General features: G+C 72.7%; 101 protein-coding genes, 2 tRNA genes and 3 pseudogenes (1 of these 106 only partly in view). 33 read left to right on the forward strand and 73 right to left on the reverse strand.

Annotated elements, in window-relative coordinates; translation table 11 throughout:
- Positions 1 to 134: 134 nt before the first annotated feature.
- On the reverse strand, positions 135 to 917 hold the full coding sequence (locus ACIA79_RS01550; protein ID WP_399425936.1) for a sulfite exporter TauE/SafE family protein: 783 nt from the start codon (positions 915 to 917) through the stop codon (positions 135 to 137).
- A gap of 333 nt (positions 918 to 1,250) precedes the next feature.
- Here ACIA79_RS01550 and ACIA79_RS01555 point away from each other — a divergent pair, with 333 nt between their 5' ends.
- The 5 genes from ACIA79_RS01555 (at position 1,251) to ACIA79_RS01575 (ending at position 6,843) form a co-directional block, all read left to right on the forward strand.
- Entirely contained in the window at positions 1,251 to 2,432 is a 1,182-nt protein-coding gene (locus tag ACIA79_RS01555; RefSeq protein WP_399425938.1) for an NAD(P)/FAD-dependent oxidoreductase, read from the forward strand.
- A gap of 1 nt (position 2,433) precedes the next feature.
- Entirely contained in the window at positions 2,434 to 4,944 is a 2,511-nt protein-coding gene (nirB, locus tag ACIA79_RS01560; RefSeq protein ID WP_399425939.1) for a nitrite reductase large subunit NirB, read from the forward strand.
- The gene (nirD, locus tag ACIA79_RS01565; RefSeq protein ID WP_399425941.1) at positions 4,941 to 5,282 is read left to right on the forward strand and encodes a nitrite reductase small subunit NirD; all 342 of its coding nucleotides are present in this window, start codon (positions 4,941 to 4,943) and stop codon (positions 5,280 to 5,282) included. Before nirB ends, nirD begins: the two co-directional genes overlap by 4 nt.
- Positions 5,283 to 5,315: 33 nt before the next feature.
- Entirely contained in the window at positions 5,316 to 5,900 is a 585-nt protein-coding gene (locus ACIA79_RS01570; RefSeq protein WP_399425943.1) for a TetR/AcrR family transcriptional regulator, read from the forward strand.
- A gap of 172 nt (positions 5,901 to 6,072) precedes the next feature.
- Positions 6,073 to 6,843: an SDR family NAD(P)-dependent oxidoreductase gene (locus ACIA79_RS01575; RefSeq protein ID WP_399425945.1), complete on the forward strand. Its 771-nt coding sequence runs from the start codon at positions 6,073 to 6,075 to the stop codon at positions 6,841 to 6,843.
- A 28-nt stretch (positions 6,844 to 6,871) separates the two neighbouring features.
- On the opposite strand, the gene ACIA79_RS01580 is transcribed toward ACIA79_RS01575, so the two are convergent.
- Complete coding sequence (locus tag ACIA79_RS01580) at positions 6,872 to 7,276, reverse strand: VOC family protein (protein ID WP_399425947.1); 405 nt, start codon at positions 7,274 to 7,276, stop codon at positions 6,872 to 6,874.
- A gap of 504 nt (positions 7,277 to 7,780) precedes the next feature.
- Here ACIA79_RS01580 and ACIA79_RS01585 point away from each other — a divergent pair.
- On the forward strand, positions 7,781 to 8,941 hold the full coding sequence (locus tag ACIA79_RS01585) for a PhoX family protein (RefSeq protein ID WP_399425948.1): 1,161 nt from the start codon (positions 7,781 to 7,783) through the stop codon (positions 8,939 to 8,941).
- On the opposite strand, the gene ACIA79_RS01590 is transcribed toward ACIA79_RS01585, so the two are convergent.
- The 3 genes from ACIA79_RS01590 to dusB all read right to left on the reverse strand — a co-directional run bounded on the left by ACIA79_RS01590 (position 8,911) and on the right by dusB (position 14,809).
- The gene (locus tag ACIA79_RS01590) at positions 8,911 to 9,951 is read right to left on the reverse strand and encodes an ArsR/SmtB family transcription factor (protein ID WP_399425950.1); all 1,041 of its coding nucleotides are present in this window, start codon (positions 9,949 to 9,951) and stop codon (positions 8,911 to 8,913) included. The two genes, ACIA79_RS01585 and ACIA79_RS01590, sit on opposite strands and share 31 nt — an antisense overlap.
- Positions 9,952 to 10,507: 556 nt before the next feature.
- Positions 10,508 to 13,219, reverse strand: a complete 2,712-nt coding sequence (gene ppdK / locus ACIA79_RS01595) for a pyruvate, phosphate dikinase (RefSeq protein ID WP_399425952.1) — start codon at positions 13,217 to 13,219, stop codon at positions 10,508 to 10,510.
- A gap of 450 nt (positions 13,220 to 13,669) precedes the next feature.
- Positions 13,670 to 14,809 (reverse strand): tRNA dihydrouridine synthase DusB, encoded by a 1,140-nt coding sequence (gene dusB, locus ACIA79_RS01600; RefSeq protein ID WP_399425954.1) that lies wholly within the window; start codon positions 14,807 to 14,809, stop codon positions 13,670 to 13,672.
- A gap of 57 nt (positions 14,810 to 14,866) precedes the next feature.
- Here dusB and ACIA79_RS01605 point away from each other — a divergent pair, with 57 nt between their 5' ends.
- Positions 14,867 to 16,288, forward strand: coding sequence for an MFS transporter (locus tag ACIA79_RS01605; protein ID WP_399425956.1), 1,422 nt, complete (start codon positions 14,867 to 14,869; stop codon positions 16,286 to 16,288).
- Between the two features lie 449 nt (positions 16,289 to 16,737).
- Here ACIA79_RS01605 and ACIA79_RS01610 read toward each other — a convergent pair whose 3' ends face one another.
- Complete coding sequence (locus ACIA79_RS01610) at positions 16,738 to 16,917, reverse strand: DUF6243 family protein (RefSeq protein ID WP_399425957.1); 180 nt, start codon at positions 16,915 to 16,917, stop codon at positions 16,738 to 16,740.
- A 251-nt stretch (positions 16,918 to 17,168) separates the two neighbouring features.
- On the opposite strand from ACIA79_RS01610, the gene ACIA79_RS01615 reads away from it, so the two are divergent.
- Both ACIA79_RS01615 and ACIA79_RS01620 read left to right on the forward strand, forming a co-directional pair.
- On the forward strand, positions 17,169 to 18,188 hold the full coding sequence (locus tag ACIA79_RS01615; protein WP_399425959.1) for an aldo/keto reductase: 1,020 nt from the start codon (positions 17,169 to 17,171) through the stop codon (positions 18,186 to 18,188).
- Positions 18,189 to 18,230: 42 nt separating this feature from the next.
- Positions 18,231 to 18,818, forward strand: coding sequence for a TetR/AcrR family transcriptional regulator (locus ACIA79_RS01620; protein ID WP_399425961.1), 588 nt, complete (start codon positions 18,231 to 18,233; stop codon positions 18,816 to 18,818).
- A 116-nt stretch (positions 18,819 to 18,934) separates the two neighbouring features.
- On the opposite strand, the gene ACIA79_RS01625 is transcribed toward ACIA79_RS01620, so the two are convergent.
- Positions 18,935 to 20,317, reverse strand: coding sequence for a glycine--tRNA ligase (locus ACIA79_RS01625; protein WP_399425963.1), 1,383 nt, complete (start codon positions 20,315 to 20,317; stop codon positions 18,935 to 18,937).
- A gap of 144 nt (positions 20,318 to 20,461) precedes the next feature.
- On the opposite strand from ACIA79_RS01625, the gene ACIA79_RS01630 reads away from it, so the two are divergent.
- The 4 genes from ACIA79_RS01630 to ACIA79_RS01645 all read left to right on the forward strand — a co-directional run bounded on the left by ACIA79_RS01630 (position 20,462) and on the right by ACIA79_RS01645 (position 23,654).
- The gene (locus tag ACIA79_RS01630; protein ID WP_399425965.1) at positions 20,462 to 21,448 is read left to right on the forward strand and encodes a metal ABC transporter substrate-binding protein; all 987 of its coding nucleotides are present in this window, start codon (positions 20,462 to 20,464) and stop codon (positions 21,446 to 21,448) included.
- A 31-nt stretch (positions 21,449 to 21,479) separates the two neighbouring features.
- Entirely contained in the window at positions 21,480 to 22,247 is a 768-nt protein-coding gene (locus tag ACIA79_RS01635; RefSeq protein WP_399425967.1) for a metal ABC transporter ATP-binding protein, read from the forward strand.
- A gap of 2 nt (positions 22,248 to 22,249) precedes the next feature.
- The gene (locus tag ACIA79_RS01640; RefSeq protein WP_399425969.1) at positions 22,250 to 23,143 is read left to right on the forward strand and encodes a metal ABC transporter permease; all 894 of its coding nucleotides are present in this window, start codon (positions 22,250 to 22,252) and stop codon (positions 23,141 to 23,143) included.
- 82 nt (positions 23,144 to 23,225) lie between these two features.
- Positions 23,226 to 23,654 carry a Fur family transcriptional regulator gene (locus ACIA79_RS01645; protein ID WP_031070275.1) on the forward strand — a complete coding sequence of 143 codons (429 nt, stop codon included), beginning with the start codon at positions 23,226 to 23,228 and terminating at the stop codon, positions 23,652 to 23,654.
- Positions 23,655 to 23,734: 80 nt separating this feature from the next.
- Here ACIA79_RS01645 and ACIA79_RS01650 read toward each other — a convergent pair whose 3' ends face one another.
- The 4 genes from ACIA79_RS01650 to ACIA79_RS01665 all read right to left on the reverse strand — a co-directional run bounded on the left by ACIA79_RS01650 (position 23,735) and on the right by ACIA79_RS01665 (position 25,915).
- On the reverse strand, positions 23,735 to 24,589 hold the full coding sequence (locus tag ACIA79_RS01650) for an isoprenyl transferase (protein WP_399425970.1): 855 nt from the start codon (positions 24,587 to 24,589) through the stop codon (positions 23,735 to 23,737).
- 26 nt (positions 24,590 to 24,615) lie between these two features.
- The gene (recO, locus tag ACIA79_RS01655; RefSeq protein WP_031070279.1) at positions 24,616 to 25,362 is read right to left on the reverse strand and encodes a DNA repair protein RecO; all 747 of its coding nucleotides are present in this window, start codon (positions 25,360 to 25,362) and stop codon (positions 24,616 to 24,618) included.
- A 107-nt stretch (positions 25,363 to 25,469) separates the two neighbouring features.
- A complete protein-coding gene (locus tag ACIA79_RS01660) occupies positions 25,470 to 25,685 on the reverse strand; it encodes a hypothetical protein (RefSeq protein WP_399425972.1) in 216 nt (71 codons plus the stop codon).
- Positions 25,685 to 25,915, reverse strand: coding sequence for a hypothetical protein (locus ACIA79_RS01665; protein WP_399425974.1), 231 nt, complete (start codon positions 25,913 to 25,915; stop codon positions 25,685 to 25,687). Before ACIA79_RS01665 ends, ACIA79_RS01660 begins: the two co-directional genes overlap by 1 nt.
- Positions 25,916 to 26,032: 117 nt before the next feature.
- Here ACIA79_RS01665 and ACIA79_RS01670 point away from each other — a divergent pair, with 117 nt between their 5' ends.
- Both ACIA79_RS01670 and ACIA79_RS01675 read left to right on the forward strand, forming a co-directional pair.
- Positions 26,033 to 26,872: a helix-turn-helix domain-containing protein gene (locus ACIA79_RS01670; protein WP_399425976.1), complete on the forward strand. Its 840-nt coding sequence runs from the start codon at positions 26,033 to 26,035 to the stop codon at positions 26,870 to 26,872.
- On the forward strand, positions 26,854 to 27,138 hold the full coding sequence (locus tag ACIA79_RS01675; RefSeq protein WP_399425979.1) for a DUF397 domain-containing protein: 285 nt from the start codon (positions 26,854 to 26,856) through the stop codon (positions 27,136 to 27,138). Before ACIA79_RS01670 ends, ACIA79_RS01675 begins: the two co-directional genes overlap by 19 nt.
- On the opposite strand, the gene ACIA79_RS01680 is transcribed toward ACIA79_RS01675, so the two are convergent.
- The 3 genes from ACIA79_RS01680 to ACIA79_RS01690 all read right to left on the reverse strand — a co-directional run bounded on the left by ACIA79_RS01680 (position 27,131) and on the right by ACIA79_RS01690 (position 31,511).
- Positions 27,131 to 28,483 (reverse strand): VWA-like domain-containing protein, encoded by a 1,353-nt coding sequence (locus ACIA79_RS01680; RefSeq protein WP_399425981.1) that lies wholly within the window; start codon positions 28,481 to 28,483, stop codon positions 27,131 to 27,133. The two genes, ACIA79_RS01675 and ACIA79_RS01680, sit on opposite strands and share 8 nt — an antisense overlap.
- Positions 28,480 to 29,778 (reverse strand): AAA family ATPase, encoded by a 1,299-nt coding sequence (locus ACIA79_RS01685; RefSeq protein ID WP_399425983.1) that lies wholly within the window; start codon positions 29,776 to 29,778, stop codon positions 28,480 to 28,482. Before ACIA79_RS01685 ends, ACIA79_RS01680 begins: the two co-directional genes overlap by 4 nt.
- A 227-nt stretch (positions 29,779 to 30,005) precedes the next feature.
- Positions 30,006 to 31,511 carry a hypothetical protein gene (locus ACIA79_RS01690; protein WP_399425985.1) on the reverse strand — a complete coding sequence of 502 codons (1,506 nt, stop codon included), beginning with the start codon at positions 31,509 to 31,511 and terminating at the stop codon, positions 30,006 to 30,008.
- A 275-nt stretch (positions 31,512 to 31,786) separates the two neighbouring features.
- Here ACIA79_RS01690 and ACIA79_RS01695 point away from each other — a divergent pair, with 275 nt between their 5' ends.
- Positions 31,787 to 32,698 carry a LysR family transcriptional regulator gene (locus ACIA79_RS01695; RefSeq protein ID WP_399425987.1) on the forward strand — a complete coding sequence of 304 codons (912 nt, stop codon included), beginning with the start codon at positions 31,787 to 31,789 and terminating at the stop codon, positions 32,696 to 32,698.
- A 4-nt stretch (positions 32,699 to 32,702) separates the two neighbouring features.
- Here the strand turns inward: ACIA79_RS01695 and map are convergent, their stop codons facing one another.
- Complete coding sequence (map, locus tag ACIA79_RS01700) at positions 32,703 to 33,470, reverse strand: type I methionyl aminopeptidase (protein ID WP_399425989.1); 768 nt, start codon at positions 33,468 to 33,470, stop codon at positions 32,703 to 32,705.
- 75 nt (positions 33,471 to 33,545) lie between these two features.
- Here map and ACIA79_RS01705 point away from each other — a divergent pair, with 75 nt between their 5' ends.
- Positions 33,546 to 33,821, forward strand: a complete 276-nt coding sequence (locus ACIA79_RS01705; protein ID WP_399425991.1) for a helix-turn-helix domain-containing protein — start codon at positions 33,546 to 33,548, stop codon at positions 33,819 to 33,821.
- Between the two features lie 50 nt (positions 33,822 to 33,871).
- Here the strand turns inward: ACIA79_RS01705 and ACIA79_RS01710 are convergent, their stop codons facing one another.
- On the reverse strand, positions 33,872 to 34,660 hold the full coding sequence (locus ACIA79_RS01710; RefSeq protein ID WP_399425993.1) for a hypothetical protein: 789 nt from the start codon (positions 34,658 to 34,660) through the stop codon (positions 33,872 to 33,874).
- 174 nt (positions 34,661 to 34,834) lie between these two features.
- Between ACIA79_RS01710 and ACIA79_RS01715 the strand changes: the two genes are divergently transcribed.
- Positions 34,835 to 36,199: an FAD-dependent oxidoreductase gene (locus ACIA79_RS01715; RefSeq protein WP_399425995.1), complete on the forward strand. Its 1,365-nt coding sequence runs from the start codon at positions 34,835 to 34,837 to the stop codon at positions 36,197 to 36,199.
- A 113-nt stretch (positions 36,200 to 36,312) separates the two neighbouring features.
- Here ACIA79_RS01715 and ACIA79_RS01720 read toward each other — a convergent pair whose 3' ends face one another.
- The 3 genes from ACIA79_RS01720 to leuA all read right to left on the reverse strand — a co-directional run bounded on the left by ACIA79_RS01720 (position 36,313) and on the right by leuA (position 40,023).
- Positions 36,313 to 37,302, reverse strand: a complete 990-nt coding sequence (locus ACIA79_RS01720) for an ornithine cyclodeaminase family protein (protein WP_399425997.1) — start codon at positions 37,300 to 37,302, stop codon at positions 36,313 to 36,315.
- Positions 37,303 to 37,372: 70 nt separating this feature from the next.
- The gene (locus ACIA79_RS01725) at positions 37,373 to 38,068 is read right to left on the reverse strand and encodes a TerB family tellurite resistance protein (RefSeq protein WP_399425998.1); all 696 of its coding nucleotides are present in this window, start codon (positions 38,066 to 38,068) and stop codon (positions 37,373 to 37,375) included.
- Positions 38,069 to 38,259: 191 nt separating this feature from the next.
- Positions 38,260 to 40,023: a 2-isopropylmalate synthase gene (gene leuA, locus ACIA79_RS01730; protein ID WP_399426000.1), complete on the reverse strand. Its 1,764-nt coding sequence runs from the start codon at positions 40,021 to 40,023 to the stop codon at positions 38,260 to 38,262.
- 295 nt (positions 40,024 to 40,318) lie between these two features.
- Here leuA and ACIA79_RS01735 point away from each other — a divergent pair, with 295 nt between their 5' ends.
- Both ACIA79_RS01735 and ACIA79_RS01740 read left to right on the forward strand, forming a co-directional pair.
- On the forward strand, positions 40,319 to 41,386 hold the full coding sequence (locus ACIA79_RS01735) for a M4 family metallopeptidase (protein ID WP_399426001.1): 1,068 nt from the start codon (positions 40,319 to 40,321) through the stop codon (positions 41,384 to 41,386).
- Positions 41,387 to 41,395: 9 nt separating this feature from the next.
- Complete coding sequence (locus ACIA79_RS01740; RefSeq protein WP_399426003.1) at positions 41,396 to 41,662, forward strand: protealysin inhibitor emfourin; 267 nt, start codon at positions 41,396 to 41,398, stop codon at positions 41,660 to 41,662.
- Between the two features lie 71 nt (positions 41,663 to 41,733).
- On the opposite strand, the gene era is transcribed toward ACIA79_RS01740, so the two are convergent.
- From era to ACIA79_RS01765, 5 genes are all read right to left on the reverse strand, one after another.
- Positions 41,734 to 42,684, reverse strand: a complete 951-nt coding sequence (gene era, locus ACIA79_RS01745; RefSeq protein WP_399426005.1) for a GTPase Era — start codon at positions 42,682 to 42,684, stop codon at positions 41,734 to 41,736.
- A complete protein-coding gene (locus ACIA79_RS01750; protein ID WP_399426007.1) occupies positions 42,662 to 43,645 on the reverse strand; it encodes a WxL protein peptidoglycan domain-containing protein in 984 nt (327 codons plus the stop codon). Before ACIA79_RS01750 ends, era begins: the two co-directional genes overlap by 23 nt.
- A 133-nt stretch (positions 43,646 to 43,778) precedes the next feature.
- Entirely contained in the window at positions 43,779 to 45,107 is a 1,329-nt protein-coding gene (locus ACIA79_RS01755) for a beta-xylosidase (RefSeq protein ID WP_399426008.1), read from the reverse strand.
- Positions 45,108 to 45,298: 191 nt separating this feature from the next.
- A complete protein-coding gene (locus tag ACIA79_RS01760; RefSeq protein ID WP_399426010.1) occupies positions 45,299 to 45,652 on the reverse strand; it encodes a cytidine deaminase in 354 nt (117 codons plus the stop codon).
- Positions 45,649 to 46,584 carry a helix-turn-helix transcriptional regulator gene (locus tag ACIA79_RS01765; protein WP_399426012.1) on the reverse strand — a complete coding sequence of 312 codons (936 nt, stop codon included), beginning with the start codon at positions 46,582 to 46,584 and terminating at the stop codon, positions 45,649 to 45,651. The genes ACIA79_RS01760 and ACIA79_RS01765 overlap by 4 nt, the downstream gene beginning before the upstream one ends.
- 88 nt (positions 46,585 to 46,672) lie before the next feature.
- Between ACIA79_RS01765 and ACIA79_RS01770 the strand changes: the two genes are divergently transcribed.
- Positions 46,673 to 48,100, forward strand: coding sequence for an MFS transporter (locus tag ACIA79_RS01770; protein WP_399426013.1), 1,428 nt, complete (start codon positions 46,673 to 46,675; stop codon positions 48,098 to 48,100).
- A gap of 6 nt (positions 48,101 to 48,106) precedes the next feature.
- On the opposite strand, the gene ACIA79_RS01775 is transcribed toward ACIA79_RS01770, so the two are convergent.
- From ACIA79_RS01775 to ACIA79_RS01795, 5 genes are all read right to left on the reverse strand, one after another.
- Positions 48,107 to 48,460 carry an MmcQ/YjbR family DNA-binding protein gene (locus ACIA79_RS01775; protein WP_399426015.1) on the reverse strand — a complete coding sequence of 118 codons (354 nt, stop codon included), beginning with the start codon at positions 48,458 to 48,460 and terminating at the stop codon, positions 48,107 to 48,109.
- Positions 48,457 to 49,737, reverse strand: a complete 1,281-nt coding sequence (locus tag ACIA79_RS01780) for a hemolysin family protein (protein ID WP_399426017.1) — start codon at positions 49,735 to 49,737, stop codon at positions 48,457 to 48,459. Before ACIA79_RS01780 ends, ACIA79_RS01775 begins: the two co-directional genes overlap by 4 nt.
- On the reverse strand, positions 49,734 to 50,231 hold the full coding sequence (ybeY, locus tag ACIA79_RS01785; RefSeq protein WP_031070328.1) for an rRNA maturation RNase YbeY: 498 nt from the start codon (positions 50,229 to 50,231) through the stop codon (positions 49,734 to 49,736). Before ybeY ends, ACIA79_RS01780 begins: the two co-directional genes overlap by 4 nt.
- 14 nt (positions 50,232 to 50,245) lie before the next feature.
- Complete coding sequence (locus tag ACIA79_RS01790; RefSeq protein WP_031070330.1) at positions 50,246 to 51,247, reverse strand: PhoH family protein; 1,002 nt, start codon at positions 51,245 to 51,247, stop codon at positions 50,246 to 50,248.
- A gap of 164 nt (positions 51,248 to 51,411) precedes the next feature.
- Entirely contained in the window at positions 51,412 to 52,533 is a 1,122-nt protein-coding gene (locus tag ACIA79_RS01795) for a carbohydrate kinase family protein (protein ID WP_399426019.1), read from the reverse strand.
- Positions 52,534 to 52,808: 275 nt separating this feature from the next.
- On the opposite strand from ACIA79_RS01795, the gene ACIA79_RS01800 reads away from it, so the two are divergent.
- Positions 52,809 to 54,170 (forward strand): MFS transporter, encoded by a 1,362-nt coding sequence (locus tag ACIA79_RS01800; protein ID WP_399426021.1) that lies wholly within the window; start codon positions 52,809 to 52,811, stop codon positions 54,168 to 54,170.
- Here ACIA79_RS01800 and ACIA79_RS01805 read toward each other — a convergent pair.
- The 7 genes from ACIA79_RS01805 to hrcA form a co-directional block, all read right to left on the reverse strand.
- The gene (locus ACIA79_RS01805) at positions 54,095 to 55,129 is read right to left on the reverse strand and encodes an adenosine deaminase (RefSeq protein ID WP_399426023.1); all 1,035 of its coding nucleotides are present in this window, start codon (positions 55,127 to 55,129) and stop codon (positions 54,095 to 54,097) included. The two genes, ACIA79_RS01800 and ACIA79_RS01805, sit on opposite strands and share 76 nt — an antisense overlap.
- 33 nt (positions 55,130 to 55,162) lie before the next feature.
- Positions 55,163 to 56,065 (reverse strand): ribonuclease Z, encoded by a 903-nt coding sequence (locus ACIA79_RS01810; RefSeq protein ID WP_399426025.1) that lies wholly within the window; start codon positions 56,063 to 56,065, stop codon positions 55,163 to 55,165.
- Positions 56,066 to 56,072: 7 nt separating this feature from the next.
- The gene (locus ACIA79_RS01815) at positions 56,073 to 56,432 is read right to left on the reverse strand and encodes a histidine triad nucleotide-binding protein (protein ID WP_399426026.1); all 360 of its coding nucleotides are present in this window, start codon (positions 56,430 to 56,432) and stop codon (positions 56,073 to 56,075) included.
- A gap of 57 nt (positions 56,433 to 56,489) precedes the next feature.
- Positions 56,490 to 57,230 (reverse strand): 16S rRNA (uracil(1498)-N(3))-methyltransferase, encoded by a 741-nt coding sequence (locus ACIA79_RS01820; protein ID WP_399426028.1) that lies wholly within the window; start codon positions 57,228 to 57,230, stop codon positions 56,490 to 56,492.
- Positions 57,227 to 58,300 carry a nitronate monooxygenase gene (locus ACIA79_RS01825; protein ID WP_399426030.1) on the reverse strand — a complete coding sequence of 358 codons (1,074 nt, stop codon included), beginning with the start codon at positions 58,298 to 58,300 and terminating at the stop codon, positions 57,227 to 57,229. The genes ACIA79_RS01820 and ACIA79_RS01825 overlap by 4 nt, the downstream gene beginning before the upstream one ends.
- A gap of 164 nt (positions 58,301 to 58,464) precedes the next feature.
- Positions 58,465 to 59,601: a molecular chaperone DnaJ gene (gene dnaJ, locus ACIA79_RS01830; RefSeq protein WP_031070345.1), complete on the reverse strand. Its 1,137-nt coding sequence runs from the start codon at positions 59,599 to 59,601 to the stop codon at positions 58,465 to 58,467.
- Positions 59,601 to 60,617 carry a heat-inducible transcriptional repressor HrcA gene (gene hrcA, locus ACIA79_RS01835; RefSeq protein ID WP_031070348.1) on the reverse strand — a complete coding sequence of 339 codons (1,017 nt, stop codon included), beginning with the start codon at positions 60,615 to 60,617 and terminating at the stop codon, positions 59,601 to 59,603. Before hrcA ends, dnaJ begins: the two co-directional genes overlap by 1 nt.
- 165 nt (positions 60,618 to 60,782) lie before the next feature.
- On the opposite strand from hrcA, the gene ACIA79_RS01840 reads away from it, so the two are divergent.
- Positions 60,783 to 61,514 carry an MBL fold metallo-hydrolase gene (locus ACIA79_RS01840; protein ID WP_399426032.1) on the forward strand — a complete coding sequence of 244 codons (732 nt, stop codon included), beginning with the start codon at positions 60,783 to 60,785 and terminating at the stop codon, positions 61,512 to 61,514.
- A gap of 10 nt (positions 61,515 to 61,524) precedes the next feature.
- Positions 61,525 to 62,340 (forward strand): DUF3097 domain-containing protein, encoded by an 816-nt coding sequence (locus ACIA79_RS01845; protein ID WP_399426034.1) that lies wholly within the window; start codon positions 61,525 to 61,527, stop codon positions 62,338 to 62,340.
- Positions 62,341 to 62,420: 80 nt separating this feature from the next.
- Here the strand turns inward: ACIA79_RS01845 and hemW are convergent, their stop codons facing one another.
- The 4 genes from hemW to lepA all read right to left on the reverse strand — a co-directional run bounded on the left by hemW (position 62,421) and on the right by lepA (position 70,254).
- Positions 62,421 to 63,653 (reverse strand): radical SAM family heme chaperone HemW, encoded by a 1,233-nt coding sequence (gene hemW / locus ACIA79_RS01850; protein WP_399426035.1) that lies wholly within the window; start codon positions 63,651 to 63,653, stop codon positions 62,421 to 62,423.
- Between the two features lie 15 nt (positions 63,654 to 63,668).
- Positions 63,669 to 65,867: a SpoIIE family protein phosphatase gene (locus ACIA79_RS01855; protein ID WP_399426037.1), complete on the reverse strand. Its 2,199-nt coding sequence runs from the start codon at positions 65,865 to 65,867 to the stop codon at positions 63,669 to 63,671.
- A gap of 179 nt (positions 65,868 to 66,046) precedes the next feature.
- Positions 66,047 to 67,936 (reverse strand): AMP-dependent synthetase/ligase, encoded by a 1,890-nt coding sequence (locus ACIA79_RS01860; protein ID WP_399426039.1) that lies wholly within the window; start codon positions 67,934 to 67,936, stop codon positions 66,047 to 66,049.
- Positions 67,937 to 68,382: 446 nt separating this feature from the next.
- Entirely contained in the window at positions 68,383 to 70,254 is a 1,872-nt protein-coding gene (gene lepA / locus ACIA79_RS01865; protein WP_399426042.1) for a translation elongation factor 4, read from the reverse strand.
- 207 nt (positions 70,255 to 70,461) lie between these two features.
- On the opposite strand from lepA, the gene rpsT reads away from it, so the two are divergent.
- Positions 70,462 to 70,728, forward strand: a complete 267-nt coding sequence (gene rpsT / locus ACIA79_RS01870; RefSeq protein ID WP_399426044.1) for a 30S ribosomal protein S20 — start codon at positions 70,462 to 70,464, stop codon at positions 70,726 to 70,728.
- Between the two features lie 474 nt (positions 70,729 to 71,202).
- Here rpsT and holA read toward each other — a convergent pair whose 3' ends face one another.
- The 7 genes from holA to leuS form a co-directional block, all read right to left on the reverse strand.
- Entirely contained in the window at positions 71,203 to 72,189 is a 987-nt protein-coding gene (gene holA, locus ACIA79_RS01875; protein WP_399426046.1) for a DNA polymerase III subunit delta, read from the reverse strand.
- A gap of 76 nt (positions 72,190 to 72,265) precedes the next feature.
- On the reverse strand, positions 72,266 to 72,511 hold the full coding sequence (locus ACIA79_RS01880; protein WP_399426048.1) for a hypothetical protein: 246 nt from the start codon (positions 72,509 to 72,511) through the stop codon (positions 72,266 to 72,268).
- 11 nt (positions 72,512 to 72,522) lie between these two features.
- A complete protein-coding gene (locus ACIA79_RS01885) occupies positions 72,523 to 75,054 on the reverse strand; it encodes a ComEC/Rec2 family competence protein (protein ID WP_399426050.1) in 2,532 nt (843 codons plus the stop codon).
- Positions 75,051 to 75,770 (reverse strand): helix-hairpin-helix domain-containing protein, encoded by a 720-nt coding sequence (locus tag ACIA79_RS01890; protein WP_399426052.1) that lies wholly within the window; start codon positions 75,768 to 75,770, stop codon positions 75,051 to 75,053. Before ACIA79_RS01890 ends, ACIA79_RS01885 begins: the two co-directional genes overlap by 4 nt.
- 749 nt (positions 75,771 to 76,519) lie before the next feature.
- A complete protein-coding gene (locus tag ACIA79_RS01895; RefSeq protein WP_399426054.1) occupies positions 76,520 to 77,365 on the reverse strand; it encodes a DegV family protein in 846 nt (281 codons plus the stop codon).
- Positions 77,366 to 77,431: 66 nt separating this feature from the next.
- Positions 77,432 to 78,211 carry a hypothetical protein gene (locus tag ACIA79_RS01900; protein WP_399426056.1) on the reverse strand — a complete coding sequence of 260 codons (780 nt, stop codon included), beginning with the start codon at positions 78,209 to 78,211 and terminating at the stop codon, positions 77,432 to 77,434.
- Between the two features lie 149 nt (positions 78,212 to 78,360).
- Positions 78,361 to 81,228, reverse strand: a complete 2,868-nt coding sequence (leuS, locus tag ACIA79_RS01905; RefSeq protein ID WP_399426058.1) for a leucine--tRNA ligase — start codon at positions 81,226 to 81,228, stop codon at positions 78,361 to 78,363.
- 493 nt (positions 81,229 to 81,721) lie between these two features.
- Here leuS and ACIA79_RS01910 point away from each other — a divergent pair, with 493 nt between their 5' ends.
- Positions 81,722 to 83,284, forward strand: coding sequence for a hypothetical protein (locus ACIA79_RS01910; protein ID WP_399426060.1), 1,563 nt, complete (start codon positions 81,722 to 81,724; stop codon positions 83,282 to 83,284).
- The gene (locus ACIA79_RS01915) at positions 83,281 to 84,873 is read left to right on the forward strand and encodes an NADH-ubiquinone oxidoreductase-F iron-sulfur binding region domain-containing protein (RefSeq protein ID WP_399426061.1); all 1,593 of its coding nucleotides are present in this window, start codon (positions 83,281 to 83,283) and stop codon (positions 84,871 to 84,873) included. Before ACIA79_RS01910 ends, ACIA79_RS01915 begins: the two co-directional genes overlap by 4 nt.
- Positions 84,874 to 84,925: 52 nt before the next feature.
- Here the strand turns inward: ACIA79_RS01915 and ACIA79_RS01920 are convergent.
- Positions 84,926 to 84,998: transfer RNA gene (locus ACIA79_RS01920), tRNA-Ala, on the reverse strand.
- Between the two features lie 133 nt (positions 84,999 to 85,131).
- Here ACIA79_RS01920 and ACIA79_RS01925 point away from each other — a divergent pair.
- Positions 85,132 to 86,358 carry a glycosyltransferase 87 family protein gene (locus ACIA79_RS01925; protein WP_399426063.1) on the forward strand — a complete coding sequence of 409 codons (1,227 nt, stop codon included), beginning with the start codon at positions 85,132 to 85,134 and terminating at the stop codon, positions 86,356 to 86,358.
- Here ACIA79_RS01925 and ACIA79_RS01930 read toward each other — a convergent pair.
- The 8 genes from ACIA79_RS01930 to ACIA79_RS01965 form a co-directional block, all read right to left on the reverse strand.
- Positions 86,337 to 86,570: a hypothetical protein gene (locus ACIA79_RS01930; protein ID WP_026277450.1), complete on the reverse strand. Its 234-nt coding sequence runs from the start codon at positions 86,568 to 86,570 to the stop codon at positions 86,337 to 86,339. The two genes, ACIA79_RS01925 and ACIA79_RS01930, sit on opposite strands and share 22 nt — an antisense overlap.
- A gap of 3 nt (positions 86,571 to 86,573) precedes the next feature.
- A complete protein-coding gene (locus ACIA79_RS01935) occupies positions 86,574 to 86,741 on the reverse strand; it encodes a hypothetical protein (protein WP_399426064.1) in 168 nt (55 codons plus the stop codon).
- 224 nt (positions 86,742 to 86,965) lie between these two features.
- A tRNA-Ala gene (locus tag ACIA79_RS01940) sits at positions 86,966 to 87,038 on the reverse strand.
- A gap of 74 nt (positions 87,039 to 87,112) precedes the next feature.
- Entirely contained in the window at positions 87,113 to 87,766 is a 654-nt protein-coding gene (locus ACIA79_RS01945; protein WP_399426271.1) for a histidine phosphatase family protein, read from the reverse strand.
- Positions 87,763 to 88,200, reverse strand: coding sequence for a ribosome silencing factor (gene rsfS / locus ACIA79_RS01950; protein ID WP_399426065.1), 438 nt, complete (start codon positions 88,198 to 88,200; stop codon positions 87,763 to 87,765). The genes ACIA79_RS01945 and rsfS overlap by 4 nt, the downstream gene beginning before the upstream one ends.
- A 69-nt stretch (positions 88,201 to 88,269) precedes the next feature.
- Positions 88,270 to 90,108: a LytR C-terminal domain-containing protein gene (locus ACIA79_RS01955; protein ID WP_399426067.1), complete on the reverse strand. Its 1,839-nt coding sequence runs from the start codon at positions 90,106 to 90,108 to the stop codon at positions 88,270 to 88,272.
- A gap of 19 nt (positions 90,109 to 90,127) precedes the next feature.
- Positions 90,128 to 90,748, reverse strand: a complete 621-nt coding sequence (gene nadD / locus ACIA79_RS01960; protein ID WP_399426069.1) for a nicotinate-nucleotide adenylyltransferase — start codon at positions 90,746 to 90,748, stop codon at positions 90,128 to 90,130.
- Between the two features lie 52 nt (positions 90,749 to 90,800).
- On the reverse strand, positions 90,801 to 90,962 hold the full coding sequence (locus tag ACIA79_RS01965; protein ID WP_399426071.1) for a hypothetical protein: 162 nt from the start codon (positions 90,960 to 90,962) through the stop codon (positions 90,801 to 90,803).
- Between the two features lie 235 nt (positions 90,963 to 91,197).
- Between ACIA79_RS01965 and ACIA79_RS01970 the strand changes: the two genes are divergently transcribed.
- Positions 91,198 to 92,286: a M48 family metallopeptidase gene (locus ACIA79_RS01970; protein WP_399426073.1), complete on the forward strand. Its 1,089-nt coding sequence runs from the start codon at positions 91,198 to 91,200 to the stop codon at positions 92,284 to 92,286.
- Between the two features lie 60 nt (positions 92,287 to 92,346).
- Here ACIA79_RS01970 and ACIA79_RS01975 read toward each other — a convergent pair whose 3' ends face one another.
- From ACIA79_RS01975 to rplU, 12 genes are all read right to left on the reverse strand, one after another.
- Positions 92,347 to 93,444 carry a hypothetical protein gene (locus tag ACIA79_RS01975; protein ID WP_399426075.1) on the reverse strand — a complete coding sequence of 366 codons (1,098 nt, stop codon included), beginning with the start codon at positions 93,442 to 93,444 and terminating at the stop codon, positions 92,347 to 92,349.
- Between the two features lie 75 nt (positions 93,445 to 93,519).
- Positions 93,520 to 94,122 (reverse strand): hypothetical protein, encoded by a 603-nt coding sequence (locus ACIA79_RS01980; protein ID WP_399426077.1) that lies wholly within the window; start codon positions 94,120 to 94,122, stop codon positions 93,520 to 93,522.
- Between the two features lie 70 nt (positions 94,123 to 94,192).
- Positions 94,193 to 95,497 carry a glutamate-5-semialdehyde dehydrogenase gene (locus ACIA79_RS01985; RefSeq protein ID WP_399426079.1) on the reverse strand — a complete coding sequence of 435 codons (1,305 nt, stop codon included), beginning with the start codon at positions 95,495 to 95,497 and terminating at the stop codon, positions 94,193 to 94,195.
- A gap of 115 nt (positions 95,498 to 95,612) precedes the next feature.
- Positions 95,613 to 96,113, reverse strand: a complete 501-nt coding sequence (locus tag ACIA79_RS01990; protein ID WP_399426080.1) for a hypothetical protein — start codon at positions 96,111 to 96,113, stop codon at positions 95,613 to 95,615.
- 132 nt (positions 96,114 to 96,245) lie between these two features.
- Positions 96,246 to 97,355 carry a glutamate 5-kinase gene (gene proB / locus ACIA79_RS01995; RefSeq protein WP_399426273.1) on the reverse strand — a complete coding sequence of 370 codons (1,110 nt, stop codon included), beginning with the start codon at positions 97,353 to 97,355 and terminating at the stop codon, positions 96,246 to 96,248.
- Between the two features lie 484 nt (positions 97,356 to 97,839).
- Positions 97,840 to 99,078, reverse strand: a complete 1,239-nt coding sequence (locus ACIA79_RS02000) for a glycosyltransferase family 2 protein (RefSeq protein WP_399426082.1) — start codon at positions 99,076 to 99,078, stop codon at positions 97,840 to 97,842.
- 190 nt (positions 99,079 to 99,268) lie between these two features.
- On the reverse strand, positions 99,269 to 101,407 hold the full coding sequence (locus tag ACIA79_RS02005) for a hypothetical protein (RefSeq protein ID WP_399426083.1): 2,139 nt from the start codon (positions 101,405 to 101,407) through the stop codon (positions 99,269 to 99,271).
- 147 nt (positions 101,408 to 101,554) lie between these two features.
- Entirely contained in the window at positions 101,555 to 103,054 is a 1,500-nt protein-coding gene (locus ACIA79_RS02010) for an SDR family NAD(P)-dependent oxidoreductase (protein WP_399426084.1), read from the reverse strand.
- Between the two features lie 209 nt (positions 103,055 to 103,263).
- Positions 103,264 to 105,300: a glycosyltransferase gene (locus tag ACIA79_RS02015; RefSeq protein WP_399426085.1), complete on the reverse strand. Its 2,037-nt coding sequence runs from the start codon at positions 105,298 to 105,300 to the stop codon at positions 103,264 to 103,266.
- A gap of 455 nt (positions 105,301 to 105,755) precedes the next feature.
- Positions 105,756 to 107,192 (reverse strand): GTPase ObgE, encoded by a 1,437-nt coding sequence (gene obgE, locus ACIA79_RS02020; RefSeq protein ID WP_399426087.1) that lies wholly within the window; start codon positions 107,190 to 107,192, stop codon positions 105,756 to 105,758.
- 115 nt (positions 107,193 to 107,307) lie between these two features.
- On the reverse strand, positions 107,308 to 107,562 hold the full coding sequence (gene rpmA, locus ACIA79_RS02025; RefSeq protein ID WP_031070415.1) for a 50S ribosomal protein L27: 255 nt from the start codon (positions 107,560 to 107,562) through the stop codon (positions 107,308 to 107,310).
- Positions 107,563 to 107,576: 14 nt separating this feature from the next.
- The gene (gene rplU / locus ACIA79_RS02030) at positions 107,577 to 107,897 is read right to left on the reverse strand and encodes a 50S ribosomal protein L21 (RefSeq protein ID WP_031070416.1); all 321 of its coding nucleotides are present in this window, start codon (positions 107,895 to 107,897) and stop codon (positions 107,577 to 107,579) included.
- A 548-nt stretch (positions 107,898 to 108,445) separates the two neighbouring features.
- On the opposite strand from rplU, the pseudogene ACIA79_RS02035 reads away from it, so the two are divergent.
- Both ACIA79_RS02035 and ACIA79_RS02040 read left to right on the forward strand, forming a co-directional pair.
- Positions 108,446 to 109,251, forward strand: a pseudogene (locus tag ACIA79_RS02035) (replication initiator).
- Positions 109,164 to 109,761 (forward strand): annotated as a pseudogene (locus ACIA79_RS02040) (replication initiator). Before ACIA79_RS02035 ends, ACIA79_RS02040 begins: the two co-directional pseudogenes overlap by 88 nt.
- 83 nt (positions 109,762 to 109,844) lie before the next feature.
- Here the strand turns inward: ACIA79_RS02040 and ACIA79_RS02045 are convergent.
- From ACIA79_RS02045 to ACIA79_RS02060, 4 genes are all read right to left on the reverse strand, one after another.
- Positions 109,845 to 110,177: a hypothetical protein gene (locus tag ACIA79_RS02045; protein WP_399426088.1), complete on the reverse strand. Its 333-nt coding sequence runs from the start codon at positions 110,175 to 110,177 to the stop codon at positions 109,845 to 109,847.
- Positions 110,178 to 110,259: 82 nt separating this feature from the next.
- Entirely contained in the window at positions 110,260 to 110,649 is a 390-nt protein-coding gene (locus tag ACIA79_RS02050) for a hypothetical protein (RefSeq protein WP_399426089.1), read from the reverse strand.
- Between the two features lie 725 nt (positions 110,650 to 111,374).
- Positions 111,375 to 111,605: a hypothetical protein gene (locus tag ACIA79_RS02055; protein WP_399426090.1), complete on the reverse strand. Its 231-nt coding sequence runs from the start codon at positions 111,603 to 111,605 to the stop codon at positions 111,375 to 111,377.
- Positions 111,602 to 111,799: a hypothetical protein gene (locus tag ACIA79_RS02060; protein WP_399426091.1), complete on the reverse strand. Its 198-nt coding sequence runs from the start codon at positions 111,797 to 111,799 to the stop codon at positions 111,602 to 111,604. Before ACIA79_RS02060 ends, ACIA79_RS02055 begins: the two co-directional genes overlap by 4 nt.
- 156 nt (positions 111,800 to 111,955) lie before the next feature.
- On the opposite strand from ACIA79_RS02060, the gene ACIA79_RS02065 reads away from it, so the two are divergent.
- Positions 111,956 to 112,678, forward strand: a complete 723-nt coding sequence (locus ACIA79_RS02065) for a GntR family transcriptional regulator (RefSeq protein ID WP_399426093.1) — start codon at positions 111,956 to 111,958, stop codon at positions 112,676 to 112,678.
- A 70-nt stretch (positions 112,679 to 112,748) separates the two neighbouring features.
- Here the strand turns inward: ACIA79_RS02065 and ACIA79_RS02070 are convergent, their stop codons facing one another.
- The gene (locus ACIA79_RS02070; RefSeq protein WP_399426095.1) at positions 112,749 to 112,913 is read right to left on the reverse strand and encodes a hypothetical protein; all 165 of its coding nucleotides are present in this window, start codon (positions 112,911 to 112,913) and stop codon (positions 112,749 to 112,751) included.
- Positions 112,914 to 112,935: 22 nt separating this feature from the next.
- Between ACIA79_RS02070 and ACIA79_RS02075 the strand changes: the two are divergent.
- Positions 112,936 to 113,136 (forward strand): annotated as a pseudogene (locus ACIA79_RS02075) (site-specific integrase); its annotated part runs 24 nt beyond the window's last position; the annotation flags it as partial.

Raw genomic sequence — 113,136 nt, forward strand, 5'->3', positions numbered from 1 at the left:
CCCGCCCGCGCCCCGCCCCCCGCCCGGCCCGGGCCCGCCCCCGCCCCCCCCGCCGCCCCCCCCCCCCCCCCCCCCCCCCCCCCCCGCGGCCCGGGCACCCTCGCCCGCGGCCCCGGCCCCCCTCACCGCCGCGTTCAGTACCACTGGTCGAAGGCGAGCTTCGCCACCAGCGAGAAGACCACCACCAGAAGCACCCCGCGCACGAACTCCGCGCCCCTGCGCAGCGCCGTCCGCGCCCCCAGCATGCCGCCCGCCAGGTTGAACACCGCCATGACCGCGGCCAGTTGCCAGAGCACGTTGCCCTGGTACGCGAACATCACCAGCGCGCCCGCGTTGGTGCACACGTTGACGATCTTCGCGGTGGCGGACGCGGTCACCAGGTCCAGGTGGAGCACGGCAGTGAGGGCCAGCACCAGGAACGTTCCCGTTCCGGGCCCGAACAGCCCGTCGTAGAAGCCGATGCCGCCGCCGACGAGCACGACGGCCGTGACGATCCTGGCCCGCGTCACCGCACCGGCCGCCTCCCCCGTCCCGAAGGACGGGCGCAGCATCACGAAGGCCGCCACTCCCAGCAGCACCACCATGATCACCGGCCGCAGGACCTCGTTGCTGATGCCGCTCGCGAAGAACGCCCCGCCCATGGAGCCGGCGAGGGCCGCCAGCCCGACCCGTACCGCCGTCCGCACGGGCACCCGCACGGGCGCCCGGCGTACGTACGTCACGGCCGCGCCCGTGGTGCCGACGATGGCCACCGCCTTGTTCGTGCCGAGCACCTGGGGGGCGGGGACGTGCGGGACGCCGAGGAGCAGGGCAGGCAGGAGCAGCAGCCCGCCGCCGCCCACCACGGCGTCGATCCAGCCCGCCAGGAGCGCGGCGCCGCAGAGGAAGAGGACGGTGGTCAGCGATATGTCGGGCATGGCCCCGACCCTAGGGACGCGATAGGTGTGCCGTCCACGGAACGCGGGAGACTTGAGCTGCCTCTGAGGTTGGGCCGCATCGGAGGGTGAGCGCGCCTGGGGTCGAGCCGCCTCGCAGGGTGCGCCGCCTGCGGGGGTGAGCCGTGCCTGGAGTGAGGCGACTCGGAGGGGTGAGCCCCCTCGGAGTGCGCCGCCTCCGAGGTCGAGCCGCCTGCGCGGGTGCCGCCCTCGGACACCCCTCACTGCCCGCGCCGCCCTCCGCTGAGGGCAGCTTTCCGTGCGCGAAACAAACGGGATGCGGCCGGGAAACACCGCCGACGCACGCTGCTGGGCATGAGTTCACGGATCGTGGTGGTCGGCGGAGGCACGGCGGGCGCACGCCTCGCCGAGCGGCTGCCCGTCACCCTGCTCGGCGAGGAGCCGCACGCCCCGTACAACCGGGTGCTGCTGGCGGACGTCCTGGCCGGCCGGTACGGGCCCGAGGTCATCGCCCTGCCGTCCTCCCGCGGTGACGGGGTGCGGCACCAGGTGCGGGTGACCGCCGTCGACCGGGCCGCCCGGGTGGTGCACTGCGCGGGCGGCGAGTCGTTCGCGTACGACCGGCTGGTCCTGGCCACCGGCTCCAACCCGGTGCTGCCGCCGCTGCGCGGTCTGGGCGGCGACCGGCTGCCGGCCGGGGTGCACGCGTTCCGGACGCTCGACGACTGCCTGGCGCTGGACGCGCTGGTGGCCCCGGGCGTACGGGCGGTGGTGATCGGCGGCGGCCTGCTGGGCGTGTCGGCGGCCCGCGCGCTGGCGGCCCGGGGCGCCGAGGTGGTGCTGGCCCAGCAGGGCGAGCACCTGATGGAGCGCCAGCTCGACGCGGCCGCGTCGGCGATCCTCCGCCGCCACCTGGAGACGGACCTGGGCGTGGAGGTGCACACCGAGTGCCGGGTGCGCGGTCTGCGCTGCGCCGGCGACACCGTCGAGGCGGTCGAACTCGCCGACGGTTTCGTCCTCGGCGCGGACGTGGTCGTCATCGCCTGCGGGGTGCGACCGCGCGTCGGCCTCGCCCTGGCGGCCGGGCTGGACGTGCGGCGCGGGATCGTCGTCGACGACCGGCTGCGCACCTCCGACCCGTACATCCACGCCGTCGGCGACTGCGCCGAGCACGACGGGCGGCTCTACGGGCTGGCCGGTGCCGCCCTGGAGCAGGCCGACGTCCTCGCCGAGGTGCTCACCACCGGCACCGGCGCCTACCGCGGCACCCGCGCGCTGACCCGGCTCAGCATGGACGCCCTCGAACTGGCGGCGTTCGGCGATGCCACGCCGCGGCCCGGTGACGACACCGTGCAGCTCGCCGACGCGACGAGCGGCGCGTACCGGAAGGTCGTCGTCCGCGGCGACCGGCTCGTCGGGGGCGTGCTGCTCGGCGATCTCGGCGCGGTCGGGGCGCTCGCCCGGGCCTGGGAGGGCGACGAGGCCCTGCCGGAAGCGCCCCTGCTCCACCTGCTCACCCATGACGGAGGCTCCTGACATGCCGAACAAGCCCACCATCGTCCTCGTCGGCCACGGCATGGTCGGCCAGCGCTTCCTGGAGGCCCTCGCCGAACGGGGCGTCACGGAGCGGGCGCGGATCGTCGTCTTCTGCGAGGAGCCCCGCCCGGCGTACGACCGGGTCCGGCTGACCTCGTACTTCGACGGCAGGACCCCCGAGGACCTCTCCATGGTCGAGGACGGGTTCATGGCGCGCCACGGGATCGAGCTGCACCTGGACGACCCGGCCGAGACCGTCGACCGGGAGGCGCGCACGGTGACCTCCCGCGCCGGGCACGTGGTCGCGTACGACACGCTGGTGCTGGCGACCGGTTCGTACCCCTTCGTTCCGCCGGTTCCCGGCAAGGACGCGACCGGGTGCTTCGTCTACCGCACGATCGAGGACCTCCTCGCCATCGAGGAGTTCGCGAAGACGGCGAAGACCGGCGCGGTGGTCGGCGGCGGGCTGCTCGGCCTGGAGGCCGCGGGCGCGCTCAAGGGCCTGGGCCTGGAGACGCACATCGTGGAGTTCGCGCCCCGGCTGATGCCCGTGCAGGTGGACGAGGGCGGCGGCGCGGCCCTGCTGCGCACCATCGAGAACATGGGCCTCGTCGTCCACACCGGCACCGGTACGCAGGAGGTGCTCACCGAGGACGGCACCGTCACGGGCATGGCCCTGTCGGACGGTTCCGTGCTCACCACCGACATGGTGGTCTTCTCGGCGGGCGTCCGGCCCCGGGACCAGCTCGCCCGCGACTGCGGCCTCGCGGTCGGCGAGCGCGGCGGCATCGCGGTCGACGAGCGGTGCCGTACCTCCGACCCGGCGGTGTACGCGATCGGCGAGTGCGCGCTGGCGGTGGACGGCCGGGTGTACGGGCTGGTCGCGCCCGGGTACGAGATGGCGCTGACGGCCGCCGCGACGATCGCGGAGGAGGAGGCGAGCGGCTTCACCGGTGCCGACATGTCGACCAAACTGAAGCTGCTCGGCGTGGACGTGGCCTCCTTCGGTGACGCGCACGGCACGGCCGAGGGCTGCCTGGAGGTCGTCTACTCCGACTCGCGCGCCGGCATCTACAAGAAGCTGGTCGTCGACGCGGACGGCGCGCTGCTGGGCGGCGTGCTCGTCGGCGACGCCGAGTCGTACGGCATGCTGCGGCCGATGACCGGGACGAAGCCGCCTGTCGCGCCCGAGCAGCTGGTGCTGCCGGCGGGCGCCGGGGCGCCGGTGACGCTCGGCCCGTCGGCCCTGCCGGACGAGGCGATCATCTGCTCCTGCCACAACGTCACCAAGGGCGCCATCTGCGCCTGCTCGTCGCTGCCCGAGGTCAAGAAGTGCACCAAGGCGGGCACCGGCTGCGGCAGCTGCGTGAAGGTGATCCAGCAGCTGCTGCCGAAGGCCGCCGACAGCGGCATGTGCGCCTGCTTCTCCTACACCCGCAGCGAGCTGTACGAGATCGTCCGCACCATGCGGTTCACGTCGTACGGGGAGCTGCTCGACTCGCACGGCCGTGAGGAGGCGCGCGGGGGCGAGGGCTGCGAGGTCTGCAAGCCGGCCGTGGCGTCGATCCTGGCGAGCCTGCACAACGAGTACATCCTCGACGGCGAGCGCGCCGCGCTCCAGGACACCAACGACCACTTCCTGGCGAACATGCAGCGCAACGGCTCGTACTCGATCGTGCCGCGCATCCCGGGCGGCGAGATCACCCCGGACAAGCTGATCGTGATCGGCGAGGTGGCCCGGGACTTCGGCCTCTACACCAAGATCACGGGCGGTCAGCGGATCGACCTCTTCGGGGCCCGGGTCGACCAGCTGCCGGCGATCTGGGCGCGGCTGGTGGACGCGGGCTTCGAGTCGGGGCACGCGTACGGCAAGTCGCTGCGCACGGTGAAGTCGTGCGTGGGGCAGACCTGGTGCCGCTACGGCGTGCAGGACTCGGTGCGGATGGCGATCGACCTGGAGCTGCGCTACCGGGGCCTGCGCGCCCCGCACAAGCTCAAGTCGGCCGTCTCGGGCTGCGCGCGCGAGTGCGCGGAGGCCCAGTCGAAGGACTTCGGCGTGATCGCCACGGCCAACGGCTGGAACCTGTACGTCGGCGGCAACGGCGGCGCGACACCGCGCCACGCCGACCTGCTGGCGCAGGACCTGTCGGACGCGGAGCTGATCCGGCTGATCGACCGGTTCCTGATGTTCTACATCCGTACGGCGGACCGGCTGGAGCGCACCGCGTCCTGGCTGGAGCGGCTGGAGGGCGGCCTGGACCACCTTCGGGACGTGGTCGTGCACGACAAGCTCGGACTGTGCGACGAGCTGGAGGCCCAGATGGCCGCGCACGTGGCGAGCTACCGGGACGAGTGGGCCGAGACCCTCCAGGACCCGGAGCGGCTGCGCCGGTTCGTCTCCTTCGTCAACGCCCCGGACGCACCGGACCCGTCGGTGCGGTTCGTGCCGGAGCGCGGCCAGATCAAGCCGGACCTGACCGTCCTGACCCTGGAAGGGACTTCTGCCCGATGATGCTCGAACTCTCCTATGACGACGTGTGGCTGACCGTCTGTGAGGCCGCGGCACTGACGCCGGGGCGCGGGATGGCGGCGCTGCTGCCGGACGGACGCCAGGTGGCGCTGTTCCAGGACCGGGCCGGCCGGTGGTACGCGATCGACAACCGCGACCCCTTCACGGGCGCCCAGGTGCTGGCGCGGGGGCTGCTCGGCGCGGCGGCGGGGCGGCCGTTCGTGGCGTCGCCGCTGCTGAAGCAGCGCTTCGACCTGGAGACCGGGCGGTGTCTGGACGACGAGGACGTGTCCGTGGCGGTCTTCCCGGTCCGCACCCGCGAACTCGCCCTGGTTTCTTGACCGTACGTTCCAGTCAGCCGTAGGGTCCTGACCGTGGCCAGGACCAAGGAATTCGATCCGGACGCCGCGCTCCAGTCGGCCCTCGAGCTCTTCTGGGAGCGCGGCTACGAAGCGACGTCGATGGCGGACCTCGTGGACCGCCTCGGGATCGGCCGTGCCAGCATCTACGCGACCTTCGGCAGCAAGCACGAGCTGTACCTGAAGGCGATGGACCGGTACGCCGAGACGCGCGAGCCGGACCTGGTGGTGCAGCTCTCCCAGCCGGGCCCTGCACTGCCGGCCGTCCGCGCGGTGGTCCGGCGGTTCGCCGCCGAGGCGTCCTCGGACGAGGAGCGGCTGGTCGGCTGCTTCTTCACCAACACGGCGGCCGAGCTGGCGCCGCACGACCGGGCCGCGACGCGCCGGGTCGAGATCAGCTGGGAGCACATCGAGACCGCGCTGCACTCCGCGCTGGTGCGGGCACAGGCCCAGGGTGAGCTCCCGGCGGACCGCGCGCCGCGCGCGCTGGCCCGGACGCTGCTGGTCCTGCTCCAGGGCATACGGATCGTCGGCAAGGCGTCCGGCGACCCGGCCCGGGTGCGGGACGCGGCCGAGCAGACACTGGCCCTGCTGGACTGAACCGGACGGCGAAGGGGGCGCCCCGCACCGGGGCGCTCCTTTTTCCGGCCCTTTCCGGCCTCTTCCCGTGCGGCCCCTTTCCGGGCCCCTCCCCGCCCCCTTCCCGCCCCCTTCCCGGCGGCCTTTTTCCGGCCCTGATATTGGATCGATCGGTCAAAAAAGAGGAGACATCATGTCCACCCTGTCCGCACCCCGCTTCACCGGCACCACCGCCCTCGTCACCGGCGCCGGCACCGGCCTCGGCCGGGCCGTCGCCCGCGCGTTCGCCGCCGAGGGCGCCTCGGTGGCGGTCGCCGGACGCACCGCCGCCACCCTGGACGAGACCGTCGCCCTGATCGAGAAGGAGGGCGGCACGGCGGCCGCGTTCACCGCGGACGTGAGCCGTGCCGATGACATGCGCGCCCTGGTGGAGCGGACGGTCGCCCGCTTCGGCGGCCTGGACGTGGCGGTCAACAACGCCGGTGTGCTGCGCGCCGCCGGGAGCCCGGTCGGCGACCTCGACCCGGCGGAGTGGCAGGCCATGCTCGACGTCAATGTCACCGGCGTCCTGTACGCGCTCCAGGCAGAGATCGCCCACATGCGCGCCCACGGCGGCGGCGCGATCGTCAACATCGGCTCCAACCTCGGGGCGCACGTCCGCCTGCCCGGCACGGGCGGGTACGCGGTGAGCAAGTCCGCCGTGTCCGCGCTGACCCGCGCCGCCGCCCTGGACCACATCGCGGAGGGGATCCGGATCAACGCGGTCAGCCCGGGCGCCTCGGACGCCCCCATGTCGCTGCGCCCCGGCGAGAGCCACGAGGAGCGCGCGGCCCGGCTGACCAGCCCCCTCGGCCGGCTCACCACCGCGGAGGAGGTCGCCGCCGCGGTGCTGTACCTGGCCTCCCCGGCCGCGGGTTCGGTGGTCGGAGCCGATCTGGTCGTGGACGGCGGCGTCGCGGCGTGACGTTCCTGCGCGCCGCAGCCGGACGGGCTCAGCCCTGGACGGCCGAGGGGTCCATCCACATGACCTCCCACAGGTGGTGGTCGGGGTCCTGGAACGAGCGGCCGTACATGTAGCCGTAGTCCTGGGGGTCGTTGGCCGGGGAACCGCCGGCCGCCAGGGCGGCGTCGGCCAGCTCGTCGACCTTCTCGCGGCTGTCGGCGCTCAGCGCGATGATCGCCTCGGTCGTGGCGCGGGCGTCGGCGATCTCCTTCCTGGTGAAGTCCTTGAAGCGCTGCTCGGTGAGCAGCATCGCGAAGATGGTGTCGCTGAAGACCAGGCAGGCGGCGTGCTCGTCGGTGAACTGCTCGTTGAAGGAGTAGCCGAGCTTGCCCCAGAAGGCCTTGGACGCCTCCAGGTCCTTCACGGGCAGGTTCACGAAGATCATCTGAGGCATGTCGTCCATCCGTTCGGTGTGTTTGCCGTCGTGCTGTCGAGGGGTGGACCCGGCCCCCGCCGAAAACTCATCGCTCCCCAGAGGAAACCCTCGGGAAAAATCTCCCTCACCTTGCGGCCCCCCGCACCCCGACCCGGCGGCCGCATGAGCCCGATGCACCCCACGGGCGCCGCGGACGCCGCTCGGGGATCGCGGCACGGCCGGCGGAGCCGCCGGGGCACCCGTAATCCACGGCGGCGGGCGCGACGCGAGGAGCCCGCCGGGGCACGCGTGGTCCACGGCGGCAGGTGTGGCGCGAGGGGCCCGCCGGAAGCCGGTCGGCAACGGCCGGAAACCACCCCGTCGCTGGGATGCCCGCCGCTTCCGCTTCACCGGTTGTTGATGCACCGTCAATGCGGGACTCCTAGGTTCCCCCAGAGCGCGCCGGGGCCTGGTCCGGAAGACAGGCCCCACCCCGTCCGCCGTCCGGCGGCGGGACGGCCACACCCCCTCCTGGAGTGACAAGTGGAACGTCGCAGCTTCCTGCGCGGAGCGGTCTTCGGCGGCACGGCCGCCGCCTTCGGGTTCACCCTCATGGAAGGCGCGGCCTACGCGGCCCCGGCCCAGCCGGGCGCGGGCCCGTACGGAGCGCTCGGCGCCGCCGACGCCAACGGCATACGGCTGCCCAGCGGCTTCACCAGCCGGGTGATCGCCCGGTCCGGCCAGCGGGTCGGCTCCACGTCGTACACGTGGCACAACGCGCCGGACGGCGGTGCCTGTTTCGCGGACGGCACGGGCTGGATCTACGTCTCCAACTCCGAGATCAACCCCGGCGGCGGCGCGAGCGCCGTCAGGTTCTCCTCGACCGGCGCCATCACCGGCGCGTACCGGATCCTGTCCAACACCCGCACCAACTGCGCGGGCGGCAGGACACCGTGGAACACCTGGCTGTCCTGCGAGGAGGTCAGTCTCGGGTACGTCTACGAGACCGACCCGTACGGCGTGAACGCCGCCGTGCGCCGCGACGCGATGGGCCGCTTCAAGCACGAGGCGGCGGCCGCCGACCCGGTCCGCAAGGTGATCTACCTGACCGAGGACGAGTCGAACGGCTGCCTGTACCGCTTCATCCCCACCACCTGGGGCAACCTCTCCTCCGGCACCCTCCAGGTCCTCAGGGCGGGCACCGCCGCCTCCGGCACCTTCACCTGGGCCAATGTGCCCGACCCGGACGGCTCCCCGACCTACACCCGCGACCAGGTCTCGGGCGCCAAGCGCTTCAACGGCGGCGAGGGCTGCCACTACGCCAACGACACCGTCTGGTTCACCACCAAGGGCGACAACCGCCTGTGGCAGCTGAACCTCACCACCAACACCTACGAGCTGGCCTACGACGACTCGCTCGTCACCGGCGGCACCGCCCCGCTGACCGGCGTCGACAACGTCACCGGCTCGTCCTCCGGCGACCTGTTCGTCGCGGAGGACGGCGGCAACATGGAGATCTGCGTCATCACGCCGGACGACGTGGTCGCGCCGTTCCTGCGGATCGAGGGCCAGTCGGGCTCGGAGATCTGCGGGCCGGCCTTCTCGCCGGACGGCAAGCGGCTGTACTTCTCCAGCCAGCGGGGGACGACGGGCAGTTCCTCGGGCGGCATCACCTACGAGGTGACGGGGCCGTTCCGCGCGTAACGGCGCCGTCGCTGCTGGCCCGGCTGGGCGCCGCCGTGCAGGAGGGCGGCGCCCAGTGGCGTGAGCGTGTGCAGCACGGAGCTGCCCTGGCGCAGCGTGACCACGAGCCCCGCCTCGCGCAGCACGCCCGCGTGCTGGCTGGCGGAGGCGAGCGAGACGCCCGCGCGGCGGGCCAGTTCGCTGGTCGTGCCGCCGTGGCCGATGGCCTTGAGGACGGCGCAGCGGGTGTGCCCGACGAGCCGGCCCAGTGACGACTCCCCGCCGGCGCCGACCGGCTCGGTGGCGGCCGGCGCGTCGCTGTGCGTGACGGGGTAGACCAGCACGGGCGGCAGGTCCGGGTCGCGGTAGACGACCGGGTTGCCCCGGCAGAAGAACGACGGCTGCAGCAGGAGCCCCCGCCCGTCCAGGCGCAGGTCCCGGTCGACCGGGTAGTCCGCCTCCAGCACGGGCGAGCGCCAGCGCAGCGCCGGCGGCAGCGAGGCGAGCAGTTCGTCCGCCCCTCCGTCGAGCAGGGCCCTGCCGCGCACGGCGCGGTCGGCCTCCACACGGGACTGGATGTACGTCCAGTAGGGCTCGATCGCCGCCCGGTGGTATCCGCGCAGGGCGCCCAGGAGCCGGCTGAAGGGCTCGGAGCACCCTTCGGTGAGCCGGCGGGCCCAGGTGGGCAGGGGCGCCGCGCCGGGCCGCGAGGCGGCCAGCAGGGCGAGCTCGCTGTGGATCCGGGCGGGCGGGGTCCTCCGTACCGCCTCCAGCGCGGCGTCGAGGCCGTGCAGCCCCTCCGGCGGCGTCAAGAAGTCCGGGAAATAGCCCCGCTGCGGGACGAGTGCACCCAGCAGCCTTGTTTCACCGTTCAACCGGGTCCGGGTTTGGGAGCGCCATTCTCCGTAGACGAGTCCGCCGCGGCGGTCGCGCAATCGGTGAAAGCTGAGAATCGTTTCCCACAACACATCCGGCCGGGCCGCCATGCGGACCCCCGCAAGGTCCGCCCCGGTGAAATGTATACGTAGCACTGAACCCCCACCTGTTGCATCCGCAATCACCCCCCACCACTGAGTATGCATGCCATCACAGGACGTCACCACGGCATTTCAGCCACAGTTGAAACGCATCGCGGAGTCAGGGTGTAAACCGAAAAGCTGTACGCCGTCGGACGGGAAACCTTCAGGACCGAGGTGACGTGGTGAAGACCGTGGGGGGCTTCGCACGTCCGGCGGCGGTCCTGGGAGGTTGCGGCTCTCCTGTCCGGCAGGGGTAATGGGGCGCGGTCGGCGGGTGGGGATCCGGTGGCCGCGCTCCGCCCATTCTTTGCGGCGTGAATGGCGCAATTCGAGCGGACCCCTGAAGTCCGCCCTTCAACAGCCCGGAATTCAACCGGCAGCACGGACGAAATATGACGGGGCGGACACCTCCGCACAAGGTGTCCGCCCCGTCTTCCTTGCACCCCGGAGCCGCCGCCGCGTCGGTGAGGGTCGGTGTGACCGACGGGGCTCCGGTGGCCTTTCCGGGAATACCGACCACGCGGTATTCCGGTATATCCGGGTACCTGCGTGACGGGTACCCGCGCCGTCAGCGGCTGTCGCTGCCCGACGACTGCGCCGCCGCCCGGCCCGCCTCCAGGCGCGCCACCGGGATGCGGAACGGCGAGCAGGAGACGTAGTCCAGGCCCACCTCGTGGAAGAAGTGCACCGACTCGGGGTCACCGCCGTGCTCGCCGCACACGCCGAGCTTGATGTCCGGACGGGTGGCCCGGCCGGCCTGGACCGCGCTGCGCACCAGCGCGCCGACGCCGTCCTTGTCGATGGTCTCGAACGGGCTGACGCCGAAGATGCCCTTCTCCAGGTACGCGGTGAAGAAGCTGGCCTCCACGTCGTCCCGGGAGAAGCCCCACACCGTCTGGGTGAGGTCGTTGGTGCCGAAGGAGAAGAACTCGGCGCACTCGGCGATCTGTCCGGCGGTCACGGCGGCGCGCGGCAGCTCGATCATCGTGCCGAGCGCGAGCTTCAGCTCGACCCCGGTCTGCGCCTGCACCTCGGCGATGACCTGCTCGGCCTCGTCGCGGACGAGCTCCAGCTCCTGGACGGTGCCCACGAGCGGGATCATGATCTCGGCGCGCGGGTCGCCCTTGGCCTCGATGCGCTCGGCCGCGGCCTCGGCGATCGCCCGCACCTGCATGGTGAACAGACCGGGGATGACCAGGCCCAGGCGTACGCCGCGCAGACCCAGCATCGGGTTCTGCTCGTGCAGCCGGTGCACGGCCTGGAGGAGGCGCAGCTCGTTCTCGTGCGGCTCCTTGCGGGCCTCGGCGAGGGCCACGCGCACCGACAGCTCGGTGATGTCGGGCAGGAACTCGTGCAGCGGCGGGTCCAGCAGGCGGACCGTGACCGGCAGGCCGTCCATCGCCTCGAACAGCTCGACGAAGTCCTGCTTCTGGAGCGGCAGCAGGGCCTTGAGGGCCTCCTCGCGCTCCGTGTCCGTGTCGGCGAGGATGAGCCGCTCGACGTACTGGCGGCGGTCGCCGAGGAACATGTGCTCGGTGCGGCAGAGGCCGATGCCCTGGGCGCCGAAGCGCCGCGCCCGCAGCGCGTCCTCGGCGTTGTCGGCGTTGGCCCGTACGCGCAGCCGGCGTACCCGGTCCGCGTACGCCATGATCCGGTGCACGGCCTGGACCAGCTCGTCGGCGTCGTCGGCGCCCGCGTGCATCCGGCCCTCGAAGTACTCGACGACCGGGGACGGCACGACCGGGACCTCACCGAGGTACACCTTGCCGGTGGAGCCGTCGATGGAGACGACGTCGCCCTCCTCGACGACGTGCCCGCCGGGGACGGTCATCCGGCGCCGCTTGGTGTCGACCTCCAGCTCCTCGGCGCCGCAGACACAGGTCTTGCCCATGCCGCGGGCGACGACGGCCGCGTGGGAGGTCTTGCCGCCGCGCGAGGTCAGGATGCCCTCGGCGGCGATCATGCCGTCGAGGTCGTCCGGGTTGGTCTCGCGGCGGATGAGGATGACCTTCTCGCCGGACCGGGACCACTTGACGGCGGTGTAGGAGTCGAAGACGGCCTTGCCGACCGCGGCACCCGGCGAGGCGGCGATGCCGCGGCCGATCTGCTCGACCGAGGCCTTCTCGTCGAAGCGGGGGAACATCAGCTGCGCGAGCTGGGCGCCGTTGACGCGCTGGAGCGCCTCGGCCTCGTCGATGAGGCCCTGGTCGACGAGCTGCGTGGCGATCCGGAACGCGGCACCGGCGGTGCGCTTGCCGACCCGGGTCTGGAGCATCCACAGCTGGCCGCGCTCGATGGTGAACTCGATGTCGCAGAGGTCCTTGTAGTGGTTCTCCAGCGTCTCCATGATCTGCATCAGCTGGTCGTACGACTTCTTGTCGATGGACTCGAGGTCGGCCAGCGGCACGGTGTTGCGGATGCCGGCGACGACGTCCTCGCCCTGCGCGTTCTGCAGGTAGTCGCCGTAGACGCCCTGCTGGCCGGAGGCGGGGTCGCGGGTGAACGCCACACCGGTGCCGGAGTCCGGGCCGAGGTTGCCGAAGACCATGGAGCAGACGTTGACCGCCGTGCCGAGGTCGTGCGGGATGCGCTCCTGGCGCCGGTAGAGCTTGGCGCGGTCACCGTTCCACGAGTCGAAGACGGCCTTGATGGCCAGGTCCATCTGCTCGCGCGGGTCCTGCGGGAAGTCGCGTCCGGCCTCGGTCTTGACGATCTTCTTGAAGACCTTGACGAGCTTCTTCAGGTCGCCCGCGTCGAGGTCGGTGTCGACCGTGACCTTCTTGGCGGCCTTGGCCTCTTCGAGCGCCTCCTCGAAGAGCTCGCCGTCCACGCCGAGCACGGTCTTGCCGAACATCTGGATCAGGCGCCGGTACGAGTCCCACGCGAAGCGCTCGTCCCCGGACTGCTGGGCCAGGCCCTCGACGGACTTGTCGGAGAGTCCGATGTTGAGGACGGTGTCCATCATGCCGGGCATGGAGAACTTGGCGCCGGAACGGACGGAGACCAGAAGGGGGTTGTCGGCCTGGCCGAGCTTCTTGCCCATCTTCTTCTCGAGGGCGTCGAGGTGCGCGGTGACCTCGTCCCGCAGCTCGACGGGCTCGTCGCCGCTCTCGAGGTAGACCTTGCAGGCCTCGGTGGTGATGGTGAAGCCGGGAGGCACGGGGAGACCGAGGTTGGTCATCTCGGCGAGGTTGGCACCTTTACCGCCGAGCAGGTCCTTCAGGTCCTTGTTGCCCTCGGTGAAGTCGTACACGAACTTCTGATCTTTGTTTTCCGACACGGGTCTCGACTCCTCGAGGACTCGGTGGCTGCCCTGACGGCGAGGAACATACCCAGATCGAAGGCTTCTGGGTACGTACGCTTACCCGTCATACGGCCTTAACCACCCGTCCGCCAGCAGATCGCAGGTAACTGACGGGTAGCGAAATGGACCCCCGCCCGTTCATCCTCCGAATGCCGTTTGACCGAAAACTGGCCCTACGCGCTCACCTGAGCACACCTCAGGGCAAGTGAGTTCAAGTCTTGAACGCATAAAGGGTGGCACTCAGTGCCACCCTTTGAAAAGTGCAGCCGCTCGTCCGGCGCTCATCTGAGCGCAACCCCTATCAGGGGTGGCGAGAATCACGCCGTCCGAACCGGCCGTATTCCAGCATCCGGACCCTCCCGGCCCCCTGGCGGGACCCCTCCCGCGGGGCGTCCGCCGGGCCGGCCGGACGCCCGTCGTCGCACGTCAGCCGCCGGATGTGTCCAGTTCCGCCTCCGCGCCGACGACCGCCCCGCAGTCGTACGGATCCTTCAGCCACCCGTCCGGCAGGACGACCCGGTTGTTGCCCGAAGTGCGCCCCCGAGGCCCGTCCGCACCCACCGGCCAGGACTGATCCAGGTCGAGCTCGCTCAACTGAGCGCGCAGCTCATCCAGCGACGAGGTGACGGCCAGCCGCTTGCGCATCTCGGACCCGACGGCGAAGCCCTTCAGGTACCAGGCGACGTGCTTACGGAAGTCGATGACGCCCCGCGTCTCGTCCCCGATCCACTCCCCCAGCAGCTGCGCGTGCCGCACCATCACATCCGCGACCTCGCGCAGGGTCGGCGTGGCCGGCGCCCCGGTGCCCTCGAAGGCCGCGACCAGGTCGCCGAAGAGCCACGGGCGCCCCAGGCAGCCGCGGCCGACGACGACACCGTCGCACCCGGTCTCGCGCATCATCCGCAGCGCGTCGTCGGCGGACCAGATGTCGCCGTTGCCGAGCACCGGGATCTCCGGGACGTGCTCCTTAAGCCGGGCGATGGCGTCCCAGTCCGCGGTACCGCCGTAGTGCTGGGCGGCGGTGCGCCCGTGCAGGGCGATCGCCGTGACGCCCTCCTCGACCGCGATCCGGCCCGCGTCCAGGTAGGTGATGTGGTCGTCGTCGATGCCCTTGCGCATCTTCATGGTGACCGGCAGGTCCCCGGCGTTGCCCACGGCCTCGTTCAGGATGGCCCGCAGCAGCGGCCGCTTGTACGGCAGCGCGGACCCGCCGCCCTTGCGCGTGACCTTGGGCACCGGGCAGCCGAAGTTGAGGTCGATGTGGTCCGCGAGGTCCTCGTCGACGATCATCCGGACCGCCTTGCCGACGGTCACCGGGTCGACGCCGTACAGCTGGATCGACCGGGGCGTCTCCGTCGCGTCGAAGTGGATCAGCTGCATGGTCTTCTCATTGCGCTCGACCAGCGCCCGCGTCGTGATCATCTCGCTTACGAACAACCCCTTGCCGCCGCTGAACTCGCGGCACAGGGTACGGAAAGGGGCATTGGTGATGCCGGCCATGGGGGCGAGCACCACCGGCGGCTGCACGACGTGCGGCCCGATGGCGAGGGGACTGAACGCGGTCATGCCCCCCATTGTCACCCACGCCCGGAGCGGGTCGTTAGTTAGGCGTACTTTGAATACATGGCCGAGCTCACCCACCGCCGGCGGCTGCTGGTCCTCGCGATCTGCTGCATGAGCCTGCTGATCGTCAGCCTGGACAACACCGTCCTGAACGTGGCCCTGCCTTCCCTGCGCCGTGAGCTCGGCGCCGGCGTGGCGGGGATGCAGTGGACGATCGACGCCTACACGCTCGTCCTGGCCTCGCTCCTCATGCTCGCCGGCTCCACCGCCGACCGGATCGGCCGCCGCAAGGTCTTCGTCACCGGGCTGGTGCTCTTCACCCTCGGCTCGGTGCTGTGCTCCCTCGCCCCGCATCTGACCGCCCTCGTCGCCTTCCGCATGGTGCAGGCCGTCGGCGGCTCCATGCTGAACCCGGTCGCCATGTCGATCATCACCAACACCTTCACCGAGCCGCGCGCACGGGCCCGCGCCATCGGCGTCTGGGGCGGTGTCGTCGGGATCTCCATGGCGGCGGGCCCGCTGGTCGGCGGCGTCCTCACCGACACCGTCGGCTGGCGCGCGATCTTCTGGCTCAACGTCCCGATCGGTCTCACCGCCCTGCTGCTCACCCTCCGGTACGTCCCCGAGTCCCGCGCCCCGCGCCCGCGCCGCGCGGACCCGGTCGGACAGCTGCTGGTGATCGTGCTGCTCGGCTCGCTCACGTACGCGATCATCGAGTCGGACCCCCGCGTGGCCGCTCTCGCCGTGCTCGCGCTCCTCGGCCTCCTGGTGTACGAGCCCAGGCGCCCGGAGCCGCTGGTCGACCTGCGGTTCTTCCGCAGCGCGCCCTTCAGCGGGGCCACGGTGATCGCCGTCTGCGCGTTCGCCGCGCTGGCGGGGTTCCTCTTCCTCAACACCCTCTACCTGCAGGACGTGCGGGGGATGGACGCCCTGGAGGCCGGGCTCCACATGCTGCCTATGGCGGCGCTGACCTTCGTGTGCGCGCCCCTGTCGGGACGGCTGGTCGGCAGCTTCGGACCCCGCCCGTCGCTGCTGGTCGCCGGGGTGGCGATGACCGCGAGCGGGGTGCTGTTCGCCGCCTTCGGCGCGGAGAGCTCCACACCCCTCCTGTTCACCGGGTACGTGCTCTTCGGTCTCGGCTTCGGCATGGTGAACGCGCCGATCACCGACACTGCGGTCGCCGGCATGCCCCGCGAGCAGGCCGGTGTCGCGGCGGCCGTCGCCTCCACCAGCCGGCAGATCGGGCAGACGCTGGGCGTCGCGGTCATCGGCACCGTCCTGGCCTCCGGGGTCTCGCCGGCCTTCCGCGCCGAGGGCTTCGCCGCGGCGAGCCGCCCGGCCTGGTGGATCGTCGCGGCCTGCGGCCTGAGCGTCCTCGCGGTGGGCGCGGCGACGAGCGGCGCCTGGGCCCGCGGCACGGCGGAGCGGACCGCCCGCCGCCTGAAGGAGGCCGCCCGCCCCTCGGCCCGCACCGACGCCTGAACCAGGCACCCGCACCGACCGGGCCACCCGCACCGGCACCGCAACGGAGGCACCCGCGCCGGCCGGGCATGGCGCCCAGGTCCCTCCTGAGGGGCACCCGCGCCCGCCGGGCATGGCGCCCGGGTCCGTCCGGACGAGGCACCGAGCCCGGCCGGCGACGGGCCTCCTGCCGATGCGGTCCCCTGCCGGCGGGGCACCCGCGCCCGCCCGGCGGCCCGTACCGGTTTCCCCCGCCCGCGGGTGCCGGAACGGCGAGGGCCCGGACCACCCCGCGAGGGGGCGGTCCGGGCCCTGCCCGTGCGCCGTGCGACATATCGCCGTGCGCCGTTCGGAGGGACGGCCGCCGCGGTCACCCGTCCCGGCGGGGCGGCCGGTGCCGGCCGGTGTCCCGGCGGGCCGTCCCGGGGTCAGCCGGCCCGCGCCGCGTGGTGCGGCCGGCTGTCGTGCGGTCAGCTGTCCTGCTGCTGGCCCTGGGCGCGCTCGCGCATCCTGCGCACCAGCTCCTGCTTCTGGTCCTCGGCCGCCCTGCGGTCGGCGGCGCGGGCCGGGGCGGAACCCTGCTGGTCCCCCTTGGACAGCTTCCGGCGCTGTCCGCCGACACCGAGAAGGTTGTTACGGCTCTTGGCCACGGGTGTTCTCCCATCGTGCTGAGTCGATCGCATGGTCTGACGGGGAGGGCGGGCGTCGCACACGGCCCGCCGCACGCTCACTCGTAGATCTGGAAGAGCCACATGCCCCCGACGCTAACCGGCCCGGCGGCATTCCGCACCAGGTTTTTCACCCCCTCTCCCCTCGAACGACTGACAGATATTGAAATCTGTCAGTCGACAGCACATACTTGTCATTGCGTCCCCCTTCCGTACCGCTCCAGGAGAGACCCATGACCTCCCGCACCCTCCCCTCCCGCCCCCTCGGGACCACCGGCCCGCGTGTCTCGGCACTGGGCCTCGGCTGCATGGGCATGTCCGCCCTGTACGGCGAGGCCGACCGCGCCGAGTCGATCGCCACCCTCCACGCCGCCCTCGACGCCGGCGTCACGCTGCTCGACACCGGCGACTTCTACGGCATGGGCCACAACGAGCTGCTGATCAACGAGGCGCTGCGCACCGCCGGTCCCGCGGCGCGCGAGCGGGCCGTGCTCAGCGTGAAGTTCGGGGCCCTGCGGACCGTCGAGGGCGGCTTCACCGGGTACGACGGCCGTCCCGACGCGGTGAAGAACTTCGCGGCGTACTCGCTCCAGCGCCTGGGCACCGACCACATCGACGTCTACCGGCTCTCCCGGGTCGACCCGGCCGTACCGGTCGAGGAGACCGTCGGCGCCATCGCCGAGCTGGTCGAGGCCGGGCACGTGCGGCACATCGGCCTGTCCGAGGTCGGCGCCGACACCCTGCGCCGGGCCGCCGCCGTGGCGCCGATCGCCGACCTCCAGATCGAGTACTCGCTGGTCTCGCGGGGCATCGAGGACGAGATCCTGCCGACCGCCCGCGAGCTGGGCATCGGCATCACCGCGTACGGCGTGCTCTCACGCGGCCTGATCAGCGGCCACTTCACCCGCGACCGCGCGCTCCCGCCCGGCGACTTCCGCGGCATGAGCCCTCGGTTCCAGGGCGACAACCTGCGGCGCAACCTGGACCTGGTGGACCGGCTGCGCGAGGTCGCCGAGGAGCGGGGCGCCACCGTCGCCCAGACCGCCATCGCGTGGGTGCTGGCCCGGGGCGAGGACATCGTCCCGCTGATCGGCGCCCGCCGCCGCGACCGGCTGGCCGAGGCGCTGGGCGCGCTCGACGTCTTGCTCACCGCGGACGACCTGGCCGCCGTCGAGCAGGCCGTCCCGGCGGACGCGGTGGCCGGCGAGCGCTACCCGGCGGCCCAGATGGCACACCTGGACAGTGAGCGCTGACTTCGGAACGCCCCCGGCCCCGCCGGGGTACCTTCACTGTCCATGAGCACCGATGCCCTGACCCCCGACCGCATCCTCGAAGCCACCGAGGAGGTGCTGCGCCGCTACGGCCCGGGCAAGGCGACGGTGGTCGACGTGGCGCGGGCCCTCGGGGTCAGCCACGGCAGCGTCTACCGCCACTTCCGCACCAAGGCGGCGCTGCGCGAGGCGGTCACCGAGCGCTGGCTGGAGCGGACGGTGACGGAGCTCGCCCCCTTCGCCGAGGGGCCGGGACCGGCGGCCGGGCGGCTCACGGACTGGCTGTCGGCACTGTTCGCGGCCAAGCGCCGCAAGGCGGGCGGCGATCCGGAGCTGTTCGCGACGTACGAGGTGCTGATCGGCGAGGCCAGTGACGTGGTGGCCCGCCATGTGGAGCACCTGGTCGGGCAGATCGCCCGGATCCTCGAGGACGGCCATGCGCAGGGCGAGTTCGCGGACCCCGGCACCGGCTGGACCACCACGGCCCGCGCGGTGTTCGACGCCACGGACCGCTTCCACGACCCCGTGCACGCCGCCGACTGGAGCGACCCGGGCATCGACGAGGCCTTCGAGGCGGTCGTCGCCCTGCTGCTGCGCGGCCTGCGCCGCTGACCCGCGCCCCCGGCGCAGGAGAAGGCGCCCACCCGCTCAGGCGCCCACCCCGCACACACCGAAGCCCCCGGTCCTCCGAGAGGAGCCGGGGGCTTCGGGCTTGCGCGGTGCGGGACTCAGCAGCCGATCAGGCGGCTGGCGAGGTAGCCCTGGATCTGGTCCAGGGAGACGCGCTCCTGCTTCATGGTGTCGCGCTCGCGCACGGTCACCGCGTTGTCGTCGAGGGTGTCGAAGTCGACGGTCACGCAGAACGGCGTGCCGATCTCGTCCTGGCGGCGGTAGCGGCGGCCGATGGCGCCGGCGTCGTCGAAGTCGATGTTCCAGTTCTGCCGCAGGTCCGCCGCGAGGCCCTTGGCCTTCGGCGACAGCTGCGGGTTGCGGGACAGCGGCAGGACGGCGACCTTGACCGGCGCGATGCGCGGGTCGAGGCGCATGACGGTGCGCTTCTCCATGACGCCCTTGGCGTTCGGCGCCTCGTCCTCGTTGTACGCGTCGAGCAGGAACGCCAGCATCGTGCGGCCGACACCGGCGGCGGGCTCGATGACGTACGGCGTCCAGCGCTCGCCGGCCTCCTGGTCGAAGTACGACAGGTCGGTGCCCGACGCCTTGGAGTGGGCGGTCAGGTCGTAGTCGGTGCGGTTGGCGACGCCCTCCAGCTCGCCCCACTCGTTGCCGCCGAACTGGAAGCGGTACTCGATGTCGGCGGTGCGCTTGGAGTAGTGGGAGAGCTTCTCCTTGGGGTGCTCGTACCAGCGCATGTTCTCCTCACGGAGACCCAGGCCGGTGTACCAGTTCCAGCGCTGCTCCATCCAGTACTCCTGCCACTGCTCGTCCTCGCCCGGCTTGACGAAGAACTCCATCTCCATCTGCTCGAACTCGCGCGTGCGGAAGATGAAGTTGCCCGGAGTGATCTCGTTCCGGAAGGACTTGCCCATCTGCGCGATGCCGAAGGGCGGCTTGCGGCGCGACGTCTGCTGCACCTGGGCGAAGTTGGTGAAGATGCCCTGGGCCGTCTCGGGCCGCAGGTACGCGACGGAGCCGGAGTCCTGCGTCGGGCCGAGGTGCGTGGAGAGCAGGCCGGAGAACTGCTTGGGCTCGGTGAACTGGCCCTTGTTGCCGCAGTTGGGGCAGTTGACGTCCGCGAGGCCGTTCTCGGGGAGGCGGTTGTGCTTCGCCTCGTACGCCTCCTCCAGGTGGTCGGCGCGGAAGCGCTTGTGACAGGAGGTGCACTCGGTCAGCGGGTCCGTGAAGGTGGCGACGTGGCCCGAGGCCTCCCAGACCTCGGGGGCCAGGATCACCGACGAGTCGAGACCGACCACGTCCTCGCGCGAGGTGACCATGTAACGCCACCACTGGCGCTTGATGTTCTCCTTCAGCTCGACACCCAGCGGCCCGTAGTCCCAGGCGGCACGCTGTCCGCCATAGATCTCGCTGCAGGGGTAGACGAAGCCACGGCGCTTGCTCAGGCTGACGATGGTGTCGATCTTGTCGGCGGCCACGGTGCTCTCTTCATTACGGTGACGACGAACGGCGAATGCTTCAGATTAGCGGCGCGCAGTGCCCTGGGATCAAATCGGTGGGTGGCTGGGGCCACATACCACCTTTGTTGACAATCGTTTCCACTTTTGTTGAAAATGAATCCCATGAACGTACGACGCCGCCTGATATCCACCACCGCCCTCGCGGCCGCCGCGACCCTCGGCGCGGTCACGCTCTCCGCCTGCTCCGGCCCCTCCGGCGCCGCGGGGTCGAAGGAGGACGGCAAGCTGGACGTGGTGGCGTCCTTCTACCCCATGCAGTTCCTGGCCGAGCAGATCGGCGGTGACCACGTCACCGTCAACACCCTCACCAAGCCGGGCGTCGAGCCGCACGACCTGGAGCTCAAGGCCAGCCAGATCCGCGAGCTCGGCCGGGCCGACTACATCCTCTACCTCAAGGGCCTCCAGCCCGCCGTCGACGAGGCGATCCAGCAGGCGGGCGTGGAGCACACCGTCGACGCCGCGACCCTCACCGAGCTGGAGGAACACGGCACCGCGACCGGCGGCGACCACGGTCACGAAGAGGCCGGACACGAGGAAGCCGGACACGAGCACGGCGAGGGCGAGGCCGGCGCCGACCCGCACATCTGGCTGGATCCGGTGAAGTACACCGAGGTCGCCAAGGGCGTCGGCGCCTCCCTGGAGAAGGCCGACCCCGACCACGCGGCCGACTACAAGAAGAACACCGCGGAGCTGGTGAAGAAGCTCGACGCCCTCCACGGGAAGTTCGACCAGGGCCTGAAGAACACCACCACCCGCACCTTCATCACCACGCACTCCGCCTTCGGCTACCTCGCCGAGCGGTACAAGCTGGACCAGGAGGGCATCTCCGGCGTGGACCCCGAGTCCGAGCCGAGCCCCGCCCGGATCAAGGAGCTGCGCGACACCGCGAAGCGGGAGAAGGTCACCACCGTCTTCTTCGAGACGCTCGCCAGCGACAAGACCGCGAAGACCCTCGCCGGGGACGCCGGCCTGAGGACGGACGTCCTGGACCCGCTGGAGGGCATCACGGACAAGTCCAAGGGCACCGACTACATCGAGGTCATGGAGTCCAACCTCGCCGCGCTGCGGAAGGCCCTCGGCGCCAAGTGATCCGCACCACGCACGCAACGGAGGCAGCGACGTGAGCATCAGCGAGCCCGTCATATCCGTCCGCTCGGCCACCGCGACGCTCGGCTCCCGCCCCGTTCTGCGCGGCGTCGACCTCACCGTGGACCACGGTGAGGTCGTCGCCCTGCTCGGCGCCAACGGCTCGGGCAAGTCGACCGCCGTACGCTCGGTGATCGGACAGGTCCCCCTCACCGGCGGGTCCGTCTCCCTCTTCGGTACGGAGCTGAAGCGCTTCCGCGACTGGGCGCGCGTCGGCTACGTACCGCAGCGCACCACCGCCGCCAGCGGCGTGCCCGCCACCGTCCGTGAGGTGGTGTCCTCCGGGCGCCTGTCGCGGACGAAGCTGAAGTGGCCGTCGCGGGCCGACCGGGCGGCCGTGGAGCGCGCCATGGAGGTGGTCGGGCTCGCGGACCGCGCCAGGGACTCCGTCGGCGCCCTGTCCGGCGGCCAGCACCAGCGCGTGCTGATCGCCCGGGCCCTCGCCTCGGAGCCCGACCTGCTGATCATGGACGAGCCCATGGCGGGCGTCGACCTGGCCAGCCAGGAGGTCCTCGCCACGACCCTGCGCGAGCAGGTCGCGGGCGGCACGACCGTGCTGCTCGTCCTGCACGAGCTGGGCCCGCTGGAGCCGCTCATCGACCGCGCGGTCGTGCTGCGCGACGGCTGCGTCGTCCACGACGGGCCCCCGCCGCGGGCCGTCGGCCAGCACGCGCTGCCCGGCCACGACCACGTACATCCGCACGCGGCCGACGAGCCGCTCCGCACGGGACTGCTGACCTGATCATGGACCTCCTCACCGACCCCTTCATGCAGCGGGCGCTCCTCGCGGCCGTCCTGGTCGGCATCACCGCGCCCGCCGTTGGCATCCACCTGGTGCAGCGCCGGCAGGCCCTGATGGGCGACGGCATCGGGCACGTCGCCATGACCGGCGTCGGCCTGGGCTTCCTGATGTCCGCCAACCCGGTGTGGATGGCGACGCTGGTGGCCGTCGCCGGCGCGGTCACGATGGAGCTGATCCGGACGTACGGCCGCACGCGCGGCGACATCGCGCTGGCGCTGCTCTTCTACGGCGGCATGGCGGGCGGCCTGATGCTGATGAACCTGTCGCCGACGGGTTCCAACGCCAACCTCCTGTCGTACCTCTTCGGCTCCCTGTCGACGGTGTCGGACGAGGACGTCGTCGCGATCTGCGTGCTGGCGGCGTTCGTGCTGCTGGTCACCCTCGGGCTGCGCCGCCAGCTGTTCGCGGTCAGCCAGGACGAGGAGTTCGCGCGGGTCACCGGCCTGCCGGTGCGCACGCTGAACCTGCTGGTCGCGATCACCGCCGCGGTGACCGTGACGGTCGCGATGCGGGTCGTCGGGCTGCTGCTGGTCAGCGCGCTGATGGTGGTCCCGGTGGCGGCGGCGCAGCAGCTCACCCGCAGCTTCCGCACGACGTTCGTCGTCGCGGTGCTGATCGGTACGGGTGTGACGCTGGCCGGCACGGTCACGACGTACTACAACGACGTGCCGCCGGGCGCGACGATCGTGCTGCTGGCGATCGCGGTGTTCATCTCGCTGACGGCCCTGGCCACCCCGCTGGCCCGGCGGCGGGCGCGGGCGGCGGAACGGCGGGATCCGGAGAGCTGCGACCTGGAGGTCGCCCCGGCGCGGGACGCCGAGGTGACGAAGGGCTGAGCACGGTCTGCCGGGCCCCGCCGGGCGGCCTGGCAGAATGGCCCGACGGACTTTCGAGCGGGCCGAGGCTAAGGAGGCACCTGTGGCGACGGCTGGACCTACCGGCGTGCGCGGCCGGTCGACGCGGCAGCGAGCGGCCGTGTCGGCGGCGCTGAACGAGGTGGACGAGTTCCGCAGCGCGCAGGAGCTGCACGACATGCTGAAGCACCGCGGCGATTCGGTGGGGCTGACCACGGTCTACCGCACCCTGCAGTCGCTCGCCGACGCGGGCGAGGTCGACGTACTGCGCACCAGCGACGGCGAGGCGGTGTACCGCCGCTGCTCGTCGGGCGAGCACCACCACCACCTGGTGTGCCGCGTCTGCGGCAAGGCGGTGGAGGTCGAGGGCCCCGCCGTCGAGGAGTGGGCGGAGGCGATCGCGGCCGAGCACGGCTTCGTGAACGTGGCGCACACCGTGGAGATCTTCGGCACCTGCACGGAGTGCGCGGCCACCCTGGAGAGCGGCGCCTGAGGCGTGAGGGAAAGGGAGGGGCCCGCGTCCGCACCGGACGCGGGCCCCTTTTCTTGCGTTCCGGGCTCCGGGACGCCGGGTCAGGCCGCGGGCCCGGCGTCGCCCTCCGGGCGGCCCTGCATCGCCAGCAGTTCCTCGTTCGGGATCGCGCCGCCGAAGCGGCGGTCGCGCTGGGCGAACTCCAGGCACGCCCGCCACAGGTCACGGCGGTCGAAGTCGGGCCAGAGCACGTCCTGGAAGACCATCTCGGCGTAGGCGCTCTGCCACAGCAGGTAGTTGGAGGTGCGCTGCTCGCCGCTCGGCCGCAGGAAGAGGTCGACGTCCGGCATGTCCGGGTAGTACAGGTACTTCTGGATCGTCTTCTCGCTGACCTTCGACGGGTCGAGCTTCCCCGCCTTCACGTCCTCCGCGATCTTCTGCATGGCGTCCGCGAGCTCCGCCCGCCCGCCGTAGTTCATGCAGAAGTACAGCGTCAGCCGGTCGTTGTCCTTGGTCTGCTCCTGGGCGATCTGGAGCTCCCTGGCCACCGACTTCCACAGCTTGGGCATGCGGCCCACCCAGCGCACCCGGATGCCCAGCTCGTCGAGCTGGTCGCGGGTCTTGCGGATGAAGTCCCGGTTGAAGTTCATCAGGAAGCGGACCTCGTCCGGCGAGCGCTTCCAGTTCTCGGTGGAGAAGGCGTACAGCGAGATCGACCCGACGCCCATCTCGACGGCGCCCTGGAGCACGTCCAGCACCCGCTCGGCGCCGACCTTGTGGCCCTCGGTGCGCGGCAGGCCGCGGTCCTTCGCCCAGCGGCCGTTGCCGTCCATGACGATCGCCACGTGCTTGGGCACCAGTTCGCCGGGGATCTTCGGCGGGCGCGCGCCCGACGGGTGCGGCTCGGGCTGCTTGTAGTCGCGGCGGGACCGGCCCAGGAATCCGCGTCGTGCCATGCGCTCCATCTCCTACTTCCTCGTCTTCACTTCTCCACGTACCGGAGGGAGCGCAGCCCCCGCTCCAGGTGCCAGTGCAGATACGCGGACACCAGTCCGCTCCCCTCCCGGACGTGGCGCGGCTCGCACGCGTCCGCCGTCTCCCAGTCCCCGGTCAGCAGCGCGCTCAGCAGGCCTACGGCCTCCGCAGAGGGTACGACGCTGCCGGGCACCCGGCAGTCACCGCATATGACCCCGCCCGCCCCGACCGAGAAGAACCGGTTCGGCCCGGGCATCCCGCACCGTGCGCAGTCCTCGAAGGACGGCGCGTAGCCGTTGACCGCGAGGGACCGCAGCAGGAACGCGTCGAGGATCAGGTTCGGCGCGTGCTCACCGCGCGAGAGGGTCCGCAGCGCGCCGATGAGCAGCAGGTACTGCTGGACCGCCGGCTCGCCCTCGTGGTCGGTGAACCGCTCGGCGGTCTCCAGCATGGCCGTCCCCGCCGTGTAGCGGGCGTAGTCGCTGACGATCCCGCTGCCGTACGGGGCGATGGTCTCGCTCTGCGTGCACAGCGGCAGTCCGCGCCCGACGAGCTCGCTGCCCCGCGCGAAGAACTGCACGTCGACGTGCGAGAACGGCTCCAGCCGGGCCCCGAACTTCGACTTCGTCCGCCGCACGCCCCGGGCGACGGCCCGCACGCGCCCGTGCCCGCGGGTCAGGATCGTGATGATGCGATCCGCCTCGCCGAGCTTCTGGGTGCGCAGCACGATGCCGTCGTCGCGGAACAGGGTCATGGGCCCATTCTCCCGTACGCGGCGGGTGAGGGCGGCACGGTCCCCCGCAGCGCGGGAAGGGCCCGGCGTACCGGACCGGGGCGGCGGGGCGGACGGGCCCCGGAGCATCACGGCACCTCTCCGCGGCTGCGCGCGTTCGCGTACGCCGTCGCCGCTCTGAGCCGCTCCGAGTCCGTCGCCGGACGCACCCCCTCCGGCGGGCACTCCCACTCGCGCCCGCCCCCGAAGGGTCTCAGCTGGAGGTAGGGGCCCACGTGCCCCATCACGCGCCCCACGCGCCCGCTGCTGATCTCCACCACGTACGACCCGACCGGCAGGTTCATCACCGGCTCCCTTCCCCCGGCAGGACGGCCGCCAGGCGGCGTGCCGTCTCCACCGTGCAACGTCCCAGCTCGACCAGCGGCCGCGGCGGCTCCGCGACACAGGTGACGGGGTCCAACCCCAGGGACGGAAGCTTGATTCCCACCCTTTCGAGCGCCGCACGCAATTCCGCCACCGCCTCCTTCGCCACTTCGACGGTTCCCGCCGACGACCGCTTCGCTTCTTCCTTCACCGACCCTGTCCTTTCCGAATCCATTTCGCGCTTTCTGCCCCCATGGTGGGGCCGCATCCGTAACATCGGCAGATGCGCGAGCGCTACAAGCGCGCGGCTGCACAGGGGAGTTAATCCATGGCCAAAGCAGGGTCGTCACGGCAGGCCGCATGGGAGTTCTACGGCACGGAGCTCAAGCGCCGCCGGGAAGCCGCCGGAATGACGCAACAGGGGCTGGGCCAGCGGGTGTTCGTCTCCGGCGGATACATCGGTCAATTCGAACAGGCCATCCGGAAACCGCAGATCGACGTGGCGCAGCGGATCGATGAAGTGCTGCAAACCGATGGTTTTTTCGAGCGGATGTGCCGGAAGCTGATCCATGGTTCGCCGTATGCGGAATATTTCCGGGCCGTCGCGGAGTTGGAGGCGCTCGCCACGCGGATCTGCGAGTTCGCCCCCACGGTGGTGCCGGGGCTGCTGCAGACGGCCGCGTATGCGCGGGCGGTCACGGTCGCGGCCAATCCGTTCGTCCCCGAGGAGTACGTGGAGGAGAAGGTGACCGCCCGGCTGGAACGGGCGCGGATCCTCACGGACGCTACACGGCCCGAGTATTGGGTGACCCTGCACGAGAACGTGCTGCGCGTCCCGGTGGGCGGCCCGGGGGCGATGGCGGTGCAGCTGGAGCACATCGCGGCGCTGGCGCGCGAGCGCACCGCGCTGGTGACGGTGCTCCCCCGCACGGCAGGAGCGCACGCCTCCATGGACGGATCTCTACGCCTGATGGAGTTCGAGGACGCGCCTCCCACCGCGTATACGGAGACGTCGTTTTCGGGTTCATTGCTGGACGATCCGGTGGTGGTGAAGCGGGCACAGCGCGCCTACGATCTGGTCAGGGTCGCCGCGTTGTCGCCGGAGGCGTCCCTGGCCCTGATCGAGTCGGCGGCTGAGGACTACAGACCATGCGCGAGTACGACCTGAGCACCGCCCGCTGGCGCAAGAGCTCCTACAGCAACGGCGAGGGCGGCAACTGCGTCGAGGTGGCGTACGGCTTCCCCGGCGCCGCCCCCTGGCGCAAGAGTTCGTACAGCAACGGCGAAGGTGGCGACTGCGTCGAAGTCCGCGACGACGTGCCCGGTCTCGTCCCCGTGCGGGACAGCAAGGACCCGGCCGGTCCCGTGCTCATGGTCACGGGACCGGCGTGGCAGACCTTCGTGCGCAGCCTCGGTCACGGCCCGCTCAGCTGATGGTGACGACGCGCGCCCACGGCGGCGGGGCGTCCGGGACGTAATCGGGGTCCTCCTCGTCCACGGCGCGGGCGGGGCGGGGGAAGAGACCGACGACCGTGCGGCAGGGCGGCTGCGCCGAGGGCCACGGGGTCTGGCCGTCCGTCAGGGCGACGATCACGTCCGGGCGGGGCCGCGAGCGCAGGGCGCGGTCGAAACCGGAGCGGAGGTCCGTCCCTCCGCCGCCGATCAGCTCGATGTTCTCGGCCCGGCACAGCGGGACGGCGACTCCGGCCGCCGCGTCACAGGAGATCACCGAGACCAGGTCGCGCCGGCCGCCCACCGCCCGCGAGATCGCCGCCACCTCCAGCAGGGCGCTGCCCAGCTCGGCGTCGCTCACCGACCCGGAGGTGTCGATCACGACGCAGACCCGGGGCGGCGTACGGCGCAGGCTCGGCAGCACCACGCCGGGGACGGCGGCCGAGCGCCGGGACGGGCGGCGGAAGGTGTGGTTCTCGCCCGCTCCGGGCGCACCGGCCGCCGAGCGGACCGCCGCCCCGAGCAACTGGCGCCACGGCTGCGGCGGATGGAACGCCTCCTCCGCCCACCGGCGCCACCCGTCCGGAGCCTCGCCCGGCCGGCCCTTGATGCCCTCGGCGACCCGGAAGCGGACCGCGTCCTGCTGCTGGCGGCTCAGCCCGTGCGCTCCGTCGGGTTCCAGCTCCCACGGCCGGTGGTGCCCGTCGGCGCCGCTGCCGCAGTCCAGCCAGGCCAGGTCGGCGGTGAGCCCGGACATCGACGCCGTACGCAGGTACTCCTCCATGAGCAGTCCCTCGGGCAGCCGCAGCAGCGACGGCAGCACCGCTCCGGCGGGCCGGGGCAGGCCGTCACCGTAGATGTCGTCGTTGATCTCGAAGTCGGCGGCGATGTTCCGGCGCAGCCGCTCGCCCGGCCCGTGCTCGTCGTGCTCCCGCGCCCACCGCTCGCCACGTCCGTGGTGGTCGCGCAGCAGGTGGGAGACCTCGTGCACCCAGACGCCCGCCAGGTCGCCCACCGGGGTGCGCTCCACGAAGCCGGGTGAGACGTAGCAGCGCCAGTGCGCGTCCACCGCCATCGTCGGCACCGAGCGGTCCTCCACCACGTGCAGCGCGAAGAGGGCGGCGGCCAGGTAGGGGCGGACCTTGACCGCGTGCAGCCGGGCGGCCAGCAGCTTCTCCCTGTCCAGCCGGAGGCCGGGCCGGTCGTGCGGCCCGCCGGGGGCGGCCGGCGGGCCGGGCACGCCGGCCCGTGCCGGGCGCGGCGGTGCGGGCGGGAGCATCGGGCGGGGCAGCGGCCGTGGCCCCGGGCGCTTGGCGGGGCCGGTCATCGGCCCGCCACCGTGCGCCGGGAGCCGGCGGCGGCCGCGGCCCGCTCCACCGACCGGTCGGCGCGCCGGGCCAGGCCCACCACCGACGTCAGCCGCTCCACGGCCTCCGGCACCTCCCAGTCGTCGCGCCGCAGCGCGGCCAGCGCCGTGGCCGGGGCGACCAGCAGGTCGGCGGCGCCGGTCTCCAGCGCCCGGACGAGGACGGCCCAGCCGGCCTCCCACCGCGCCCGTTCGGGGCGGGCCCCGACGGCGGCGACCACCGCCTCCAGCGCGGCCTGGCGCAGGTCGCCCCGCTCCGGCAGCTCGGCGGCGGCGGGATCGGCCAGCAGCGTCTCGGGGTCCGGCAGGTCCATCCGGTCCAGGTGCGCGAGGAGTTCGAGCCCGGGCCCGTCCCCGACCGCCCCCCGCACCAGCAGCGCCAGCACCTCCCGGGAGACGCCGGCCGCCGTGCCGAAAGCGAGCAGGGTCAGCGCGGCCTCCCAGCTGCGCGGCGAGGGCCAGGCACCGCCGCGCCGCGTCTCGGAGGTCGGCAGCCGGTGGATCAGCGTCGGCCGGGCCTCCAGGAAGCCGCAGACCGCGCGCCGGGCGAAGGCCACCGCCTCCGTCAGCCGCTCCGGTGCCAGCCGGGGCAGCTCCGCACGGGGCCAGACCCCGCCCAGCCCGCGCACCACCACCTCCCGGTCGTGCACCCAGTACAGGTGCACGAACCGGTTGGCCAGCGGCGGGCTCAGCTCCCACCCGTCCGCCGCCGACGCGCGCGGATTGGCGGCGGCCACGATGCGCACCCCGGGCGGCAGTTGCAGCGACCCGACCCTGCGCTCCAGGACGACCCGGAGCAGTGCGGCCTGGACGGCCGGGGTGGCGGTGGACAGTTCGTCCAGGAAGAGCAGCCCCCGCCCGGCCCGTACGAGCTCCACGGCCCACTGAGGGGGTGCCATCGGCACGCCGAGTACCTCCGGGTCGTCGCCCACGACGGGCAGCCCGGAGAAGTCGGTCGGCTCGTGGACGCTGGCGATCACGGTGGTCAGCGGCAGGTCGAGGGAGGCGGCGAGCTGCGTCAGGGCCGCGGTCTTGCCGATGCCCGGCTCACCCCACAGCAGCACGGGCAGGTCGGCCGCGACGGCGAGGGTGAGCGCTTCGAGCTGCTCGTCGGGGCGCGGCTCGGTGGTGGTGGTGCGCAGGAGGGCCAGCAGGTCGCCGGCGAGGGCGAGCCGGCTGCCGGCCGGCGAAGCGCCGGCGGGAGCGGCGGGGGCGGGAGCGGAGGGGGCGGCGGGCAGGAGGGTGCCGGAGGTCATGGGTGATCACCTGGGTGTGTGTCGGAGGGGGACGGGTCGGCCCGTCCCGGGAGGTCATGGGCGTGCGGCGCGTGCGCGCGGGCGGGGCACGGAAGGCGAACGGGCAGGATCGGAGGGGCCGGCCGGCCGCCCGGACGGCGTACGTACGGGTCGGCCGGAGGCCCGCTCAGCAGGCCGGCGGGTCAACGGGTCACCGGGTCAGCAGGCCGGCGGGTCAACGGGGGGGGTCAGAGGGTCAGGCCGGTGCGGGGCCGGGCCCGCATGCCGCGCTTGCGGCGCAGGACGAGAGGCGTGCGGCGGTCGAGCCGGGGGCGGTGGCCCGGCTCGACGCGGCCCGCGCCCGAGGCCCCGCCGCCTCCCGCGCCGCTTTCCCCCGTACCGGCGGCGGGGTGCACGGGGACGAGTCCCGCGCGGAACAGCCCGTGGTCGACGCGGCGGGCCGCGGCCGACTCCAGTGCCTCCTTGAGCGGCCCGTCACGGAGGACCGCCGCGGGCCCGAGCAGCGCTTCGACCACGGCCAGCGCCCCGGCGACGTCGCCGTGGCCGAGCCGCTCCCGGACCGCGGGCAGGGCCTCCGGGTCACGGTGCACCGCGTCGATCGCGCGCAGGCAGGGCAGCGGCGGGCCGCCGAACGCCACGAGGAGCTCCTCGCGCCGGAGTTGGGCCGGGTCGTGGTCGACCGCCGTGAGCACCCCGTCCCGCAGCGCGATCCGGTGGACCTCGCCCCGGCACTCCACCCGGTGCGGGTCACCGGAGGCGGGGGCGGGGGCGCTGCGGGCGTGCGGTGCCGCGCCGGGCAGCGCCGCCGCGCCCGGCCCCGTCAGAGCGGCGGCGACGAGCGGGTGCAGCCGGTCGGCCGTGACGAGCCCCGCGCGCAGCAGTTCCAGGTCCGGGAGGACCCGGGCCGCCGCCTCCGGCAGCACCGGCAGCTCCGCGACCCGCTGCGGCGGCAGTTCCTCCCGCAGGGGCCGGAACACCGGCGCGTGGCTGTCGTCGGGGGCGACGAGTTCGAGCACCGCGCGGCTGCGCGCCCCGAGCCGCACCGTGAAGGCCCCGCGGGGCAGCCCCTCGGCCCGCAGCAGCAGTTCGGCCTCGGCGGCCCACCGCGACCACGCCCACACGTCGTCGTGACCGCCGGGCCGGTCCGGCAGGTTGGGGAGGCCCGGCGGAGCCGTGGTGTACGGCCCGCGGTCCGCACCGCACCGCCGCGTCAGGTCGCCGCTGCACCCGGCGTCCCAGAGGTGCCGGTGCAGGTCGAGCCGGAAACGCCGGTCGGGGTGCGGGTGCGGGTGCGGTCCGTGCCCGGTGGTGCCGGAGCCCTCCCACAGCGCCAGGGACATCCGCTGTCCGGCGTCCGCCCGGGCCGGCGGGGTCCGCACCACCAGGTGCAGAGGTGCGGCACCGGACGTCCGGTAGCGGGCCAGGGTGATCGTGAGGCCGGGCCGGAGCCGCCCGTCGGGGGCGATCCGGGGCATGTGCCAGCGGAGCAGATCCGGCGCCAGCCGGCGCAGGTCCGCTGTGAGGCGGGCGGCGAGCTCGGTGCCGTGGCGGTCGCGCACGGCGCGTGGATCGAGGTCGGCATCGATGCGGGCGGCGGCGCAGGCGCCGGCCCAGTCACCGGCCGCACGCCGTGCGGTCGCGGTCTCGATCATGGACAGGGGCACGGCGTACTCGCGTACGCGCTGCCACATCAACAGGCGGGTCGGAATCGTGTGCGCGAAGTGAGGTGCCATCAGCACTCACCTTGCGCGGACGATTCCCCCAATCCGTACGAGGAGAAGGTCTTCATCCCGGGCATCATAAGCATGGCGGTGATGATCTGTCAGTCCTGTTCCGCCGCCCCGGAAGCGGGTGCGCCCCCGCCGGCGGGGCGGGGGCGCGGGTCATGCATGGCGCGGTCAGCGGGTGGGGATCCGGTTGACAGGTCCATGTTCGGCCTGCGGGCCCGGTGGATCAAGAGTGAACTGTTCTACGATCGGTGATCCACACTCACCAACCGGGAGCGGCGGTGGAGCGGCATGAGATCGAGACGTTCCTGACGCTGGCCGAGGAGCTGCACTTCCGGCGGACGTCGGAGCGGCTGGGGCTGGCGCAGGGCCGGGTCAGCCAGACGATCAAGAAGCTGGAGCGGCGCATCGGCGTGCCGCTGTTCGAGCGCACAAGCCGGCACGTGGCGCTGACGGAGGTGGGCAGGCAGCTGCGGGACGACCTGCTCCCCGCCCACCGGCAGATCCAGCGCGCGGTCGCGCGGGCGGTCTCCGCGGGGCGCGGGATCACCGGTGTGCTGATCGTGGGCTACTCCAGCCCCATGGCGGCCGAGCTCATCCTGCGGGCCGCCGACACCTTCCACCTCCAGTACCCGGACTGCGAGGTCCGGATCAGGGAAGTGCAGCTCTTCGACCCCTTCGGGCCGGTCCGCGGGGGCGAGGTGGACCTCCAGCTGACCGAGCGGCCGCACGACGAACCCGACCTCACCGCCGGCCCGGTGCTGTTCGCCGAGCGCCGGGTGCTGATCGTGCCCCGGGGGCACCCGCTTGCGGCCCATGCGTCGGTGTCGGTCGAGGACCTCGCCCGGACGACCCTGGTGACGCTGTGCGGGGACATGCCGCACTACTGGCTCGACTTCCACTACCCGCGGCGGACCCCGGCCGGGGCGCCCATCACCCAGGGACCGGCCGCCACCTACTGGCCGGAGGTGCTGGCGCTGGTCGGCGCGGGCAAGGGGGTGTCGCCCTCCTGTGCGCGCGCCGAGCGCTACTACGCCAGGCCGGACGTCGTGTGGGTGCCGTTCCGGGACGCGCCCCCGGTCGAGTACGGACTGCTGTGGCCGGCCGGCGGCGACACCGCGCGGGTGCGCGCCTTCGTGGAGACCCTCTGCGCGGCGGCGGACGAGCCGCGGGCGGCGCCGCCGGGCGCCTGAACCGTCAGGGCAGGGTGAGGATCCGGGGGCCGTCCTTCGTGATCGCGACCGTGTGCTCGATGTGGGCCGCCCGGCTGCCGTCGGCGGTGCGCAGGGTCCAGCCGTCGGGGTCGGCGCGGTACGCGTCGCGGCCGCCCGCCATGAGCATCGGCTCGATGGCGAGGACCAGGCCGTGGCGCAGGGGGAAGCCGCGCCCGGGGCGGCCCCGGTTGGGGACGTGCGGGTCCTCGTGCATGCGGCGGCCGATGCCGTGGCCGCCGAAGTCGGCCGGCATGCCGCAGCCCGCGGCCGCGGCGACGGTGCCGATGGCGTGCGAGATGTCGCCGATGCGGTTGCCGGGGACGGCGGCGGCGATGCCGGCGTCCAGGGCGCGCCGCGTCGCGTCGATCAGCTCCGGGTCCCCGGGGCGGGGCGTACCGACGGTGAAGCTGATGGCGGCGTCGCCGGACCAGCCGTCCAGCGTCGCGCCGCAGTCGACGCTGACGAGGTCGCCGTCGCGCAGCCGGTGGCCGGTGGGGATGCCGTGGACGACGGCGTCGTTGACCGAGGTGCAGATCACCGCGGGGAAGGGCGTGGGTGCGAACGACGGCCGGTAGCCGAGGAACGGGGAGCGGGCACCGGCCGCGGCCAGCACCGCCCGGGCCACCTCGTCGAGTTCCGCGAGGGACACCCCGACCCCGGCGGCCTCCCGGACCGCGGTGAGGGCGTGGGCCACCACGCGTCCCGCCTCACGCATCGCCTCCAGCGCCGTGTCCGTCTTGATCTCCACCATGCCGTGACTCCCCACCCGATCTCTTGCGACCAATTCTTATACCGGTATAGATATCACGGCATTAGTATCACGGTCATGGTGAGGACCCCCTTGACCCCGTGGGAACGGCAGCGCGGCGAGCGGTTCGGCGCGCTGCTGCGTCGGGCGCGCGGCGAACGCAGCATGGTGGAGGTCGCGGCGGCGGCGGGGGTGTCCGCGGAGACGCTGCGGAAGATCGAGACCGGGCGGGCGCCCACCCCGGCGTTCTTCACGGTGGCGGCGCTGGCCGCGGCCCTGGGGATGTCCCTGGACGAGCTGGCCGCGGCGTGCGCGGAGTCGCCGGACGAGGAGCAGCAGGCCCTGACGGCCTGAGCCCGCCCCTGCCGCGGGCACGGGGGCATCGGCGCGGACCACCGGAAGCCCTACTTCAGGTCCCGCCGCGCCCCGCGCTGTTCCTCGATCGCCACTTCCTTCCGCAGCGCCCGCGCCAGCACCACGCCCACCACCATCAGGGCGACCGCGAACCAGCGGGGGGCGGCGTCGAAGAGCAGGACGACGACCCCCATCGGGATGAGCAGCCCGACGAACGGCATCAGCAGGCTCGACACGCGCGGCCCGGGGTGGGACGGATCGAGCCGGGCCCGGACGACCGCCGGGTACCACTCGGTGAAGCGCATGGCCGTGACGAGGGCCGAGACCTGGATGATCCAGCCGGTCCACAGGTTGTCCGGGTTGTGCAGCACCAGGTCGCCCACGCCGCCGGCGACGGCCGCAGCCAGGAAGGCGAGGGCCCAGGCCGCGGTGATGACGGAGGCGGTACGCAGGAAGTCGGGCGTGTGCCAGAACTCCCGGGGCACCGTCCTGCGGGCGTACGGGATCGTCAGCGGCGCCCGGGCCGCGAGCGAGGCACCGGCGAGCACCACCAGGGACAGGTCGGCCACTTCGTCCCCGTACGTCTCCAGCCAGCGCAGCGCGCCGGGGGCGGCGACCATGCCGGTCACGGTCAGGGCGGCGAAGAAGACGAGGCCGGCCAGCTCCAGGAAGACCGGGCGGGCGCGGACCAGGACGAGCAGGACCGCCACCGCGAGGGCGAGCGCCCCGGCCGCCAGATAGCGGCCGGGGCCGGCCAGGAGCGAGAAGACGATCCACGGGGACATCCCGGCGATGGAGCTGCTCATCAGCCTGGCGCCCCGGACCGCGGCACCGTCCATACCTCCAGCGTGCCGCCTTCGATGCGGGGAGGCCATAGACCCCATAAGTCGCGCTTATGGGGTCATAGGCGGGGGGCGGGTACCGAGGTGAGGGTGGCCTTACTTAGAGTGCGGTGTGCAGTGGCATCACGTGCCACCGCAGTTGAGCTCATTCACCGCTCGAAGGGAATCCTCATGCCCCGCCCTCTGCGGGTCGCGATCGTCGGTGCCGGCCCCGCCGGGATCTACGCCGCCGACGCGCTGCTGAAGTCCGAGGCCGCCTCCGACCCGGGGGTCTCCATCGACCTCTTCGAGCGGATGCCGGCGCCGTTCGGCCTCATCCGGTACGGCGTGGCGCCGGACCACCCGCGGATCAAGGGCATCATCACCGCCCTGCACCAGGTGCTCGACAAGCCGCAGATACGTCTCTTCGGCAACGTCGACTACCCGTCCGACATCACCCTGGACGACCTGCGCGCCTTCTACGACGCGGTGATCTTCTCCACGGGCGCGACGGCGGACCGCGAGCTGCGGATCCCGGGCGTCGACCTCGACGGCTCGTACGGCGCCGCCGACTTCGTCTCCTGGTACGACGGGCACCCGGACGTGCCGCGCACCTGGCCGCTGGAGGCCGAGAAGGTCGCGGTGCTCGGCGTCGGCAACGTCGCGCTGGACGTCGCCCGCATCCTCGCCAAGACCGCCGACGAGCTGCTGCCGACCGAGATCCCGCCGAACGTCCACGCAGGACTCCGGGCGAACAAGGCGCGGGAGATCCACGTCTTCGGGCGCCGCGGCCCGGCCCAGGCGAAGTTCAGCCCGATGGAGCTGCGCGAGCTGGACCACTCCCCCACCATCGAGGTCATCGTCAACCCCGAGGACATCGACTACGACGAGGGCTCCATCGAGCAGCGGCGCTCCAACAAGCAGGTCGACATGGTCGCCAAGACCCTGGAGAACTGGGCGATCCGCGACGTCGGCGACCGGCCGCACAAGCTGTTCCTGCACTTCTTCGAGTCGCCGAGCGAGATCGTCGGCGAGGACGGCAGGGTCACCGGCCTGCGCACCGAGCGCACCGAGCTGGACGGCACCGGCAATGTGAAGGGCACCGGCGAGTTCACCACCTGGGACGTCCAGGCGGTCTACCGCGCGGTGGGCTACCTCTCCGACGAGCTGCCCAAGCTGCCCTGGGACGCCGCCTCCGGCACGGTCCCGGACGAGGGCGGCCGCGTGATGGAGGGCGACGAGCCCATGCCGTCCACGTACGTCACCGGCTGGATCCGCCGCGGCCCCATCGGCCTGATCGGGCACACCAAGGGCGACGCCAACGAGACGGTCGCCCACCTGCTGGAGGACCACCGCGAGGGCCGGCTGCTCACGCCGGACGCGCCGGACGAGGACGCGGTCGTCGACTTCCTGCGCGGCAAGGGCGTGGAGTACACGACCTGGGAGGGCTGGTACCGGCTCGACGCCGCCGAGCGCGCCCTGGGCGAGGCCGAGGGCCGCGAGCGCGTGAAGATCGTCGAGCGCGAGGGGATGCTGCGCGCGAGCGCGGAGCACTGACCCGAGGAGGCCGGGCGCCGGCGCACGCAGGTGCGCGGGGCGCCCCGCCGCCTCGCGCGCCCCGGCACCGGGACGGGCCGGGGTGCGCCGGTCCCGGCGACGGTGAGCGGGGATCAGGCGAACCGGATCTCGTCCCCGACTCCCCGTTCCCGCGCTGCCGCGACGACGAGCCCGGCCGCCGCGGCGTCCTGGACCGCCACGCCGACCGACTTGTACAGGGTGATCTGGTCGGCCGAATCACGCCCGGACCTGCTGCCGTTGAGGAGCTCGCCCAGCTCGGCGTGGATGTGCTCCCGGGTGATGACGCCGTCCCGGATCGGGAACAGCAGGTCGTTGCTCCCGGCCGGGAAGGGCGCGAGGACCGCCCGCCGCGACTCCACGCACACCAGCGCCTCGGCGACGGTGGCGTCGTCGACCTCCCGGCCGCCCTGGTTGAACCCGACGGACGCGATGTGCACGCCGGGCGTCAGCCATTCCCGCCGTACGACCGGGTCGACGCTGTGCGTGGCCGCGGCCACCACGTCCGCGCCGTCGAGCGCCGACGCGTAGTGCGGTGCCGCCACCACCTCCACGCCGAGCTCCGCGGACATCTCCTCGGCCACCACCCCCGCCCGCACCGCGTCCCGCCCGGCCACCCGCACCTGCCGGATCGGCCGCACCCGGCACATCGCCCGGGCGTGCGTCCGCGCCTGCACCCCGGTGCCCAGCACCGCCAGCACCGCGGCGTCCTCGCGGGCCAGCAGCCGCGCCGACAGCGCCGAGGCGGCGGCTGTGCGGGCCGCGGTGATGACGGTGCCGTCCAGCAGCGCGACGGGCCGCCCCGTCTCCGGGTCGAACACGGCGATCAGCGCCTGGTGCGTCGGCAGCGGTGTCCCGGCGTTGTGCGGGAACAGCGAGACGAGCTTGCTCATCAGCACGCCGGCCGACGGCACGTACCCCGGCATCGCGGCCAGGAACCCGTCCCGCTCCGGCACGACGGCGGCCACCCGGTCGGGCACCGACGCCCGCCCCTCGCTCAGATCCACCATCGCCGGGCCGAGCCCGTCGATCAGCGCGTCCATGTCGAGCACCTGCTCGACCTGCGACCGTCCCAGTACCAGCATCCGCCCAGCGTCCGTCAGCGCGGCACCGGGCGGGCAGGCGACACGCCGGGACGCTCGGCGCCGGGCGGGTCTAGAACGGCGTCCGCGCCGACTCCATCAGCCGTGCGGTGTCGTCGGGGCACAGCTGCAGGGCGTTGCCGACGGTCGTCAGCACGTCCTGCTCCTCCTGGCTGTACGCGCCGTCCGCGAGGGCGATCCGCGCGCCCTGCAGCAGGATCGACTCGCGGCCCGCTGGCGCCAGGTGCGGCGAGAGCGGTTCGAGGGCCTCGTGCAGCTCGATGGCGAGCGCCGCGCCGCAGGGCCCGTCGGCGTCGGTGACGAAGCGGCCCGTGTCGGCCTCGAGCGCCTCGATGAGGGAGGTGAGGCTGTCGGCCGTGCAGTCCTCGTACCCGGCCGCGCGGACCGCCGAGACCGCGGTCTGCAGGACCGTACGGGACGAGACGCCGCCGGCCGCGAGGACGGCGAGGGCGACGGTGTGGACCGCGTCCCGCAGCATCGCCGAGAAGCGGGCGGTGGTGGGGTGGTCGAGGACGTCCGTGCCGAAGTGGGTGTGGCAGGCCGCGCACTCGATGACGGGCCCGGCGTCGCCGCGCGGCAGCAGCGGAACACCGAAAAGAGTGAAGCGGCGGCGGCCGGTACGGCGCCGGTAGTTGCGGTCCCCGCCGCAGCCGGGGCAGAAGAACTCGCCGTCGCCGATCGTGTTCCACGTGGTCGAGATGGAGCAGATGCGCAGTTTCCGGCCGCGTGATCCTCGTGCTGGCAGCACGTCGCACCTCCATGAATCCCCCGCAGCCCTTCGGACACGGGAGGCACCGCCACGGCCACCTTGCCGCGTGGGCGTGATGTTAGCCACATCAGTGATGCCGCGTCAGTACCCCGTCCAGAGAACGCCACGGGACATGGCCGAACCCCGACCGCTCGCGGCGGACGGGGTTCGGGGCCGGGGTACCGGACGGATCAGCGCGCGGAGCGGTTCACGGCCGAGATGACCGCCTTCAGCGAGGCTCGGGTGGTGTTGGCGTCGATGCCGATGCCCCACAGCACCTTTCCATCAATGGCGCATTCGATGTAGGAGGCGGCCTGGGCGGACGCGCCCTCGCTCATCGTGTGCTCCTGGTAGTCCAGCAGGCGGGCGTCGACGCCGATGCCGGCCAGGGCGTCGAAGAACGCCGAGATCGGGCCGTTGCCGGAGCCGGTCAGGACGACGTCCGCGCCGTCGACGACCGCCTCGACGGTCAGCGTGTCCGTGCCGTCCTTGTCGGTCGTGGTCTGGCCGGAGCGCAGCTGGATGCGGCCCCACGGGTTCTCCGGGTTCGGCAGGTACTCGTCCCGGAAGACCGCCCAGATGTCCTTCGGCGTGACCTCGCCGCCCTCGGCGTCGGTCTTCGCCTGGATGATCCGGGAGAACTCGATCTGCATCCGGCGCGGCAGGTCCAGCTTGTGGTCGTTCTTCAGGACGTACGCGATGCCGCCCTTGCCGGACTGCGAGTTGACGCGGATGACCGCCTCGTACGACCGGCCGACGTCCTTGGGGTCGATCGGCAGGTACGGGACCTCCCAGGTGATCTCGTCGACCGTCCTGCCGGCGGCGGCCGCGGTGGCCTCCATCGCGTCGAACCCCTTCTTGATGGCGTCCTGGTGGGAGCCGGAGAAGGCGGTGTAGACCAGGTCGCCCGCGTAGGGGTGGCGCGGGTGGACCTCCATCTGGTTGCAGTACTCGGAGGTGCGGCGGATCTCGTCGATCTGTGAGAAGTCGATCTGCGGGTCCACGCCCTGCGAGAACAGGTTCATGCCCAGGGTGACCAGGTCGACGTTGCCGGTGCGCTCGCCCTGGCCGAACAGGCAGCCCTCGATGCGGTCGGCCCCGGCCATGATCGCCAGCTCGGCCGCCGCCACCGCCGTGCCGCGGTCGTTGTGCGGGTGGACCGACAGGCAGATGTGCTCGCGGCGCGACAGGTTGCGCGACATCCACTCGAAGCGGTCCGCGTGCGTGGAGGGCGTCGAGCGCTCCACCGTCGCGGGCAGGTTCAGGATGATCTCGCGGCCCTCCTCGGGCTGCCAGACGTCCATGACGCCCTCGCAGACCTCCAGGGCGAAGTCCAGCTCGGTGTCCGTGAAGATCTCGGGGCTGTACTGGTAACCGAAGGTGGTCTCGTCGCCCAGGATCTTGTCGGCGTACTCCATCACCAGACGGGTGCCGTCGACCGCGATCTGCTTGATGTCGTCCTTGGAGCCGCGGAAGACGACCCGGCGGAAGACGGGCGCGGTGGCGTTGTACAGGTGCACCGTGGCCCGGTGGGCGCCGCGCAGGGATTCCACGGTCCGCTCGATCAGGTCCTCGCGGGCCTGGGTCAGGACGGAGATCGTCACGTCCTCGGGGATCGCGCCCTCTTCGATGATGGAGCGTACGAACGCGAAGTCGGTCTCGCCGGAGGAGGGGAAGCCGACCTCGATCTCCTTGTAGCCCATGCGCACCAGCAGGTCGAACATCTCGCGCTTGCGGGCCGGGCTCATCGGGTCGATCAGCGCCTGGTTGCCGTCGCGCAGGTCGGTGGAGAGCCAGCGGGGCGCCTTGGTGATGCGCCGGTCGGGCCAGGTGCGGTCGGGGATGTCGACGGCCTCGTACGGGCCGTACTTGTGGACGGGCATCCCGGACGGCTTCTGGAGGTGCGTCGCGTTGGTGACGGGCGTGGGGCGGCCGATCCACTGTGACTGGGTCATTGCGTAGGGCTCCTGGGGTGTCCTGCTACGGGGAAGGCCGACTGGGTCGAAGCAGCACCAGACTCCGCGGGGAGGGGGTCGGCCTACGACTACAGGCCCTCGCCGCGGCAGCTAAGGAGAAGCAGCCCGAAACGCATGATGTGCAGCAGCCTAGCCGAGGGACACGGTGGGCGCGGGGTCCGTTTCAGTATGCGGGATTCCGTCCGCCAACCCCGAAACCTGACCTATCACTCCTTTTCATCAATCGTGGTCGCAGGTAGTGACAGCTCGGTGACGCGCTGCCACATTGCGGAACATGACTGCCATGCCTGCTCCCGTGCACTGCACGATCGTGCCGCCCCACCTGCTGGACCGGCTCAGCCGCGCCGCCGACCCCGCGATCGCCGCGGCCGCGCGCCGCACCCTCGTCGCCGACGCCGCCAACCGCACCGCACGCCGCCTGACCACGGTGGTCGGCGCCACTCCCGTGCCGCTGGCGGCGGACGCGCCCCTCGACAAACCACGGCGCACGATCTACGACGCCGGGCACAGGACCAGGCTGCCGGGCCGGAAGGTCCGCGGCGAGGGCGAGGAGCCGACGCAGGACGCGACCGTCAACCGCGCGTACGCCGGCCTCGGCGCGACCTTCGAGCTGTTCCGCGACGCCTACGGGCGCAACTCGATCGACGGCTCCGGGCTGCCGCTCGACGCGACCGTCCACTACGACCGGGACTACAACAACGCCTTCTGGAACGGCGACCGGATGGTCTTCGGCGACGGCGACGGCCGCATCTTCGTGGACTTCACCGTCGCGGTGGACGTCATCGGCCACGAGCTGGCGCACGGCGTCACGCAGTACACCGCGAACCTGGCGTACTTCGGCCAGTCCGGCGCGCTCAACGAGTCGATGTCCGACGTGTTCGGCTCCCTGGTCAAGCAGTACACGCTGCAGCAGACGGCGGAGCAGGCCGACTGGCTGATCGGGGCCGGGCTGCTGGCGGAGGAGGTACAGGGCGTGGCGCTGCGCTCGATGAAGGCCCCGGGCACGGCGTACGACGACGACGTCCTCGGCAAGGACCCGCAGCCGGCGACGATGGACGACTACGTGCACACGGGCTCCGACAACGGCGGCGTGCACATCAACTCGGGCATCCCGAACCACGCGTTCTACCTCGTCGCCACCCGGCTGGGCGGCAACGCCTGGGAACGGGCGGGGCGGATCTGGTACGACGTGCTGACCGGCGGCGGACTCGCGGTGGACGCGGACTTCAAGGACTTCGCCCGCCTGTCGGTCGCGGCGGCGGGCGAACGGTACGGCGCGGGCGGCGCGGAGCACGACGCCGTGGTCAAGGCGTGGTCGACGGTGGGCGTGCCGACGGAGTAGACAGGGCCCATGCGGATTCGGGTGACGCGCACGGGCGGCTTCGCGGGCATCGAGCGGCGGGCCGAGGTGAACACCTCGGGCCGCCGCGACGCCGCGGAGTGGCACGTCCTGGCGGAGGCGGCGCTCGCCGCGGGCGGGGTCGCGCCCGCCGGCGGCGTGCCGGACGGCTTCCGCTACACGATCACGGTCGACGGCCGCACGGTGCACTGCGCGGACCCGTGCCTGTCGGAGGCGCAGCGGGAGCTGGTGAGCCGGGTGCTGCGGGAGGGTGCGTAGCGCCGGGCGGCCGCCGGGGCCCGTGGTCCGGATCGCGCCGGGTTCGCGCGGTCCGGTCCGGAGGACGGGCTTCAGAAACCGAGCTTGCGCAGCTGCTTGGGGTCGCGCTGCCAGTCCTTGGCGACCTTCACGTGGAGGTCGAGGAAGACCGGCGTGCCCAGCAGGGCCTCGATGTGCTTGCGGGACTTGGTGCCGACCTCCTTCAGGCGGCTGCCCTTGGGGCCGATGATGATGCCCTTCTGGCTCGGCCGCTCGATGTAGAGGTTGGCGTGGATGTCCAGCAGCGGCTTGTCGGCCGGGCGGTCCTCGCGGGGCAGCATCTCCTCCACCACCACCGCGATCGAGTGCGGCAGCTCGTCCCGGACGCCCTCCAGCGCCGCCTCACGGATCAGCTCGGCCACCATGACCTGCTCCGGCTCGTCGGTGAGGTCACCCTCGGGGTAGAGCGGCGGGGACTCGGGCAGCAGCGGGACGAGCAGGTCGGCGAGGAGCTGGACCTGCTGGTCGCCCACGGCCGACACGGGGACGATCTCCGCCCACTCGAAGCCGAGCTCCCGGCCGAGCCGGTCGATCGCGATGAGCTGCTCGGCGAGGGCCTTGGAGTCGACCAGGTCGGTCTTGGTGACGATGGCGACCTTCGGGGTCTTCTTGATCCCGGCGAGCTCCTTGGCGATGAACCGGTCGCCGGGGCCGATCTTCTGGTCGGCGGGCAGGCAGAAGCCGATCACGTCGACCTCGGCCCAGGTCGTGCGCACGACGTCGTTGAGCCGCTCGCCCAGGAGGGTGCGGGGCTTGTGCAGGCCGGGGGTGTCGACCAGGACGAGCTGCGCCTCCGGCCGGTGCACGATGCCGCGCACGGTGTGCCGGGTGGTCTGCGGACGGTTGGAGGTGATGGCCACCTTCTGCCCGACCAGAGCGTTCGTGAGGGTGGACTTGCCCGCGTTGGGACGGCCGACGAAGCAGGCGAAGCCGGCCCGGTGGGCGGTTTCGGTTTCAGGGTTACGAGCGCTCATGGGGGCCATTCTCCCCGATCGCCGGGCGTCGGACGTACCGCAGCCGGAGCAGCGCCCCGGCGGCCGCCATGAGGACGGCGGCGGCGACCAGCACGACGAGCCACGGCAGCGCGAGGAAGGAGGCCCCGCCTGACGCGCGGACATCCCGGGCGGTGGCGGTCACGGTGACCTCGCCCCACTCCAGCCGGGGTGCGCCGGCCCAGCGGGCGGTGAGGCGGATGCGCTGCCGCGGCAGCAGCTCGGAGGGGACACCGCGCAGCTCGCGGGTGAGGAGCGTGCGCCCGAACAGGCCCTCGGCCCTGAGGGCGGCCTGCGGGGAGAGGGTGACGTTGCCGGTGTTGTGCAGGGTGTACGCGATGACAGCGGTGCTCTCGCCGGTGCCGGGGACCAGGGGCGCGTCCGCCGACCAGGTGACGTCCTCCACAGCCAGCGCGGGCACGGTCGGGCCGGTGACCCGCAGGTGGATCCGGGCGCCGACGGCCCGCCGGACGCCCACCGCGGCGCCCCCGCCGGCGGTGGCCCGCTCCACCCGCTCGTCCAGCGCGACCAGGGCCCCGGCGTGGTCCCCGGGCTCGGCGTCGGGCGGGACGGTCAGGGTGTAGGGGACGGTGACCTCGCCGTGCGCGGGGACCGTGACCCGCTCCCGGTCGGGCACCGCCCAGGCGCCGACCCCGCGCCGGGGCTCGTCGGGGGACCGTACGGCGAAGCCGCCGTCCCGCTCGGTGTTGTACGCGTCGGCCGCGTACAGCCGGAAGGTCAGCGGGGCGGCGGTCTTGTTGGCCACGGTGACCCGGTCGGTCAGCGTGGCGCCGGGGCCGGCGGACAGGTGGAAGTACGGCCGGCCACCGGGCTCGGAGGCCTCGGGGTAGACGGCCCACTCGCCGTTCTCGGCGGCGCGGGCGGGAGCGGCCGGCAGCGCGAGGAGCGCTGCCAGGAGGAACGGGAGGATGGCGTACAGCTTGCGCGGCACGGGTGCGGACTCCCCTTCTGTCGCGGTCTTCCGTTGCGGTCCGGGACTCGGTCGCGGTCCGGGACTCACTCGCGGTGCGGGGCGGGGCTCGCGCCGCCGGACCCGGCCTCCGCGCGGTTCGTCTCGCCGCGGCTCACGTCAGGGTGAGGGTGAGGACGCCCGCGTACGCGCCCGGGGCGGTGAACGGCGGGACGTCCAGCGTCAGCTTCGCGTCCACGGTGAACTCGCCGCCGGTCAGCGCCCCGTCGGGCGTGGCGGCGAGCGTCGCGCCGGCGGTGCCGACCGGTCCCGCGGAGCCGGGGGCGCAGGTGCTGGGGCTGCCGGGCTTGGTGGCGCAGGCGGGCGTCCAGCTGAGCTTCCCCGCGCCGATCGTGCCGCCGGGGCCGGTGAAGTCGGTGACCTTGCCGGTCAGGGACCAGCCGGCCGGTCCGCCGCGGAAGTCCTTCACGGTGACCGTCCGCAGGTCGCCGGTGGCCGCGCCGCCCTTGCCGAAGTCGACGGACGACAGCCGGACGCTCTCCCCGGCCTGCGCCATGGACAGGGTGCCGGCCGCGACCGCGGTGCCGATCCGCTGGCTGCCCGCTGGCAGCGGGGTGTCGTCGACGACGGTGTACGCCGCCGGGCCCGCGGCCTTGTCGGCGCTCCAGGCGTCGCCCTCGTACGCGACGATCCCGCTGGTCGCCCTGTCGGTGACGGTGAGGGAGGCGGTGAAGCCGCCGCTGCTGTCGGCCGTCACGGTCGTCCGGTCGGCGGTCTCGGCGGCGCCCGCGCGCCCGGCGACGGTGACGGCGGCGAGCGGGGTGAACCGGGTGCCCGTGACCGCGACCGGGGCGCCGGGCCTGCCGGAGGCGGTGGCGAGCGCGAGGGTCCGTTCGTTGGCTCCGGGCCGGGGGCTCGCGACGATGGTCCGCGAGACGGGTGCGGGCGGATCGGTGACCGTGCAGGGGGTGTCCAGCTCCATGATGTAGCTGGTGTGGATGTTGTAGTCGCCGGGCGAGAGCGTGATCGAGCCGGGTGCGGTGACCGTGAACGCACCGGTCATGGAGAAGGGCGGGAAGGTGCCCTTGCCCGGGACGGGCGGATTCTTCTTCGGTCCGGTGACGGTGACCGCGCCGGACTGGGCGCCGCCGAGGACGACCTTGCCCGTGGGGGTCATGATGTCGGCCGGGAGCGCGAGGTCGACGGGGTTGCCCGCGGCGGGCTTGGTGACCGTGTACGTGACGGTGACCGTGTCACCGACCCTCGGTGCCGCGTTGTCGACGGTGATCTCGGCGGTGGTCGGGCCGTCGATGGGCGGGATGCCGGCGATCGGCGGCGGTACGCAGTGGGTGGGGAAGTCGACGGCCTGCGCGGCGGTGACCCGCGCCGCGGCCGGGGTGGCGAGGCCGCCGGTGGTGAGTGCGAGAGCGGTGGCGCCGAGGAGCGCGAGGCCGCGGCGCCCTCTTCGCGGGGATGGTGCCATGGGGCCCTCCTGTGGGGACGAGAGGGCGCCATTGACGGCGGACGCGGAAGAGATGTCAATGCCGCGGCGGCGCGGTACCTGATGGCCCATCAGATACTGTCAAGATCCGGCTTTCCGCGGGTCGTACGGGGACGGTCGGCGCGCACCGCCGCGACCCCGCACCCCGACCGGGAGGCCGGTCCTCCGGCGTGTCAGCCGGCCGTCACGGTGGCGCGCAGCTCCCCGTCGGGACCGGCCACCAGGACCGGCGTGTCCGGTCCGCCGAGGTCGCGCACGGCGGCGCGGTCCGCGTCCGAAGCGGCCTCGGCCTCGGTCACGACGGCCGCGGCCTCCAGCGACTTCGCACCGCTGGCCACGGCCATCGCCACCGCGGTCTGCAACGCGCTGAGCCGGAGCGACTCCAGGGCGACCGTCCCGGCGACGTAGGTGCGGCCGGTCTCGTCGCGCACCGCCGCGCCCTCGGGCACACCGTTGCGGGCGCGGGCGCTGCGCGCCAGCGTGATGATCTTGCGGTCCTCGGGGCCGAGGTCGGTGCTCTGTGTCATGACCCGAGCATAAGTCGGCGTCCGGCGCCGCTGCCGCCGGGCCCGTGCGCGTCGGCACCGGGGGCGGTGCGGTCGCCCGCGACCGGGTACAGCGCTTCCCGCCGGCCCTCCGGGCTCGCCAGCCGCTCCAGCTTCGCCGCCGTGTCGCCCTCCGGCAGCGGGGTGTGCAGCACGATCACCAGGTCCGGCCGGGCCGGCACGCGCAGCTGCGTCGCCTCCAGGTGCAGGGTGCCGGCCAGCGGGTGCGCCAGCTCCTTGCGGTTCTGGCCGCCGGGTGCGATGTCGCGGCGCTCCCACAGCTCGGCGAACTCGGCGCTGGCCGCCCGGGCCTCCTCCACGACCGCGCGGAAGCCCTCGTCGCCGGGGTGTTCCGAGCACGCGGCGCGGTACTGGGCCACGATCTGCGGCGCCACTTGCTCCCAACTGGTGGCGCGGGCCCGGTAGACCGGGTCGGTGAAGAAGGCGATCAGGCAGTTCTGGGAGATCTCGGGTCGCATGCCGAGGACGAGGGACGCGGAGTCGTTGTACATCACCGCGTTCCAGTGGACGTCCATGATGTGCGCCGGGTAGGGCATCCAGGCGTCGATCAGCCGCCGCAGCCCGTCGCACATGTCGCGGGCCGACGGATCGGGCCGCGGCTGGGGCGGGTTGAGCCCCGCCAGGACGTACAGGTGGCGGCGCTCGGCCTCGCTGAGCCGCAGCACCCGGGCGACGGAGTCCAGGACCTGCGGCGAGACCGTGATGTCGCGGCCCTGCTCCAGCCACTGGTACCAGGAGACGCCGACGCCCGCGAGCACGGCCACCTCCTCGCGCCGGAGCCCGGGCGTACGGCGCCGGACGCCCCCGTCGGGCAGGCCCACGTCCGCCGGCGTGACGCGGGCGCGGCGGCTCTTGAGGAACTGGCTCAGTTCGGCCAGCCGGTGGTCCTTCATGCCGTGCCCTCTCCCCCTGCCTGGTGGTGCGGCCAACAGGATAAGTCCCCGCTCCCCACCACCGGTTCGGCGAGCGGAGGCTGAGGCCATGGCTATGGACACCGACACCCCCACCCCCACCCCTCCCGGCACCGCAGCCGGCACCGGCACCGCGTCCGCCGTGCCACGGCTGGACGGCCGGGCACGACTCGTCCTGTTCGTCCTGTGCGCCGCCCAGTTCATGGTGGCGCTGGACTTCTCGGTCCTGAACGTGGCGCTGCCCGTGCTCGGCGCCGACCTGGGACTCAGCCGGTCCGCGCTGCAGTGGGCGGTGACGGCGTTCGCGCTGCCGTCGGGCGGCTTCCTGCTGCTGTTCGGGCGGATCGCCGACCTGTACGGCCGCAAGCGGCTGTTCCTCGCGGGGCTGTCCCTCTTCGGGGCCGCGTCGCTGCTGGCGACCTTCGCCTGGGACCCGGCGTCCTTCCTGGCCGCGCGGGCGCTGCAGGGCCTGGGGGCGGCGGCGATCGTCCCGGCCGGCATGTCGCTGCTGACGACGACCTTCCCCGAGGGACCGCTGCGCGACCGGGCGCTGGGCATCAGCGGAACCCTGCTGTCGCTGGGGTTCACCGTCGGCATGGTGCTGGGCGGTGTGATGACCGACACCCTTGGCTGGCGTTCCACGATGGGCCTGCTGGCGGTGTTCTCGCTGATCGTCCTGCCGCTGGCGCCGGGTCTGCTGCCGGAGTCGCGCACGCCGGACCGGCCGCGCCTGGACGTGCCGGGCGCGGTGACCGTCACGGGCGGCCTGCTGGCGCTGATCTACGCCCTGTCGACGGCCGCCGAGCACGGCTTCGGCGGTACGGACGTACGGGTGGCGCTGGCCGCCGGGGTGGTGCTGCTGGTGGCGTTCGCGGTGGTCGAGTCGCGGCACGACGCTCCGCTGGTCTCGCTGCCGATGCTGCGGCGGCGGACGGTCGCCTTCGGCAACCTGGGCGGCCTGGTGACCTTCTCGATGATGAGCGCGGTGGTCTTCGTCCTGACGCTGTACCTCCAGGAGGTGCTCCGGCTGTCGCCGTTCCTGACCGGTCTCGTCTTCGGTGTGCAGGGCGTGCTGTCGGCGCTCGCCGGCACGCTGGCCCCCCGGCTGATCGGCCGCCTCGGCGCCCGGCGCACCCTCGTGCTCTCCCTCCTGGGCCAGGGCGCCTTCGTGGCCCTGCTGCTCGGCCTGGGCCGGGAGTCCGGCGCGCTGCTGGCGACGGCCGCCGTCTCGCTGGCGAGCGTGTGCCATCTGGGCGCGATCATCTCGTACGGCCTGACGGTCACGTCCGGCGTGCCCGACGAGGAGCAGGGCCTGGCCACGGGCCTGGTGACCACGACACAGCAGGTGGGCCTCACGATCGGCATCCCCGTCCTGGCGGTCCTGGCCACCACCCGCGCGGACCTCTTCGCGGGCATCCGCACGGTCCTCGCCCTGGACGCGGCGATCGTCCTGGCCTCGGCGGTCCTGCTGGCGGCGGGGCTGCGCAGGCGGGGGTGAGGGCCCCTACGGCCGGTCCAGGCGCAGCCGGACGGCCCGGGGCAGGCCCGCGACCACGAGGTCGTAGGAGTCCTCGATGAGCTCCCGGACCATCCGGTCCGGGAGCTCGGTCACCGTGACCGTGTTCCAGTGGCGCTTGTTCATGTGGTAGCCCGGCACGACCGCCGGGTGCTCCGCGCGGAGCCGGACCGCGATCTCGGGGTCGCACTTGAGGTTGACCCGCAGCGGCCGGGCGTCCAGGGACGCGAGGGCGAACATCTTGCCCGCGACCTTGAAGACCGAGGTGTCCGGGCCGAAGGGGAAGTCCTCGGACGCGTCGGTGAAGGCGAGGCAGAAGGCCCGCAGCTGCGCCGGTGTCACGCCGCCTCGCCCTCCGGTTCCGCGAGCACCGTGACGATCTTGTTCCGGCGGCCCGCCGGGGACTCGGCCGTCAGGCGCAGCGTCCGGCCGTCCGGCAGGTCGACCAGGGCGGAAGCGCCCGCGATGGGCACCCGGCCCAGGGCCTTGGCGAGGAGGCCGCCGACGGTCTCGACGTCCTCGTCGTCGTACGCGTCGAGGCCGAAGAGCTCACCGAGGTCGCCGACGTCGAGGCGGGCGGTGACCCGGTAGCGGCCGTCGCCCAGCTCCTGCACCGGGGGCAGCTCGCGGTCGTACTCGTCGGTGATCTCACCGACGATCTCCTCCAGGATGTCCTCGATGGTGACGATGCCGGCCGTGCCGCCGTACTCGTCGATGACGACCGCGCAGTGGTTGCGCTCCTTCTGCATCTCCCGCAGCAGGTCGCCGGCGTTCTTGGTGTCGGGGACGAAGGCCGCGGGCCGCATGACCGTGGAGACCAGGTCGTTCTCGGCGTCGCGGTTGATGTGGGTGCGGCGGACCAGGTCCTTCAGATAGACGATGCCGACGACGTCGTCCTCGTTGTCGCCGGTCACGGGGATGCGGGAGAAGCCGGAGCGCAGCGCCAGCGTCAGGGCCTGCCGGACGGTCTTGTACCGCTCGATGGAGACGAGGTCGGTGCGCGGGACCATCACCTCGCGGACGAGCGTGTCGCCGAGCTCGAAGACGGAGTGGACCATGCGCCGCTCGTCGTCCTCGATCAGGGACTCCTGCTCGGCGAGGTCGACCATGGCGCGCAGCTCGGCCTCGGAGGCGAAGGGGCCCTTGCGGAAGCCCTTGCCGGGCGTGAGCGCGTTGCCGATGAGGATGAGCAGCTGCGGCACCGGGCCCATCACGCGGGCCAGCGGCAGCAGGGCGTAGGCGGCGGCGGTCGCGGTGTTCATCGGGTGCTGGCGGCCGATGGTGCGCGGGGAGACGCCGACGGCGACGTACGACACGAGCACCATCACGCCTGTCGCGACCAGCAGCGCGGACCAGGTCCCGGCGAACTCGGTCAGGCAGACGTACGTGACGAGGACACCGGCCGCCGTCTCGCACGCGACGCGTACCAGCAGGGCCACGTTGAGGTACCGGACCGGGTCCGAGGCGACCTGGGCGAGCCGGGCGGCGCCGCGCCGCCCGGCCCGTACCGCCTCGGCGGCGCGGAAGCTGGACACCCGGGCGATGCCCGCCTCCGCGCACGCCGCCAGCCAGGCGACCACGACCAGCGCGACGGCGCCGAGGAGCAGTTGGGCGGTCATGAGACGGTCGGCGCCGGGGACGGGCCGGTCAGGCCCTTCTCCGCCCGCCAGCCGTCGACGATCGCCGCCTGGAGCCCGAACATCTCGGCCTTCTCGTCGGGCTCCTCGTGGTCGTAGCCGAGCAGGTGCAGCACGCCGTGGACGGTGAGCAGCTGGAGCTCCTCGTCCATGGAGTGCTGCGTCGGGGCCTCCTGGCCCTGCTTGGTGGCGACCTCGGGGCAGAGCACGATGTCACCGAGGAGGCCCTGCGGGGGCTCCTCGTCGTCCTTCGCCGGCGGACGCAGCTCGTCCATCGGGAAGGACATGACATCCGTCGGGCCCGGCAGGTCCATCCACTGGATGTGCAGCTGTTCCATCGCCTCGGCGTCCACCAGGATCACCGAGAGCTCGGAGAGCGGGTGGATGCGCATCCGCCCGAGGGCGTAGCGGGCGACGTCGAGGATCGCCTGCTCGTCGACCTCGGTGCCGGACTCGTTGTTGACGTCGATCGACATGGTGCTCGTGCGCTCTACTTCCCGTTTCGGTTGTCGTACTTCTCGTACGCGTCGACGATACGGCCGACCAGCTTGTGCCGTACGACGTCGTGCGACGTGAGCATCGAGAAGTGGACGTCGTCGACGCCGTCCAGGATCTCCCGGACCTGGCGCAGACCGCTCTTGGTGCCGCCGGGCAGGTCGACCTGGGTGATGTCACCCGTGATGACGATCTTGGAGTCGAACCCGAGCCGGGTGAGGAACATCTTCATCTGCTCGGGGTTCGTGTTCTGCGCCTCGTCGAGGATGATGAACGCGTCGTTGAGCGTCCGGCCGCGCATGTACGCCAGCGGCGCGACCTCGATCGTGCCCGCCGCCATCAGCCGCGGGATCGAGTCGGGGTCGAGCATGTCGTGCAGGGCGTCGTACAGCGGCCGCAGGTACGGGTCGATCTTCTCGTAGAGCGTGCCGGGCAGGAAGCCGAGCCGCTCGCCCGCCTCCACCGCCGGCCGGGTCAGGATGATCCGGGTGACCTGCTTGGACTGCAGGGCCTGGACCGCCTTCGCCATGGCGAGGTACGTCTTGCCGGTACCGGCCGGGCCGATGCCGAAGACCACGGTGTGCTTGTCGATCGCGTCGACGTACCGCTTCTGGTTGAGCGTCTTGGGGCGGATGGTCCGGCCGCGGCTGGAGAGGATGTTCTGCGTGAGGACTTCCGACGGCGTCTCGACGCCCCGTCCTCCCGTCTCCTCCTTGAGCATGGCGATGGAGCGTTCCACTGCGTCCTCCGTCATCGGCTGCCCGGTGCGGAGCACCAGCATCATCTCGTCGAACAAGCGCTGGATCAGGGCGACTTCCGCTGCGTCCCCGACCGCGCTGATCTGGTTGCCCCGGACATGGATGTCGGCGGCCGGGAACGCCTTCTCGATCACGCGCAGCAACGCGTCACCCGAGCCGAGCACGGTCACCATGGGGTGCTTGGCGGGTACGGTGAAGTGGGCCCGTACCTGATCCTGGTCTGTGGGTGTGTGAGTCATGGGCCGGCTCTCTGGCCTGCACATACCTCCTGTTGCAAGGTTCTCGCCGATCGAGACCTCTGGACTGTCCAGCGTACGTCGTGTCACTGACAGCGCCGAGGGCTTTTCCCGGCCCGGCTGCCGCGGAGCCGGGCGCGCGCCGGTCGCGGCCACCGCGCCGGGCCTCACACCGGGCGGCGGAACCCGATGGTCGGCACGGCCCTCCGCAGCGGCCAGGGCCGGATCGGCGCGGGCAGCAGCGCCTCCAGGAACGCGTAGCGGCGCAGCGCCGCCGGGTCCTGGTCCGTGCACTCCTGGACGTACTCCCACCACGCCGCGACCTCCACCCATCCGGGGGCGGAGAGCGACCCGCCGAACTCCTGAACCGACAGCGCGGCGGTCAGCCCGGCGAAGGCGAGCCGGTCGGCGAGCGGCCAGCCGGCGAGCGTGCCGGTGACGAAACCGGCCACGAAGACGTCCCCTGCGCCGGTCGGGTCGAGCGCCGCCACCTCGATGGCAGGGACCTCGGCGGTCTCGCCGGTGCGGGAGTCCACGGCGTACGCGCCCTCCGCGCCGAGCGTGACGACGGCGAGCGGCACCTTCTCGGCGAGCGCCCGGGCCGCGGCGCGCGGGCAGGTGGTGCCGGTGTAGCGCATCGCCTCCTCGGCGTTGGGCAGGAACGCCTCGCAGTGCTCCAGGCCGGCGAGGCCCGCGAGGTCCCAGCGGCCGGTGTCGTCCCAGCCGACGTCGGCGAAGATCCGGGTGGAGCGGCGGGCGGCCTCGGCGACCCACGGCTCCCGGCGGCCGGGCACGAGGGAAGCCACGGCGGCCCGCGCTCGGGGCGGGTACTCCGGGAGCTCCCCGACGGCGGTCTCCGGCGCCTCGTGGCCGTGGGAGACCATGGTCCGCTCGCCCTCGTACGCCATGGAGACGGTGACCGGGGAGTGCCAGCCGGGCACGGTCCGCGACCGGGACAGGTCGATGCCCTCGCCCTGCTCCAGGGTGTCCCGGCAGTAGTCGCCGTAGTGGTCGTCGCCGAACGCGGCGGCGAGGTGGGTGCGCAGGCCGAGGCGGGCCAGGGCGGTGGCCATGTTGGCGACGCCGCCGGGGCTGGAGCCCATGCCGCGGGCCCAGGTCTCGGTGCCGCGGACGGGGGCGGAGTCCAGGCCGGTGAAGATGATGTCGAGGAAGACCGTGCCGGTGAGGAAGACGTCGCACTCCGGGTCGCCGGGGCCGCGCAGGCCCGCCAAGGGGTCGACGCCCGCGGTGTGTTGCCGAAGCTGCTGCTCTCCCCTGGGTGTGGTCACGGCGGGCTCCCCGGTCGCGGTGCGGATCTGGCCAGTGTGCCCGATTCCGGCCGCCCGCGACGGCGGGCGGCCCACCGGAAAACCGGCCGCCTACCCGACACTCCCCGCTCGAAACAACTTGTGACCCGGATCACACCGCCCCGGCTTCTCCCCCACCGCGGCGCCTTGATACAAATTGGCCCGCGTTCCCGCGCGGCCATCGGCGCGCGACAGCGGGCGCCCTTCCCCTCTTCCGCTCATTCCCGCCCGCCGGGAATCAGTTCGCTGGAACGCCCATGCCCTCGCGCCCGCGCGCCCCGTGGCCGCTCGTCGCCCTCTTCACCGCCGGCTACCTCGCCGCGTACCTCCTCCCGACCCTCGTCGGCAGCCTCTCCACCGGCCTCGGCCTCACCCCCGCCCGGGCCGGGCTGGTCGGTTCGGCCCTGCTGCTGAGCTCCGCCACCGCCGGCTTCACACTCGCGTCCCGGGTGGAGCGGTACGGGCAGCGGCGGCTCGCCCGCCTCGGTCTGACGCTCGCCGTCGCCGGGTACGGCTGCGCCGCACTCACCGCGTACGTCGCACCGGTCGTGGCCGGCGCCGTCGTCGGCGGTTTCGGCTCCGGTACGGCCACGGCGGTCGCGGCGGCCGGGTTCGCGGGCCGCCGCGACCCGCACCGCGCCTCGACGCTGGGCCTGCTGTCGGTGTCCGCGACGGCGGGCGCGCTGTACCTGACGCTGCCGCACCTGGGCGGCGGGCACGTGCTGCCGTTCGCCTCGATCGCGCTGGTCGCGGCGGCGGTGTGGCCCGCCACGGCCCGGCTGGAGACCGGTCACGACACCGGCGGGGCGCGCCGGGCGGCCGCACCGCTGCCGCGTCCACGGGCCGGAGCGGTCCTGGCCGGCGCGATGGTGTGCTGGTCCCTGGCGCAGAACGCCCTGTGGGGCGTGAGCGGCCGCATCGGCCTCGACCAGGCGGGCCTGAGCGAGGTCGCGGTCGGCGCGGTCTTCGCGGCCGCGCTCGGCGCGGGGCTCCTCGGGGTGCTCGGGGCCGGCGCGCTGGGCGCCCGGCTCGGCCGGGCCGTGCCGATCGGCGCCGGCACGGTCCTGATCGCCGGCTGCATCGCGCTGAGCTCCGCGGCCGAGGACCTCGCGTCCTTCGCCACCGGCGAGATCCTCTGGAACACCTGCTACCCGGTGGTCCTGTCGTACGTGATCGGCCTCGCCGCCTCCCTGGACCCGCGGGGCCGCTGGGCGGTCCTCGTCGGCTCGGCGTCCTCGCTCGGCGTGGCCTGCGGGCCGGTGACCGGCAGCGTCCTGTCGGAGCGGGCCGGCTACCCCGGCATGGGCCTGGTGCTCGCCGCGCTCCTGCTGCTGCTCGCCGTCCCGATGACCGCCGTCGCCCTGCACACCTCGGGCCGCCCCCTGGTGCCGGGCGCGATCCGCCGCCGCGGCGGCGCCCCGGCGGCGGTGGTCGCGGCCGCCGCGGCCCCGGCCGCGGCCCTGGCCCCGCAGCTGGGCGCCCCGGAGCAGCCGGTCGCGGAGATCCCGGTCGAGTCCGCCCCGGCCGCCGCGGCCCGGCGCTCCTACGGCCTGGCGGAATCCACCGCGTCGACCGAGTCGGAGGAGCCGAAGTCGTACGCCTCCACCTCGGCGAGGTAGCGGGCCCTGCGGTCCTCGTCGTCGTCGAGGAAGGACGCCAGGAAGGAGTTGCGGGCCAGCTCCCGCAGCTGCTCCGGGGCCAGGCCCAGCGCCTCGTGGACCGCGTGGAAGGTGTCCCCGACGTAGCCGCCGAAGTAGGCGGGGTCGTCGGAGTTGACCGTGACCAGCAGCCCGGCCTCCAGCATGGACCGCAGCGGGTGGTCCTCCAGGATGTCGATCGCGCGCAGCCGCACGTTCGACAGCGGGCACAGCGTCAGCGGCACCCGGTCCCGTACGAGCCGGGCCACCAGCTCCGGGTCCTCCACCGCCCGCAGGCCGTGGTCGATCCGCTCCACACCGAGGACGTCCAGCGCCTCGCGGATGTAGGCCGGCGGGCCCTCCTCGCCCGCGTGGGCGACCCTGCGCAGGCCGAGCGCCGCTGCCGCCTCGTACACCTCGGCGAACTTCGACGGCGGGTGGCCGGCCTCCGCCGAGTCCAGGCCGACGCCCGTGATCCGGTGCAGGTAGGGCTTGGCCGCCTCCAGCGTCTCCCGCGCCGACTCGGCCGGCAGGTCGCGCAGGAAGCACATGATCAGCCGGGTGGAGATGCCGTGCCGCTCCTCGCTGTGGTCCAGCGCCCTGGCCAGCCCCTCCACCACCGTGCCGAAGGCGAGGCCGCGGCCGGTGTGCGCCTGCGGGTCGAAGAAGATCTCGGCGTGCCGCACCCCCTGAGCGGCGGCCCGCGCCAGGTACGCGTCGGCGAGCTCGGCGAAGTCGTCCGCCGTGCGCAGCACGGTCATCAGGCTGTAGTAGAGGTCCAGGAAGGACTGCAGATCGCTGAAGAGGTACGCCTTGCGCAGCTCCTCGGTGTCCGCCCAGGGCAGCTGGACGCCGTTGCGCGCGGCGAGCGCGAAGGCCAGCTCGGGTTCGAGGGTGCCTTCGATGTGGAGGTGCAGTTCGGCTTTCGGAAGCGGTGCCATGGGGAGTGCCTCGGTGCTTTCCAGCGCTGCTCTCTAGCGCTTGGGGAGGGGGACCCGGACGAGGTCGTGGGCGATGGTCAGCTCGCCGTCGAAGCCGGCCGCCCGGGCCTGCTGCTCGAAGGCGGCGGGGTCGCTGTAGCGCTGCGAGAAGTGCGTGAGGACCAGGTGCCGCACGCCTGCCCCGCGCGCCACCGACGCCGCCTGCCCGGCCGTCAGGTGACCGTGCTCCACGGCCAGTGTCTCGTCCTCGTCGAGGAACGTCGACTCGATGACGAGCAGGTCGCAGCCCTCGGCGAGGGCGTGGACGGCGTCGCACAGCCGGGTGTCCATGACGAAGGCGAACCGCTGCCCGCGCCGGACCTCGCTGACGTCCTCCAGCCGCACGCCGCCGAGCTCGCCCTCCCGCTGGAGGCGGCCCACGTCCGGGCCCTGGATGCCGCGGGCGGCGAGCGCGCCGGGCAGCATGCGGCGCCCGTCGGGCTCGGTCAGCCGGTAGCCGAAGGACTCGACGGGGTGCGAGAGCCGGCGGGCCTCCAGCGTGTACGCGGGGGTCGTGGCGAACACGCCGTCGCCGGCGACCGGCGCCTCGGCGAGCTGCACCGTCTCGCGGTAGGCCGTGGCGTACCGCAGCCGGTCGAAGAAGCGCTGCCCGCTCGCCGGGTAGTGGGCGGTGACGGGGTGCGGCACCCGGTCGAGGTTGATGCGCTGGATGACCCCGGCGAGGCCGAGCGAGTGGTCACCGTGGAAATGGGTGACGCAGATCCGGTCGATGTCGTGCGCGGCGACCCCGGCCCGCAGCATCTGCCGCTGCGTGCCCTCGCCCGGGTCGAAGAGGATGCCCTCCCCGTCCCAGCGCAGCAGGTAGCCGTTGTGGTTGCGGTGGCGTGTGGGCACCTGGCTGGCGGTGCCCAGCACGACGAACTCCCGTACGGACATCCGTGCCTTACCCGGGGGGCCAGTTGAGGCCGCGGCCGCCCAGGACGTGCGCGTGCGCGTGCCAGACGGTCTGCCCGGCGCCGGTGCCGGTGTTGAAGACGATGCGGTAGCCGGCGCCGTCGGTCTTCTCCTGCGCGGCGACCTCGCCGGCCTCGCGCAGCACGTCGGCGGCGACCTCCGGCGCGGCCGCGGCGAGCGAGGCGGCGTCCGGGTGGTGCGCCTTGGGGATCACCAGCACGTGCGTGGGTGCCTGCGGGTTGATGTCGCGGAAGGCGACGGTGGTCTCGGACTCACGCACGATCGTGGCCGGGACCTCCCCCGCCACGATCTTGCAGAACAGGCAGTCGCTCCGCGGCTCTCCGGCCATGCTCCGGCCCCTTCCCGAATCGGATCATCACTGTGGGACGCAGCTTATCCGTGACGATCACGACCAGCGGCCGGTCCGCCCCAGCAGCAGGGCCGTGGCGGCGGTGCCGGCGGTGGAGGTGCGCAGCACGCTGCGGCCCAGCCGGTACGGCCTGGCGCCCGCCCCGGCGAAGGCCGCCAGCTCCTCGGGCGACACGCCGCCCTCGGGGCCCACGACGAGCACGATCCCGCCGGTGGCGGGCAGCTCTGCGGCGGCCAACGGCTCGGCGCCCTCCTCGTGCAGGACCGCCGCGAAGTCCGCCGCCGCCAGCAGCTCGGCGACCCGCTTCGTCGACGCGGCCTCCGCCACCTCCGGGAAGCGAAGGCGGCGCGACTGCTTGCCCGCCTCGCGGGCGGTGGCGCGCCACTTGGCGAGCGCCTTCAGGCCGCGCTCGCCCTTCCACTGCGTGATGCAGCGGGACGCGGCCCACGGCACGATCGCGTCGACGCCGGTCTCGGTCATCGTCTCCACGGCGAGCTCGCCGCGGTCGCCCTTGGGCAGGGCCTGGACGACGGTGATGCGGGGGGCCGGCTCGGGTTCGGTGCGCACCTCGCGCACGGCCACCTCCAGGCGGTCCTTGCCCTCGACCGCGGCGACGGCGCCGTACGCGCCGGTGCCGGCGCCGTCCGTCAGGACGATCTCCTCGCCGACGCGCAGCCGGCGCACGGAGACGGCGTGCCGTCCCTCGGCCCCGTCGAGCGTGACGGTGCCGCCCGTGGCGGCCCGCAGCCCCTCGACGACGAACACGGGCGCGGTCATGACGCCTCCCTCGGCGCGAGGCCGGCCACCGCGGCCTGCAGCTCGGCGTTGAGCACCTCGACCAGCTGTCCGGCGGGCAGCTCGCGGGCGAGCCGGTGGCCCTGGCCCGCCCACAGCGCCATGCCCTGCGGGTCGCCGGCGGCCGCCGCGGCCTTGCGCAGGCCGCTGGTGAGGTGGTGGACCTCGGGGTAGGCGGCGGGGGCGTACGGCCCGTGCTCGCGCATGAACCGGTTGACGAGCCCGCGCGCGGGCCGGCCCGAGAAGGCGCGGGTGAGCTCGGTGCGGGTGAACAGCGGGTTGGTCATGGCCTGCTTGTGCAGGATGTTCGCGCCCGACTCGGGACAGACCAGGAACGCCGTGCCGAGCTGCGCGGCCGCCGCGCCCGCCGTGAGGACGGCGGCGATCTGGCTGCCGCGCATCAGCCCGCCGGCGGCGACCATCGGTATCCGCACGGCCTCGCGGACCTGGCCCAGCAGCGCCAGCAGACCGGTCCCCGACCCGTCGCCCTCCGGGTCGTCGCGGTGCGTCCCCTGGTGCCCGCCGGCCTCCACGCCCTGGACGCAGACCGCGTCCGCGCCCGCGTACTGCGCCACCTGGGCCTCCTCCGGCGAGGTGACGGTCACGACGGTGAACGTGCCGGCGCGCGCGAACGCGTCGAGCGTCTCGCGGGCGGGGCACCCGAAGGTGAACGACACGACCGGCACCGGGTCGTCGAGGAGGATCGCCAGCTTGGCCTCGTACCCGTCGTCCCGTCCGGCGTCGGGGTCGCCGAGCGGCGTGTCGTACCAGCTCGACTCGCCGGCGAGCTGGTGCCGGTAGACCTCGACGGCGGCGGCGTCGGGCTGGCCGGCCTGCGGCATGAACAGGTTGACGCCGAAGGGCCGCGAGGTCAGCCCGCGGAGCTGTTTGACCTCCTGGTACATGCCGTCGGCCGTCTTGTACCCGGCGGCGAGGAAGCCGAGCCCGCCGGCCTCGGACACGGCGGCGACGAGCTGGGGACAGGAGGCGCCACCCGCCATGGGGGCCTGCACGATCGGGTACCGGCAGAGATCGGTCAGTGCGGAGGACATGCAGGCATGGTGTCACGGCCCCGGTGCGCCGCCGAACCCTCCCGCCCGTACGGGCGCGGGGGCGGCGCGGTACGGCACAGGGGGCGGGTCAGCCCGCCCGGTGCGCCGTACCGGGGGCCCGGGAGCCGGGGCCCCCGGGCACGGCCCGACCCGGAAGACGGGTCCTAACGGCCGTTGAACGCGTCCTTCAGGCGCGAGAACAGGCCCTGCTGCCCCGGCTGGAACTGCCCGGTCGGGCGCTCCTCGCCGCGCAGCTTCGCCAGCTCCCGCAGCAGCCGCTCCTGCTCCGGGTCCATCTTCGTCGGCGTCTGGACCTCGACGTGCACGATGAGGTCACCGCGCCCGCCGCCCCGCAGGTGCGTGACACCGCGCCCGTGCAGCGGGATGGACTGCCCCGACTGGGTACCGGGACGGATGTCGACCTCGTCGACGCCGTCGAGCGTCTCCAGCGGCACCTTGGTGCCGAGTGCGCCCGCCGTCATCGGGATCGTCACCGTGCAGTGCAGGTCGTCGCCGCGCCGCTGGAAGACCGGGTGCGGCACTTCGTGGATCTCGACGTACAGGTCGCCCGCCGGGCCGCCGCCCGGGCCGACCTCGCCCTCGCCCGCGAGCTGGATGCGGGTGCCGTTGTCCACGCCGGCCGGGATCTTGACCGTGAGCGTACGGCGGGACCGCACGCGGCCGTCGCCGGCGCACTCGGGGCACGGCGTCGGGACGACGGTGCCGAAGCCCTGGCACTGCGGGCAGGGGCGGGACGTCATGACCTGGCCCAGGAAGGACCGGGTGACCTGCGAGACCTCACCGCGGCCCCGGCACATGTCGCACGTCTGCGCGGACGTACCGGGCGCGGCGCCCTCGCCCGAGCAGGTCGTGCAGACGACGGCCGTGTCGACCTGGATGTCCTTGGTCGTGCCGAAGGTGGCCTCGTTGAGCTCGATGTCCAGCCGGATCATCGCGTCCTGGCCGCGCCGGGTCCGCGAGCGCGGCCCGCGCTGGGACGCCGTGCCGAAGAAGGCGTCCATGATGTCGGAGAAGTTGCCGAAGCCGCCCGCCCCGAAGCCGCCGGCGCCGGCACCGCCGGACGCGGACAGCGGGTCGCCGCCGAGGTCGTAGACCTGCTTCTTCTGCGGGTCCGACAACACCTCGTACGCGGCGTTGATCTCCTTGAACCGCTCCTGCGTCTTCGGATCGGGATTGACGTCCGGGTGCAGCTCGCGCGCGAGCCTGCGGAACGCCTTCTTGATCTCGTCCTGGGACGCGTCGCGGCGTACGCCGAGCACGGCGTAATAGTCCGTGGCCACTACGACTCCGCCAGGATCTGTCCGACGTAACGTGCCACTGCGCGTACCGCTCCCATCGTTCCGGGGTAGTCCATGCGGGTCGGTCCGACCACGCCGAGTTTGGCGACTGCCTCGTCGCCCGAACCGTAGCCGACCGCGACGACGGACGTGGAGTTGAGCCCCTCGTGGGCGTTCTCGTGCCCGATGCGTACGGTCATCGCCGAGTCCTTGGCCTCGCCGAGCAGCTTCAGGAGCACCACCTGCTCCTCCAGCGCCTCCAGCACCGGCCGGATCGTCAGCGGGAAGTCGTGCACGAAGCGGGTGAGATTGGCGGTGCCGCCGATCATCAGCCGCTCCTCCGTCTCCTCCACCAGCGTCTCCAGCAGCGTGGCCAGCACCGTGGAGACGGTCCCGCGGTCCTCCGCCTCGAAGGACTCGGGGAGGTCCTGCACCAGCTGCGGCACGTCGGTGAAGCGGCGCCCGACGACCCGGCTGTTGAGCCGGGCCCGCAGGTCGGCCACCGACTGCTCGCCGAACGGCGCCGGGCAGTCGACCATGCGCTGCTCGACACGGCCCGTGTCCGTGATCAGGACCAGCATCAGCCGGGCCGGAGCCAGCGACAGCAGTTCCACGTGCCGCACGGTCGAGCGCGTCAGGGACGGGTACTGGACGATCGCGACCTGCCGGGTCAGCTGCGCCAGCAGCCGCACCGTACGGCCGACGACGTCGTCCAGGTCCACCGCGCCGTCCAGGAAGTTCTGGATCGCCCGCCGCTCCGGCGACGACAGGGGCTTGACCCCGGCCAGCCGGTCCACGAAGAGCCGGTAGCCCTTGTCGGTGGGGATGCGGCCCGCGCTGGTGTGGGGCTGGGCGATGAAGCCCTCCTCCTCCAGCGCCGCCATGTCGTTGCGCACGGTGGCCGGCGAGACGCCGAGGTTGTGGCGCTCGGTCAGCGCCTTGGAGCCGACGGGCTCCTCGGTGCCGACGTAGTCCTGGACGATCGCGCGCAGCACCTCGAGTCTGCGTTCGCTGAGCATCGCGCGCACCTCCAGCTAGCTCCGGTTACTCGGCGTTCATTGGCACTCACCAGGTCCGAGTGCCAGGTATCACCCGGCAAGTGTACGGCGCCCGGGTACGCCCCTAGCAAGGGCGGCGGTCACGCTACCGCGCGGCGGACCGCCCGGTACGGATAGCGTCGCGGTATGGACGACGGTTCGATCGCGTGGGAGAGGTACGGCTGGGAGCGGCTCGCCGAAGGGGTCGGCAGACGCCGGCTGCCCGTGTGGGACGCGACCACGGCCCTGGTGGCCGGTGCCGAGGGGGTGCTGCTGTTCGACACGGGCGCCACGCTCCGGGAGGGCGCCGAGATCCGGGCGCAGGCGCAGGCGATGCTGGGCGGCCGCAGGGTGACGCATATCGCACTGAGCCACCCCCACTTCGACCACGTGCTGGGCACGGCGGCGTTCGCGGGGGCGGAGGTCTTCGGCGCGGTGGGGGTCGACGCGCTGATGGTCCGCGAGCGGGACGGTCTGCGCACGGACGCGATCCGGCACGGGGTCGCGGTGGAGGAGGCCGTCGAGGCGGCGGACGTCCTGGTCGCGCCCCACCACCTGGTGAGCGGCGAGTGGACGCTGGACCTGGGCGGGCGGCAGGTGCTGCTGGCCAACGCCGGGCCGGGCCACAGCGGCCACGACCTGGCGGTGCTGGTGCCCGGCTCCCCGGAGGTGGTCCTCTGCGGCGACCTGGTGGAGGAGTCGGGCGACCCGCAGGCCGGACCGGACGCGATCCCCTCGCGCTGGCCGGCCGCGCTGGACCGGCTCCTGTCGTTGGGCGGCGACGACGCGGTGTACGTGCCGGGGCACGGCGCGGTGGTGGACGCCGCCTTCGTACGCGCCCAACGCGATGAGCTGGCCCGGCGGTTCGGGGTGTCGTAGCGTCTGCGGAATGCGCCGTTACGACCCTGATCTGACGCCCTCGTGGAAGCGGCCGGCCCCCGTGCCGGAGGTGGCCGCCGAGCCGGACCTCGTGGTCGAGGAGGTGGCCACCGGCTTCTGCGGGGCGGTGGTCCGCTGTGAGGCGGGCACGGTGACCCTGGAGGACCGGTTCGGCAAGCACCGGGTCTTCCCGCTGACGCCCCGCGGCTTCCTGCTGGAGGGCCGTACGGTCACCCTGGTGCGCCCGTCCGCGGCGCCGTCCCGCCCCACGCGCACCGCTTCGGGCTCGGTCGCCGTGCCGGGGGCACGCGCCCGGGTCGCCCGGGCGGGGCGCATCTACGTGGAGGGGCGGCACGACGCGGAGCTCGTCGAGCGCGTGTGGGGCGACGACCTGCGCATCGAGGGCGTGGTCGTCGAGTACCTGGAGGGCGTCGACGACCTCCCCGCGATCGTCCGGGAGTTCGGGCCGGGCCCGGACGCCCGCCTGGGGGTCCTGGTGGACCACCTCGTCCCCGGCTCCAAGGAGTCCCGCATCGCGGCGGCCGTCACGGATGCCCACACCCTGGTCGTGGGCCACCCGTACATCGACATCTGGGAGGCGGTGAAGCCCGCGGCCGTGGGCATCCCGGCCTGGCCCCGGGTGCCGCGCGGCCAGGACTGGAAGGCGGGCGTCTGCCGCGCCCTCGGCTGGCCCGACAACACGGGCGCGGCCTGGCAGCACATCCTGTCGAAGGTTTACGGCTGGAAGGACCTGGAGCCGGAGCTGCTGGGGAGGGTCGAGGAGCTGATCGACTTCGTGACGGCCGGCGACCAGCGGCCGGTGTGACCCCGCGTCCGGGCGGGGCGGGGCCCGGCGGGTCGGTCCGCCGGGTCCCGGACCACCGCGTGCGGGCGGGGCCCGGCGGGTCAGTCCACCAGGTCCCGGACCACCGCGTCCGCGAGGAGCCGGCCGCGCAGGGTGAGGACGGCGCGGCCCGCCTCGTACGGGCCGGGCTCCAGGAGCCCGTCGGCCAGCGCGCGGCGCGAGGCGGCGAGCCCCGCGGGGGCGAGGATGGCGAGCGGGCAGCCCTCGCGGAGGCGCAGTTCCAGCAGGATGCGCTCGACGCGGCGGTCGTCCTCCGACAGGACCTCCCGCCCGGCCCCCGGTGAGCGGCCCTCCGCCAGCGCGGCGGCGTACGCGCCCGGGTGCTTGACGTTCCACCACCGCACACCACCCACGTGGCTGTGGGCTCCCGGTCCCGCGCCCCACCAGTCGGCGCCGCGCCAGTACAGCTCGTTGTGGAGGCAGCGCCCGGCCGGCGTCGTGGCCCAGTTCGACACCTCGTACCACTCGAACCCGGCGCCGGACAGCACGTCCTCGGCGATCAGGTACCGGTCCGCGTGGACGTCGTCGTCCGTCATGGGGACCTCGCCGCGCCGGATGCGCCGGGCGAGCTGGGTGCCCTCCTCCACGATCAGCGCGTACGCGCTCACATGGTCGGGGCCCGCGCCGATCGCCGCGTCCAGCGAGGCCCGCCAGTCGTCGTCGCTCTCCCCCGGCGTGCCGTAGATCAGGTCAAGGTTGACGTGCGCGAACCCGGCCGCACGCGCCTCCGCGACGCACGCCTCGGGCCGCCCGGGCGTGTGCGTGCGGTCCAGCACCTTCAGCACGTGCTGCCGGGCGCTCTGCATGCCGAAGGAGATGCGGTTGAAGCCGCCCTCGCGCAGTTCCGCCAGATAGGCCGGGCCGACGGACTCCGGGTTCGCCTCCGTCGTGATCTCCGCGTCGTCCGCGAGCCCGAATTCGTCACGGATCGCCCCCAGCATGCGGACGAGGTCGCCGGCGGGGAGCAGCGTCGGCGTGCCGCCCCCGACGAACACCGTGCGGACCGGCCGCGGGTCGTCGCCCAGCACCTTCCGCGCCAGGCGGATCTCGTCGGTCAGGGTGGCGGCGTAGTTGTCGCGGGAGGCGAGCACGCCGCCGGTGCCGCGCAGCTCGGTGGCGGTGTACGTGTTGAAGTCGCAGTAGCCGCAGCGGGTCGCGCAGTACGGCACGTGCAGATAGAACCCGAGCGGCCGCTCACGGGCCCCGAGCAGCGCGGACGCGGGGAGCGCGCCGTCCTCGGGCATGGGCTCGCCATCGGGCAGTACGGAAGGCATACCGCCCATTGTCCGTCACGCCGGATGTTCCCGTGCCTGGAGCACCAGCAGGGCGAGGTCGTCGGCCACCGGACCCTCGCCGAAGGCGTGCACGGCCTGCCGGATCCGGTCGGCGACGCCCTGGGCGGTCAGCCCGGTGCAGGCCGCGAGGACCTGGGCCAGGCCGTCCTCGTCGTCGAACATCCGGCCCGCGCGCGAGCGCCGCTCGGTGACGCCGTCGGTGACGCACAGCAGGGTGTCGCCGGGCGCGAGGTGGAAGGTGTGGCTCTCGTACGCGACGTCGTCCACGACGCCGAGGAGCACCTGCGGCACCGCGACCGGGGTGACGGTCCCGTCGGGGCGCAGGAGCAGCGGGAGGGGGTGCCCCGCGCAGGCGAGGGTGCAGCGGGCGCCCCCGCCCTCCTCCGGCGGCAGCGGGGTGAGCTCGCCGTACAGGAGGGACAGGAAGCGCGACTGGGTGAGGTGCGTGCTCGGCGGCTGGGGGTCGGGGCCGCCGGCGGCCGCGACGACCAGGGCGGCGGCTTCGGCGGCCTCGGTCGCGTCGTCCAGCAGGAGCCGGTTGAGCCGGTCGAGGACCTCGCCGACCCGGTGGCCCTCGCGGGCGAGGAGCCGCAGCCAGGGCCGGGCGAGTCCGGTGACGACGGCGGCCTCGGGGCCGCTGCCCTGGACGTCGCCGAGCATGAAGCACCACCGCCCGGGCCGCCCGCCGCCACCCTGGGCGGCGCTACCGGCGACCACGGGGCTCCCGGCGCCGACGGGGGCGCGGTCCGCGGAGCCGGGGTGCGGGCCGGCGCCCGGGAGAGGGTCGGTGCCTGGGAGGGCCTCGGGGAGAGGGTCGGCGCCGGGGCGCGGGTCCGGGAGCGCGCCGAGGCCCACGCCCGTCCCCGTGCCGAAGCCCGTGCCCGCGGCCGGGGCGGCCGCCTGGAAGACGTCGTAGAAGTCGCCGCCCGCGAGCCCGTCGTCGCTCGGCTCGTACACCACGCAACTGGCCACGCCCGGGATCTGCGCCACCTGGCTGGGCAGCAGTCCCCGCTGGAGCACCCGGCTGATGGTGGCCTGGCGCGTGTACCGGCGGGCCGCGCCGATGGCCAGCGCCACACGGCGTGCGAAGTCCTCGACGAGCGCGGTGACCGCGTCGGGGATGCGTTCCGTGCCGCGCCGCCCGAGCATCAGCGTGCCGAGCCCGCGGCCGCCCACGGCCAGCCGGCAGGCCAGCGCCGTACCGTCGCCGTCGCCTTCGCCGTGGCCGCCGGGATCGGGCCAGCGGACGGGCACGGGTCCGCCGTGTCCGGCGTCGGGGGCCGGCGGCGGCTCCTTCTGGAGCGCGGCGCGCAGCGGCTCGATGGCGGACTCGTCGGCGTGCCACACACGGGCGAGACGGGGTGCCGCGACGGGCCCCTCGCCGCCGTCGCCCTCCAGCCAGAAGGCGCACCAGTCGGCCAGCCGCGGCACCAGGAGCTGCCCGGCGAGCGCGGCGACGAGGTCCTCGTCCAGCTGCCCGGCGAGGAGGTCGGACGCCTCGGCGAGGAACGTCAGCGCGCCGCTGCCGGCCCACTCCTGGTCGTCGCGCACGGGACGGCGCGGCGCGGGCGCGAGGATCTCGGCGGCGCGCAGACCGCGCTGGATGGCGGGCTCGGTGCCGGGCACGGGGCAGGTGTCCCAGCCGTCGAGGGGCAGCCGCGCCCAGACGGTCTTGAGGCCCGGGCGGTAGGTGATGCCCCAGCATTCGGCGAGGGCGGCGACGAGCTGGAGTCCGCGGCCGTACTCCTCGGGGCCGCCGCCGCCCTCGGCCGCGGGGTGCTCGCTGCGGACGGTACGGGTCGGATGGTGGTCGGAGACCTCCAGGACCAGGGCGGCGGGCTGGTCGGCGTCGGGCTCCTCCAGGCGGAAGAGGAGCTCGACGGTGGTTCCCGCGTGGACCACGGCGTTGGTGACCAGTTCGGCGACGACGAGGACGGCGTCGTCGGCCACCCGCTCGGTGATCGCGGCGGCGGCCGGCAGGGCGAGCCCGGTCCAGTCGGCGAGGGCCGCCCGGACGAACCGGCGGGCGGCGGCCGGGGCCAGCGGGTTGCCCGGCAGGCTCGTGCGCGCGACGGAATGGTTCGGCGGCGGCTGCTGGGGCGGCAGGTGATGGCGGTGGGCGGGCGGCAGCTCGGTGATGTCGTACGGCGCCGGCTGCGGCCGCTCTGCCCGCTGTGTTGGAAAGGACCCCACGTGCGCTCCTCGTCGGCTCCCGGTCTGGACACCGACAGAGTGACAGATCGGGCTCGCCCATAAGCGCCGAGTCATCGAAGTCGGCGGGCGAAGGCCACGAAAGGACACGAAAAGCGGGCGCGGCCGTCCTCGGCCCGCTCCCGCCTTCCGTGTCCGTCCACCCACTCGGGGGCGGGCGGTCAGCCCTCTCTGGTCCCGTCGTACATCTCCTCGATGAGGTCCTTGTACTCGCGCTCCACGACGGGCCGCTTCAGCTTGAGGCTGGGCGTGAGCTCGCCGTGCTCGATGTCGAGGTCACGCGGCAGCAGCCGGAACTTCTTGATGGTCTGCCAGCGCTGGAGCCCCTCGTTGAGGCGGTCCACGTAGCCCTGGATCATCTTCTGGGCCTCCGCGGTCGCCACGACCTCGGCGTACGGCCTGCCGCCGAGTCCGTGCTCCTCGGCCCAGCCGAGGAGGGCGGCCTCGTCGAGGGCGATGAGCGCCGTGCAGTAGTTCCGGTCGGCGCCGTGGACGAGGATGTTCGAGACGTAGGGGCAGACCGCCTTGAACTGGCCCTCGACCTCGGCCGGGGCGATGTACTTGCCGCCGGACGTCTTGATGAGGTCCTTCTTGCGGTCGGTGATGCGCAGGTAGCCGTCGACGGACAGCTCGCCGATGTCGCCGGTGTGGAACCAGCCGTCGGACTCCAGGACTTCGGCGGTCTTCTCCGGCAGCCCGTGGTAGCCCTCCATGATGCCCGGGCCGCGCAGCAGGATCTCGCCGTCGTCGGCGATGCGGACCTCGGTGCCGGGCAGCGGCTTGCCGACGGTGCCGGTGCGGTAGGCCTCGCCCGGGTTGACGAAACTGGCGGCGCTGGACTCCGTGAGGCCGTACCCCTCCAGGATGTGGATGCCGGCGCCGGAGAAGAAGTAGCCGATGTCGGGCGCGAGGGCGGCCGAACCGGAGATCGCGGCGCGCAGCCGGCCGCCGAACGCCTCGCGGAGCTTGGAGTAGACGAGCGCGTCGGCGACCTTGTGCTTGGCGGTGAGGCCGAAGGGGGCACTCGCGGTGCCGGTGCGGCGGAAGTTGTCCTGGGCGACCTTGGCGTACTCGCGGGCGACCTCGGCCGCCCACTTGAAGATCTTGTACTTGGCGCCGCCGCCGGCCCGCGCCTTGGCGGCGACCCCGTTGTAGACCTTCTCGAAGATGCGCGGCACGGCGGCCATGTAGGTCGGCTGGACGACCGGCAGGTTCTCGATGATCTTGTCGACGCGGCCGTCGACGGCGGTGACGTGCCCCACCTCGATCTGGCCGGAGGTCAGCACCTTGCCGAAGACGTGCGCGAGCGGCAGCCACAGGTACTGCACGTCGTCCCCGGTGATCAGGCCGGTCGCGGCGATGGCCTTGGCCATGTAGGACCAGTTGTCGTGCGGCAGCCGCACCCCCTTGGGGCGGCCCGTGGTGCCGGAGGTGTAGATGAGGGTGGCGAGCTGCTCCTTGGCGATCGCCCCGACCCGCTCCTTGACGGCCTCCGGGTGCTTGTCCAGGTAGTTCCGGCCGCGCTCCTCCAGGTCGGCGAGGGAGAGCACCCAGCCGTCGGGGTCCGCCCCGTCCGCCTCCACCCCGCTCGGGTCGATGACGACGACGTGGGCGAGGTGCGGCAGGTCGGTGCGCTTCTCGCGCGCCTTGGCCAGCTGGCCGGCGTCCTCGGCGATCAGGACGCGGCTGGCGGAGTCGGCGAGGATGTACGCGGACTCGTCGGCGTTCGTCTGCGGGTAGACGGTCGTGGTCGCGGCGCCGGCGCACATCACGCCGAGGTCACTGAGGATCCACTCGACCCGGGTGGCGGAGGCGAGCGCGACACGCTCCTCCGGCTGCACGCCGAGGTCGATCAGGCCGGCGGCGATGGCGTAGACGCGGTCGGCGGCCTGCTGCCAGCTGAGCGACTTCCACTCGTCGGGACCCTGGCCGGACGCAGCGGGCACCGGGTACCGGTAGGCCTCCGCGTCCGGGGTTTTCGCTACCCGCTCAAGGAAGAGGGACGCCACGGAGGGCGGTCGGTTCTCGATCAGGGTCTGGGTGTCGCTCACGGCGTCCTCCGGGCGGCTTGCGGCAGGGCTGCACGACGGGATGATTGTTTAACTGGCGAGTAACCCTCGGGCGGGATCAGGTTAGAGCGCCACCGTCCGCCACGTAAGGGGCTACGGCCCGGCGGTTCATACCCGCTTCATAACGACTGTGCGCTGTCTGTGCGGGTTGTGGGGCCCGCCCGGAGGCCCTACGGAGCCGCACGGACGCGCAAAAGCGCCCGTCCGTGAACGAACGGGCGCTTCGGCGGTGCGCCGCGGTGGCGGTGCGGGCCGCTGCGGTCCCGGCGCCGGTGCGGGCCCGGCGCCTGCGTGCTGTGGCCGGTGCGGGCCGCCGGCGGCGGCTCCGGAGGCGCTGCCGGCCGGGGGCCGGCGTGCCGTGGCCGGTGCCGCCGGGGGCCACTGCCGGCCGGGAGCCGGCGTGCCGGGGGCGGCTCCGGAGGCGACGGCTACTTCTTGCTCTTGCCGCCCGCGGAGTCGTCGCTGGACAGCACCGCGATGAAGGCCTCCTGCGGGACCTCGACGGAGCCGACCATCTTCATCCGCTTCTTGCCTTCCTTCTGCTTCTCCAGCAGCTTCCGCTTACGGGAGATGTCACCGCCGTAGCACTTGGCGAGGACGTCCTTGCGGATGGCGCGGATGGTCTCGCGGGCGATGACGCGCGAGCCGATGGCCGCCTGGATCGGCACCTCGAACGCCTGGCGCGGGATGAGCTCGCGCAGCTTGGCGACGAGCCGCACGCCGTACGCGTACGCCGCGTCCTTGTGCGTGATGGCGGAGAAGGCGTCGACCTTGTCGCCGTGCAGCAGGATGTCGACCTTGACCAGGCTGGACGCCTGCTCGCCGGTGGGCTCGTAGTCGAGGGAGGCGTAACCGCGGGTCTTGGACTTCAGCTGGTCGAAGAAGTCGAAGACGATCTCGGCGAGCGGGAGGGTGTAGCGGATCTCGACCCGGTCCTCGGAGAGGTAGTCCATGCCGAGCAGCGTGCCGCGGCGGGTCTGGCACAGCTCCATGATGGAGCCGATGAACTCGCTGGGGGCGAGGATCGTGGCGCGTACGACCGGCTCGTACACCTCGCTGATCTTGCCCTCGGGGAACTCGCTCGGGTTGGTGACGGTGTGCTCGGTGCCGTCCTCCATGAGCACGCGGTAGACCACGTTGGGGGCGGTGGCGATCAGGTCCAGCCCGAACTCGCGCTCCAGCCGCTCGCGGATGACGTCCAGGTGGAGCAGGCCGAGGAAGCCGACGCGGAAGCCGAAGCCGAGGGCGGCGGAGGTCTCCGGCTCGTAGACGAGCGCGGCGTCGTTGAGCTGGAGCTTGTCCAGGGCGTCGCGCAGCTCGGGGTAGTCGGAGCCGTCCAGCGGGTACAGCCCGGAGAACACCATCGGCTTGGGGTCCTTGTACCCGCCGAGGGCCTCGGTGGCGCCCTTGTGCAGGGTGGTGATGGTGTCACCGACCTTGGACTGCCGGACGTCCTTCACACCCGTGATCAGGTACCCGACCTCACCCACTCCGAGGCCGTCCGCCGGGAGCATCTCCGGGGAGTTCGTCCCGATCTCCAGCAGCTCGTGGGTCGCGCCGGTGGACATCATGCGGATGCGCTCGCGCTTGTTGAGCTGGCCGTCGATGACACGTACGTAGGTGACGACACCGCGGTACGAGTCGTAGACGGAGTCGAAGATCATCGCGCGGGCGGGCGCGTCGGCGACGCCGACCGGGGCCGGCACGTCCTGGACGACGCGGTCGAGCAGCGCCTCGACGCCCATGCCGGTCTTGGCCGAGACGCGCAGCACGTCGTCGGGGTCGCAGCCGACCAGGTTCGCCAGCTCCTCGGCGAACTTCTCCGGCTGGGCGGCCGGAAGGTCGATCTTGTTGAGCACCGGGACGATGGTGAGGTCGTTCTCCATCGCCAGGTAGAGGTTGGCGAGGGTCTGCGCCTCGATGCCCTGGGCGGCGTCGACGAGCAGGACGGTGCCCTCGCAGGCCGCGAGCGAACGGGACACCTCGTACGTGAAGTCGACGTGCCCGGGGGTGTCGATCATGTTGAGGATGTGCGTCCGGCCCTGGCCGTCGCCCGTGGTGGGCGCCCACGGCAGACGGACGGCCTGGGACTTGATCGTGATGCCGCGCTCGCGCTCGATGTCCATGCGGTCGAGGTACTGAGCGCGCATCTGCCGCTGCTCGACCACACCGGTCAGCTGGAGCATCCGGTCGGCGAGGGTCGACTTGCCGTGGTCGATGTGCGCGATGATGCAGAAGTTGCGGATCAGCGCCGGGTCGGTACGGCTCGGCTCGGGCACGTGGGTAGGGGTCGCGGGCACGCAGGGTCCTGATTCTCGAGACGCTGGCGTCTCTGCTCGGGTCGACGTCGGATCGATACGTAGGTTCCATGGTCCCACGGACGGGGACGGGCGCTCGGTTTGGGCCGCTCGGACGGCGACTGGTAGCCTGGGCAGCTGTGTCTCGTAGCCCTCTCAGCCTCGGGGCACACCTCTCAGAAATCCTTACGAACCTGAAAAGGCTCTTTCGTGGCGAACATCAAGTCCCAGATCAAGCGGAACAAGACGAACGAGAAGGCGCGCCTGCGCAACAAGGCCGTCAAGTCGTCGCTCAAGACCGCGATCCGCAAGGCCCGTGAGGCTGCCGCCGCGGGTGACGTCGAGAAGGCCACCGTGGCCGCTCGCGAGGCCTCCCGCAAGCTCGACAAGGCCGTCTCGAAGGGTGTCATCCACAAGAACGCCGCCGCCAACAAGAAGTCGGCGCTGGCTGCCAAGGTTGCCACCCTCCAGGGCTGAGCTCCTCCTTCTGATCTGACCGCCGGAAGGGACCCAGCGGGCCCTCTCATCCGCTCCTGACCGGCACCCCCGAGCTTGTACGCGGCCTGCGTTCGCCACGCGGGTACGAGCTCACCCTGTACCACCCGAAGGCCCCGGCCCCGTTCTTCCCCAGAACGGCCGCCGGGGCCTTCGGCATGCGGGCGGACGGCTGCCCTGGTCCTCCCGGTATGCCGGCGGCCACCTGGGCGCACCGGGGGCGGCGGGGGCTTGGCGCGGCACGCGGCGACCGGGCGTGGCGGGGTGCGGGCATGGGGGCTACGGGGCACGACGGGGCACCGCCACCGGCCATGGCGGGCTACGGCGCGTGGCGAGGCACCGCCACCGGGCATGGCGCCCCGGCCGTGGGCAGCAAACACGGGAGCGGGCCGCGCGGCGTGTTCAGCAGAAGAGGGCCGACACGGGGAACCAGCGCGGGAGCGGCCGCGCGAGGTGTCAGCGGCGGGAGCGGGCCGCGCGGGCGATGGTGACGACCGCCTTCTCCAGGGCGTACTCCGGGTCGTCGCCCCCGCCCTTGACTCCCGCGTCCGCCTCCGCGACGGCACGCAGCGCGACGGCGACGCCGTCCGGCGTCCAGCCGCGCATCTGCTGGCGCACGCGGTCGATCTTCCACGGCGGCATGCCGAGCTCGCGCGCGAGATCGGCGGGCCGCCCGCCCCGCGCGGACGACAGCTTGCCGATCGCCCGCACCCCCTGCGCCAGCGCGCTGGTGATCATGACGGGGGCGACGCCCGTGGCGAGCGACCAGCGCAACGCTTCGAGGGCCTCGGCCGCCCGGCCCTCCACCGCCCGGTCGGCGACGTTGAAACTGGACGCCTCCGCACGGCCCGTGTAGTACCGGCCGACGACCGCCTCGTCGATCGTGCCCTCGACGTCGGCGGTGAGCTGCGACACCGCGGACGCGAGCTCCCGCAGATCGCTGCCGATCGCGTCGACGAGCGCCTGGCACGCCTCGGGCGTCGCCGACCTGCCGAGCGCGCGGAACTCGCCGCGTACGAACGTCAGGCGCTCCGCCGGCTTGGTGGTCTTCGGGCACGCGACCTCCCGCGCCCCGGCCTTGCGCGCCGCGTCCAGCAGTCCCTTGCCCTTGGCGCCGCCGGCGTGGACGAGGACGAGGGTGATCTCCTCGGCGGGCGCGCCGACGTACGCCTTGATGTCCTTGACCGTCTCGGCGGAGAGGTCGTGCGCGTTGCGCACCACCAGCACCTTGCGCTCGTCGAAGAGCGACGGGCTCGTCAGCTCGGCGAGCATGCCCGGCTGCAGCTGCTCGGCGGTCAGGTCACGGACGTCCGTGTCGGCGTCGGCGGCTCGGGCCGCCGCCACCACCTGCTGCACCGCACGGTCCAGGAGGAGATCCTCCTGGCCCACGGCGAGGGTGACGGGGGCGAGCGGGTCGTCGGTCGCGTTCTTTCTGGTGGCCATCGCGCACCAGCATCGCACGCGCCACCGACAGCTCCGCTCGTCCGGCCGTCCCCACGGCTCCTCCTGCCGGCCGTCCCTACGGCTCCTCCCGCCAGCCGTCCCACTCGGCCGCGAACGCGTCCAGCTCGGCCGCTGCGAGCCGGCCCTCGGGATCCTCGACCACCACGAGCCACTGCGCGTCCTCGGCGTCGTCCTCACCGGCCAGCGCGTCGCGCACCAGCTGCGGCTCCTCGTCCGTGCCGAACCGGTCGGCGAGCGCCTCGGCCACCTCCTCCGCCGCGTCCCGGTCGGGCAGCACCAGCACATGTCTCACATCGCTCACCTCACCATTGTTCAGTCCTCCCGTCCGCCGGCCGACCCCGGGTCCGCCGCTCCGTCCCGGGCCGTGGCCCGCAGGCCGGGGCCGGTACCGGCGACCGCGATCGGGCCGTCCCGGTCCGTGCGCAGCACCACCGCTCCCCCGTCGCGCAGGGCGCCGACCGTACGCGGCGAGGGGTGGCCGTAGTCGTTGTCCCGGCCGGCCGACACCAGGGCCAGCCGCGGCCTGACACGGCTCAGCAGGCGCGGGTCCTGGTGGGCCGAGCCGTGGTGGGCGACCTTCAGCACGTCCACCGGCGGCAGATCCGGGTGGGCCCGCAGCAGACCCCGCTGGGCGGGCGGTTCGAGATCGCCCAGGAGCAGCAGGGTCGTCCCCGAGGCGGTACGGACGAGCAGCGTGACGCTGGCGTCGTTCGCCTCCTCGGGGCCGGGCCCCGGCAGGGCACCCGGCCAGAGCACGCGCCACTCCAGCGGCCCGGCCCGGCGCCGCTCCCCCGGGGCCGGCCGGATGACGGGCACGCCCGCCGCGCGGGCCGTCCGGTGGACGAACGCGGCCTGTCCCGCGGGCTGCTGGAGGTCGGTGGTCTGGATGGCGGCGACCTCACGGCCGCGCAGCACCCCCGGCAGCCCGGCGACGTGGTCGGCGTGGAAGTGCGTGAGCACTACGAGCGGCACCCGGCTGATGCCCAGATCGCTCAGGCACCGGTCGACGGGGCCCGGGTCGGGACCGGCGTCGACCACCACGGCCGCGCCGCCGCCCGCCGAGAGCACCGTGGCGTCGCCCTGGCCCACGTCGCACATCGCGTACACCCAGCCCGGAGGCGGCCATCCGGTGACGAACCTGCTCAGCGGCGGCGGCCGCACCACCGCGACCAGCAGCAGCGTGGCGCACCCGGCGGCCACCCAGGGGCGGTACGGCAGCCACCGGCCCAGCAGGACGCCGGCGCAGGTGACGGCGGCGAGCAGCAGCCCGCCCCGCCAGCCGCCCGGCCAGTCGGTCTGCGCGCCGGGCAGCGCGGCACCGGCCCGGGCGACGGAGGCGATCCACCCGGCCGGCCATCCCGCGGCCTCAGCGAGCAGCCGCGCGACGGGCATCGCCACGGGCGCCGTGGCGAGTGCGGCGAAGCCGAGCACGGTGGCGGGGGCCACCGCCAGTTCGGCGAACAGGTTGCACGGGACCGCCACCAGGCTGACCCGGGCCGCGAACACGGCCACCACCGGTGCGCACACCGCTTGGGCGGCAGCCGCCGCGGCCACCGCCTCCGCGATCCGCGGGGGCACCCGGCGCCGCCGCAGCGCGGTGCTCCAGCGGGGAGCGAGGGTGAGCAGGGCTCCGGTGGCCAGCACGGAGAGCAGGAAGCCGTAACTGCGGGCCAGCCACGGGTCGTACAGCACCAGGAGCAGCACCGCGGCGGCCAGCGCGGGGATCAGCGACCTGCGCCGCCCCGTCCCGATGGCGAGCAGGGCGATGGCCCCGCAGGCAGCGGCGCGCAGCACGCTGGGGTCCGGCCGGCAGACCACGACGAAGGCGAGCGTGAGCGCCCCGCCGGCCAGCGCCGTGCCCCGCAGGCCGATCCCGAGGCGGGGCGCCAGACCGCCGCGTTCCGCCCGCAGCGCGGCGCCGGGCGGCCCGATGAGCAGCAGCAACACGACGGTGAGGTTGCTGCCGGACACCGCCAGCAGATGTGTCAGATCGGTCGCCCGGAAGGCGTCGTGGAGGTCGGGCGGCACCCGTGAGGTGTCCCCCACGACCAGTCCGGGCAGCAGGGCCCGGGCGTCCGGTGCCAGCCCGTCCGTCGCGGTGCGCAGCCCCGCCCGCAGCCTCCCGGCGGTCCGCTGGAGCGCGTTCGGCCCCGCGGTGACGAACGGCGGTGCGCCGCCCACGCGTACGACGGCCGCGAAGCGGTCCCCGGTGCGCTGCGGCGGGGCCAGCCGCCCGGTGGTGCGCACGGTGGTGGACGGCAGCAGCCGCTGCCACCCGCGGCCGGTGGGGGCGATCAGCAGGACGGGCGTGCGGATCCTGGTGACGGTCCCGCCGGTTCCGGCGAGGCGCGTGGCCTCCCCGTCCAGGACGACGGACCCCACTCCCGCGGGGCCCCGCCCGCGTACGGGGCGCGGGTCGGAGGTGACCGTCACGTCCAGGGTGACCCGCGCGTACTGCTGTGCCAGTCCGGGCAGCGGTCCGCGCCGCAGGTCGGCACCGTGGAACCCGGCCGACGCGGCTCCCGCGGCGCCGCAGAGCAGCACCATGGCGCAGGCCGTGGCGATCCCCCGCCACCGCCCGTAGGGCGACGGGTGTCGGGGGCTCAGGCGGCCGGCCGCCAGAGGGGCGAGCAGCGCCGTCGCCCCCGCGATGCCGAGCGACACCGCCATGGCGGTCCGGTGTCCCGGTGCGCCGATCGCGACGGCCGCCGCGCACCACGCGGCCAGGGCCGGCGGTACCAGCCGCAGATCCGTGGGGCCCTCCTGCCGCGGGTCGGCGGCGCCCAGCCGGTGACCTGACGCGGCGTGAACCGCGGCACGTGCGGGGTTCCTCGCGCCCGTCATGGCCGTACGAGGGGCTGGAGGTCGGCGAACCGCCGGTCGCCGATCCCGTTGACCTCACGCAGTTCGTCGACCGACCGGAACCCTCCGTGCCGCGTGCGGTAGTCGATGATGTGCTGGGCCAGCACGGGCCCCACGCCGGGCAGCGCGTCCAGTTGTCCGGCGGTGGCGGTGTTGAGGGCGAGCGGCGCACCGGGCGCCGGGCCGTGCTGACCGGCGGTGCCAGGCCGGCCGGCGGAGCCGGGTCCCGGGCCCGCCGGAGCCGGTGTGACGCCCACGACCACCTGCTCCCCGTCCATCAGCACCCGCGCCCGGTTCAGCCCGGTGACGTCCGTTCCCGGCCGGACACCGCCCGCCGCGCGCAGGGCGTCCGCCACCCGCGATCCGGCGGGCAGCCGCAACACCCCCGGCCGCCGCACCTTTCCGCTCACGTCGACGACCACGGCCGCGGGCACGGGTGCCGCGCGGGGCCCGTCCGCGCCGGCCGGGACGGCGGCGGCCGAGACGGTGACAGCCGGTTCCGCCGCCCCGACCACCTCGGGCGCCCGCACGGACTCCGGCCGCCCCAGCCAGAAGTGCCGCCCGGCCAGCACCGCCGCCACGACGAGGACCACCGCGAGCGCGGCCAGCGCCCTGGGCTCCACGCCGCACCGCAGCTGCAGCCAGAGCGGCAACCGCTCGCGGACGGCCGGCCACCACCGCTCCCGCGGCGCGGACACCTCCCGCGGGGCATCCCCCGCGTCGAGCCCGCCCCCAGCAGCAGGAACCGAGGCGGCCACCGACACCGGCGCACTCACAGACGCGGCCACAGGCCCCGCCGCAGACGCAGACGCAGACGCAGGCGCCGCCGCACGCCCGGCCACAGGCCCCGGCACCGCAGCCGGCGCGCTCCCGGGTGCCGGCTCAAACGCAGGCCCCGCCGCAGACGCAGACGCAGGCCCCGGCGCCGCCGCACGCCCGGCCACAGGCCCCGGCACCGCCACCCGCGCACTCCCGGGCCCCGGCGCTGCAGCAGGCGCCCCTTCCGGTGCCGGCGGCGGATGGGTCGCATGCGGCCCCGGTCCCGCGAAGAGCGCCTCGGCCCGCTGCCGCACGGTGTCACCGGGGTCCGGGACCGGACCCGGCGCCCCACCCGGGCCTGGATCCGGACTCGGACCCGGACCCGGGCTCTGTGCGGCGGGCCCCGCCACGCCCGCCGCGTTCCCGGCCGTACGGACGCCGCCCGCCCGTCGCCGGACGCGGCCTCGGGCGGAGAAGCGGTCGCGGATCCTCCCGTCGGAACCCGCGGCGCGCCCGGGTCCGCTCGTCCTCGATGCCGATGTGGTCACGGAGTGTGTTCGGTTCGCCATGCCGCCCTACGGTACGCACAGCTGACCGAACCCGGGCGACCCCGACTGAATCAGTGGATAACACGGGAGTTGTGGAAAAACGGGTCACTCGGACGAGTGATCGCGTCCCTCACGCACCGTCACCGGGCGGAGACCACGAGCCCCAGCAGCCCCGGCCCGGTGTGCGCACCGATCACCGCGCCCACTTCGCTGACGTGGAGGTCGGCGAGGCCCGGGACGCGTACGCGCAGCCGGTCCGCCAGTGCGGCGGCCCGCTCGGGTGCGGCCAGGTGGTGCACGGCGATGTCCACCGGTCCGGCGCCCGCGCGCTCGGCGGCGATCTCCTCCAGACGGGCGATCGCCTTCGACGCCGTGCGCACCTTCTCGCGCAGCTCGATCCGGCCGCCCTGGAGCTCCAGCAGCGGCTTGACGGCGAGCGCCGAGCCGAGCAGCGCCTGGGCGGCGCCGATGCGGCCGCCCCGGCGCAGGTAGTCGAGGGTGTCGACGTAGAAGTAGGCGGAGGTGCCCGCGGCGCGCTTCTCGGCCGCGGCGACCGCGTCGTCCAGCGTGCCGCCCGCCTCCGCCGTCCCGGCGGCCGCGAGGGCGCAGAACCCGAGCGCCATGGCGACCATGCCGGTGTCGACCACCCGCACCGGTACCGGCGCCTCCTTCGCGGCCAGCACCGCCGCGTCGTACGTCCCCGAGAACTCCGCCGACAGGTGCAGCGAGACGATGCCGTCGGCGCCGCGTTCCGCGGCCGCCCGGTACGCTGCCGCGAACGTCTCCGGGCTCGGCCGGGACGTCGTCACGGAGCGCCGCTTCTGCAGGGCGAGGGCGAGCGAGCGGGCCGAGATCTCCGTGCCCTCCTCAAGGGCCCGGTCACCGAGGACGACGGTCAGCGGCACCGCGGTGATGCCGTGCCGTTCCATCGTCTGCGGCGGCAGGTAGGCCGTTGAATCGGTGACGATCGCGACATGGCGGGACATGACCGGGAGGTTACCCGCAGGGGGCGTGCCACGGCAGCCCGCCCCCGCCCGCGTGATCGGTTCGGGTCAGTCGGTGGTCTCGGGACGCGTCGTCTTCTGCCACGGGTAGGAGTGCGGCAGGCGCGGGTCGCGGGCCGTGATCGCCGGGCGCTCGGCCGGGGCCTCGTCGGCGCCGTGCCGCGCGCCGGAGGCCGTGTCCGGCTCCCGGACGCCCGCGCCGTCGGAGCTGCCCGGGCGGCTCCGCTCCGAGGACTCTCCGGCTGCCGGCTCCGGCCACGCGAAGTCGTCCCGGCCGCCGGACTCCTCGGGCCAGGGGCGCAGTGCGCCCGCTTCGATGTCGATCTGGGCGCTCAGGGTCGCCAGGTCGTCGTCCGCGAACTTCCGGGCGCGGTCGCGCGCCGCCCACCGCAGCGAGTCCGCCGCGTGCGTGATGCGCTCGGTGCGCTCCCGCAGGTCGCCGAGCTGAGCGGCGACCCTGGCCCGGTCCGGGTCCCGCTCCATCCGCTTGAGGTCCTCGTCGAGCTCGTGCCCGTGCGCGCTCAGCCGCCGGAACAGCTCCAGCGACTCCCTGAGCGAGGCGTCCTCAGCCGCGCCCGCCTCCAGCGCGTCCTGCGTGGCCCGCATCGACGTGCGCAGCGACAGCCGCAGTTGTGCCAGTTCGCCGCCGACGCCGCCCTGTCCGTAGCTCTTGGCCCGCAGCGTCGTGTCCTCGACGGTGCGCCGCGCCTGGGTGATGGTGCGGTCGACCCCGCGCTTGGTGGCCTTGACCGCCTTGACCGTCGCGTACACGCCCAGGGCGACGAAGGCGACGAAGAGCAGCGCCAGGATCAGGATCGCGGCTTCCATGAAGTCCCCTCGGTATCGGCGCCGGACGCGTTCGCCCGTCGTTCCTCCACGGTAAACGGAACGGGCAGGTGGAGGGTTCCATCGGAACCCCCACCCTGCCCGTAAGGGACATCCCCCAGGGGGCGCCGGGGCGACGCCGCCGGGGCGGGCTACGCCGGGACGATGTTCACCAGCTTCGGTGCCCGTGCGATCACCTTGCGGATCCCCGCACCGCCCAGGGCCGCGACCACGGCCGGGTCGGCCAGGGCCAGCGCCTCCAGCTCGGCGTCGGAGATCGAGGGCGCGACCTCCAGGCGTGCCTTGACCTTGCCCTTGATCTGGACGACGCAGGTCACGGTCTCGTCGACGACGTACGCCGGGTCGGCGACCGGGAAGTCCTGGTGCACCACGGAGTCGGTGTGGCCGAGCCGGTGCCACAGCTCCTCGGCGATGTGCGGCGCCAGCGGGGCGACCAGCAGCACCAGCCGCTCGGCGACGGACCGCGACACCGGGCCGGCCGACTTGGTCAGGTGGTTGTTCAGCTCGGTGACCTTGGCGATCGCCGTGTTGAACCGCATCGCGGCCATGTCCTGGGACACGCCGTCGATGGCCTTGTGCAGGGCGCGCAGCGTGTCCTCGTCGGGCTCGGCGTCCACGACGGTGACCTCACCGGTCGCCTCGTCCACGATGTTGCGCCACAGCCGCTGCAGCAGCCGGTACTGCCCCACCACCGCGCGCGTGTCCCACGGGCGCGAGACGTCCAGCGGGCCCATGGCCATCTCGTACAGGCGCAGCGTGTCGGCACCGTACTCGGCGCAGATCTCGTCCGGAGTGACAGCGTTCTTCAGGGACTTGCCCATCTTGCCCAGGACGCGGCTGACCTTCTCGTCCTGGTACCAGAAAGCGCCGTCCCGCTCCTCGACCTCGGCGGCCGGCACGGCGATGCCGCGCGCGTCGCGGTAGACGAAGGCCTGGATCATGCCCTGGTTGTACAGCTTGTGGAAGGGCTCCGCGGAGGAGACGTGGCCCAGGTCGTACAGCACCTTGGACCAGAAGCGGGCGTACAGCAGGTGCAGGACGGCGTGCTCGGCGCCGCCCACGTACAGGTCGACGCCGCCGTGCGGCTGCCCCTCGCGCGGGCCCATCCAGTACTGCTCGGTCTCGGGGTCGACCAGCCGCTCGCTGTTGCGGGGGTCCAGGTAGCGCAGCTCGTACCAGCAGGAACCGGCCCAGTTGGGCATGGTGTTGGTCTCGCGTCGGTACTTCTTCGGCCCGTCGCCCAGGTCCAGGGTGACGTTGACCCAGTCCTCGTTGCGCGACAGCGGCGTCTCGGGCTGCGTGTCGGCGTCCTCCGGGTCGAAGGTGCGCGGCGAGTAATCCTCGACCTCGGGCAGCTCCAGCGGCAGCATCGACTCGGGCAGCGCGTGCGCGACGCCGTCCTCGTCGTAGACGATCGGGAAGGGCTCGCCCCAGTAGCGCTGGCGGCTGAACAGCCAGTCGCGCAGCCGGAAGTTGACGGTGCCCTCGCCGATGCCGCGGGCCTGCAGCCACTCGGTGATCCTGGCCTTCGCCTCGACGACGCCCAGGCCGTCCAGCGAGATGTCGTCGTTGGACGAGTTGACGAGCGCGGCCTCGTACGAGTCGAAGGCGTCGTCCCAGGCCGACGGGTCGGTGCCGCGCCCGTCGGAAGGCTGGACGACACAGCGCATCGGCAGGTCGAAGGCGCGCGCGAAGGCGAAGTCACGGCTGTCGTGCGCCGGGACGGCCATGATCGCGCCGGTGCCGTAGCCCATCAGGACGTAGTCGGCGATGAAAACGGGGATCCGCTCGCCGCTGACCGGGTTGGTGGCGTACGCGCCGGTGAAGACGCCGGTCTTCTCCTTGGCCTCGGCCTGCCGCTCGACGTCGGACTTGGCGGCGGCCTGCTTGCGGTAGGCGTCGACAGCCAGGGCCGGGGTGGCGTGCCCGCCGGTCCACAGCGCTTGGGTGCCCTCGGGCCACGCCTCCGGGACGATCTTGCCGACCAGGTCGTGCTCGGGCGCCAGCACCATGTAGGTGGCGCCGAACAGGGTGTCCTGGCGGGTGGTGAAGACGGTGATGGCTTCCTCGCCGACCGCGAAGTCCACGCGGGCGCCTTCGGAGCGGCCGATCCAGTTGCGCTGCTGCAGCTTGATGGCCTCGGGCCAGTCCAGCGCGTCCAGGTCGTCCAGCAGCCGGTCGGCGTAGGCGGTGATGCGCATGTTCCACTGGCGCAGCTTGGCCTTGAAGACGGGGTAGTTGCCGCGCTCGGAGCGCCCGTCGGCCGTGACCTCCTCATTGGCCAGTACGGTGCCCAGCCCGGGGCACCAGTTGACCGGCGCGTCCGAGGCGTACGCCAGCCGGTACCCGCCCAGGACGTCGGCGCGCTCGGTGGCGCTCAGTTCGCTCCACGCGCGCGTGGTGCCGGGCACCGGGCGCTCGCCGCTCTCGAACTGGGCCACCAGGTCGGCGATCGGGCGGGCCTTCCTGGCGTCCTGGTCGTACCAGGAGTTGAAGATCTGCAGGAAGATCCACTGGGTCCACTTGTAGTAGTCCGGGTCGATCGTGGCGAACGACCGGCGCTTGTCGTGGCCCAGGCCCAGCCGGCGCAGCTGGACCTTCATGTTCTCGATGTTCGCCTCGGTCGACACGCGCGGGTGCGTGCCGGTCTGCACGGCGTACTGCTCGGCCGGCAGGCCGAACGCGTCGAAGCCCAGCGTGTGCAGCACGTTGTGCCCGGTCATGCGCTGGTGGCGGGCGAAGACGTCGGTGGCGATGTAGCCCAGGGGGTGGCCGACATGCAGGCCCGCACCCGACGGATACGGGAACATGTCCATGATGAACTTCTTGGGGCGGGCGACGACGGCCGGATCACCGGCCAGGTCCCCCTTCGGGTTGGGCGCCTCGTAGGTGCCCTCCGCGTCCCAGAAGTCCTGCCAGCGTGCCTCGATGTCGGCGGCCATGGCCGCCGTGTAACGATGCGGGGCTGCTGCCTCGGCAGCAGAAATCGTCTCGCTCATGATCCTTAAGGCTCCATCGATCGTCTCTGCCACGAAATGAAAAATCCCCTCGCACAGGAGGGGACGCCGCGCCGAATCCGACCGGATCTTTCATCCGTCGGAACTGATCAGCGCGGCTCGCTAAGCAGAAGGCGTACGGCACGCATGGCGCCAGGGTACCGCAGGGCCCGGACGAGCCGCATCGAGGTTCCGCCGACCGGGCAGTGGCGACGCCCGGTCCACTCCGGCCCCGCGGGCCCCGCCCCGGCCACCGGAGCCTCCGCGGTTACCCCGCGTATCGCCCTTATCCAGGGCAACCCCAGAGTCAGTTGCCGAGGTTCCGAGCCATAAAGGCTCAAATCTCGTACTGGTTGGTATGCGTCGACTTAGCATGCGGCCACGGGACCTCTTTTCCGCACCACTGGAGTCGCCCCCCATGAACCCTCATCGCAAGAACCGCTCATCGCCCGCTCCGAAGGGCGGCATGAGCCGGCCGGTGCAGGGCGGGTTGTCCGTGGCAGCTGTGGTGCTCATACCCCTGCTCGCGGTCGGCGGCAGCGACAGTTTCCGCGCCGCCCTGGACTTCACCACGGGCGTCCTGTCCCTGGTGTCCCTGACCGCCTCCGTCGCCTGGGGTCTGATCGCCACCGACCGGCTGCTCCTGTCCGTCCGCCACCGGCTGCTCGCCCAGGCCATCCACCGGACCACGGCGGTGGCCTCCCTGGGCTTCCTGCTCCTGCACGCCACCGTCAAGGTCTCCCTCGACCACACGGAACTCATCGGGGCCCTCGTCCCCTTCGGACTCGGCGTCACCGGCTCGTCGGGGCTCATCGGCTTCGGATCCCTCGCGGGCCTGCTGATGGTGATCGCCGCGTCCACGGGCGCGGCGCGCAGCGCCCTCGCCGGGCGCGGCAGCATCGCGGCCCGCTGGCGGCCGCTGCACATGCTGGCCTACCCGGCCTGGTGCGCGGCGCTCGTCCACGGCCTGTACGCGGGCCGCCCGGCGGCCACCTGGGTCGTGGTCATGTACAGCCTCGCGCTCACCGGTGTCGCCGCCGCCGTCTCCGTACGGATGCTCCCGCGCCCGGTCCAGGACCGCCTGGCGGGACGGCTGCTGGCGCTGCTGGGGCCCGGCACCACGCAGGCGGAGCGCGACCGGTCCCGGCGCGACCTGTCGGTGTCACCGCTGCCCGGGGCCACGGACGTCCCGGCGCCTCCGCCGTACGAGCAGCGGATCGAGAGGGAACCGGTCGAGCCCGTCATGCGGCCCGTCCCCACCGACTCGCTCCTCGCCGGCCCCTCCTCCGCTCAGCGCTCGTTCGGTGCCCCCGATCCCACGGAACCCCTCTTCGGCCGCCCCGATCAGACGGAGCCCCTCTTCGGCCGCCCCGATCCCATGGCACCGCTCTTCGGCGACCCCGCCCCATCCGGGCGGGGTTTCGGCGGTGGTGATCCGGAACGGTCACTGGGCCTGACGGCCTCCGCCGAGCCCTCCTTCGGTGGCCCGGTCTCCGGCGAGTCCCCGTTCGGGGGCCCGGCCTCCCCGGATCCGCTCCTCGGCGGTCCGTCCTCCCCCGATCCGCTCTTCGGCAGTCCGGGACCGTCCGAACCGCTCTTCGGCAGCTCAGGACCGTCCGAACCGCTCTTCGGCAGCCCGGGCACCCCCGACCCGCTGTTCGGGGGTACGGGCCCCGGGGAGCAGCCGTTCGGGCGGCCGCGCGAGCAGCCCCCGAGCCGCCTCGACACCCCTCCTCCGTACGACCCGCCCGCCGCGCCCCGCTCCGCGGCGGGCGCCGGGCTGTCCGCCGGGTACCGCGCGGTGTCCCGCGGCAACGCGAGCGTCCCCACCCAGGACATACCGCTCGCCGAGCGCATCCCCATGACCGAGGAGCTGCCCGTCGTCACCGACGACGGACCCGCGACCCGGCCGGGATACTGGCCCACCCCCTCCCCTCCGCCGCCCGCCCAGTCCCCCACGCCTCCCTCGTACACCAGCCAGACCGATCCCACAGCCGGCCCCTTCCAGTACCCGCCGGCCGGTGAACCGTGGACCGCACCAGCAGGAGACCGCCCGTGAACGCCCCGCTCCCCGACGTCCCCGAAGTCCGCGTCGTCGGCCTGCCCCACCTGACCCAGGGCTTCGACCTGGTCGAGCGGCTGGACCTCCAGATGCACCTCAAGGTGCACGGTCCGCTCGAACCGATACCCGGTGAGCGGCTGGCCCAGCTGGCCGAGGAGATCTCCCTGCGCGGCCGGGGCGGCGCGGGCTTCCCCTTCGGCAAGAAGCTGCGCGCGGTGGCGAAGGCGGCGATCCGGCGCGGGGTGCGGCCGGTGGTGGTGGTCAACGGCAGCGAGGGCGAACCGGCCTGCCGCAAGGACACGGTCCTGCTCAACCGCGCCCCGCACCTCATCCTGGACGGGGCTCTGCTGGCCGCGGAGGCGCTCGGCGCCCGCACCCTGATCGTCGCCGTCACCCGCAACTCCACGGAAATCTCCATCCGCGCCGCGCTCGCCGAGCGGGGCCTGTCCGACCGGCGCGGACAGCAACTGCGCGCGCGGGTGGTGCGCACTCCGGAGCGGATGGTCTCCGGCGAGGCGTCGTCCGTGATCCGGGCGGCGGGCGGCGGGCCCGCCATCCCGCCGGGCCGGCGCGAACGGGCCGCCGAGTCCGGTGTGGGCGGTGCGCCGACGCTGCTGTCGAACGCGGAGACGTTCGCGCAGCTGGCCGTCGCCGGCCGGATCGGCGCCCGCCGGTACGGCCAGCAGGGCCTGGACGGCGAGCCGGGCACCGTGATGCTGACGATCTCCGGGCAGGTCGCGCGCCCCATGGTGGTGGAGGTGCCCACGGGCGTGCCCATGCGGTACGTACTGCAGCTGGCCGGTGCGCCGCCGGTCCCCCAGGGCGTGCTGACCGGCGGGTACCACGGCAACTGGATCGACGCGATGGCCGTCGACAACTGTGTGATCTCGCGGCAGTCCATGGCGGCCGTCGGCGGCGCGCTGGGCGCGGGCGCGATCCTGCCGATCGGCCCGGACACGTGTCCCCTCGGCGAGGCCCAGCGGGTGGCGAACTGGCTGGCGGCCGAGACGGCCGGCCAGTGCGGCCCCTGCCGCCTGGGCCTGCCGGCCGCGGCGGGCGGCCTGTCGGACGTGCTGAACGGGGGCGGCCCCGCCGCGCTGGAGGCGCTGCGCGAGGTGACCCAGGCGGTGAAGGGCCGGGGCGTGTGCAAGCACCCGGACGGCTCGGCGCGCTTCTTCAGCTCGACGCTCTCCGCGTTCACCGACGATCTCGCCGCGCACGTCCTGCACGGCGGCTGCGGCCGTCCGACGGTCGGGGTGCTGCCGCTGCCCGAGCCGGGCTACCAGGAGGTCGTGGAGTCCATCCCGAGCGGCGAGAAGCTGGCCGTGGACTGGACCCTGTGCAAGGGCCACGGGCTGTGCGCGGACATCGTGCCGGAGCTGATCCGGATGGGCCGCGACGGCTACCCGGTGCTGGCGGACGCGTCGGTGCCGGTGCACCTGAGCACCCGGGCGCAGCTGGCGGTACGCCGCTGTCCCGAGCTGGCGCTGCGGCTGGAGCGCTCCGAGGAGGAGCGCTCCGGGCGCCAGAGCCGTCCCGCGCTGCCGAGCGCCGCCCGCAAGGCTCTGGGCAGCGGCCGGGGTTGACGGAACGAAGAAGCGGGCCATCCGATCCGGATGGCCCGCTTCCTGGGTCCTGTGGAGCTAAGGAGAATTGAACTCCTGACCTCCTGCATGCCATGCAGGCGCTCTACCAACTGAGCTATAGCCCCTTGCGGTGTGCCGTCCGCTGTGGTTTCCCTTGCGGTTTCCCTCGCGGCGACACAGAGAACATTACACGGTCCCCCGGGTGGTTCACCAAATCGTTTACGGTCGGTAGGGCTCTGGCCGGTAGCGTCGCCCTTCGTGACCGTGACCCTGAACGTGCGGGCCCGCCTGCGGAGCCTGCCCCTCCCCGCCGCCGCGGCGGCCTGTCTGCTGTCGTTCGTGGCCTTCTGGATGGCGCAGCGCGCCGCCAACGTCACGATGCTCGACCTCTCCGTCTACCGGGCGGAGGGCGAGACCGTGCTGGCGGGCGGCGACCTGTATGCGATGCGTGCCACATCGGCGAACCTGCCGACGACGTACCCGCCCTTCGCCGCGCTGCTGTTCACCCCGCTGACACTGCTCGGCGTCCCCGAGATGCGCACCCTCGCCACCGCGGGGAACCTGCTCCTGCTGCTGGCCCTGGTGCACCTGTCGCTGCGCCTGGTCGGCCGGGACCGGCCCGAAACGGCGCTGTGGGCGGCCGCGGTCCTCGTGTGGTGCGAGCCGGTGTGGACGACGCTGCGGTACGGGCAGATCAACCTGCTCATCGCGGTGGCGGTGCTGTGGGACCTGACCCGGCGGGGAAACAACCGGTGGGCCGGCGTGGGCACGGGTCTGGCGACGGCCGTGAAGCTGACGCCCGGGCTCTTCGTGGTCCTGATGCTGATCGTCGGGCTGGCACGCGCGCGTGAGCACGGCTGGGCGTGGAACGCGTGGCTGCGGCAGGCCGCGACGGCCACCGGGGTGTTCGCCGCCGTGACGGTGGCGTCCGCCGTGATCCTCCCGTACGACTCACGCCGCTTCTGGACTGAAATGATCTTCGAGACGAGCCGGGTGGGCCGTACGGAGGAGACGGCGAACCAGTCGCTGAGCGGGGTCCTGGCCCGGCTGATGCACACCACGGACCCCGGGCACTGGTGGCTGGTCACCGCGCTGCTGGTGGGCGTCGCCGGGATCACCGTGGCGGTACGGGCGGCGCTGCGCGGGGACCGGCCGGTGGCGGTGGTGGCCTGTGCGACGACGGCCCTGCTGGTGAGTCCGATCTCCTGGTCGCACCACTGGGTGTGGTGCGTGCCGGTGCTCATCCTGCTGGCCACCCGGGTGCCTGCGGGGTGGACGGTCGCCGTGGGGCTGGTGTTCGCGTCGTTCGCGCTGTGGTGGGTGCCGCACGCCCCCGCCCCCGTACGGCTCGAACTGCACCAGAACGGCTGGCAGATGCTGCTCTCGGGGCTCTACACCCTGGTCGGGCTGGGCCTGTTGGCGGCTTTCGCGCTGCGGCTGCGCGGAGAGGTGCGGCTGCCGCGTCAGGCGGTGGCGAAGGAGTAGAACCGCTTGAGCGTGCAGTGCTCGTCGAGCAGACGCCCGTAGATCGGCTCCCCTTCGAGTTCCCGGTAGGTCTCGATGGGGTCGCCTTTTATGATCAGCGCCCGCGCGCACTCCTCGCACCAGTACTGGTACTCGGGGTTGACCGGGTCCATGTCGCGGACGATCGGCGTACCGCTGCCGCACCAGTCGCACTTCCGCCTGTGTGCACCCATATCTCAGCTCCAGCTGTGGCCGCAGGACGTGCACACATAGGACACTCCGCCGTTGTCGCCGAGCATCTGTGCCACATGGGAGGAGCCGCACGAGGGGCAACTGAGACCGGTGTTCGCCCGGGACGCCGCGGCGAGCCGGGCGGCCGGTTCCTCGAAACTGCTGGCGGCCATCGCGCACTCCCTCCCGTCCGGACCGTCGTCCCCCTCCGGCGGTCCGATTCTGCCATGGCCTCGCATGAGGGTCAGCGGGTCGGCGAACCAACCCCGCCGCACGCTCGGACGGCCCCGGAGGAGTGTGCCGAAGGTCACGGCGCCGCGGCACGGCCGTGGCGGGGACGGCGAGGCGGCGTAAACGCAGGATCCCGCCCCCTTGCGGGGACGGGATCCGGTGCTTGTGGAGCTAAGGAGAATTGAACTCCTGACCTCCTGCATGCCATGCAGGCGCTCTACCAACTGAGCTATAGCCCCTCGTGTTCTTCGCGCTCCGCGCTGCGAACAAGAAGAACTTTAGCCTGCGACCTGCCGGAAAGTGAAATCCGGGGTCAGTCGTCGTCTCCGAGGACTGGTTCGGGGAGCGTTCCGGCGTTGTGTTCCAGCAGCCGCCAGCCGCGGGCACCCTCGCCCAGGACGGACCAGCAGCAGTTGGAGAGCCCGCCCAGGCTCTCCCAGTGGCGCGCCTCCAGCCCCAGCAGGCGGCCGATGGTCGTACGGATGGTGCCGCCGTGGCTGACGACGACGAGGGTGCCCTCCTCGGGCAGCTTGTCCGCGTGCTCCAGCACCACCGGGGCGGCCCGGTCGGCGACCTCGGTCTCGAGTTCGCCGCCGCCGCGCCGCACCGGCTCGCCGCGCTTCCAGGCGGCGTACTGCTCGCCGTATCGCGCGACGATCTCCTCGTGGGTCAGCCCCTGCCAGGCGCCCGCGTACGTCTCGCGGAGCGCTGCGTAGTGGTTGACCTGATGGCCGGTGATCGCGGCGAGCTCGCCGGCCGTGGCCGCCGCCCGCTTCAGGTCCGAGGCGATGATCGCGTCGGGCTTCAGCGCGGCGAGCAGCCGGGCGGAGCGGCGCGCCTGGGCGACGCCGGTCTCGGTGAGCGCGATGTCCGTGGAGCCCTGGAAGCGGCGCTCCAGGTTCCACGACGTCTGGCCGTGCCGCCAGAGGACGATGCGGCGGCCCCTGCCGCCCTTGGTGCCGTTCAGCTCAGCTCACCGTCCGCGGCCTCGGCGCCCGCGAGCCGTGCGTGCTCCTCCGCCTTGCCGCGGGTCTTCACCGCGTCCTCGGGGAGCGTCAGCTCAGGGCAGTCCTTCCACAGCCGCTCCAGGGCGTAGAAGACACGCTCCTCGCTGTGCTGGACGTGGACCACGATGTCGACGTAGTCGAGGAGGACCCAGCGGGCCTCGCGGTCGCCCTCGCGGCGCACCGGCTTGGCGCCCAGCTCCTTGTTGAGCCGCTCCTCGATCTCGTCGACGATCGACTTGACCTGGCGGTCGCTGGGTGCCGAGGCCAGCAGGAAGGCGTCGGTGATCGACAGGACGTCGCTGACGTCGTAGGCGATGATGTCGTGCGCAAGCTTGTCGGCGGCCGCCTGCGCGGCGGTCGTCACGAGCTCGATGGAACGGTCAGTAGCGGTCACAAGCAGGCTTTCGTCGGCGGTCCGGAACACCTCCAGGGTCTCACGTACCGCCGACAGCCCCGCAAACCATTACCCGGCCTCGTAGTCCCGGCCCAGGACGACCATGACGTCCGCGTTCGCCGGGGGCGTGCCCTTGACGACCGCGCCGGCGGGCAGGCCCAGGGTCTTCGCGACCTCCTCGGCCTTCGCCTTGTGCGCGGCGTCGCCGTAGAGGACCTGGGTGGAGGACTCCGTCCCGGCTGCCTTGCCGCCGTCGATGACCGCGTAGCCGCCGTTGACCAGGACGATCCGGGCCGCCTCGGTGGCCTCGGCGTCACCCGAGGCGTTCCTGACGCCCACGCGGACGGCCGAGCCCTGCTCGGGCGCGGTGACCGAACCGCCGAGGACGTCCTTGACGACGCTGCGCGCGGCCTCCTCGCTGAGCGTGCCGTCCTGCTGCACGGGCAGCAGTGCCGTCTTGTAGTCGCCGCCCTTGGCGTGCTCCGCGAGCTTGGCGAGGGAGGCGCCCAGGTCCTTCTCCGGCAGGGAGGGGTCGAGGATCTGCGCCAGGGTCTCCACGGTGACGGTGGCGGCCCGGGGGTCGTCCGACATCTTGCGCAGCACGCCGTACATGACCTGGCCGAACCGCTGGAGCTGCTGGGCCTCGGCCTCGCCGGGGGCGCGGTGGGTGGCGTACGCGACGGCCATGCGCCCGTTCAGCGTCTGGTTCTCGCCCCGGGGCACCAGGGGCGCTTCGCCCTTCTTGGCGGCGGGCACCTCGGTGTCGGTGGTCAGGTCGATGCCGCCGACGAGTTCGACGAGGTTCTCCAGGTAGGGGGTGTCGAGCCGCCAGGTGCCGGTGATCTCCGTGCCGAGCAGGGCGCCGATGGCCTCGCGGGTGCCGGCGGAACCGTCGTCGTCGACGGACTTCGCCAGCGTGGTGGTGGTGCCGTCGTCGTTGGCGACGGTGAGGGAGTTGGGGAGCAGGACGGTGGTGCCCTGCTTGGTGGTGGCGTTGTTGACCAGAAGGGCGGTGGAGGTGTCGTCGTTCCTGGTGTTGTGCAGGTGGACGACGATCACGTCGCGCTTCTGCGGGCCGCTCGCCGTGCCGCCCTGCGCGGCGGTGGAGTCGTCACCGAGGCCGGGGAGCTTGCCCGCGGACCAGAGGTAGCCGACGCCGCCGATGAGGGCGACGGCGAGGACGACGACGAGGGCGACGATCCGGTTGCGGCCGCGGCGGCGGGCCTCCTCGCGGCGCTCGGAGCGGCTCTCGGTGAACTTCAGCCAGTCGATGACGTCTTCGGACTCCTCGTCCGGGTCCTCGACGAAGGCGAACTGCTCGGTGCGGTACTCGGGGTCCTGCGGCGCCTCGCGGCCCTGTGCCGGGTCGCGGTCCGGTGCCGGACGGCGCGGCCCGGGCACGGAGGCGGCCGGGGCCGGGTCGCCGTGCTCCTGTGCCGGTGCCGTCCGCGGGCGCGTGCGGTCCTGGTTCTGGCCCTGGCCCGGGTCCTGGGGCGCGGGCCGCGGGTCCTGCTGCGACGGCGGCTGGTGCTGCTGCGGGATCCACTGCTGCGCGTGCTCGGGCTGCTGGGCGTGGCCGGGGTGCTGCACGTACTCCGACTGCTGGCCGTGGCCGGGGTGCTGGGCGGTGCCGTACCCGCCGTAGCCGTCACCCGTATAGCCCTCGTACCCGTAGCCACCCTGGTCCTGCTGCGGGTAGCCGTACGACTGCGTCTGCTGGGGCTGGGCGTACTGCTCGTAGCCGTACTCCTGCTGCTGTTGCTGCTGCTCGTACTGCTGTTGCTGCTGCTCGTAGGTGTCGTACTGCTGCTGGGCCTGCTGGTACACCGGCTGGCCGTACTCGTCGTAGCCGACGATCTGCGGCTGCGGCGGATAGTACGGGTCGTACGGGTTGTGCTGGTCGTTCACCGGTGCCCCTCTCCGTGGCTCATTCGCCGCGGTACAACTGGCGCTTGTCGATGTAGCGCACCACGCCGTCCGGCACCAGGTACCAGACGGGGTCGCCGGCGGCGACCCGCGCCCGGCAGTCCGACGACGAGATGGCCAGCGCGGGCACCTCGACGAGGGTGACCCCGCCCTTGGGCAGCCCGTCGTCCGACAGGTCGTGACCCGGACGGGTCACCCCGATGAAGTGGGCGAGCGAGAAGAGCTCCTCGGCGTTGCGCCACCCCGGCATGATCTGGGAGAGCGCGTCCGCCCCGGTGATGAAGAAGAGGTCCGTGTCCTCGTTGAGGGCACGCAGGTCCCGCAGGGTGTCGATGGTGTACGTCGGCCCCGGCCGGTCGATGTCGATGCGGCTGACCGAGAACTGCGGGTTGGAAGCCGTGGCGATGACCGTCATCAGATAGCGGTCCTCCGCCGGGGAGACCGTCTTGTGGGTCTTCTGCCACGGCTGCCCGGTGGGTACGAACACCACCTCGTCCAGGTGGAACAGCGCGGCCACCTCACTGGCGGCCACCAGGTGTCCGTGATGGATCGGGTCGAACGTCCCGCCCATCACGCCGAGTCGGCGTCTGCCGGGACTGGTAGGCACTTCCTGGTCTCCCATGCGTGCAGAGCCTACTGGCACGGCGGGGCGCCCGGTCCCGGCGGTCACCGGCTCAGCGGTCGCGGTTGAACCGCGTGGTGATCCACAGCAGCAGGAGCAGCACGACGAAGGCGCCGCCACCGGTCAGGTACGGGCTGAGGCTTTCGTGGTTGCCGCCGTGCTCGGTGCCCTCGGCGAGCGTGACGAGGCTGGCGGCGGCGCTGTGGATGCTCATCTTCGGAAGGACCTATCCATGGGGAGTCGGAGCGGAGACTTCGCGCACATCGTATGCGGGCGGTGCGGGCACGCTCACGCCGACTCAGGCGTTGTCATCTTCCGGACCGTCTTCCGCGTCTGTGTCCACGAAGGCCGGAGTCATCCACAGGCTCCCGTCCCGCGGTGTCCCACGGCCTAGTCTGGGGTCCGCCAGGGGGACGAGGCGCGTCTCGTACGAACAGGGGGCATCATCCATGACCGACAGCACCGGCGGCACCGGCAGCGGTGGCGACAACCAGCCCAGCAGGCAGCGCAGGCGCTTTCCCGGCATCTCCTCGCGTGCCTACGAACACCCCGCGGACCGCTCGGCGCTGGTGGCGCTGCGCAAGCTCAGCGGGTTCGACACCGTCTTCAAGGCGCTGAGCGGGCTGCTGCCCGAGCGCAGCCTGCGGCTGCTCTTCCTGTCCGACTCGGTGCGGGTGAGCGACGCCCAGTTCGCGCACCTGCACACCATGCTGCGCGACGCCTGCTACATCCTGGACCTGGAGAAGGTCCCGCCGATGTACGTCACGCAGGACCCGAAGCCCAACGCGATGTGCATCGGACTGGACGAGCCGATCATCGTGGTGACCACCGGGCTGGTGGAGCTGCTGGACGAGGAGGAGATGCGGGCGGTCATCGGCCACGAGGTGGGCCACGCCCTGTCGGGGCACTCCGTCTACCGCACGGTGCTGCTGTTCCTCACGGGTCTCGCGGTGAAGGTCGCCTGGATCCCCCTGGGGAACGTGGCGGTCATGGCGATCGTGACGGCGCTGCGGGAGTGGTTCCGCAAGTCGGAGCTGTCGGCGGACCGGGCGGGGCTGCTGGTCGGGCAGGACCTGCGGGCGTCGATGCGGGGTCTGATGAAGATCGCCGGCGGCAACCACCTCCACGAGATGAACGTCGACGCGTTCCTGGAGCAGGCCGAGGAGTACGAGGCGGGCGGGGACCTGCGCGACTCCGTGCTGAAGATCCTGAACGTGCTGCCGCGCTCGCACCCCTTCACCACGGTGCGGGCGGCCGAGCTGAAGAAGTGGGCCGAGAGCCGCGACCACCAGCGGATCATGGACGGGCACTACCCGCGGCGCGACGAGGACAAGGACACCTCGGTCACGGACTCCTTCCGCGAGTCCGCTTCCCACTACGCCGAGTCGGTCCGCACCAGCAAGGACCCGCTGATGAAGCTGGTCGGGGACATAGCCGGCGGCGCGGGCGACCTGGGCGGCAAGCTCCGCGACCGCTTCACGGGCGGTACGGGGAGCCCCAACGGTTCGGGGGGCTCCGCGGGGCCGAAGGACGCGTAGCGCGGCGCGGGCCGGTCACGCGGAGCCGCGCGGGCCGGCCGGGTCACCGAGCGAGGCCGGTCACCGCGCCGGGGCCGAGGGCTGGGCCCGCGGGGAGAGAGTGCCGCAGAAGGAGGCGGGGACCTGTCCCGTGGCGTACGGGTCGGTGCCCCGGGGGGACTGCTGGGTGGCCCGCTGTCCCGCCAGCAGCGGTCGCATGGCCCCCGCGGGCTCGGCCGAGCAGGACTGCGGCCCGGCCATGACGTGGCTGCTGACCAGCTCGGCCCGGTGCATCCGCAGGTCGTCGCGGTCGAAGCGGAAGACCATCTGGCGGCGGACCGTGAACAGCGAGGACTCCGCGCGGCCGGCGCGGCGGTCCGCGCTGTCGGCGCCCGCGGGGCGCACCGCGTAGACGAAGGTGTGGTCCGCCGTCACCTGCAGGACGTCGGGCACCGCCTCCTCGACGCGCAGTGTGCCGCGCACGCGGGCGGCGGTGCCGGCCAGCGCCACCTCGCGCGGGTCGAAGCGCACGAGCCAGCCGGTGGCCGCGTGCCGTCCGTCGTCGGCGGGTGACCTGACGCTCCGGTCGAACTGCTCCTGCTGTGCGGGATCGAGCAGCAACCGCACCGGCCGGACGGACCGCCCGGTGAGGACGTCGGGGTCGAGGGCCGACTTCACCAGGTACTCCTGCACCGTGCCCAGCGCGGCCACCACCTGGTTCTCGGAGAAGTGCGCGGTGCTCCGGGCGGGCGGCATGGTGATGCCGGCGGCGCCGGAGCGGAACTGGGCGGCCGGGCTGCGGGCGAGCAGACGGGCGGGCTCGCCGCCCGGTACGACGCCCTGCGGGGCGAGCGGCACGATCGCGGTCCGCAGCGGTTCGGCCCGGTGGCCGGGCGGGGGGTGGTACGGGCGGGCGCCCGCGTAGATCGCGGCGGCCAGGGCGAAGACGATCACCAGCACCAGGGCCAGCGAGCCGTGCCGGGGGCGGGCCCGGGGCTGCCAGGCGGGGCGGCGGCGGACGGCCCGGGCGTGCTCCCCCATGCGCTCCTGCGCGGAAAGCTCCTGGAGGCGGGCAGCGCGGACGAACGACTCGTCGAAGACGACGGATCGGTACTCGTCCTCCCCACCGCCGGGCAGCCCCTCGGGGGTCCCTTCAGGCGGGTCGCCACTCCCTGCCATACCTTCAGGGTAGGTCGGCGGGACATCCCGTAAACGCGCTCCGGCAGGCCGGCCGCACCGGCCCGGCGCCGCCGGTCAGGAGGCGCGCGGCACGGCCGCGGCGGGTGGAGCGGTGTACTCGGCGGAGGCCGAGGGAAGGGACGCGGACGGCTTGTCGATGCCGGTCGTCGCGGGCGCCGGGACCTGGTCGTCGCGGCTGCCGGAGGCGCCGCGGTAGACGGCCGTGAAGGCGAGGGCGATCATGCCGACGCCGAGCACCAGCGCCAGGATCCAGGCCACCGGGCGGTGCCAGCGGGCGCTGGGCCGGTACGGTCGCAGGGCCCCGCCGTGCGGGCCGTACGGGTGTGCGTGCCCGCACCCGCATCCGTAGCCGTGGTCGTGGCCGCGGGGGTCGTCCCCTTCGGCGCACGCGTCGCAGTCGTCGTCGTACCCGGGCTCGTGGGCGTGTGCGCCGGATCCGTATCCGTCGTCGTACGCCCGGCCCCGCGCCGCGTCGGCGTCGGCGCGCGCCTGGGCGGCGGCCAGCAACCGCTCCACGGCGGTCGGTTCATGGATGGCGGCGGCCCGTACGAAGTCCTCGTCGAACACCACGGAGGCGAAGTCCTCGTCCGCGCCCCCGCGGTCGTCGTCGGGCTCCCAGCCGTCCGGGAACGGCTTGCCCCCCACGTCGTCCGGCACGCCTTCAGGGTAGACCGGGGCGGGGGGTTTGGGCAGGGAGAGCGCGAACTCTCCCTGCCGTACGGGATGCCTACCGGACGTGTCCGTCGCCCGTGACGATGTACTTCGTCGAGGTGAGCTCCGGCAGCCCCATCGGGCCGCGGGCGTGGAGCTTCTGCGTCGAGATGCCGATCTCGGCGCCGAAGCCGAACTGGCCGCCGTCGGTGAAGCGCGTGGAGGCGTTCACGGCGACCGTGGTGGAGTCCACCAGCTGGGTGAAGCGGCGGGCCGCGGCCTGCGAGGTGGTGACGATCGCCTCGGTGTGGTGGGACGACCACAGCCGGATGTGCGCGACGGCGGCGTCCAGCGAGTCGACGACGGCCGCGGCGATGTCGTACGAGAGGTACTCCGCCTCCCAGTCCTCGGGCGTGGCCGGCACGACGGTGGCCTTGGAGGCGTCGGCGTGGGCCTGGACGCGCTCGTCGCCGTGGACGGTGACGCCCGCCTCGGCGAGGGCGTCGAGGGCGCGCGGCAGGAAGGCGCCGGCGATGTCGCGGTGGACGAGGAGCGTCTCGGCGGCGTTGCAGACGCTGGGCCGCTGGGCCTTGGAGTTGATCAGGATGTCCACGGCCATGTCGAGGTCGGCCTCGGCGTCGACGTAGACGTGGCAGTTGCCGGTGCCGGTCTCGATGACCGGGACGGTGGACTCCTCCACGACCGTGCGGATCAGGGAGGCGCCACCGCGCGGGATCAGGACGTCCACGAGGCCGCGGGCGCGCATCAGCTCCCGTACGGAGTCGCGGGACTCGCCGGGGACGAGCTGGATCGCGTCGGCGGGCAGGCCGGCGCCGCCGACCGCGTCGCGCAGGACGCGCACGAGGGCGGTGTTGGAGGAGTACGCGGAGGAGGAGCCGCGCAGCAGCACGGCGTTCCCGGACTTCAGGCACAGCGCGGCGGCGTCCACCGTCACGTTGGGACGGGCCTCGTAGATGATGCCGACGACGCCGAGGGGGACGCGGACCTGGCGCAGGTCGATGCCGTTGGGCAGGGTCGAGCCGCGCACCACCTCGCCGACCGGGTCGGGCAGCGCGGCGACGTCGCGGACGTCGGCGGCGATGGCGCGGACGCGCTCGGGGGTCAGCGTGAGCCGGTCGATGATCGACTCGCTGGTGCCGGCTTCGCGGGCGCGCGCCACGTCCTCGGCGTTGGCCTCGACGATCTCGCTGGTGCGGACCTCCAGCGCGTCCGCGATGGCGAGCAGCGCGTCGTCCTTCGCCGCGCGCGGCAGCGGCGCGATGTCGGCGGCGGCGGCGCGGGCCCGGTAGGCGGCGCGCGTGACCGGCGACATGTCGTCGAACGGCGTGATGGACGGGGAGGAGGCGGAGTGCGAGGTCATGCCCGCAGGGTAATGCGCTCCGGGCGGGCATCCAGCACATATCCCGCAGTGCGAGACGGCCTGCTCAAAACGGCGGACCCGTCGCCCCGCACCGGCCGAGGCACCTGTACCAGTACTAGTACGGGTGGACGCCCACGGGTGCGGCGGGCGGGGGGCCGTAGCCCTCCGCGATCCGCTGGTGGTAGGTCTCGCGGTCGATGACCTCCAGCCCGACGATCTCCCAGGGCGGCAGCTGGGCGCTCTGCCGGTGCTCGCCCCACAGGCGCAGCGCCACCGCGGCCGCGTCGTGCAGGTCGCGGGCCTCTTCCCAGTACCGGATCTCGGCGTGATCGTTCGCGTACCTGCTGGTCAGCAGGAACGGGTGGTCGTGGGCGAGCTGCTCCAGGGCCCTTCTGACCTCCGTCAGCGGGGCCTCCCGGCCCGAGACGCTGAGGGTGATGTGCCACAGCTTCGACACCTGCCGCTCGGTGGTGCTCCGCTCCTGCTCGCGTCCCGGCTGACGGCCCTCGCCCGCTTCCCGGCGCTCGGCGTCGTCGAAGTCGGCCCCGGCCCCGACACTCGTCAGGGCGCGTTCGGTCGTCCCGCGGGGCGCTGCCCCTGGGCGCGCTCGTCTCACCGGCGGCCTCCTGTTGATGCGTTGTCGTGCTGTCACCCCGCCTTACCCCCGAGACAAAGTTGACCAGTCCTGAGCGGAACATGGGGCTGTTTTGGTGAAGGTCTCCGGCGGATGGCGGGACTTTCAGCCGTTCTAGGCCTGGAGGACGACCAGATCGTCCCTGTGTACGACTTCCCTCTCGTATGCCGGACCGAGCTCCTTCGCCAGCTCCCGGGTGGAGCGTCCCAGGAGCTGGGGGATCTCCTTGGCGTCGAAGTTGACCAGGCCGCGGGCGACGGGCCGCCCCGAGGCGGCGTCACGCAGCTCGACCGGGTCGCCGGCCGAGAAGTCGCCCTCGACGGCCGCGATACCGGCCGGCAGCAGCGATTTCCTGCCGTCCACCACGGCACGTACGGCGCCTTCGTCGAGGATCAGCGCACCCTGCGGGGTGGAGGCGTGGGCGAGCCAGAGCAGCCGGTCGGCCGAGCGGCGCCCGGTGCGGTGGAAGTACGTGCCGGTGTCGCGTCCCGCGAGGCCGTCGGCGGCGCGGCTGGCGGAGGTCAGGACGACCGGGATGCCGGCGGCCGCGGCGATACGGGCCGCCTCCACCTTGGTGACCATGCCGCCGGTGCCGACCCCGGCCTTGCCGGCGGAACCGATCTCGATGCCCTCCAGGTCCTTCGGCCCGCGCACCTCCTCGATCCGTGAGGTGCCGGGCTTGCCGGGGTCTCCGTCGTAGAGGCCGTCCACGTCCGACAGCAGCACCAGCAGGTCGGCCCGGACGAGATGGGCGACGAGCGCGGCGAGCCGGTCGTTGTCGCCGAACCGGATCTCGTCCGTGGCGACCGTGTCGTTCTCGTTGACGACCGGAACGGCGCCCATGGCCAGCAGCTGGTCCAGGGTCCGGTAGGCGTTGCGGTAGTGGGAGCGGCGGCTGGTGTCGTCGGTGGTGAGGAGCACCTGGCCGACGCGTACGCCGTAGCGGGCGAAGGAGGCGGTGTAGCGGGCGACGAGGAGGCCCTGGCCGACGCTGGCGGCGGCCTGCTGGCGGGCGAGGTCCTTGGGGCGGCGGGCGAGGCCGAGCGGTGCGAGACCGGCGGCGATGGCGCCGGAGGAGACGAGGACGACTTCCTTCTCGCCGCCGCTGCGGACCTTGGCGAGTACGTCGACGAGCGCGTCGACGCGGTCGGCGTCGAGGCCGCCGGAGGCGGTGGTCAGGGAGGAGGAACCGACCTTGACGACGATCCTGCGGGCTTCCGTCACGTACTGCCTTGCCACTGCTGTCACGTGGGAAATCTATGCCAGAGGCGGGGCGCGGCGCTCGCGCATTCCAGCCGATGGACAGCGCGGTGGACACCTCCGGGGGCCGCGCGCCGGGCGGTGCCGCGGGGGGCGTGCGGGGGCCTTGGCAGCGCGGCGGGCGTGCGGGGGGCCGGGGCGGCGCGCCGGGCGGCGCCGGGGCGGGCGCCTCGGTCCGGGCAGGGGTGCTCGGCAGCAGGCCGCGTCCAGGGCCCGCGCCCGGGGCCGGGGGCCGGGCGGGGACCTCCGCCGCGCGGCCGGAAGCGGAGGTCCGCGGCCCCGCTGGTGCTCCGCGGGGAAGCCGGCGGGCCCGGTGTGCACAGGCCGACACGGATGATCGGTTCCATCAGAAGCCGGATTGAAAGCGGCCGATTTTGATCGGTCTCCTCCGGCCTCCGGGGCGCCTCGGGCCACCCCACCACGCGCGGGCCGGGCCGCGCCCCCCGCCTCACGCCGGCTCGTGCGCCTCCTTGGCGGCGCGCACGGCCTGCGGCGGGCGGGGGTCCCGCGGGCCGCGCAGCCCCAGCCACCGCAGGAGGCGTCCCGCCGCGCGCCGGGGGATCCGTGCCGCGCGGCGCACCCGGTCGCGCGGCCCGGCCGCCCCGCGCAGCTCGTACGCGCTGTCGGGGATGCCCGCCGCGGGGTCCCGGAAGTGCGGGTACGCCAGGTACACCCGGCCCCGGCGGCGGACCCGCTCGGGAGGGGTGCCCGCCTGCAGGTGCGCCACCACCTCCCGCAGCACCTCCGGCCTGTTCCGCGCCACACAGGTGAGCCGCAGCCGGTCCTCGGTCTTCAGCCGCCGTGCGACGCCCGGCGTCCAGTACGCGGCCATCAGCGGCGCCGCCAGCTCCATCTTGCGGCGCAGCACCTCGTCGGACTGCTTGAGCACCGCGGGCCCGAACTGCGGCAGCAGCGTGACGATGAACGGCCGCAGCATCAGCAGATCGCGCTTCCCGCCCGCCGGTACGTGCCGGGCGATCAGCTCCATCAGCGCCCTCGCCGAGTCGAAGCGCAGCGTGTAACTGCCGGTCTTCGTCACGTGCTTGCCGTCCTCGCGGCCCACCAGGTAGTAGCAGACGTGGTCCGCCACGACCGAGACGCCGTTGCCGCGCAGGTACGCCTCCATCGTGAACAGCGCGTCCTCGCCGGTGCGCAGGGACTCGTCGAACCGCATGCCGTGGCGCACGAGCAGCTCCCGCCGGAAGAGCTTCTGCGCGCTCAGCGTGTACTTGACGTTGGAGGTGTAGATGTCGGCGCGCTCGACGGTCCGGCCCCACATCGACTTGGCGGCGTTGCGGTTGACGCCCACGGTCTTGCCCAGCACCACGTCGGTGCCGGCCCTGTCGGCCATCGCGACCAGGCGTTCCAGGGCTTCCTCGCCCAGGTGGTCGTCGGCGTCGAGGAAGAAGACGTACCGGCCGCGGGCCAGCTCCAGGCCGGTGTTGCGCGGGCCGCTGGGGCCGCCGGAGTTGGCCTGCCGCAGGACCCGCATGGGCACGGCGGTGCGGGCGGCGAACTCCTCCAGGTACTCCCCCGTGCCGTCCGTCGAGCCGTCGTCGACGGCGATGATCTCCATGCGCTCGGGACCGATGGTCTGGGCCTCCGCAGAGTCCAGGCACTTCACCAGGTACGGCATGGCTTCGTAGGCCCCGATGATCACGCTGACATCGGGAGTGTTCTCAGGCATCGGCACCCACTGCGCGGTAAGCGGTAAACGGACGACAGTCGTCCGTCATGCTGCCCCCGGCGTCCGCCCCCGGTGGGGCGGCACGCACGACGGCCCGCAAGTCCCCTTCGGACGAGGGACTTTCGGGCCGTCGTGTGGACGCGTGGGTACGGTCGCGCGGGTGCGTGCGAGGCGGGTGCCCGCCGGTGCGTCAGGGAGCGACGGGAGCGGCCTGCGCGCCCTGTTCCGCCACGGTGTCGGCCGCCGCGACCGGCTCGGCGGCACCATCGGCCTCCTGGTCCAGCTCGCCGATCCGCTGACCGGCCAGCCGCTGCGCCACCCCGCTGTTGCGGGCCTCCGCCTTGGCCGCGAGCGCGCGGACCGCCGCGTTGAACTGCTCCATCGACGTCGGCTCGTCCGGGCCGAGCAGGTAGCGCTTGAGCACCCGGCGGTCGTTGGCGAGCAGGTCGGCGGCCGGGTCGGCCACCGCGGCCAGCAACTCGTCCAGCTCGGCGGCGCTGTTGCCGAGGATCACGGCGGCGCGGACGGCCGTGTTCTGGCGCTTGAACTCGTCGGCGCCCAGCTCGGCCGAGTCGGTCACCGCGTAGGGCTTGCCGCTCGCGATGAAGTCGGACACCACGCTGGAGATGTCGGAGACCATGCCGTCGGACTCGTTGAAGCAGTCGTACAGCTTCGGCTCGGTGCCGGTGACGACCTTGTGCTCCCACCAGCCGAAGGAGCGCCAGTACGCGTCGTTCCACTCCTCGCGCAGCCGCTTGAGCTCGGCGAGGCGCTGCGGGTCCGCGAGCGAGACGCGCGACTCCTCGGCCTCGTCGCCGCCCTTGCGGCCGGGCGCGGCGAGCTGGGCGATGCGTGCCTCGATGCGGGACAGTTCGACGCGGGCCGCGGCGTGGGACGCCTGCGCGGCGGCGGCCTCCCGGGCCCAGCGCGGGTCGGCGGCCCGCGCGGCGTTGGCCGCGGCCACCATGCTCTGCAGGCGCTCGTCGACGGCCTTGGCCTTCTTGTTCACCAGCCCGGTGAAGGGGTGCGGCTTGTAGATCACGCGGACCGGCCGCGGTGCGTCGAGCAGCCGCTTCATGATGTTCTCGCCGGCCAGCAGCAGCGAGGTGTTGCCCGGGTTGTTGTCCCAGCCCTCCCAGGTGGGGGCGTACAGGATGGTCGGGATCGGGTTCTTCGGCGTGCCCGTCCAGGTCGTGATCGGCGCGAGTTGCGGGCGGCCCACCTCGACGATGTCCTCGTCGCGGACGCCGACGTCGGCGAGGGCGTACCGGTCGCGGCCGGCCTGCCCGGCGGTCCACACCTCGTCGTACACCTTGGAGAAGGGGTTGACGCTGGCGAGCTTGTCGCTGTCGCCGTGGCCGATGAAGACGTGCTTCATGGTCGGGACGCGCAGCATGTGGATGTTCTTGCCGACGTTGGCGGCGTAGAGGGTGACGCGGACGGAGGAGAAGTCCATCGCCATCAGGTGCTGCCCGCCGGCCACGCACAGGATCGGCACGGAGGTGGGCTGGAGCTTCTTCACCAGGTTGCGCTCACGCATGATGATGATCGGCCGGCCGTCGATCTGCTCCATCGTCTCCAGCCACATGTTGACCTGGTACGCGGAGTCGTCGGAGCCCGAGAAGTACAGGGCGACGGTGGGCTGGTACTCGCGCAGCCAGGTGCCGACGGCCTTGAGGACGGCCCCGGCGGCCGGGACGCGGCGCTTGCGGCGGATGTACGGGACGAGCGCGACGGTGTAGAGCAGCCCCAGCGCGAGGGTGGCGGCGACGCCCGCGTACGCGACGGCGGTCTCGCCGGTCGCGACGGCGACGATCACACCGGCGACCGCGGGGACGTCGAGGTGCAGCATCTTCTCGGCGGATCGGTTCAGCAGCGCCTTCGGCGGGGCGTCCGGGATCCGCACGGCGTGCAGGTCGATGTTGCGCGTGACGACCGGCATGGTGCGGCGCAGCCGGATGAGGGTGGCGAGGGCGCCCTGGGGGGCCTGGAGGCCGTAGAAGAGCAGGAAGCAGGCGACCGCGGCGTAGAAGACCGGCTGTTCGGCGAGGTCCTCCCGGGCGAGCAGCAGGACGAGCAGCAGCTGGCGCAGCAGGAAGCGGATCGGGAGGCCGGCACGGACCTTGTTCAGCCGGTTGATCAGGTAGCTGTCCTTCTGGTGCAGATACCAGTCGGCGACATAGGTCACGGCACCGGCGGCCGCGAAGAACCAGAGGTTCGGGATCAGCGCGGCGAGCATGACGCACGGATAACCCAGTCCCATGAGGACTGCCGCGGCCAGCTCCGACGCACTGCCCACGCGTGCCAGGCGAATGGCGGTCGAAATCACGTAGAACCTGCTCCAGAGGGGGTGCCGGTTTGTTGGTCTTGCTGTTCGTCTTGCGGGTGAAGCACACGGGCCCCTGTAATCGCCACGAAGCGACACAGAGGCCCGAATTGCACAGCTAACCCACCAGATCGGTCGATCGAGTGAGTATTACACATCTCCCTGACGGTCCAGGACGGACGCCAGGGCCTGCTCGAATCCGGACGCCTCGCTCGCACCGGCGGTGGGGTCCTGCTGCCGTACGTCGATGACGTGGCCGGTCAGGTCGGACAGCAGCACGTCCAGCGAGGTCCGGGCCACGGCCTCGGAGGACAGCAGCGAACCGGCCGGTTCCTGACCGAACGCCTTCGTGCGCATGGGGGTCGCGGTGCGCTCGGGGTTGACGCAATTCACCCGGATTCCGTCGCCGGCCCATTCGTCGGCGAGGGCCTGGGTGAGATTCACCATGGCGGCCTTGGTGGACGAGTACAGGCTGTACTCGGCGCGGCCGCGCGTGTAGCTGGAGGAGGTGTAGAGGAGCAACTGCCCCTTCGTCTCCGCCAGGTATTTGTACGAGGCGCGCGCGATGTGCACGGGCGCCAGGTAATTGACGTTCAGCGCTTCCTCGATGGTCGCGTTGTCCGTCTCGGCGAGCTTGCCGATGCGCAGGACGCCCGCGGTGTTGATCACGTAGTCGACGCGGCCGCTCTCCTCGTACGCCTTGGCGAGGGCGGCGTCGACGTGCTCCGGGTTCTCCACGTGGGTGCCGGTGGTGGAACGGCCCAGGGCGTACACGGTGGCGCCGTAGCGCTCGGCGAGGGCGGCGATGTCGGCGCCGATCCCGTACGAGCCGCCGAAGACGACGAACGTCCGGCCGGAGAGCAGCTCGCGGTAGGCGGCCTCGCCGGCCTGGCGGGGGGCGGCGGTGGAGGCCAGCTGGAAGAGCTTGTCGGCGATGAAGACGTCGACCGGCTGGGTCACCTTCATGTTGTACTCGTCGCCGGGCACGACGTGGATCGGCACGTCCGGCAGGTACTTGAGCACCACGGAACAGTCGTCGGTGGCCTGGAAGTTCGGGTCGCCGGCGGCGACCTCGTACGCCTTGCGGATCGTGGAGAGCTTGAACGCCTGCGGGGTCTGGCCGCGGCGCAGCCGGGAGCGGTCCGGGACGTCGGTGATGAACTCGCCGTCCTCGCCGTGCGTACGCGTCACGATGATCGTGTCCGCGGACGGGATGGCGACGTCGACGGCCTGGTACCGGTCGAGGGCGTCGACGCAGTCCTTGATCACACGCTGTGACAGAAGCGGACGCACAGCGTCATGGAACAGGACGTTGAGGTCCTCACCCTCCGCAAGACCTTCACCGAGGGCGCGGATGGCGCGCTCGGTGGTCTCGTTGCGGGTGGCGCCGCCCTCCAGGACCCGGGAGACCTTGGTCAGCCCGGCCTTCGCGATGATCTTCTCGACGTCGGGCACGAAACCCGGCGCCATCAGCACGATCACGTCGTCGACCGACTCGGCCTGCTCGAAGATCGTCAGCGTGTGCTCGATGACGGCCTTGCCCGCGATCTTCAGCAGCTGCTTGGGGATCGCGAGGCCCACCCGCTGTCCGGTACCCCCTGCGAGCACGACTGCTGTGGTGCGGGTCTTGGCTTCATGCGGCGCTGACACAGAACGACCTACCTTGCGACGACTGGGGGACGGGCTGATGGTCGCACTCTCCGTGACCGTCTCGCAAGGCGGACGGAGGCCGCCCGGCACCGTGTGGACACCCTGTGTTCACCGCGCGGCCAGGGAAGTTCGTCCGCGCCCCGGAAGTGCGTTCGGTGACCGACGCCACAGACGTGACGGCGCTGTGTGACGGTGCGGTGAGGGACCGGTTACCTGACGGGCACATCGGCGACATTCACCAGCAGGTCATTGGTGTTGGCATAGGTGATGCGGACCCGCACGTACTGCTGCGGACGGCCGCGCAGCTTGCGCGCCGCGATGCGGAGCAGGGCGTACGGACGCTTCTTGCGCAGCTGCGTCACCGGGTACGCGAAGACCGGGCCCTTCTCGACGACGTCGTCGAGGACGCGGGCGAGGCGGGCGGGCTCGGCGTCCGGGGCGTACCGCACGAGCAGGTCCCACCACTCGTCGGCGGCGCTCTGGCGGGCGGCGGGCGCCGCGGCGGGGAAGGTGAAGCGGAAACCGCTGTCCCCGACCCAGGTGCCGGAGTAGGTGAGGTCGACGGAGCCGCGGCCGCGGCGGCGAACGATCAGGACGGGAGGGCCGCCGGCCCGGTCGGCTTTGCCCGCGGCGGGGCCGATCAGTTCACCGGATACGGTGATGCTCCCGGCCGTGACCTCGATGTCACCGGCCTCGGCGTGGACCGGCCGGACCCAGGAGCGGAGCTGGAGGTGCTTCGCCGGCTTGCCCGGGTACGGGACGAGGTTGCGCACCCCGCCGTCGTGGTCGCGCCGCCCGGCGTGCATCGCCCCGCGCTGGTCCAGGGACCGGGCGGTGATGCGCACGCGGCGCCCCGAGCCGGGGAGCCGCACCGAGCACTCCCAGACGCCTTCGTGGAACCGCGCGTCCGCCGGGACGGTGGCGCGGCCGGAGGCGTCGAAGGGGAAGCGGTGCTCGTCGGTGCGCGCGTCGGTGCGGACGCAGGCGAGCTCCACGCCCGGCCGCGGCTGGAGGAGCGTGACGGTCACGGCGCCGTCCGGCTCGACGACGCAGTCCGCGACGGGTGCGTACGCATCGGCCTCGGCGCGCTGGGCGGCGGGGGTGCGCAGCTCCTCGAACAGCTCCTCGTACTGCCGGGCGACCGTGGCGGGGTCGAAGCGGCGGGCGTTGCGGACGGCGGCCGCGCCCATCTTCCTGCGCAGCTCCTCGTCGTCGATGAGCTTCAGCAGGGCCGCGGCGACGGCGTCGGTGTCGCCGACGGGTACGAGGATGCCGTCCTCGCCATCCGCGATGATCTCGCGCGGCCCGTAGTCGCAGTCGGTGGAGACGACGGGGAGGCCGCAGCGCATCGCCTCGACGAGCGTCATGCCGAAGGACTCGTGGCGCGAGGTCGAGACGGCGATGGCCCCCTTGGCCCACTCCGGTTCGATGGGCGAGTGCGGCCCCATGAGCCGGACGCTGTTGTAGAGGCCCATCCGGTCGATACGGGTGCGGAGCTTCTCCTTCTCGGGGCCCCAGCCGTAGATGCGCAGGTCCCACTCGGGGCGCTGCGCGACGACCTCGGCGAAGGCGTCGATGAGGACGTGGTACTGCTTCTCGGCGGCCAGCCGTCCGGCGGCGACGATCGTCCTGCCGGACGCGTCGGAGGGCGCGACGGGCGGCTCGGGCACGCTGTTGGGAATGGCCAGTACGCGCGTCGCGGGCAGCGGCATCTTCTCCCGGTACACCGCGGCGTCGCCCTCGGAGACGGTGACGTAGGCGTCGAGCGCGTCGAGGTGCGCGTACATCTCCTTGCGCAGGGCGGCCTTGTGGTGGTTGTGCGTCATGTGCTCCTGGCCGATGAGCACGGCACCCGGCGGGGCGAACTGCGCGACGTAGGCGGAGAGTCCGGGACGGGTGCCGATGACGACGTCCGCGTCGGCACCGTCGCCCGCGTAGTGCTCGCTGACCCGCTCGTCGGTGAGCTTGCTGTACTCCTTGTAGCGCGCCTCGTGCCGGGGGAAGAACTCGGCGGCCTGGAGCTGGAGCGGGTGCTGCTTCTCGTTGGTGGGAGAGGCGGGGCGGGTGTCGATGAGCGGGACGACGGTGATGCGCGGGTCGATGTCGAAGAGCGCGATGTCCCGGTGCCGGAACACCGAGACGATCTCCACCTCATGCCGGTCGGCGAGCTCCTCCGCGAGGTTCAGCGTGGTGCGGATGGTGCCGCCGATGCCGTAGATGGTGTGGATGAGGAAGGAGATCTTCATCAACGCTCCGTTCGGTTCTCCGGGGGCGGTTCTGCTTCGGCCCCGGTAACAAGACGGTTGTTCGACGGCATAGGTTGCGCTCGAACGGGTATGAGTTTGGTTTTGTCAACCATCCGCGGCCCGGGCGTGTCACACATCGGTACGGGTCGGCCCGCCGGCCGGTCCGAAACCGCCGCCGCCTCCGCGGCGGGCCGGACGGCCTCGCGGCCCCGGCGGGTGGACCGCCGCCACCTCTGCCGGACGCCGGGCGCCCGACGCACGCAGCGGCCCCGGCGGGGAGAACCGCCGCCACCTCTGCCGGACGCCGGGCGCCCGACGCACGCAGCGGCCCCCGGCGGGGAGAACCCGCCGGGGGCCGTGGGACGCCGGGCCGAGGACGCCGGCCGCGGGACCGGGTCGTGACCGCAAAGTCCCGTCTGCCCGGCGGGCGGACGACGCTACTTTGCGGACACTCCCTAGAAGGGGTCGAAGCCCTCGAACTCGCGCTGGGCCTCGTCGCGTTCGGCCTCGCGGTCCCGGCGGCGCTGCGCCGCGGGGCGCGGGGCCTCCAGGCGGTGGTCCTCACCGCGGCGGCCGAGCATCTCCGCGCCCGCCATCATCGTGGGCTCCCAGTCGAAGACGACCGCGTTCTCCTCGGGGCCGATCGCCACGCCGTCACCCGCGCGGGCGCCCGCCTTCATCAACTCGTCCTCGACACCGAGGCGGTTGAGGCGGTCGGCGAGGTAGCCGACGGCCTCGTCGTTGTTGAAGTCCGTCTGCCGCACCCAGCGCTCCGGCTTCTCGCCGCGCACCCGGAACAGCCCGTCCTCCTCGCGCGTGACCGTGAAGCCCGCGTCGTCGACCGCCTTCGGGCGGATGACGATCCGGGTGGCCTCCTCCTTCGGCCGGGCCGCGCGCGCCTTGGCGACGATGTCGGCCAGCGCGAAGGACAGCTCCTTCAGGCCGGTGCGCGCCACGGCCGACACCTCGAAGACGCGGTAGCCGCGTGCCTCCAGGTCCGGGCGGATCATGTCCGCGAGGTCCTTGCCGTCCGGGATGTCGATCTTGTTGAGGACGACGAGGCGCGGCCGGTCGTCGAGGCCGCCGTACTGCCGCAGCTCCTCCTCGATGACGTCGAGGTCGGAGACCGGGTCGCGGTCGGACTCCAGCGTCGCGGTGTCCAGGACGTGCACCAGCACCGAGCAGCGCTCGACGTGCCGCAGGAACTCGAGGCCGAGGCCGCGGCCCTGGCTGGCGCCCGGGATGAGACCGGGCACGTCCGCGATCGTGTAGACGGTGGAGCCGGCGGTCACCACGCCCAGGTTGGGGACGAGGGTCGTGAAGGGGTAGTCCGCGATCTTCGGCTTGGCGGCGGAGAGCACCGAGATCAGCGACGACTTGCCGGCGCTGGGGTAGCCGACCAGCGCCACGTCGGCGACGGTCTTCAGCTCCAGCACGATGTCGTCGGCGTGACCCGGCTCGCCCAGCAGCGCGAAGCCCGGGGCCTTGCGGCGCGCGGAGGCCAGCGCGGCGTTGCCGAGGCCGCCGCGGCCGCCCTGGGCGGCGACGTACGTGGTGCCCTGGCCGACCAGGTCGGCGAGCACCTCGCCGTTGCGGTCCAGCACGACCGTGCCGTCCGGCACCGGCAGGACCAGGTCCTGGCCGTCCTTGCCGGAGCGGTTGCCGCCCTCGCCGGGCTTGCCGTTGGTCGCCTTGCGGTGCGGCGAGTGGTGGTAGTCCAGCAGCGTGGTGACCGACTGGTCGACGACCAGGATCACATCGCCACCGCGCCCGCCGTTGCCCCCGTCGGGGCCGCCGAGCGGCTTGAACTTCTCACGGTGGACGGAGGCACAGCCGTGGCCTCCGTTACCCGCGGCGACATGCAGCTCGACGCGGTCCACGAAGGTGGTCATGTCCTGTGCCTCCAGTTACGTAGGTCGTACGTGTACGGATATGTCTTCGGTGCAACAAGCGAAAGGCGGACCCGCTTCCCGAACGGGAAGTGAGGTCCGCCTCCGCGAAAGTGGATCAGGCAGCCGGAACGATGTTCACGACCTTGCGACCACGGTGCGTGCCGAACTGCACGGCACCGGCCTGCAGCGCGAACAGCGTGTCGTCGCCGCCACGGCCCACGCCCGAGCCGGGGTGGAAGTGGGTGCCACGCTGGCGGACCAGGATCTCACCGGCGTTGACGACCTGACCGCCGAAGCGCTTCACGCCGAGCCGCTGAGCGTTGGAGTCGCGACCGTTCCGGGTGGACGATGCGCCCTTCTTGTGTGCCATGTCTCCTCAGTCCCTTACTTCGCAGCCGTCGGGATCGCCGTGACCTTGATCGCCGTGTACTGCTGGCGGTGGCCCTGACGACGGCGGTAGCCGGTCTTGTTCTTGTAGCGCAGGATGTCGATCTTGGCGCCCTTGTGGTGGTCCACGACCTCGGCCTGGACCTTGATGCCGGCCAGCACCCACGGGTCGCTGGTCACGGAGTCGCCGTCGACAACGAGCAGGGTCGAGAGCTCGACCGTGTCGCCAACCTTGGCAGTGGAAATCTTGTCAACCTCAACGATGTCGCCGACAGCAACCTTGTGCTGGCGACCACCGCTGCGCACGATGGCGTACACGCGGATCTCTCCTCGCTCGGAACGGAAACCCCTGACGCCAGCCGCTCGCACGGACCGGCGGGTCCGTGACTGTCCGGATGGATGAACGGCCTCCCCGGGCGGGGCCGGGGGTGGGTGCTCAGGAGTTGGCGCGCATGGAAACACGCCGACGGTCAAGGTTACGGTCCCGCTCGGCACGGGTCAAACCGGCGGCGGAGGGGCCGCGGGGGTCACTGAGAGCATCCAGGCTCCAGCGGGCCGATCGATACCGTCAGCAGCACCTCAGGGAGCAAGGCTGCTCACCGACCGCCTAGGCCTACCTTGTGCCCATGGCCGCCGCGAGGACACCCACATAGCACCGGGCCCGGCCTGCATATCAGCAAAAGAGCAGGTCACGCTCACATTGCGGCGCCAGGACCAGCGCGATTCATGAACACCCTCCCCCGGCCCTTGGACTGCTTCACCCTCCCCCGGGGGGGCCTACGTCCTCCAGAGAGCAGCGCTGCCTGCGTTCACCGGATACCGGGACCTGCTGGGACTGGTCCGGCATCTGTCCTCGCTCGGCTGCTGTGTCCAGCCCATCCGGCTCCAAGGCCATCGCACCAAGATCGACGCCTTCACCTGCGGGATACTCCGCGAACCGCTGCCCGCCGGACGGCTCCGTTGTCCGCTGCGGAAACGGCGGCACCAGCCTCCGCCCTCTTGCGCGGGCTGTATCGCCAGGAGACCTACCACCTCATCGCCGCCGGTCTTCGTGGCAGCAAGAACATCTCCGCCCGCGTCTTTGCCACCAGCACCGCACCGGCGCGGCGACGGCTCCACCAGTTATTACTGCGCACGCACCCACGCCTAGGATGACCCTCGGCACCCCGCTCGACTCCGAGCGGTACGATTACACCGGCGCTGTCCTGTGGAACGCCCACGCCCACGCCCCCGCCCTGTGGGCCCGCTTCATGCTCCACCTGCGACGCATCATCGCCGCCGCAGCCGGTATCGCCCAGCGCCTGCTCCACAGCGTCGCCGTGTCTCGTACGCCAAAGTCGCGGCGTACCAGCAGCGCGGACTGATCCACTTCCACGCCGTGATCCGACTCGACGGCCCCGCAGGCCCCCACACCCCGCCCCCCGCCTGGGCCACCCCCGAACTGCTGGCCGACGCCATCCGGATCGCGGCCACCCGCGCCCACATCGACGGGCCCGAGGTCAACGGCCGCGCTCGCTCCTTCGCCTTCGGCGAGCAGATTGCCACCAGGGACATCCGGTCCTCCGCCTTCCAGGGGGGACCACGATCACCGAGGGCAAGGTCGCCGGATACGTCGCGAAGTACGCCACCAAGGACACTGAAGCCGCGACTGGCACTCTCGACCACCGCTTGAAGAAGATCACCGATCTCTGGTCGGAGTCCGTGCCCGAGCACGCCGCCCGCATGATCCGCACCGCCAGGGCCCTCGGCAACCGCGACGCACTTGAACCTGCGGAAGTGGGTCCACATGCGCGGATTCCGCGGCCACTTCTCCACCAAGACCCGCGCCTACTCCACCACCCTCGGCGCGCTCTGGGCACTCGACGGCCGCCCTGCTCCTGAGCAGGGCGTCGAGCCCGTCATCATCATGGAACTACTCAGCCACGCCCACATCGGCGTCACCGCCACCGTCTACGCCCACGTCCGACTCCGCCTCCAACGAGAGGCCATCGACACCCTCAGCATCGCCCGGGACGGTCTTGCCAACAATGAGCCGGCCCGAACGACGGCGACGATCCGCCGCCCTGCGAAGCCATCGTCTGCTGACGTTGCCGTCAACTACTGCCGTCAGACCGACCTGAAAAGCCGCAGCAGCCCCCTCCGGAAAACGGCGGGGCTGCTTTCTTGCACACTCTTTGGTTAGCCGCCCATACAACTCAGGCCAATGAGGAGACGAAATTCGGGCGCCGGTTTCCGCGATGAACCAAGAACCCGAATGGCCCATCATTAACCATTCCCCTCCGCCGCAAGCAGGGCCCGGAGACACCTAACCTCTTCCACAAGGCGCGGCACAGCCTCCCGCGCCATTGCAATGAAGGCTGCGTTCTCATCCCAGCGTTCGTCGCCAGAATCGACGTATCGCGGATGCTGAACCAAAGTTGCGGCAATTATGTCTCGATGATCAAAATTCGGCCACCTCTCGGCAGCGCCAGTGTCGGGAGCCGTGCTCACCGCCACAAGATTCATGGCGGAGTCATCATCCAAGGTCCTAACGAACCAAGGCGCCGGAGTGGCCGCAGAGCACAACTCCTCGATCTCCTCGAGTTCATCTTCACGCATGTGGCCACCTTCTACCCAGCCTGTTTACCTGGCCTGGAGTGCCCCGCAAGCTAGCAAGCGCGGGGCACCCCAAACAACACGATCAACTAATATCGCTCGCTCGAATATCCGAGCCTATCGATATTTTATAGAATCTCTTGTCGTTCGTAATGATCGACAATCCATCCTGTATCGCCGAATGCAAGACCGAAGCGTCGTCGTCGGCAATCATCGGATTGAATGACTTACCCTTCCACATACCCCTGAGGCGAGCCTGGAGCGAAGCAACGCCTTCGCTGGTAGAAGCCGGTCCCATGCGTCCTCCTCGCTCCGACAACCAGCTACCAATGGTGTCTGCCGAGTGTCCACCTTCGAGTAGTTCACGATGAGCAGTCGGCGAAAGCACCGGGGCACGCCCCGCCAAGGCGGCATCTACTTCAGCGGTCTTTGCACCCGAGAGGGCATCCGTCACCGCATTCGTGTCGACTGCCACCTCGCCGCAATTGTGAACGAGGACCGGCGTAACTCCCGCCACCACATAGTACGTGTGCTCGCCGAGCGGTCGTCACCTGAATTTTCGCTGGTCAGCGAATTCCGGCCGGTCCGTGGGTGTGCGTGGAAGTGCCGCGCTGTGCGGCCCTGTTGCCGTCGGCGTTGCCGTCAGACGGCTGCGCGCGTGAGGGCGGTGGAGTGGGCTTTGGCCGGTGTCCTGCCCGGGTTGGGGTCGGGCATGGTCAGGGGGCCGTACGCTGGCCGGCAACTCGGGCAGGCGTTGATCCTGCCCGGAATTTGAACGAGTGGCCCCCTGGCCTTGCCCGACGCGGGCCCGGCCCGGGGAGGTGGGTAAAGCCCACGGAGCCGACCGGCCCCACCTCCGGGCCTCCGTCCCAGCCAACTCCCCGCCGTCGCCTCGCCGTCGGCCTGGTGTCCGCCGTGCTGGCGCGTCCGGCTTCCTCCGCCCTTCCGGCGCAACGCTGCGCCGTTTCTGCGCGGCCGGGTCGCTGGCCGGCCCGCGGTGGCGGAGCCGAGAGCGGGCCGGATGGGCGGCCGTGCCGCGCGCGACCCGCGCCAGCGGGTCGCCTTGAAGACGTAGAGAAAGTTTGGACGCATCCCGCTTCGGCGGTACGCCGTGGTCGATGGCCGAGCGTCCGGCTGGGCTGCTGGCCTGGTGCGATGGTCTGCGGCGTGTGGGTGCTGTTCCGGTTTGCGGTGGTGGTTCTACTCGGCTCGGGTGACCTTGGCGTGGTCGGTGACGACGCGTCTGAAGAGGTCGTGGCCGGTGCGTCCGGTGTGGCGGAGCGCCCAGTCCTGTGCGGCTTCCTGCTCGTCATGGGCGCCGGATTCGGCTCCGCATCCAGCGGTGACGCAGAACGCCTCGTAGGTGATGCCGCCTTCGGGTGCGTGGCGGATGGTGTGGGTGACCTGCCGGTAGACGGCGCGGGGGCTCACTGGTGGCCCTCCGGGTGGCGTCGCATGTAGACGTTGCAGTCACTGACGGTGGTCATGTCGCCGACTACTCGGGCCCGGTCACGTACGTTGGCCAGCTCCGCGCACCCCGCACAGCCCTCAACGGGTACCGGCTCCAGCTCCAAACGCGAGGGAAGTTCAACTGGCGGGGTCGAGTACCTGGTCGGCTCCGTCACTGCACATCGCCACCTCTCGAACGTCACATGGCCGACCTCTTGACAGGTCGGTGCTCTAGTTCAGTATTCGAGTGGCCGAAGCACTCCCGCTACGGTTCGCAGTGCACTAGTGTGCTCCCACTGACATCACGTCAACTCAACGGAGGGGCACGCCTTATGCCCAGTCCCAAGACGTTCACGAAGATCGCGGATCACTTCCGGGAGCGCATCCTGTCGGGAGAGCTTGAGCCGGGTGCCAAGCTGCCGACGAACCGGGAGATCGCCGGGCAGTGGCAGGCCGCTGCCGCCACGGTCTCCCGCGCCTTGCAGGCTCTCCAGGTGGAGAACTTCATCCGCACCACCCCCAGGGGCACCTACGTCGCCGATGACCCGCGCTGGACCTTGTCGGCGCGGGACCGGCTGGCCCGGGTCCAGCGGGTGAAGTCGTTCCTGGCCGAGGGTGAGACGAGTCGGGTGACGGCTGCCGAACTGATCACCCCGCCGCTGTATGTGGCGGAGATCTTCGACCTGGAGGCCGGGGACCAGGTGGTGCGGCGCGAGTGGCTGGCCGGACGGGGCAAGACCCGGACCGTGTTCGCCGTGACCTGGTACCCGGCCCCGTTCGCCGCCCTCGTACCGGACCTCCTGAACACCGCCCCGGGCCGCAATCACGGACTGTCCGCCCGGGTTCTGGAAGCCACCGGGCGCACGATCTCCCACGCCCGCGACGACATGCACGCCCGCCCCGCCGACGCCCGGGAGGCGAGCGCACTGGGGCTGCCGGTCGGCTCCCCGATCCTGGCCGGCGCTCACCGCTGGTCGGACGCGGAGGGGATCATCGAGTACGGGGAATGGTGCCTGCCGCCCCGGTTCACCATCGGCTACGAGTACCAGCCCTGACCGGACAACGCGAAGCGTCCCCGAGACCCAGCCTGCGACCTTCGGGGACGCTGCCGTTCACGTGCCCACGTCAGTCCGCGTCGCGGCCTTCGAGGCGTTCGACACGCTCCTCCGACTCCTCGATCCGCTCCATGGCGCGTTCGAGCTTGTAGGCCAGATCCGCCACTCCGGGCACCGCCGGGAACTCGTTCCGCGGGGCAGTCGACGCTTCGCCCGACTCATCCATCGGCTGCACCGCAACCGGTACCTCGGTTTGAACCGCCACCCTGCTCCTGGAACAGGGAGTCGAACTCGTCGTGATCAAGGAACTTTTCGGCCACGCCCACATCGGCGTCATCGCCACCGTCTACGCCCACGTAAGGCTCCGCCTCCAGCGCGACGCCATCGACACCCTCAGCACCGTTTTCGGCACCCCGGAGGTCGCCAAGACGGTCAACAGCAACGACGGCGACCCGCCG

This window comes from Streptomyces sp. NPDC051310, assembly GCF_044455245.1.
GTDB lineage: Bacteria > Actinomycetota > Actinomycetes > Streptomycetales > Streptomycetaceae > Streptomyces.

Coding starts and splice junctions, on each gene's coding strand:
- ACIA79_RS01885 (WP_399426050.1), bottom strand. CDS start 75,054: ATGACGGGCGCGAGGAACCCCGCACGTGCCGCGGTTCACGCCGCGTCA.
- nirD (WP_399425941.1), top strand. CDS start 4,941: ATGATGCTCGAACTCTCCTATGACGACGTGTGGCTGACCGTCTGTGAG.
- ACIA79_RS01790 (WP_031070330.1), bottom strand. CDS start 51,247: ATGACTCACACACCCACAGACCAGGATCAGGTACGGGCCCACTTCACC.
- ACIA79_RS01705 (WP_399425991.1), top strand. CDS start 33,546: ATGGTGAGGACCCCCTTGACCCCGTGGGAACGGCAGCGCGGCGAGCGG.
- ACIA79_RS01650 (WP_399425970.1), bottom strand. CDS start 24,589: ATGGCACGACGCGGATTCCTGGGCCGGTCCCGCCGCGACTACAAGCAG.
- rpmA (WP_031070415.1), bottom strand. CDS start 107,562: ATGGCACACAAGAAGGGCGCATCGTCCACCCGGAACGGTCGCGACTCC.
- ACIA79_RS01975 (WP_399426075.1), bottom strand. CDS start 93,444: ATGGCAGGGAGTGGCGACCCGCCTGAAGGGACCCCCGAGGGGCTGCCC.
- era (WP_399426005.1), bottom strand. CDS start 42,684: ATGGCCCCCATGAGCGCTCGTAACCCTGAAACCGAAACCGCCCACCGG.
- map (WP_399425989.1), bottom strand. CDS start 33,470: ATGGTGGAGATCAAGACGGACACGGCGCTGGAGGCGATGCGTGAGGCG.
- ACIA79_RS01930 (WP_026277450.1), bottom strand. CDS start 86,570: ATGGGTGCACACAGGCGGAAGTGCGACTGGTGCGGCAGCGGTACGCCG.
- ACIA79_RS01550 (WP_399425936.1), bottom strand. CDS start 917: ATGCCCGACATATCGCTGACCACCGTCCTCTTCCTCTGCGGCGCCGCG.
- ACIA79_RS01965 (WP_399426071.1), bottom strand. CDS start 90,962: ATGAGCATCCACAGCGCCGCCGCCAGCCTCGTCACGCTCGCCGAGGGC.
- ACIA79_RS01620 (WP_399425961.1), top strand. CDS start 18,231: ATGAGCACCGATGCCCTGACCCCCGACCGCATCCTCGAAGCCACCGAG.
- ACIA79_RS01575 (WP_399425945.1), top strand. CDS start 6,073: ATGTCCACCCTGTCCGCACCCCGCTTCACCGGCACCACCGCCCTCGTC.
- ACIA79_RS01765 (WP_399426012.1), bottom strand. CDS start 46,584: ATGAAGGACCACCGGCTGGCCGAACTGAGCCAGTTCCTCAAGAGCCGC.
- ACIA79_RS01675 (WP_399425979.1), top strand. CDS start 26,854: ATGCGCGAGTACGACCTGAGCACCGCCCGCTGGCGCAAGAGCTCCTAC.
- ACIA79_RS01615 (WP_399425959.1), top strand. CDS start 17,169: ATGACCTCCCGCACCCTCCCCTCCCGCCCCCTCGGGACCACCGGCCCG.
- ACIA79_RS01580 (WP_399425947.1), bottom strand. CDS start 7,276: ATGCCTCAGATGATCTTCGTGAACCTGCCCGTGAAGGACCTGGAGGCG.
- ACIA79_RS01970 (WP_399426073.1), top strand. CDS start 91,198: ATGACCGACAGCACCGGCGGCACCGGCAGCGGTGGCGACAACCAGCCC.
- ACIA79_RS01680 (WP_399425981.1), bottom strand. CDS start 28,483: ATGACCGGCCCCGCCAAGCGCCCGGGGCCACGGCCGCTGCCCCGCCCG.
- ACIA79_RS01820 (WP_399426028.1), bottom strand. CDS start 57,230: ATGACCGCGCCCGTGTTCGTCGTCGAGGGGCTGCGGGCCGCCACGGGC.
- leuA (WP_399426000.1), bottom strand. CDS start 40,023: ATGACCCAGTCACAGTGGATCGGCCGCCCCACGCCCGTCACCAACGCG.
- ACIA79_RS01825 (WP_399426030.1), bottom strand. CDS start 58,300: ATGTCCTCCGCACTGACCGATCTCTGCCGGTACCCGATCGTGCAGGCC.
- ACIA79_RS01755 (WP_399426008.1), bottom strand. CDS start 45,107: ATGGCACCATCCCCGCGAAGAGGGCGCCGCGGCCTCGCGCTCCTCGGC.
- ACIA79_RS01660 (WP_399425972.1), bottom strand. CDS start 25,685: ATGAACCTGCCGGTCGGGTCGTACGTGGTGGAGATCAGCAGCGGGCGC.
- ACIA79_RS01815 (WP_399426026.1), bottom strand. CDS start 56,432: ATGGCCGGAGAGCCGCGGAGCGACTGCCTGTTCTGCAAGATCGTGGCG.
- obgE (WP_399426087.1), bottom strand. CDS start 107,192: ATGACCACCTTCGTGGACCGCGTCGAGCTGCATGTCGCCGCGGGTAAC.
- recO (WP_031070279.1), bottom strand. CDS start 25,362: ATGACCCTGTTCCGCGACGACGGCATCGTGCTGCGCACCCAGAAGCTC.
- leuS (WP_399426058.1), bottom strand. CDS start 81,228: ATGAGCGAGACGATTTCTGCTGCCGAGGCAGCAGCCCCGCATCGTTAC.
- ACIA79_RS02000 (WP_399426082.1), bottom strand. CDS start 99,078: ATGCCTGAGAACACTCCCGATGTCAGCGTGATCATCGGGGCCTACGAA.
- ACIA79_RS01740 (WP_399426003.1), top strand. CDS start 41,396: ATGCGGATTCGGGTGACGCGCACGGGCGGCTTCGCGGGCATCGAGCGG.
- ACIA79_RS01715 (WP_399425995.1), top strand. CDS start 34,835: ATGCCCCGCCCTCTGCGGGTCGCGATCGTCGGTGCCGGCCCCGCCGGG.
- ACIA79_RS02065 (WP_399426093.1), top strand. CDS start 111,956: ATGCCCAGTCCCAAGACGTTCACGAAGATCGCGGATCACTTCCGGGAG.
- ACIA79_RS02045 (WP_399426088.1), bottom strand. CDS start 110,177: ATGCGTGAAGATGAACTCGAGGAGATCGAGGAGTTGTGCTCTGCGGCC.
- ACIA79_RS01670 (WP_399425976.1), top strand. CDS start 26,033: ATGGCCAAAGCAGGGTCGTCACGGCAGGCCGCATGGGAGTTCTACGGC.
- ACIA79_RS01840 (WP_399426032.1), top strand. CDS start 60,783: ATGGACGACGGTTCGATCGCGTGGGAGAGGTACGGCTGGGAGCGGCTC.
- ACIA79_RS01780 (WP_399426017.1), bottom strand. CDS start 49,737: ATGACCGCCCAACTGCTCCTCGGCGCCGTCGCGCTGGTCGTGGTCGCC.
- ybeY (WP_031070328.1), bottom strand. CDS start 50,231: ATGTCGATCGACGTCAACAACGAGTCCGGCACCGAGGTCGACGAGCAG.
- dusB (WP_399425954.1), bottom strand. CDS start 14,809: ATGACCGCGTTCAGTCCCCTCGCCATCGGGCCGCACGTCGTGCAGCCG.
- hemW (WP_399426035.1), bottom strand. CDS start 63,653: ATGCCTTCCGTACTGCCCGATGGCGAGCCCATGCCCGAGGACGGCGCG.
- ACIA79_RS01845 (WP_399426034.1), top strand. CDS start 61,525: ATGCGCCGTTACGACCCTGATCTGACGCCCTCGTGGAAGCGGCCGGCC.
- ACIA79_RS01555 (WP_399425938.1), top strand. CDS start 1,251: ATGAGTTCACGGATCGTGGTGGTCGGCGGAGGCACGGCGGGCGCACGC.
- holA (WP_399426046.1), bottom strand. CDS start 72,189: ATGGCCACCAGAAAGAACGCGACCGACGACCCGCTCGCCCCCGTCACC.
- ACIA79_RS01805 (WP_399426023.1), bottom strand. CDS start 55,129: ATGGCACCGCTTCCGAAAGCCGAACTGCACCTCCACATCGAAGGCACC.
- nirB (WP_399425939.1), top strand. CDS start 2,434: ATGCCGAACAAGCCCACCATCGTCCTCGTCGGCCACGGCATGGTCGGC.
- ACIA79_RS01735 (WP_399426001.1), top strand. CDS start 40,319: ATGACTGCCATGCCTGCTCCCGTGCACTGCACGATCGTGCCGCCCCAC.
- ACIA79_RS01630 (WP_399425965.1), top strand. CDS start 20,462: ATGAACGTACGACGCCGCCTGATATCCACCACCGCCCTCGCGGCCGCC.
- hrcA (WP_031070348.1), bottom strand. CDS start 60,617: ATGCTCAGCGAACGCAGACTCGAGGTGCTGCGCGCGATCGTCCAGGAC.
- ACIA79_RS02015 (WP_399426085.1), bottom strand. CDS start 105,300: ATGAAGATCTCCTTCCTCATCCACACCATCTACGGCATCGGCGGCACC.
- ACIA79_RS01985 (WP_399426079.1), bottom strand. CDS start 95,497: ATGACCTCGCACTCCGCCTCCTCCCCGTCCATCACGCCGTTCGACGAC.
- ACIA79_RS01760 (WP_399426010.1), bottom strand. CDS start 45,652: ATGACACAGAGCACCGACCTCGGCCCCGAGGACCGCAAGATCATCACG.
- nadD (WP_399426069.1), bottom strand. CDS start 90,748: ATGGGAGACCAGGAAGTGCCTACCAGTCCCGGCAGACGCCGACTCGGC.
- ACIA79_RS01800 (WP_399426021.1), top strand. CDS start 52,809: ATGCCCTCGCGCCCGCGCGCCCCGTGGCCGCTCGTCGCCCTCTTCACC.
- ACIA79_RS01900 (WP_399426056.1), bottom strand. CDS start 78,211: ATGGAAGCCGCGATCCTGATCCTGGCGCTGCTCTTCGTCGCCTTCGTC.
- ACIA79_RS01605 (WP_399425956.1), top strand. CDS start 14,867: ATGGCCGAGCTCACCCACCGCCGGCGGCTGCTGGTCCTCGCGATCTGC.
- ACIA79_RS01720 (WP_399425997.1), bottom strand. CDS start 37,302: ATGCTGGTACTGGGACGGTCGCAGGTCGAGCAGGTGCTCGACATGGAC.
- ACIA79_RS01710 (WP_399425993.1), bottom strand. CDS start 34,660: ATGGACGGTGCCGCGGTCCGGGGCGCCAGGCTGATGAGCAGCTCCATC.
- ACIA79_RS01640 (WP_399425969.1), top strand. CDS start 22,250: ATGGACCTCCTCACCGACCCCTTCATGCAGCGGGCGCTCCTCGCGGCC.
- ACIA79_RS01690 (WP_399425985.1), bottom strand. CDS start 31,511: ATGGCACCTCACTTCGCGCACACGATTCCGACCCGCCTGTTGATGTGG.
- ACIA79_RS01935 (WP_399426064.1), bottom strand. CDS start 86,741: ATGGCCGCCAGCAGTTTCGAGGAACCGGCCGCCCGGCTCGCCGCGGCG.
- ACIA79_RS01685 (WP_399425983.1), bottom strand. CDS start 29,778: ATGACCTCCGGCACCCTCCTGCCCGCCGCCCCCTCCGCTCCCGCCCCC.
- ACIA79_RS01810 (WP_399426025.1), bottom strand. CDS start 56,065: ATGTCCGTACGGGAGTTCGTCGTGCTGGGCACCGCCAGCCAGGTGCCC.
- ACIA79_RS01770 (WP_399426013.1), top strand. CDS start 46,673: ATGGCTATGGACACCGACACCCCCACCCCCACCCCTCCCGGCACCGCA.
- ACIA79_RS01895 (WP_399426054.1), bottom strand. CDS start 77,365: ATGTCCCGCCATGTCGCGATCGTCACCGATTCAACGGCCTACCTGCCG.